The organism is Streptomyces sp. NPDC111516 (genome assembly GCF_055635345.1).
Genome location: NZ_JBVKBV010000021.1, coordinates 1 through 114,249 on the forward strand (window position 1 = coordinate 1; position 114,249 = coordinate 114,249).

The 114,249-nt window shown below is 70.1% G+C and carries 99 protein-coding genes, 1 tRNA gene and 3 pseudogenes (1 of these 103 only partly in view); 62 read left to right on the top strand and 41 right to left on the bottom strand.

Annotation, left to right across the window (positions count from 1 at the left end; translation table 11 throughout):
• The 4 genes from ACZ7L9_RS29510 to ACZ7L9_RS29525 form a co-directional block, all read left to right on the top strand.
• A partial coding sequence (locus ACZ7L9_RS29510) for an Hsp70 family protein (protein ID WP_471419894.1) occupies positions 1-504 on the top strand: 504 nt, incomplete at its 5' end.
• On the top strand, positions 501-1,139 hold the full coding sequence (gene grpE, locus ACZ7L9_RS29515; RefSeq protein ID WP_471419896.1) for a nucleotide exchange factor GrpE: 639 nt from the start codon (positions 501-503) through the stop codon (positions 1,137-1,139). The genes ACZ7L9_RS29510 and grpE, both read left to right, overlap by 4 nt.
• A gap of 93 nt (positions 1,140-1,232) precedes the next feature.
• Positions 1,233-2,417 carry a molecular chaperone DnaJ gene (dnaJ, locus tag ACZ7L9_RS29520; protein WP_471419899.1) on the top strand — a complete coding sequence of 395 codons (1,185 nt, stop codon included), beginning with the start codon at positions 1,233-1,235 and terminating at the stop codon, positions 2,415-2,417.
• A gap of 1 nt (position 2,418) precedes the next feature.
• Positions 2,419-2,865: a heat shock protein transcriptional repressor HspR gene (locus tag ACZ7L9_RS29525; protein WP_471419900.1), complete on the top strand. Its 447-nt coding sequence runs from the start codon at positions 2,419-2,421 to the stop codon at positions 2,863-2,865.
• 478 nt (positions 2,866-3,343) lie between these two features.
• Here the strand turns inward: ACZ7L9_RS29525 and ACZ7L9_RS29530 are convergent, their stop codons facing one another.
• Complete coding sequence (locus ACZ7L9_RS29530; protein WP_471419902.1) at positions 3,344-4,330, bottom strand: helix-turn-helix transcriptional regulator; 987 nt, start codon at positions 4,328-4,330, stop codon at positions 3,344-3,346.
• A gap of 153 nt (positions 4,331-4,483) precedes the next feature.
• On the opposite strand from ACZ7L9_RS29530, the gene ACZ7L9_RS29535 reads away from it, so the two are divergent.
• Complete coding sequence (locus ACZ7L9_RS29535; RefSeq protein WP_471419904.1) at positions 4,484-4,801, top strand: hypothetical protein; 318 nt, start codon at positions 4,484-4,486, stop codon at positions 4,799-4,801.
• Positions 4,798-5,118, top strand: coding sequence for a Rieske (2Fe-2S) protein (locus tag ACZ7L9_RS29540; RefSeq protein ID WP_093899390.1), 321 nt, complete (start codon positions 4,798-4,800; stop codon positions 5,116-5,118). Before ACZ7L9_RS29535 ends, ACZ7L9_RS29540 begins: the two co-directional genes overlap by 4 nt.
• A gap of 118 nt (positions 5,119-5,236) precedes the next feature.
• On the opposite strand, the gene ACZ7L9_RS29545 is transcribed toward ACZ7L9_RS29540, so the two are convergent.
• A complete protein-coding gene (locus ACZ7L9_RS29545) occupies positions 5,237-5,641 on the bottom strand; it encodes a pyridoxamine 5'-phosphate oxidase family protein (protein ID WP_471419907.1) in 405 nt (134 codons plus the stop codon).
• A 192-nt stretch (positions 5,642-5,833) separates the two neighbouring features.
• On the opposite strand from ACZ7L9_RS29545, the gene clpB reads away from it, so the two are divergent.
• The 3 genes from clpB (at position 5,834) to ACZ7L9_RS29560 (ending at position 10,720) form a co-directional block, all read left to right on the top strand.
• Entirely contained in the window at positions 5,834-8,434 is a 2,601-nt protein-coding gene (gene clpB, locus ACZ7L9_RS29550; RefSeq protein WP_471419908.1) for an ATP-dependent chaperone ClpB, read from the top strand.
• Between the two features lie 388 nt (positions 8,435-8,822).
• Positions 8,823-10,088 (top strand): MFS transporter, encoded by a 1,266-nt coding sequence (locus ACZ7L9_RS29555; RefSeq protein ID WP_471419910.1) that lies wholly within the window; start codon positions 8,823-8,825, stop codon positions 10,086-10,088.
• Between the two features lie 71 nt (positions 10,089-10,159).
• Positions 10,160-10,720: a type III secretion system chaperone family protein gene (locus tag ACZ7L9_RS29560; protein WP_471419912.1), complete on the top strand. Its 561-nt coding sequence runs from the start codon at positions 10,160-10,162 to the stop codon at positions 10,718-10,720.
• Positions 10,721-10,795: 75 nt separating this feature from the next.
• On the opposite strand, the gene ACZ7L9_RS29565 is transcribed toward ACZ7L9_RS29560, so the two are convergent.
• Entirely contained in the window at positions 10,796-11,971 is a 1,176-nt protein-coding gene (locus ACZ7L9_RS29565; RefSeq protein ID WP_471419914.1) for a pyridoxal phosphate-dependent aminotransferase, read from the bottom strand.
• 817 nt (positions 11,972-12,788) lie between these two features.
• On the opposite strand from ACZ7L9_RS29565, the gene ACZ7L9_RS29570 reads away from it, so the two are divergent.
• The 15 genes from ACZ7L9_RS29570 (at position 12,789) to ACZ7L9_RS29640 (ending at position 29,029) form a co-directional block, all read left to right on the top strand.
• A complete protein-coding gene (locus ACZ7L9_RS29570; RefSeq protein WP_471419916.1) occupies positions 12,789-13,310 on the top strand; it encodes a DUF2617 family protein in 522 nt (173 codons plus the stop codon).
• Between the two features lie 85 nt (positions 13,311-13,395).
• The gene (locus tag ACZ7L9_RS29575) at positions 13,396-14,994 is read left to right on the top strand and encodes a polyamine aminopropyltransferase (RefSeq protein WP_471419918.1); all 1,599 of its coding nucleotides are present in this window, start codon (positions 13,396-13,398) and stop codon (positions 14,992-14,994) included.
• Positions 14,995-15,088: 94 nt separating this feature from the next.
• Positions 15,089-16,123 (top strand): SRPBCC family protein, encoded by a 1,035-nt coding sequence (locus tag ACZ7L9_RS29580; RefSeq protein WP_471419920.1) that lies wholly within the window; start codon positions 15,089-15,091, stop codon positions 16,121-16,123.
• 22 nt (positions 16,124-16,145) lie between these two features.
• A complete protein-coding gene (locus ACZ7L9_RS29585) occupies positions 16,146-16,946 on the top strand; it encodes an aldose epimerase family protein (RefSeq protein WP_471419922.1) in 801 nt (266 codons plus the stop codon).
• Between the two features lie 89 nt (positions 16,947-17,035).
• Entirely contained in the window at positions 17,036-17,575 is a 540-nt protein-coding gene (gene pyrE / locus ACZ7L9_RS29590; protein ID WP_266747121.1) for an orotate phosphoribosyltransferase, read from the top strand.
• Positions 17,576-17,788: 213 nt separating this feature from the next.
• Positions 17,789-18,811: a class II fructose-bisphosphate aldolase gene (fbaA, locus tag ACZ7L9_RS29595; RefSeq protein ID WP_471419924.1), complete on the top strand. Its 1,023-nt coding sequence runs from the start codon at positions 17,789-17,791 to the stop codon at positions 18,809-18,811.
• Between the two features lie 53 nt (positions 18,812-18,864).
• Positions 18,865-20,064, top strand: coding sequence for a MalY/PatB family protein (locus tag ACZ7L9_RS29600; protein WP_471419926.1), 1,200 nt, complete (start codon positions 18,865-18,867; stop codon positions 20,062-20,064).
• A 114-nt stretch (positions 20,065-20,178) separates the two neighbouring features.
• Positions 20,179-21,720 carry an MFS transporter gene (locus ACZ7L9_RS29605; RefSeq protein WP_471419928.1) on the top strand — a complete coding sequence of 514 codons (1,542 nt, stop codon included), beginning with the start codon at positions 20,179-20,181 and terminating at the stop codon, positions 21,718-21,720.
• Between the two features lie 153 nt (positions 21,721-21,873).
• Positions 21,874-22,287, top strand: coding sequence for a DUF3151 domain-containing protein (locus ACZ7L9_RS29610; protein WP_327274376.1), 414 nt, complete (start codon positions 21,874-21,876; stop codon positions 22,285-22,287).
• Positions 22,288-22,514: 227 nt separating this feature from the next.
• Positions 22,515-23,363, top strand: a complete 849-nt coding sequence (locus ACZ7L9_RS29615; RefSeq protein ID WP_471419931.1) for a tryptophan 2,3-dioxygenase family protein — start codon at positions 22,515-22,517, stop codon at positions 23,361-23,363.
• Positions 23,356-24,546: a kynureninase gene (gene kynU, locus ACZ7L9_RS29620; RefSeq protein WP_471419932.1), complete on the top strand. Its 1,191-nt coding sequence runs from the start codon at positions 23,356-23,358 to the stop codon at positions 24,544-24,546. The genes ACZ7L9_RS29615 and kynU overlap by 8 nt, the downstream gene beginning before the upstream one ends.
• 119 nt (positions 24,547-24,665) lie before the next feature.
• Positions 24,666-25,541 carry an alpha/beta hydrolase family protein gene (locus ACZ7L9_RS29625; RefSeq protein ID WP_471419934.1) on the top strand — a complete coding sequence of 292 codons (876 nt, stop codon included), beginning with the start codon at positions 24,666-24,668 and terminating at the stop codon, positions 25,539-25,541.
• 105 nt (positions 25,542-25,646) lie between these two features.
• Positions 25,647-26,999, top strand: coding sequence for a sensor histidine kinase (locus tag ACZ7L9_RS29630; protein WP_471419936.1), 1,353 nt, complete (start codon positions 25,647-25,649; stop codon positions 26,997-26,999).
• Positions 26,996-27,685: a response regulator gene (locus tag ACZ7L9_RS29635; RefSeq protein ID WP_471419938.1), complete on the top strand. Its 690-nt coding sequence runs from the start codon at positions 26,996-26,998 to the stop codon at positions 27,683-27,685. The genes ACZ7L9_RS29630 and ACZ7L9_RS29635 overlap by 4 nt, the downstream gene beginning before the upstream one ends.
• Positions 27,686-27,781: 96 nt before the next feature.
• Positions 27,782-29,029 carry a cytochrome P450 gene (locus ACZ7L9_RS29640; protein WP_471419940.1) on the top strand — a complete coding sequence of 416 codons (1,248 nt, stop codon included), beginning with the start codon at positions 27,782-27,784 and terminating at the stop codon, positions 29,027-29,029.
• An 88-nt stretch (positions 29,030-29,117) separates the two neighbouring features.
• On the opposite strand, the gene ACZ7L9_RS29645 is transcribed toward ACZ7L9_RS29640, so the two are convergent.
• From ACZ7L9_RS29645 to ACZ7L9_RS29655, 3 genes are all read right to left on the bottom strand, one after another.
• Positions 29,118-29,411, bottom strand: coding sequence for a hypothetical protein (locus ACZ7L9_RS29645; protein ID WP_471419941.1), 294 nt, complete (start codon positions 29,409-29,411; stop codon positions 29,118-29,120).
• Positions 29,412-29,551: 140 nt separating this feature from the next.
• Positions 29,552-31,198 (bottom strand): ABC transporter permease, encoded by a 1,647-nt coding sequence (locus tag ACZ7L9_RS29650; RefSeq protein ID WP_471419943.1) that lies wholly within the window; start codon positions 31,196-31,198, stop codon positions 29,552-29,554.
• Positions 31,195-32,118, bottom strand: a complete 924-nt coding sequence (locus ACZ7L9_RS29655; RefSeq protein WP_471419945.1) for an ABC transporter ATP-binding protein — start codon at positions 32,116-32,118, stop codon at positions 31,195-31,197. Before ACZ7L9_RS29655 ends, ACZ7L9_RS29650 begins: the two co-directional genes overlap by 4 nt.
• Positions 32,119-32,219: 101 nt before the next feature.
• Here ACZ7L9_RS29655 and ACZ7L9_RS29660 point away from each other — a divergent pair, with 101 nt between their 5' ends.
• Positions 32,220-32,744, top strand: coding sequence for a GbsR/MarR family transcriptional regulator (locus tag ACZ7L9_RS29660; protein WP_471419947.1), 525 nt, complete (start codon positions 32,220-32,222; stop codon positions 32,742-32,744).
• Positions 32,745-32,846: 102 nt separating this feature from the next.
• On the opposite strand, the gene ACZ7L9_RS29665 is transcribed toward ACZ7L9_RS29660, so the two are convergent.
• From ACZ7L9_RS29665 to ACZ7L9_RS29675, 3 genes are all read right to left on the bottom strand, one after another.
• Positions 32,847-33,596 (bottom strand): hypothetical protein, encoded by a 750-nt coding sequence (locus ACZ7L9_RS29665; protein WP_471419949.1) that lies wholly within the window; start codon positions 33,594-33,596, stop codon positions 32,847-32,849.
• Positions 33,545-34,846 carry a hypothetical protein gene (locus ACZ7L9_RS29670; protein WP_471419950.1) on the bottom strand — a complete coding sequence of 434 codons (1,302 nt, stop codon included), beginning with the start codon at positions 34,844-34,846 and terminating at the stop codon, positions 33,545-33,547. The genes ACZ7L9_RS29665 and ACZ7L9_RS29670 overlap by 52 nt, the downstream gene beginning before the upstream one ends.
• 62 nt (positions 34,847-34,908) lie before the next feature.
• Entirely contained in the window at positions 34,909-35,766 is an 858-nt protein-coding gene (locus ACZ7L9_RS29675; protein WP_471419952.1) for a diacylglycerol kinase family protein, read from the bottom strand.
• A 186-nt stretch (positions 35,767-35,952) separates the two neighbouring features.
• On the opposite strand from ACZ7L9_RS29675, the gene ACZ7L9_RS29680 reads away from it, so the two are divergent.
• Together ACZ7L9_RS29680 and dnaN are read left to right on the top strand one after the other, a co-directional pair.
• Positions 35,953-37,236: an adenylosuccinate synthase gene (locus ACZ7L9_RS29680; protein ID WP_471419953.1), complete on the top strand. Its 1,284-nt coding sequence runs from the start codon at positions 35,953-35,955 to the stop codon at positions 37,234-37,236.
• A gap of 402 nt (positions 37,237-37,638) precedes the next feature.
• Positions 37,639-38,766: a DNA polymerase III subunit beta gene (gene dnaN / locus ACZ7L9_RS29685; RefSeq protein ID WP_471419955.1), complete on the top strand. Its 1,128-nt coding sequence runs from the start codon at positions 37,639-37,641 to the stop codon at positions 38,764-38,766.
• 40 nt (positions 38,767-38,806) lie between these two features.
• Here dnaN and ACZ7L9_RS29690 read toward each other — a convergent pair whose 3' ends face one another.
• Together ACZ7L9_RS29690 and ACZ7L9_RS29695 are read right to left on the bottom strand one after the other, a co-directional pair.
• Complete coding sequence (locus ACZ7L9_RS29690) at positions 38,807-39,499, bottom strand: pyridoxamine 5'-phosphate oxidase family protein (RefSeq protein WP_471419957.1); 693 nt, start codon at positions 39,497-39,499, stop codon at positions 38,807-38,809.
• Positions 39,500-39,877: 378 nt separating this feature from the next.
• Positions 39,878-41,716 (bottom strand): serine/threonine-protein kinase, encoded by a 1,839-nt coding sequence (locus ACZ7L9_RS29695; RefSeq protein ID WP_471419958.1) that lies wholly within the window; start codon positions 41,714-41,716, stop codon positions 39,878-39,880.
• Positions 41,717-42,095: 379 nt separating this feature from the next.
• On the opposite strand from ACZ7L9_RS29695, the gene ACZ7L9_RS29700 reads away from it, so the two are divergent.
• From ACZ7L9_RS29700 to ACZ7L9_RS29710, 3 genes are all read left to right on the top strand, one after another.
• Entirely contained in the window at positions 42,096-43,469 is a 1,374-nt protein-coding gene (locus ACZ7L9_RS29700) for an aminotransferase class III-fold pyridoxal phosphate-dependent enzyme (RefSeq protein ID WP_471419960.1), read from the top strand.
• 131 nt (positions 43,470-43,600) lie between these two features.
• Complete coding sequence (locus ACZ7L9_RS29705) at positions 43,601-44,374, top strand: GntR family transcriptional regulator (RefSeq protein WP_471419962.1); 774 nt, start codon at positions 43,601-43,603, stop codon at positions 44,372-44,374.
• Positions 44,375-44,565: 191 nt separating this feature from the next.
• Positions 44,566-45,216 (top strand): hypothetical protein, encoded by a 651-nt coding sequence (locus ACZ7L9_RS29710; protein WP_471420080.1) that lies wholly within the window; start codon positions 44,566-44,568, stop codon positions 45,214-45,216.
• Positions 45,217-45,309: 93 nt separating this feature from the next.
• Here the strand turns inward: ACZ7L9_RS29710 and ACZ7L9_RS29715 are convergent, their stop codons facing one another.
• Positions 45,310-46,086 (bottom strand): SLATT domain-containing protein, encoded by a 777-nt coding sequence (locus ACZ7L9_RS29715; protein ID WP_471419964.1) that lies wholly within the window; start codon positions 46,084-46,086, stop codon positions 45,310-45,312.
• 356 nt (positions 46,087-46,442) lie between these two features.
• Between ACZ7L9_RS29715 and ACZ7L9_RS29720 the strand changes: the two genes are divergently transcribed.
• The 7 genes from ACZ7L9_RS29720 (at position 46,443) to ACZ7L9_RS29750 (ending at position 53,101) form a co-directional block, all read left to right on the top strand.
• Positions 46,443-46,778 carry a YbaB/EbfC family nucleoid-associated protein gene (locus ACZ7L9_RS29720; RefSeq protein ID WP_266365457.1) on the top strand — a complete coding sequence of 112 codons (336 nt, stop codon included), beginning with the start codon at positions 46,443-46,445 and terminating at the stop codon, positions 46,776-46,778.
• A gap of 57 nt (positions 46,779-46,835) precedes the next feature.
• A complete protein-coding gene (gene recR, locus ACZ7L9_RS29725; RefSeq protein ID WP_351086039.1) occupies positions 46,836-47,435 on the top strand; it encodes a recombination mediator RecR in 600 nt (199 codons plus the stop codon).
• A gap of 144 nt (positions 47,436-47,579) precedes the next feature.
• Positions 47,580-48,239: a DUF5063 domain-containing protein gene (locus tag ACZ7L9_RS29730; RefSeq protein WP_471419966.1), complete on the top strand. Its 660-nt coding sequence runs from the start codon at positions 47,580-47,582 to the stop codon at positions 48,237-48,239.
• Between the two features lie 413 nt (positions 48,240-48,652).
• Positions 48,653-49,924: an aspartate kinase gene (locus tag ACZ7L9_RS29735; RefSeq protein WP_471419968.1), complete on the top strand. Its 1,272-nt coding sequence runs from the start codon at positions 48,653-48,655 to the stop codon at positions 49,922-49,924.
• Positions 49,921-50,985: an aspartate-semialdehyde dehydrogenase gene (locus ACZ7L9_RS29740; protein ID WP_471419970.1), complete on the top strand. Its 1,065-nt coding sequence runs from the start codon at positions 49,921-49,923 to the stop codon at positions 50,983-50,985. Before ACZ7L9_RS29735 ends, ACZ7L9_RS29740 begins: the two co-directional genes overlap by 4 nt.
• 272 nt (positions 50,986-51,257) lie before the next feature.
• The gene (locus ACZ7L9_RS29745; RefSeq protein WP_471419972.1) at positions 51,258-51,920 is read left to right on the top strand and encodes a SigE family RNA polymerase sigma factor; all 663 of its coding nucleotides are present in this window, start codon (positions 51,258-51,260) and stop codon (positions 51,918-51,920) included.
• Positions 51,921-52,000: 80 nt separating this feature from the next.
• Positions 52,001-53,101 (top strand): hypothetical protein, encoded by a 1,101-nt coding sequence (locus ACZ7L9_RS29750; RefSeq protein WP_471419974.1) that lies wholly within the window; start codon positions 52,001-52,003, stop codon positions 53,099-53,101.
• A 127-nt stretch (positions 53,102-53,228) separates the two neighbouring features.
• Here the strand turns inward: ACZ7L9_RS29750 and ACZ7L9_RS29755 are convergent, their stop codons facing one another.
• Positions 53,229-54,107 carry an SURF1 family protein gene (locus ACZ7L9_RS29755; protein WP_471419975.1) on the bottom strand — a complete coding sequence of 293 codons (879 nt, stop codon included), beginning with the start codon at positions 54,105-54,107 and terminating at the stop codon, positions 53,229-53,231.
• Between the two features lie 200 nt (positions 54,108-54,307).
• Positions 54,308-56,188 (bottom strand): S9 family peptidase, encoded by a 1,881-nt coding sequence (locus ACZ7L9_RS29760; protein WP_471419976.1) that lies wholly within the window; start codon positions 56,186-56,188, stop codon positions 54,308-54,310.
• A 71-nt stretch (positions 56,189-56,259) separates the two neighbouring features.
• On the opposite strand from ACZ7L9_RS29760, the gene ACZ7L9_RS29765 reads away from it, so the two are divergent.
• On the top strand, positions 56,260-57,099 hold the full coding sequence (locus ACZ7L9_RS29765; RefSeq protein ID WP_471419978.1) for a class I SAM-dependent methyltransferase: 840 nt from the start codon (positions 56,260-56,262) through the stop codon (positions 57,097-57,099).
• A gap of 244 nt (positions 57,100-57,343) precedes the next feature.
• On the opposite strand, the gene ACZ7L9_RS29770 is transcribed toward ACZ7L9_RS29765, so the two are convergent.
• Together ACZ7L9_RS29770 and ACZ7L9_RS29775 are read right to left on the bottom strand one after the other, a co-directional pair.
• Entirely contained in the window at positions 57,344-58,150 is an 807-nt protein-coding gene (locus tag ACZ7L9_RS29770; RefSeq protein ID WP_471419980.1) for an SGNH/GDSL hydrolase family protein, read from the bottom strand.
• 709 nt (positions 58,151-58,859) lie between these two features.
• Positions 58,860-59,030 carry a hypothetical protein gene (locus ACZ7L9_RS29775; RefSeq protein ID WP_471419982.1) on the bottom strand — a complete coding sequence of 57 codons (171 nt, stop codon included), beginning with the start codon at positions 59,028-59,030 and terminating at the stop codon, positions 58,860-58,862.
• 209 nt (positions 59,031-59,239) lie between these two features.
• On the opposite strand from ACZ7L9_RS29775, the gene ACZ7L9_RS29780 reads away from it, so the two are divergent.
• Positions 59,240-59,743: an FBP domain-containing protein gene (locus ACZ7L9_RS29780; protein WP_471419984.1), complete on the top strand. Its 504-nt coding sequence runs from the start codon at positions 59,240-59,242 to the stop codon at positions 59,741-59,743.
• Between the two features lie 132 nt (positions 59,744-59,875).
• Here the strand turns inward: ACZ7L9_RS29780 and ACZ7L9_RS29785 are convergent, their stop codons facing one another.
• Both ACZ7L9_RS29785 and ACZ7L9_RS29790 read right to left on the bottom strand, forming a co-directional pair.
• On the bottom strand, positions 59,876-60,109 hold the full coding sequence (locus ACZ7L9_RS29785; protein WP_471419986.1) for a twin-arginine translocase TatA/TatE family subunit: 234 nt from the start codon (positions 60,107-60,109) through the stop codon (positions 59,876-59,878).
• Positions 60,110-60,111: 2 nt separating this feature from the next.
• The gene (locus ACZ7L9_RS29790) at positions 60,112-61,137 is read right to left on the bottom strand and encodes a sporulation protein (protein WP_471419988.1); all 1,026 of its coding nucleotides are present in this window, start codon (positions 61,135-61,137) and stop codon (positions 60,112-60,114) included.
• Between the two features lie 359 nt (positions 61,138-61,496).
• Here ACZ7L9_RS29790 and ACZ7L9_RS29795 point away from each other — a divergent pair.
• The 4 genes and pseudogenes from ACZ7L9_RS29795 to ACZ7L9_RS29810 all read left to right on the top strand — a co-directional run.
• Positions 61,497-61,625: pseudogene (locus ACZ7L9_RS29795) on the top strand (GAP family protein); the annotation flags it as partial.
• Between the two features lie 101 nt (positions 61,626-61,726).
• Positions 61,727-61,849, top strand: a pseudogene (locus tag ACZ7L9_RS29800) (GAP family protein); the annotation flags it as partial.
• Between the two features lie 354 nt (positions 61,850-62,203).
• Entirely contained in the window at positions 62,204-62,623 is a 420-nt protein-coding gene (locus ACZ7L9_RS29805; RefSeq protein WP_471420082.1) for a hypothetical protein, read from the top strand.
• A gap of 94 nt (positions 62,624-62,717) precedes the next feature.
• Positions 62,718-62,918, top strand: a complete 201-nt coding sequence (locus ACZ7L9_RS29810) for an integrase (RefSeq protein ID WP_471419989.1) — start codon at positions 62,718-62,720, stop codon at positions 62,916-62,918.
• A 24-nt stretch (positions 62,919-62,942) separates the two neighbouring features.
• Here ACZ7L9_RS29810 and ACZ7L9_RS29815 read toward each other — a convergent pair whose 3' ends face one another.
• From ACZ7L9_RS29815 to ACZ7L9_RS29845, 7 genes are all read right to left on the bottom strand, one after another.
• Entirely contained in the window at positions 62,943-64,040 is a 1,098-nt protein-coding gene (locus tag ACZ7L9_RS29815) for a hypothetical protein (protein WP_471419991.1), read from the bottom strand.
• A 520-nt stretch (positions 64,041-64,560) separates the two neighbouring features.
• A complete protein-coding gene (locus ACZ7L9_RS29820) occupies positions 64,561-65,832 on the bottom strand; it encodes a TIGR02679 family protein (RefSeq protein WP_471419993.1) in 1,272 nt (423 codons plus the stop codon).
• Positions 65,829-70,076 (bottom strand): TIGR02680 family protein, encoded by a 4,248-nt coding sequence (locus ACZ7L9_RS29825; protein ID WP_471419995.1) that lies wholly within the window; start codon positions 70,074-70,076, stop codon positions 65,829-65,831. The genes ACZ7L9_RS29820 and ACZ7L9_RS29825 overlap by 4 nt, the downstream gene beginning before the upstream one ends.
• Positions 70,073-71,401 carry a TIGR02678 family protein gene (locus tag ACZ7L9_RS29830; RefSeq protein ID WP_471419997.1) on the bottom strand — a complete coding sequence of 443 codons (1,329 nt, stop codon included), beginning with the start codon at positions 71,399-71,401 and terminating at the stop codon, positions 70,073-70,075. Before ACZ7L9_RS29830 ends, ACZ7L9_RS29825 begins: the two co-directional genes overlap by 4 nt.
• On the bottom strand, positions 71,398-73,104 hold the full coding sequence (locus tag ACZ7L9_RS29835) for a TIGR02677 family protein (protein ID WP_471419999.1): 1,707 nt from the start codon (positions 73,102-73,104) through the stop codon (positions 71,398-71,400). Before ACZ7L9_RS29835 ends, ACZ7L9_RS29830 begins: the two co-directional genes overlap by 4 nt.
• A gap of 135 nt (positions 73,105-73,239) precedes the next feature.
• Positions 73,240-77,010, bottom strand: coding sequence for a caspase, EACC1-associated type (locus ACZ7L9_RS29840; protein ID WP_471420000.1), 3,771 nt, complete (start codon positions 77,008-77,010; stop codon positions 73,240-73,242).
• Positions 77,007-77,423, bottom strand: a complete 417-nt coding sequence (locus ACZ7L9_RS29845) for a hypothetical protein (RefSeq protein WP_471420002.1) — start codon at positions 77,421-77,423, stop codon at positions 77,007-77,009. Before ACZ7L9_RS29845 ends, ACZ7L9_RS29840 begins: the two co-directional genes overlap by 4 nt.
• 133 nt (positions 77,424-77,556) lie before the next feature.
• Here ACZ7L9_RS29845 and ACZ7L9_RS29850 point away from each other — a divergent pair, with 133 nt between their 5' ends.
• Entirely contained in the window at positions 77,557-78,036 is a 480-nt protein-coding gene (locus ACZ7L9_RS29850) for a hypothetical protein (protein WP_471420004.1), read from the top strand.
• A gap of 1,415 nt (positions 78,037-79,451) precedes the next feature.
• On the opposite strand, the gene ACZ7L9_RS29855 is transcribed toward ACZ7L9_RS29850, so the two are convergent.
• Entirely contained in the window at positions 79,452-79,790 is a 339-nt protein-coding gene (locus ACZ7L9_RS29855; RefSeq protein WP_471420092.1) for a hypothetical protein, read from the bottom strand.
• On the opposite strand from ACZ7L9_RS29855, the gene ACZ7L9_RS29860 reads away from it, so the two are divergent.
• The gene (locus ACZ7L9_RS29860) at positions 79,704-80,129 is read left to right on the top strand and encodes a restriction endonuclease (protein WP_471420005.1); all 426 of its coding nucleotides are present in this window, start codon (positions 79,704-79,706) and stop codon (positions 80,127-80,129) included. The genes ACZ7L9_RS29855 and ACZ7L9_RS29860 overlap by 87 nt on opposite strands.
• Positions 80,130-80,588: 459 nt before the next feature.
• Here the strand turns inward: ACZ7L9_RS29860 and ACZ7L9_RS29865 are convergent.
• Together ACZ7L9_RS29865 and ACZ7L9_RS29870 are read right to left on the bottom strand one after the other, a co-directional pair.
• Positions 80,589-80,662: transfer RNA gene (locus tag ACZ7L9_RS29865), tRNA-Pro, on the bottom strand.
• 102 nt (positions 80,663-80,764) lie between these two features.
• A complete protein-coding gene (locus tag ACZ7L9_RS29870) occupies positions 80,765-81,703 on the bottom strand; it encodes a metallophosphoesterase (protein ID WP_471420007.1) in 939 nt (312 codons plus the stop codon).
• Positions 81,704-81,782: 79 nt separating this feature from the next.
• Here ACZ7L9_RS29870 and ACZ7L9_RS29875 point away from each other — a divergent pair, with 79 nt between their 5' ends.
• On the top strand, positions 81,783-82,247 hold the full coding sequence (locus ACZ7L9_RS29875; protein ID WP_266747048.1) for a GatB/YqeY domain-containing protein: 465 nt from the start codon (positions 81,783-81,785) through the stop codon (positions 82,245-82,247).
• 116 nt (positions 82,248-82,363) lie between these two features.
• On the opposite strand, the gene ACZ7L9_RS29880 is transcribed toward ACZ7L9_RS29875, so the two are convergent.
• Positions 82,364-84,604, bottom strand: a complete 2,241-nt coding sequence (locus ACZ7L9_RS29880; RefSeq protein WP_471420009.1) for a transglycosylase domain-containing protein — start codon at positions 84,602-84,604, stop codon at positions 82,364-82,366.
• 385 nt (positions 84,605-84,989) lie between these two features.
• On the opposite strand from ACZ7L9_RS29880, the gene ACZ7L9_RS29885 reads away from it, so the two are divergent.
• Positions 84,990-85,340, top strand: a complete 351-nt coding sequence (locus tag ACZ7L9_RS29885; protein ID WP_187438703.1) for a WhiB family transcriptional regulator — start codon at positions 84,990-84,992, stop codon at positions 85,338-85,340.
• Between the two features lie 14 nt (positions 85,341-85,354).
• On the opposite strand, the gene bagB is transcribed toward ACZ7L9_RS29885, so the two are convergent.
• Both bagB and bagA read right to left on the bottom strand, forming a co-directional pair.
• Positions 85,355-86,791 (bottom strand): ATPase BagB, encoded by a 1,437-nt coding sequence (gene bagB, locus ACZ7L9_RS29890; RefSeq protein WP_471420012.1) that lies wholly within the window; start codon positions 86,789-86,791, stop codon positions 85,355-85,357.
• The gene (gene bagA / locus ACZ7L9_RS29895) at positions 86,788-87,774 is read right to left on the bottom strand and encodes an ATPase BagA (protein WP_471420014.1); all 987 of its coding nucleotides are present in this window, start codon (positions 87,772-87,774) and stop codon (positions 86,788-86,790) included. Before bagA ends, bagB begins: the two co-directional genes overlap by 4 nt.
• A 71-nt stretch (positions 87,775-87,845) precedes the next feature.
• Between bagA and ACZ7L9_RS29900 the strand changes: the two genes are divergently transcribed.
• The 4 genes from ACZ7L9_RS29900 (at position 87,846) to ACZ7L9_RS29915 (ending at position 90,496) form a co-directional block, all read left to right on the top strand.
• On the top strand, positions 87,846-88,004 hold the full coding sequence (locus ACZ7L9_RS29900) for a DUF4177 domain-containing protein (RefSeq protein ID WP_003967454.1): 159 nt from the start codon (positions 87,846-87,848) through the stop codon (positions 88,002-88,004).
• Complete coding sequence (locus ACZ7L9_RS29905) at positions 88,004-88,474, top strand: RidA family protein (RefSeq protein WP_471420016.1); 471 nt, start codon at positions 88,004-88,006, stop codon at positions 88,472-88,474. Before ACZ7L9_RS29900 ends, ACZ7L9_RS29905 begins: the two co-directional genes overlap by 1 nt.
• 277 nt (positions 88,475-88,751) lie before the next feature.
• Positions 88,752-89,669 (top strand): NUDIX hydrolase, encoded by a 918-nt coding sequence (locus tag ACZ7L9_RS29910; RefSeq protein ID WP_471420018.1) that lies wholly within the window; start codon positions 88,752-88,754, stop codon positions 89,667-89,669.
• On the top strand, positions 89,666-90,496 hold the full coding sequence (locus ACZ7L9_RS29915; RefSeq protein WP_471420020.1) for an MBL fold metallo-hydrolase: 831 nt from the start codon (positions 89,666-89,668) through the stop codon (positions 90,494-90,496). Before ACZ7L9_RS29910 ends, ACZ7L9_RS29915 begins: the two co-directional genes overlap by 4 nt.
• Before the next feature lie 117 nt (positions 90,497-90,613).
• On the opposite strand, the gene ACZ7L9_RS29920 is transcribed toward ACZ7L9_RS29915, so the two are convergent.
• Positions 90,614-91,288 (bottom strand): Crp/Fnr family transcriptional regulator, encoded by a 675-nt coding sequence (locus ACZ7L9_RS29920; protein ID WP_014046869.1) that lies wholly within the window; start codon positions 91,286-91,288, stop codon positions 90,614-90,616.
• 403 nt (positions 91,289-91,691) lie between these two features.
• On the opposite strand from ACZ7L9_RS29920, the gene nth reads away from it, so the two are divergent.
• From nth to ACZ7L9_RS29935, 3 genes are all read left to right on the top strand, one after another.
• On the top strand, positions 91,692-92,573 hold the full coding sequence (gene nth, locus ACZ7L9_RS29925; protein WP_471420084.1) for an endonuclease III: 882 nt from the start codon (positions 91,692-91,694) through the stop codon (positions 92,571-92,573).
• A gap of 63 nt (positions 92,574-92,636) precedes the next feature.
• Positions 92,637-93,509, top strand: coding sequence for an NUDIX hydrolase (locus tag ACZ7L9_RS29930; RefSeq protein WP_471420022.1), 873 nt, complete (start codon positions 92,637-92,639; stop codon positions 93,507-93,509).
• An 88-nt stretch (positions 93,510-93,597) separates the two neighbouring features.
• The gene (locus tag ACZ7L9_RS29935) at positions 93,598-94,803 is read left to right on the top strand and encodes a MarP family serine protease (protein ID WP_471420024.1); all 1,206 of its coding nucleotides are present in this window, start codon (positions 93,598-93,600) and stop codon (positions 94,801-94,803) included.
• Between the two features lie 237 nt (positions 94,804-95,040).
• Here the strand turns inward: ACZ7L9_RS29935 and ACZ7L9_RS29940 are convergent, their stop codons facing one another.
• The 7 genes from ACZ7L9_RS29940 to ACZ7L9_RS29970 form a co-directional block, all read right to left on the bottom strand.
• The gene (locus ACZ7L9_RS29940; protein WP_471420026.1) at positions 95,041-95,244 is read right to left on the bottom strand and encodes a hypothetical protein; all 204 of its coding nucleotides are present in this window, start codon (positions 95,242-95,244) and stop codon (positions 95,041-95,043) included.
• Positions 95,245-95,349: 105 nt separating this feature from the next.
• On the bottom strand, positions 95,350-96,474 hold the full coding sequence (locus ACZ7L9_RS29945) for an alpha/beta fold hydrolase (RefSeq protein ID WP_471420028.1): 1,125 nt from the start codon (positions 96,472-96,474) through the stop codon (positions 95,350-95,352).
• Positions 96,471-97,004, bottom strand: a complete 534-nt coding sequence (locus tag ACZ7L9_RS29950) for a phage holin family protein (RefSeq protein WP_471420030.1) — start codon at positions 97,002-97,004, stop codon at positions 96,471-96,473. Before ACZ7L9_RS29950 ends, ACZ7L9_RS29945 begins: the two co-directional genes overlap by 4 nt.
• 47 nt (positions 97,005-97,051) lie before the next feature.
• Positions 97,052-98,464, bottom strand: a complete 1,413-nt coding sequence (nhaA, locus tag ACZ7L9_RS29955; protein ID WP_471420032.1) for a Na+/H+ antiporter NhaA — start codon at positions 98,462-98,464, stop codon at positions 97,052-97,054.
• A gap of 284 nt (positions 98,465-98,748) precedes the next feature.
• Entirely contained in the window at positions 98,749-100,746 is a 1,998-nt protein-coding gene (acs, locus tag ACZ7L9_RS29960) for an acetate--CoA ligase (RefSeq protein WP_471420034.1), read from the bottom strand.
• Positions 100,747-100,974: 228 nt separating this feature from the next.
• Positions 100,975-103,815, bottom strand: coding sequence for a SulP family inorganic anion transporter (locus ACZ7L9_RS29965; protein ID WP_471420036.1), 2,841 nt, complete (start codon positions 103,813-103,815; stop codon positions 100,975-100,977).
• Between the two features lie 618 nt (positions 103,816-104,433).
• Positions 104,434-105,429, bottom strand: coding sequence for an ATP-binding protein (locus ACZ7L9_RS29970; RefSeq protein ID WP_471420038.1), 996 nt, complete (start codon positions 105,427-105,429; stop codon positions 104,434-104,436).
• Between the two features lie 102 nt (positions 105,430-105,531).
• Here ACZ7L9_RS29970 and ACZ7L9_RS29975 point away from each other — a divergent pair, with 102 nt between their 5' ends.
• Positions 105,532-106,356, top strand: coding sequence for a Fic family protein (locus tag ACZ7L9_RS29975; RefSeq protein ID WP_471420040.1), 825 nt, complete (start codon positions 105,532-105,534; stop codon positions 106,354-106,356).
• 558 nt (positions 106,357-106,914) lie between these two features.
• Here the strand turns inward: ACZ7L9_RS29975 and ACZ7L9_RS29980 are convergent.
• The gene (locus tag ACZ7L9_RS29980) at positions 106,915-107,754 is read right to left on the bottom strand and encodes an HAD family hydrolase (protein ID WP_471420042.1); all 840 of its coding nucleotides are present in this window, start codon (positions 107,752-107,754) and stop codon (positions 106,915-106,917) included.
• A gap of 566 nt (positions 107,755-108,320) precedes the next feature.
• On the opposite strand from ACZ7L9_RS29980, the gene ssd reads away from it, so the two are divergent.
• The 7 genes and pseudogenes from ssd (at position 108,321) to ACZ7L9_RS30015 (ending at position 113,396) form a co-directional block, all read left to right on the top strand.
• Entirely contained in the window at positions 108,321-109,382 is a 1,062-nt protein-coding gene (gene ssd, locus ACZ7L9_RS29985; RefSeq protein ID WP_471420086.1) for a septum site-determining protein Ssd, read from the top strand.
• On the top strand, positions 109,379-110,527 hold the full coding sequence (locus ACZ7L9_RS29990; RefSeq protein ID WP_471420044.1) for a TadA family conjugal transfer-associated ATPase: 1,149 nt from the start codon (positions 109,379-109,381) through the stop codon (positions 110,525-110,527). Before ssd ends, ACZ7L9_RS29990 begins: the two co-directional genes overlap by 4 nt.
• A 20-nt stretch (positions 110,528-110,547) precedes the next feature.
• Positions 110,548-111,404, top strand: a pseudogene (locus tag ACZ7L9_RS29995) (type II secretion system F family protein).
• Positions 111,401-112,198 (top strand): type II secretion system F family protein, encoded by a 798-nt coding sequence (locus tag ACZ7L9_RS30000; protein WP_471420046.1) that lies wholly within the window; start codon positions 111,401-111,403, stop codon positions 112,196-112,198. Before ACZ7L9_RS29995 ends, ACZ7L9_RS30000 begins: the two are co-directional and overlap by 4 nt.
• 58 nt (positions 112,199-112,256) lie before the next feature.
• Positions 112,257-112,457, top strand: a complete 201-nt coding sequence (locus ACZ7L9_RS30005; RefSeq protein ID WP_471420048.1) for a DUF4244 domain-containing protein — start codon at positions 112,257-112,259, stop codon at positions 112,455-112,457.
• Positions 112,444-112,854: a TadE family type IV pilus minor pilin gene (locus ACZ7L9_RS30010; RefSeq protein WP_471420050.1), complete on the top strand. Its 411-nt coding sequence runs from the start codon at positions 112,444-112,446 to the stop codon at positions 112,852-112,854. Before ACZ7L9_RS30005 ends, ACZ7L9_RS30010 begins: the two co-directional genes overlap by 14 nt.
• A 5-nt stretch (positions 112,855-112,859) precedes the next feature.
• A complete protein-coding gene (locus ACZ7L9_RS30015; protein WP_471420088.1) occupies positions 112,860-113,396 on the top strand; it encodes an Rv3654c family TadE-like protein in 537 nt (178 codons plus the stop codon).
• On the opposite strand, the gene ACZ7L9_RS30020 is transcribed toward ACZ7L9_RS30015, so the two are convergent.
• On the bottom strand, positions 113,278-114,249 hold the 3' end of the coding sequence (locus tag ACZ7L9_RS30020) for a DEAD/DEAH box helicase (protein WP_471420052.1). Its footprint extends 1,566 nt past the window's final position; 972 of the gene's 2,538 nt are visible here — the last part of the coding sequence; the start codon falls outside the window, past its right edge — the gene reads right to left on this strand; the stop codon is at positions 113,278-113,280. The two genes, ACZ7L9_RS30015 and ACZ7L9_RS30020, sit on opposite strands and share 119 nt — an antisense overlap.

Genomic DNA, 114,249 nt, shown 5'->3' on the forward strand with positions numbered 1-114,249 from the left:
GCGAACGGCATCATGCACGTCGCCGCCAAGGACCTCGGCACCGGCAAGGAGCAGAAGATGACCGTCACCGGCGGCTCCTCGCTGCCGAAGGACGAGGTCAACCGGATGCGTGAGGAGGCCGAACAGTACGCGGAGGAGGACCACCGCCGTCGCGAGGCCGCCGAGTCCCGCAACCAGGGCGAGCAGCTCGTCTACCAGACGGAGAAGTTCCTCAAGGACAACGAGGACAAGGTCCCCGGTGACGTGAAGACGGAGGTGGAGACCGCGCTCACCGAGCTGAAGGAGAAGCTCAAGGGCGAGGACACCGCCGAGATCCGTACCGCCACCGAGAAGGTCGCGGCCGTCTCCCAGAAGCTGGGCCAGGCGATGTACGCCAACGCCCAGGCCGACGGCGGCCCGCAGGGCGACCCGCAGCCGGGCGCCCAGCAGGCCAAGGCGGACGACGACGTCGTCGACGCCGAGATCGTGGACGACGAGAAGGACGCGAAGGGCGGTGCGGCGTGACCGAGGAGACTCCGGGCTTCGAGGAGAAGCCCGACGTCCCCTCCGACGGAGCTGAGCCGAAGGAAGCCTCCTCCTCTCCGGAGGAGGAGGCGCCGGAGGCCGGGGACGGAGTACAGACAGTCGGTCTGACGGCCCAGCTGGACCAGGTCCGCATGGCGCTCAACGAGCGCACTGCCGACCTCCAGCGGCTCCAGGCCGAGTACCAGAACTACCGCCGTCGCGTCGAGCGGGACCGGGCCACGGTCAAGGAGATCGCCGTAGCGGGTCTCCTGTCCGAGCTCCTGCCCGTGCTCGACGACGTCGGCCGGGCCCGGGACCACAACGAGCTCGTGGGCGGGTTCAAGTCGGTGGCCGAATCACTGGAGACGGTCGTCGCCAAGCTGGGCCTGCAGCAGTTCGGCAAGGAGGGCGAGCCCTTCGACCCGACGATCCACGAAGCCCTGATGCACTCGTACGCGCCGGATGTCACCGAGACGACCTGCGTGGCGATCCTGCAGCCGGGGTATCGGATCGGCGAGCGCACCATCCGCCCCGCGCGGGTGGCGGTGGCCGAACCCCAGCCGGGCGCGACACCGGCCGCGGCCAAGGAAGAGAAGGCAACCGACGAGGAGAGCGGTGGCACCGAGGAGGTCTGACACCCCGTCTGACCACCTCGCGGCGCACCGCCCGGCCATGCGACCGGCCAACGGGCCGGTCGCATGGCCGATCGTCCGGAAGGAGGGACGTCGATGAGCACGAAGGACTTCGTCGAGAAGGACTACTACAAGGTCCTCGGCGTCCCCAAGGACGCCACCGACGCCGAGATCAAGAAGGCGTACCGGAAGCTCGCCCGCGAGTTCCACCCGGACGCCAACAAGGGCGACGACAAGGCGGAGGAGCGCTTCAAGGAGATCTCCGAGGCGAACGACATCCTCGGCGACAGCAAGAAGCGCAAGGAGTACGACGAGGCGCGCGCCCTCTTCGGCAACGGCGGCTTCCGGGCCGGCCCCCCGGGCGCAGGAGGCAACTTCAACTTCGACCTGGGCGACCTCTTCGGAGGCACGCAGGGCGGAGGCCAGGGCGGCGGAGCCGGCGGTTTCGGCGGCGGCGGTCTGGGCGATGTCTTCGGCGGCCTGTTCAACCGGGGCGGTACGGGGACGCGGGTGCAGCCGCGCCGCGGCCAGGACATCGAGTCCGAGGTGACGCTCAGCTTCACCGAGGCGGTCGAGGGGGCCACGGTCCCGCTGCGGATGTCCAGCCAGGCGCCCTGCAAGGCGTGTTCCGGCACCGGTGACAAGAACGGCACCCCCAGGGTCTGCCCGACCTGTCTCGGCACCGGCCAGGTGTCGCGCGGCACCGGCGGCGGCTTCTCGCTCACCGATCCCTGCGTGGACTGCAAGGGCCGGGGCCTCATCGCCCAGGACCCCTGCGATGTCTGCAAGGGCAGTGGACGGGCGAAGTCCTCCCGGACCATGCAGGTCAGGATCCCGGCGGGCGTCTCGGACGGTCAGCGGATCCGGCTGCGCGGCAAGGGCGGTCCGGGCGAGCGCGGTGGACCGGCCGGCGATCTGTACGTCGTGGTCCATGCCGACGCCCACCCGGTCTTCGGCCGCAAGGGCGACAACCTCACGGTCACCGTGCCCGTCGACTTCACGGAGGCGGCGCTCGGCGGCGAGGTGAAGGTGCCCACGCTCGGCGGCCCGCCGGTCACCCTGAAACTGCCGGCCGGCACCCCCAACGGGCGTACGATGCGCGCCCGGGGCAAGGGTGCGGTACGCAAGGACGGCACCCGGGGCGACCTGCTGGTCACCGTCGAGGTGACGGTGCCCAGGGAGCTGAGCGCCGAGGCCAGGGAGGCACTGGAGGCCTACCGGAAGGCGACTGCGGGCCGTGACCCGCGGGCAGAACTCTTCCAGGCAGCGAAGGGAGCTTGAGGTGGACGGCCGACGACGCAATCCGTACGAACTGACCGATGAATCGCCGGTGTACGTGATCTCGATCGCGGCCCAGCTCTCGGGCCTCCATCCGCAGACGCTGCGCCAGTACGACCGCCTCGGCCTGGTCTCGCCCGACCGCACGGCCGGGCGCGGCAGGCGCTACTCCGCCCGCGACATCGAGCTGCTGCGCACCGTGCAGCAGCTGTCGCAGGACGAGGGCATCAACCTCGCCGGCATCAAGCGCATCATCGAGCTGGAGAATCAGGTCGCGGCCCTCCAGCAGCGCGTCGCCGAACTCTCGGCGGCCGTGGACGGCGCGGCGGCGGCGATGCAGCAGCGCGAGGCCCAGGTGCATGCCTCGTACCGGCGCGATCTGGTGCCGTACGAGGATGTGCAGCAGACCAGCGCGTTGGTGGTCTGGCGGCCGAAGCGGCCGAAGGACTGAGCGGGTCCGGCGTACCCGCACGACGGGCGAGGCCCGTCACCCGTGTGCTTCACGGGTGGCGGGCCTCGCCCGTATGCGCGGGAGGCTGCCTCTCTGCCGTGCGGAGTGGTTACTTGCCCGGGGCCTGCCAGAGCTTGAGAGCCAGCGATGAACGGTCATTGCCGATGGTCTCTCTCGTGGCCCCTGCGACCGCTGCCAATCCCTGTGCGCGGCCGCGGAGTTGTGGGAGGCTCCGGCGTGCTGATCGCCGAGCGGCGAGCGCCGGCGGTGGCCTGCGCCCACAGGACTTCGTAGACCCGGACGAAGTAGCGGATCAGTGCGGGGGGATTTTCAGGGCCACGTCGCGCTCGGGGGTGGCGGGTCTGAAGGCCACGGCACGGTCGAAGGCGAGGAGGCGTTCGATGGATTGCTCGATGGTGCGCTTCTGGAGTTCGCCGGGCGGCCACTGATCCGTGCCCGTATTGTGGTGGTGGCCCCTTCAGTCAGGATCCTGTTCCAGGATCCCCGACCTGGCTATCAGGTAGCCGAGTTGGGCCCGGCTGCTGCTGCCGAGGGCGGCGTTCAGCTTGGCGACGTGCGCGCGGCAGGTGCGGACGTTCATGCCGAGGCGGCGGGCGATCGAGTCGTCGACATGCCCCTCTACGAGGAGTTGGGCGATGGAGCGCTGAACACCACTGATGCCCTTGGGAGTCGGGTCGTATTTGACCTCTTCCAGGAGGGGAGCCGCGCGGGTCCAGAGCTGCTCGAAAACCTTGACGAGGTACTCGACCAGCCCGGGGTGGCGCAGTTCCAGGGCGACTTGACGGTCGTCCTGAGCTGGTATGAACGCGACCGTGCGGTCGAAGACGATGAGTCGCTCTATGAGTTCCTCGAGCGTCCGGATCTCCACGTTGTCGTCGGCCATCCGCTCGGCGTAGGCCAGGGTGCCGGGGCTGTGACGTACCGTGTGCTGATAGAGAGTGCGAATGCTGACACCGCGGTCCACCACGGAGAGGCCCCTTTCCAGGGCTTCGCTGAGGCGGTCTTCGCTACGGCCGCCGCCGGGCTGGACGGTGAGGACTTCGGAGCGGCACTCCGCCGTGGCAAGATCGAGTGCCGCGTTGATCCGGTTGACGCCCTCCAGCACGGTGATCGCGTGCGTGGTCGGCGGGTCCTGGGCGCTGATGTCCATGAACGGCTCGAAGGACTCGGCCAGCAGGACCGAATGTCGCCGGCGCTCCTGGATCTCGCGTTCTATGGGGTGCAGGTGCTTGGCCAGAGCGGCGGACGGCGGGACGGGCCGCAGCCAGTCGGCATCGTCGGGGTCGGGGTGGAGCAGGGCGAAGTCCATGAGGCAGGGCGCCGGTTCCACCTCGTTGCGGGCAATGCGTCCCGAGCGCAAAGCACTGGCGTAGAGACGGCCCCCGGCTTCGCATAGTTCAGTGATCCCGTGAGGATGTGTCGGCTTTGTATCGCTTGTGACCATATTCTCCACCCCCCATGTTCCTGAACATGCAGGAACATGATGCATCGACTCAGTGGTGTTCGTGTGCCGAGGTGAGACATCGTCTTTGGTGCGGGGGAGAAGAATCCACAAGTGAGGACGAAGCCGACTATGTATAAGCGAATGCTTCGCTCGGTGCTTGCCGCCTCGTTCGTCGCGGCCCTGGGACTCGGGGTGCTGAGCGGCAGCGACATTGCCTGGAGCAGCGAGGCAGCATCCTCGCCGGGTGACATTGCCTGGAGCACCGAGGCAGCATCCTCGCCGGGTGACATTGCCTGGTCCACTCAGGCGTCTGCGCCGGGTGACATCGCGTGGTCCACTCAGGCGTCTGCGCCGGGTGACATCGCGTGGTCCACTCAGGCGTCTGCGCCGGGCGACATCGCCTGGAGCGTCGACGCGGCAGTCGAGCCCGGTGACATCGCCTGGTCCGAACCGACCCATCAGGGCGCATGACCATCCCGCCGGACGACCGGACCTTCCGGCGGGAAATGGCCACGGCCTACCGATCAGGCTGGCATTTCATCGATCTCGTCACTGCCATCCCCCGCTGTGGCGACTCGCTGATGGTCACTCTGTTCGGCGACCCCATCGTTGTCGCACGCGAAGAAGACGACGAAGTGCGTGCCTACCGGTGCCTCCGCAAGCCGCGTGGAGCCCCGCAGCCCGTTCGCTGCGCGATTCGGTACGACATGATTTTCGTCAACCTCGACCGGCGGGACCACCAGCTGTTCGAGCCAGAGACTATTTCCGCCACCCCCCGCAGTGCCTGAGCGATCCCCCGTCGTTACATGTCGCTCGGCACTCCCCCACACAACGGCGCCATCGTGACCTGAACACGATGGCGCCGTTGTGCTGCCCCGGGGAGCCCCGGGGAGCCCGCAGTCCTGCTCACGCCCTGCCGAGCGCCCGGTCCAGGGCGATCTCGATGACGACGCGGTCCGGGTTGGGTGCCGGCGTGCGTTCGTAGCGTTCCGCGTAGCGGCGTACCGCGTCGGCGATCACGTCCGGTTCCGTGCGTACCGTCGCGCGGCCCTCCAGGGTCGCCCAGCGGCCGCGGTCGACCTGGCAGGCCGCGACCCGGGCGCCGGCCGGACCCGCGGCCAGGATGTTGGCGACCTTCTGGCTGCCCTTGTTGGTGATGACGCGGGCGACCCCGGCCTCGGGGTCGTACGTCACGCCCACCGGCACCACGTGCGGCGTGCCGTCGGAGCGGGGGGTGGTCAGGGTGCACAGGTGGTACTCACGCCAGAACGCGAGGTACTCGGGGCTCGGATTCGTCACGTCGACTGCCATGGGGAACAGGGTAGGGAGTGCGGATCCGCGGCCCGCCCCTGCGGTGGCGGCGGCTCTCTCCGGCCGGTTGACTCGGAATCGGACCCGGAAGAGGCGTGTGTCTCGGATTGAGTGGAATAGACTCAACTTTGTGCACGTTGACTCAGTCAGTGTTGTGGAGAGACCCGTCACCGCAAGGAGGAGAGAGCGCACGTGGACGCCGAGCTGACCAACAAGAGCCGGGACGCCATCAACGCGGCCACCAGTAGGGCCGTGAAGGACGGACACCCCGATCTGACCCCCGGGCATCTGCTGCTCGCGCTGCTCGCGGGCGAGGACAACGAGAACATCATCGACCTGCTCGCCGCCGTCGAGGCCGACCAGATCGCCGTACGCACCGAGACGGAGCGACTCCTGGGCGCGGAGCCCAGTGTCACCGGGTCGACCGTCGCCCCGCCGCAGCCCAACCGCGAGCTGCTCGCCGTCATCGCGGACGCCGCGCAGCGCGCGAAGGAGCTCGGCGACGACTACATCTCCACCGAGCACCTGCTGATCGGGATCGCCGCCGAGGGCGGTCGCGCGGGTGAGATCCTGAGCGCTCAGGGGGCCAGTGCGAAGAGGCTGCTGGACGCGTTCGAGAAGAGCAGGGGAGGGCGCCGGGTGACCACCCCCGACCCGGAGGGTCAGTACAAGGCCCTGGAGAAGTTCGGTACGGACTTCACGGCCGCCGCCAGGGAAGGCAAGCTCGACCCGGTCATCGGACGTGACCAGGAGATCCGGCGTGTCGTCCAGGTCCTGTCGAGGCGCACGAAGAACAATCCCGTACTCATCGGCGAGCCCGGCGTCGGCAAGACCGCCGTCGTCGAGGGGCTCGCCCAGCGCATCGTCAAGGGTGACGTCCCCGAGTCCCTGCGGAACAAGCGGCTCGTCTCGCTCGACCTCGGCGCGATGGTCGCGGGTGCCAAGTACCGCGGCGAGTTCGAGGAACGGCTGAAGACCGTCCTCTCCGAGATCAAGGAGAGCGACGGGCAGATCATCACCTTCATCGACGAGCTGCACACCGTCGTCGGCGCGGGCGCCGGCGGCGACTCCGCCATGGACGCGGGCAACATGCTCAAGCCGATGCTGGCCCGCGGCGAGCTCCGCATGGTCGGCGCGACGACGCTCGACGAGTACCGCGAGCGGATCGAGAAGGACCCCGCCCTGGAACGCCGCTTCCAGCAGGTGCTGGTGGCGGAGCCGAGCGTCGAGGACACCATCGCGATCCTGCGCGGCCTCAAGGGTCGTTACGAGGCGCACCACAAGGTCTCCATCGCGGACTCCGCGCTGGTGGCCGCCGCGACCCTGTCCGACCGCTACATCACCTCCCGCTTCCTCCCCGACAAGGCCATCGACCTGGTCGACGAGTCGGCGTCCCGGCTGCGCATGGAGATCGACTCCTCGCCTGTCGAGATCGACGAACTCCAGCGCGCCGTCGACCGCCTCCACATGGAGGAACTGGCCCTCAAGAACGAGACCGACCCCGGCTCCAGGCAGCGCCTGGAGAAGCTCCGCCGCGACCTCGCCGACAAGGAGGAGGAGCTGCGCGGCCTCACCGCCCGCTGGGAGAAGGAGAAGCAGGGCCTCAACCGCGTCGGTGAGCTGAAGGAACGCCTCGACGAATTGCACGGCCAGGCCGAACGCGCCCAGCGCGACGGCGACTTCGACACCGCTTCCAAGCTGCTGTACGGGGAGATCCCCGGCCTGGAGCGGGAGCTGGCGGAGGCGACCGAGGCCGAGCAGGAGGCCGCCAAGGACACGATGGTGAAGGAGGAGGTCGGCCCGGACGACATCGCCGACGTCGTCGGCTCCTGGACCGGCATCCCGGCCGGCCGCCTGCTGGAGGGCGAGACCCAGAAGCTGCTCCGCATGGAGGACGAGCTCGGCAAGCGCCTCATCGGGCAGACCGAGGCCGTACGGGCGGTGTCGGACGCAGTACGCCGTACCCGCGCCGGAATCGCCGACCCCGACCGGCCCACCGGCTCGTTCCTCTTCCTCGGCCCGACCGGTGTCGGCAAGACGGAGCTCGCGAAGGCGCTCGCCGACTTCCTGTTCGACGACGAGCGGGCCATGGTCCGCATCGACATGAGCGAGTACAGCGAGAAGCACAGCGTGGCGCGTCTCGTCGGCGCCCCGCCCGGCTACGTCGGCTACGAGGAGGGCGGCCAGCTCACGGAGGCGGTCCGCCGCCGTCCGTACAGCGTCGTCCTGCTGGACGAGGTCGAGAAGGCCCACCCCGAGGTCTTCGACATCCTGCTCCAGGTCCTCGACGACGGCCGGCTCACCGACGGACAGGGCCGGACGGTGGACTTCCGCAACACCATCCTGATCCTGACCTCCAACCTCGGCAGTCAGTTCCTGATGGACCCGCTGACGGAGCCCGAGGTGAAGAAGGAACAGGTCCTGGAGGTCGTACGGGCCTCGTTCAAGCCGGAGTTCCTCAACCGGCTCGACGACCTGGTGGTCTTCTCCGCCCTGTCCGGCGACGAGCTCTCGCACATCGCGAAGCTCCAGATCGACCGGCTCGCGGGGCGTCTGGCCGAGCGCAGGCTCACCCTGGACGTCACGCCGGAGGCCCTGGACTGGCTGGCCGAGGAGGGCAACGACCCGGCCTACGGGGCACGGCCGCTGCGCCGCCTCATCCAGACGGCGATCGGCGACCGGCTCGCGAAGGAGATCCTCGCGGGCGAGGTCAAGGACGGGGACACCGTCCGGGTGGACCGGGTCGGGGACGGCCTGCTCATCGGCCCCGCGACCTCGGGGAAGACCTTGTAGGGCCGGTAGACGGCGTACGACCTGTTCGACGTCCTGTCCCCAGTCGGAAGACCACGCGTTCCGGCTGGGGACTCGTCGTCTGCGCCGCAGTGCAATAGAAGAAGAATTGCGGTGATTTCCGGAGAACGGGAAATCGATCGCCGTCATCGTTGATCCGTTGTTCAACGTCGATATTGAGCCGAACGCCCCACTCCGCGTCGAGGTGCGGATTCACGTCACCTTCCTCTGCCCCAGGTCGCACCAACCTGCCCCTGCAAGGGGGCAGATGCCCGGATGCCCGCAACGCCCGCCGGGGTCCACGCGAATAATCAGGACACCGCGAGCCACCTTCCGTGACCTGCTCCAAGGAGGAACAGATACCGAATTCGGCAGCCGGTAGGGTACGCGCATGGTCGAACGGATAAGCGATGAGATAAGTCCGGGTCCCAAAAAGCCCAGACGTGACAATCTCATTCACCTCGGCGAATTTCGTACTCTCTGGGCCGCTTATGCCCAGTCGATCCTGGGTGACCAGTTGGCACGCGTGGCCCTGTCGCTGCTGGTGTTCGAACGCACCGACTCGGCCGGATGGACCGCGGCGACGTATGCGCTGACCACCTTGCCCGCTCTGCTGTCCGGAGTGCTCCTGTCCGGCCTGGCGGACCGTTTTCCCCGGCGCACGGTCATGATCGGATGCGACCTGGTGCGGGCGGTGCTGGTTGCGCTGATGGCCTTGCCCGGGACGCCGTTGCCGCTGCTGGCAGGGCTGCTGGTGCTGGCCCAGCTGGCCGAGGCACCCTTCGGCGCTGCGCAGGGCGCACTGCTGCCGACCGTGCTCGGTGAGCAGAGATACGAGCGGGGTCAGCGCGTCATGCTGATCACTCACCAGGCCGGACAGCTGGTCGGTTTTGCCGGTGGGGGTGTGCTGGTCGTATGGCTGGGCAGTCACCTCTCCCTGGGTGTGAACGCGGTGACTTTCCTTCTCTCGGCGACTCTGGTCAGGTTCGGCGTCAAGGCCCGTCCCGCGGCGGGTGCCGACGAGCGGAAGGCGCGGCTCGGCGCTCAGGTCGGGAGGGCGGCCGCACTGATCTGGTCGGATCGCAGGCTGCGGTCGCTGGTCGCGCTGGGGTGGCTCGCGGGGTTCGTCGTCCTGCCGGAGGGGCTGGCCGCCCCCTTCGCGGACGAGGTCGGCGGGGGCGCCGCCTCGGTGGGACTCCTGCTCGCCGCGCATCCGGCGGGAATGGTGCTGGGCGCAGCTCTTCTGGGGCGGGCTCGGGTCGGGGACGAGCGGCGGCGCCGCCTGCTCGGGCCATTGGCGATCGGCGCGAATCTGCCGCTGCTCATCTACTGGCTCGGTCCCGGCGTGGGTGTGGCGGTGCTCGTGTTGATGGCGTCGGGGGTGTGCTCCGCCTATCAGATCACCGCCGGAGCCACCTTCGTGCTCCTGACTCCGGCCGGCCGGCGCGGCCAGGCGCTGGGGCTCGCCAGGTCGGGTCTGATCGCCATACAGGGGATCGGTGTCGCCACGGGTGGCCTGGCAGCGGAGCTGTCCGGGTCGTCGTCGGACACCATCGGGGCGTCCGGACTCCTCGGAGTGCTGTGTGCGATCCCTGTCGCCGTTGCCTGGTCGCGGGCCCGGGAAGCCGATGCGGGGACGATTCCCCGGAGGGCGTAGACCTACTGGCCGTCAAACGCGGCTAGGGTCGACGGAAGGAAACCACGTGCGATCCACAGGAGTACCCAGCGATGTCTATCGATCCTTCCTCGATTCCTAATTTCGGGGGCCAGCCCGAACCGCAGGCGGCAGGACCCGAGGGCCCCGTTGTCCCTGACCAGGACCTCGTCAAGCAGCTCCTCGAACAGATGGAGCTGAAGTACGTCGTCGACGACGAGGGCGACCTCGCGGCGCCGTGGGAGGACTTCCGCACCTACTTCATGTTCCGCGGCGAGGACGAGCAGCAGGTCTTCTCGGTCCGTACGTTCTACGACCGACCGCACGCCGCGGACCAGCGTCCGGTCCTTCTCGACGCGATCGACGACTGGAACCGCCGCACCCTGTGGCCCAAGGTCTACACGCACACCCACGAGCCCGAGGAGGGCTCCGAGGACACCGAGGTCTCGGTCCGTCTGATCGGTGAGGCGCAGATGCTCATCGGTACGGGTGTCAGCCTGGAGCACTTCGTCTCGTCGACGGTCAGCTGGGTGCGCGCCTCGATCGAGTTCGACAAGTGGCTGCAGGAGCGTCTGGGCCTGACGCCGGCCGAGGAGAAGACGGACGGCGGGGACCCGACCTCTCCGGGCGCCTGAGCCCCGCACGGCAGTGACAGCCCGGCCCGGGGCGGCGGTCCTCAAGACCGTCGCCCCGGGCCGGACCGCGTTCCGCTACAGCCGCTTCAGCCGGGACGCCGCCTCGGCCAGCACGTCGTCACGCTTGCAGAAGGCGAACCGTACGAACGGCGCACCCTGCTCCCGGTGGTCGTAGAAGACCGCGTTCGGGATGGCGACGACCCCGCACCGCTCGGGCAGGGACCGGCAGAACGCGAAGCCGTCGCTCTCGCCGAGGGGGCGGATGTCGGTGGTGACGAAGTAGGTGCCGGCCGGGCGGTAGACCTCGAAACCGGCCTCGGTGAGCCCGTCGCTCAGCAGATCCCGCTTCGCCCGCAGCTTGGCGCGCAGCCCGTCGAAGTAGCTGTCGGGCAGGCGCAGCGCCTCGGCGACCGCGTACTGGAACGGGCCCGCGGACACGTACGTCAGGAACTGCTTCGCCGAGCGGACGGCGGTCACCAGCTCGGGGCTAGCGGTGACCCAGCCGACCTTCCAGCCGGTGAAGGAGTACGTCTTGCCGGCCGAGCCGATGGTGACGGTGCGTTCGCGCATTCCGGGGAAGCCGGCGAGCGGGAGGTGTTCGCCCTCGAAGACCAGGTGCTCGTAGACCTCATCGGTGATGACCAGGAGGTCGCGCTCGCAGGCCAGTGCGGCGATCGCGCCGAGTTCCTCACGGGTGAGGACGGTGCCGGTGGGGTTGTGCGGGGTGTTGAGCAGGATCAGCCGGGTGCGGGGGGTGACGGCGGCGCGCAGTTCGTCGAGGTCCAGACGGTAGGTGCCGGTGGTCGCGTCGGGGTGGAGCGTGACGGGGACGCGACTGCCGCCCGCCATGGCGATGCAGGCGGCGTACGAGTCGTAGTACGGCTCCAGGGCGATGACCTCGTCGCCGGGTTCCAGCAGGGCCAGCAGAGCCGCGGCGATGGCCTCGGTGGCGCCCGCGGTGACCAGGACCTCGGTGTCGGGGTCGTGGGCGAGCCCGTAGCGCCGTTGCTGGTGGTCGGCGATCGCGGTGCGCAGTTCGGGAACGCCGGGGCCCGGCGGGTACTGGTTGCCGTGCCCGGCGCGCAGGGCACGGATCGCGGCCTCGCGGATCTCTTCGGGGCCGTCGGTGTCGGGGAAGCCCTGGCCGAGGTTGATGGAGCCGGTCCGTACGGCCAGCGCCGACATCTCCGCGAAGATGGTCGTGCCGAACTCGGCGAGGCGGCGGTTGAGCAGCGGTCGTCCCTGTGTCATGGCCGCCATCCTGCGCGGAAGCTCTGGAGTTGCTCAAGTCTGCTTTGGCCGTACGGGGACAGGGGCATCCCCCACTCACGCAAGAAGCGGACGGAGCGGACGGAAGCGGGGGACCTCGCTTCGGGGGAACGGAAGGACGTGAGGCCGGTGCGGACTTTTGTCGGACTGGTGATCGCGGCGGCGGTGATCGGACTGATCGTCTCGCTCGTGAAGAGGGCCGGGAGCAGGAAGAAGTCGCGCGGACGGAGCGTGCGCCGGGGTACGAGCGGTGGCAGCGCCGCGGGCGGCAGTTGGTGGGCCGGAGGCGGTGACGGTGGCGGCGGCTCGTCCTGCGGAAGCAGCAGCGGTGACTCGGGCGGTCACTCGGGCGGTCACTCCGGGGGGCATTCGTGCGGCGGCGGCCACTCCTCGTGCGGTGGCGGTTCCTCGTGCGGCGGCGGCGGGGGCGGATGCGGCGGAGGCAGCTGACACGGGGCAGCTGATCCGTGACCGGGCGGGGTCCTTTGCCCGGTGCCGGCCCCGCGCGGTCCGGTGCCCGACAGGTGCCCGGCGGGCGAACTCCCGCCGGGCACCTTTTTGTTGGGCATTCGGCGAGAGGCCGGTGAACAGATGATCCGAGAGGCCCCCGAGGGGATGGAAACTGCGGCAAGTTGGGTAAAAACGCTGTGGATGAGGCTTATTCGTGATTCCCTCGTTGGAGAGAACATCCAGCCCTCGGACCCCAGTTGGACCTGATCGGGCGCTTCCCACCTCCCACGTGCATCACGTCGGAGGCGTCCCCTGTCCATGTGTCCACGCTTGTTTGCGGAGCCGACCCATGCTCACGACCCTCCAGACGGCCTATTCCGACACCCGTGCTGCTGACCTGGCCTGGGCGCTGGGGCGCGAACCGCTCCCCGCCCTGGCTGCACTCGACCTCGATCTCGCGGGTGCCCGGCTCCAGTTGCGCCTGCTCGGCGCCTCCCACCAGGTGCTCCTGGAGAAGGACCGGGGCACCTGTTCCGAAACCGTCGCGTGCATCCCGGGCGGCAGCACACCGCTGCCGCTCGGGGTCGCCGAACGGCTCGGCGAATGGGAGTACGAGTTCGCGGCGCGCGTCGAGACGCTCTCGGCGGGCTCGTTCGCCGGGCGCGCGCAGGAGCTCCTCGCGCTCGTGACCGACCATCCCCACGGTCTCGCCGGGACGTTCCCCGGCAGCCCGCACGCCTTCACCGCCATGCTCGCCCAGCGGACCGAGGGCCACGTGTGGTGGCGCACCTGGCATGCGTACCCGCAGGACGGGCAGTTGGTGGTGACGCGCACCCGAGTGGGGGCGCGGATTCCGGCGGCAGCACTCTGACACGGACCCAACTCCGTTGTGAGCACGCAACTTACATCCTTGTGGGTGACAGGCTGCCACCTTCTCGTGACGTAGCGTTCGCATCATGATCGACCAGCAGGTGTTACTGCGAGGGGGCGCGGGGCGTCTTCCCGTACGGCCGAGGACCGGTCGGTGTCTCGTGCTGGCCGCTGTCTTCATCTGTGCCGCCTGCGGTCTGGTGTACGAGCTCGAACTGGTGGCGCTCGCGTCCTACTTGATCGGTGATTCGGTCACCCAGGCATCCGTCGTGCTCTCCGTGATGGTGTTCGCGATGGGCGTCGGCTCGCTCCTCGCGAAACGTTTACGCGGCCGTGCCGCAGTCGGATTCGGGCTGATCGAGGCGGCGCTCGCACTCGTCGGTGGTTCCTCGGCGGTCGTGCTGTACGCGTCGTTCGCCTGGATCGGGGAGTCGCGGTTCGCCCTGGTCGGGTTCTCGCTCACGATCGGCGTCCTGATCGGTGCGGAGATCCCGTTGCTGATGACGCTGATCCAGCGGGTCGACCGGCAGGACGCGGGCGGGACCGTCGCGGATCTGTTCGCCGCCGACTACGTGGGCGCGCTGGTCGGTGGGCTGGCGTTCCCCTTTCTGCTGCTGCCGGTGCTCGGCCAGCTCACCGGGGCGCTGTTCACCGGCGCGGTCAACGCGGCCGCGGGCGGGGTGCTGGTGCTGTGGGTGTTCCGGCGGGACCTCACTCCGCGCTCCCGGTGGCTGCTCATCCTGGTCAACGTCGCCGTGATCGCCGTGCTCGCCACCGCGACCGCGCTGGTCGACGACTTCGAGCGGGCGGCGCGGCGCGCCGTGTACGGGGACGGGGTGCGGGTCGCGGTGCAGACCGGGGTTCAGGAGGTCGTGCTGACGGGGGCGGGCCGCAGCTCCCTCGACCTGTATCTGGACGGGCGGCTGCGGGTCAGCGCGCGCGACGAGTACCGCTACCACGAGGCGCTGGTGCACCCGGCGATGAACGGGCCGCGCGCCCGCGTACTCATCCTGGGCGGCGGCGACGGCCTCGCCGCCAGGGAGGTGCTGCGCTACCCGGACGTACGCGGCGTCACCCTCGTCGAGCTCGACTCCGGTCTCACCCGGTTGGCCCGTACCGACCGCGCGCTCTCGGCGCTGAACGCCCACGCGTTCCGTGATCCGCGGCTGACGGCCGTCGACGCGGACGCCTTCAACTGGCTGCGGGGGGCGCACGGCAGCTACGACGTGGTGATCTCCGATCTGCCCGACCCCGGGATCTCCGCCGGCACGAAGCTGTACTCGACGGAGTTCTACGGCCTGATCGCCGAGGCCCTCGCCCCGGGCGGCCGGCTGGTGGTGCACGGGGGCCCGCCGGTCACCCGGCCGCGCACGTACTGGACGGTGGAGGCGTCGATGAGGGCGGCGGGCCTGCGCACCCGCCCGTACCGGATCAGCGGCCGGCTCTCCGATTTCGCGGCCGGCCGCGACCGGGCCACGCACCGGGCGCAGGCCGAGGACGGCTGGGGCTTCGTCCTCGCCGGCCGGGGCGGGGCGCCCGCGCTCCGCCTCGGCCCGGGGGTGCCGAAGCTGAGGTCGCTGACACAGCCCTCGCTGGTGCGCGCGGGGCGGGACGCGGAGAGCGCCCGGCCGCGCGGGCTGCCGCCGTCGACGCTGGTGCATCCGCGGTACTGGGAGGAGCGGTGACCCGGGCGCCCATTCTGTGAGCTCCTCCGAGCCCGACGGCTCTGCGATGCGGAATCGCTGACGGGAGGGCCGGGGCTGAGTAGGCTCGGTTTCCATGGAGCATGAGGTGTTCGTTCCGGTTCCGGTCTCGTCCCTTCGGCGGACGCTGGGCGATCCCGCCCGCGTCGCGCGCTGCGTACCGGGGCTCCAGCAGGACGCCGACGCGTCCGCGGGCCCGCTGTCCGGCCGGCTCAGGATCCGGGTCGACGGCCACACGATCACGTACCGCGGTGCGCTGAGGTTCACCGCCGCCCCGCAGAACGGTCCGGACGAGGCCGGGATCCTGGTGACGGGCGAGGGCGTCGAGGCCCGGGGGACCGGCTCGGCGAAGCTGGCCCTGACGATCGGCCTGACGCGGAAGGACGGCGGTACGGCGATCGGGTTCGCGGGTACGGCGAGCGGCGACGGCCGCATCCTGGACCTGGACCCGGCGGCGGCGCTCGCGGCGGCCTGCCGCCTGCTGGACCGATTTGCGCAGCAGCTGGTGACGGAGACGCTGGCGGAGCGCGGTGCGGACGGCTCCGCGGGTGGTGAGGCGGTCGGCGAGGCGGTGGGCGAGGTTCTCGACGAGGCAGAGCGGTCCGTCGGGGAAGCGGTGGAACAGGCCATCGAGGAGGCGGCCGAGGAGGCCGACACGACCGGCGCGGCCAACGCCCGCGGCGCCGCTCCGGATGCCGCCGACGACTCCGGCGCGGACAGCGCCGACGCCGCTGCCGCCGGCGCCGATGAGGATGCCGATGTCACCGGCGCGGATGACGCCGCCGCGGACGAGGCGCCCGCCGGCGAGAAGCCCCCGGGCACGGGATCCGTCTTCGACGCTCCTGTTCCGCCGCCGTCGCTCGACCCCGAGGCGGAGGTGGAGTTCACCGTCCCCGACGGCCCCCCGGCCGAGGCCGCGCACGCCAGGCGGACGATGATCGGCCGCAGCGCCGAGGAGGTCGACCACGCGCCGCCGCGCGGCCGGTACGCGCCCGTACCGTCACCCGATTCGACCACTGCGGGCGCCACACTCCGCTGGGTCGCCCCAGCCGCGGCGCTCGCGCTCGCATCGGCGGTCGTGGTGAGCCGGGCGCTGAGGCGGCGAAGGTAGCCGCGCCAGTAATGTCGGTCGGGTGAGTAGCAGCGAGAAGGACGTCCGGCTGTCCGTCGGCGACGCAGAGTTGACCGTGAGCCCCGAGAACGGCTGTCGCATCAGCAGCCTGCGGATCGGTGGCACCGAGTTGCTGCGGCAGGGGGAGCGGTACGGCTGCTTCCCGATGGTGCCGTGGTGCGGGCGCACCGAGAACGGGCTCTTCCACAACGGCGGCGTCGCGCACCGGTTGCCGCTGAACTCCCCGCCGCATGCCATCCACGGCACCGGCAGGGACACGGCCTGGCACACCGCCCGGGTGGGCGAGCGGGAGGCCGCGTTCTATTACGACCTCGCCGACCCCTGGCCGTATCAGGGCCGGGTGACGCAGACGGTGGAGCTGGCCGAGGACTCGCTCACGCTCGCCTTCGGCATCGAGACGTACGGGGATTCGTTCCCGGCGCAGGCCGGCTGGCACCCCTGGTTCCTGCGCGACCTCGGCGGCGGTGGCAAGGACGTACAGCTGGCCTTCGATGCGGCCTGGCAGGAGGAGCGGGGCGAGAACCATCTGCCGACCGGCCGCCGCATCCCGCCCCTGCCCGGCCCGTGGGACGACTGCTTCGGGATGCCGGACGGCGTCGATGTGACGCTCACCTGGCCGGAGCAGCTGGAGCTGACCGTGAAGTGCCGGGCCGAGTGGGTCGTGATCTACGACGAGCAGGCCGAGGCGGTCTGCGTGGAGCCGCAGTCCGGTCCGCCGAACGGCCTGAACACCGCCCCCCAGTACGTCACCCCGATCGAACCGCTGGAGATCGCGACAACCTGGAGCTGGCGCAGGCTCTGATCCGCGTGTGGGCGCGAGCCGGGTGTTCCGGCGGGAGCCGTGAGACCGGTCGGCGCGGGCCGTGAAGCGGGCGCCTTAAGCTCGTAGCCATGACTGACGTACGTGCTGAGCTGCTCCAGCAGATCAAGGACAAGGCCGTGGTACACGGCAAGGTGACCCTCTCCTCGGGTCTTGAGGCCGACTGGTACATCGACCTGCGCCGCATCACGCTGGACGGCAAGGCCGCTCCGATGGTCGGTCAGGTCATGCTCGACGCCACCGCCGAGCTGGACTACGACTGCGTGGGCGGGCTGACGCTGGGCGCCGACCCGGTCGCCACCTCGATGCTGCACGCCTCCGCCGCGCGCGGGCAGGAGCTGGACGCGTTCGTCGTCCGCAAGGCACAGAAGGCGCACGGGATGCAGCGCCGCATCGAGGGCACGGACGTGAAGGGCCGCCGCTGTCTGGTGGTCGAGGACACCTCGACGACCGGCGGTTCGCCGCTGACGGCCGTCGAGGCGGTCCGCGAGGCCGGTGGCGAGGTTGTCGCCGTCGCCACGATCGTGGAGCGGGGTGCGGCTCCGGCCATTGCCGAGGCCGGTCTCCCATATGTCCACGCCTACACGGTGGCGGACCTCGATCTCGCCTGACGCACGGGCTGACCTGCGGTTTTTTTCCAGGGTGGGCTGTTTCACGTGAAACAGCCCACCCTTGGCGCATACCCGTGAATCGTCCGCCCGGGCATGGGGGCAGCAGGCCGGGTGGAGCCGGAGCGAGAGTCTGGGAAGATGGGGGCGACGATGACGTCGCCCCCAGGTCAGGGAACCAGCAACGCACACCCGCACATCCCAAGGAGCGGACAGATGCCCATCGCAACCCCCGAGGTCTACGCCGAGATGCTCGACCGGGCGAAGGCAGGCAGGTTCGCCTACCCGGCCATCAATGTGACGTCGACCCAGACCCTGCACGCTGCACTGCGCGGCTTCGCGGAGGCGGAGAGCGACGGCATCGTCCAGATCTCCACCGGTGGGGCGGAGTTCCTGGGCGGCCAGTACAACAAGGACATGGTCACGGGCGCCGTCGCCCTCGCCGAGTTCGCGCACATCGTCGCCGCCAAGTACGACGTCACGGTCGCGCTGCACACCGACCACTGCCCCAAGGACAAGCTGGACGGTTACGTACGTCCGCTGCTCGACATCTCCGCCGAGCGCGTCGCCCAGGGCCAGAACCCGCTGTTCCAGTCCCACATGTGGGACGGTTCGGCCGAGACCCTCGCCGACAACCTGGCCATCGGCCAGGAACTGCTCGCCAAGGCCGCCGCCGCCAAGATCATCCTTGAGGTCGAGATCACCCCGACCGGTGGCGAGGAGGACGGCGTCACGCACGAGATCAACGACGAGCTGTACACGACCGTCGACGACGCGCTGCGCACCGCCGAGGCGCTCGGCCTGGGCGAGAAGGGCCGCTACCTGCTGGCCGCCTCCTTCGGCAACGTCCACGGCGTCTACAAGCCGGGCAACGTCGTGCTCCGTCCCGAGCTGCTCAAGGACCTCCAGGAGGGCGTCGCCGCCAAGTACGGCAAGTCGTCGCCCTTCGACTTCGTCTTCCACGGCGGCTCCGGCTCCACCGAGCAGGAGATCGCCACCGCGCTGGAGAACGGCGTCGTGAAGATGAACCTCGACACCGACACCCAGTACGCCTTCACCCGCCCGATCGTGGACCACGTGTTCCGCAACTACGACGGTGTGCTGAAGGTCGACGGCGAGGTCGGCAGCAAGAAGGTCTACGACCCGCGCAGCTGGGGCAAGTCCGCCGAGGCGGGCATGGCCAAGCGCGTCACGGAGGCCTGCGCCAACCTGCGTTCCACCGGCACCAAGCTGAAGTAGCGGCCGGTACGAAGTATCGCCGTGGGCCCGGTACCCCTGGGGGTGCCGGGCCCATGCCATGTCCGAGAAAGGTATGGGGTATCGCCGTGAGTTCCAGTGCGCGCTATGACTTCGACACCGTCGTCGACCGCCGGGGCACCTGGTGCGTCCAGTGGGACGGGGTCGCGGACCGGTTCGGGGCGGACGGGTTGCTGCCGTTCACCATCTCCGACATGGACTTCGAGACCGCGCCGGAGGTACTGAGCGCGCTGCGGGCCCGGCTCGATCACGGGGTGTTCGGCTACACGATGTGGCAGCAGGACGACTTCCGCTCGGCGATAGCCCACTGGTACGCGACCCGGTACGGGACCCGGATAGACACCGGGCAGCTGGTGTACGGGCCGTCCGTGCTCAGCCAGCTCTCGCAGCTGCTGCAGATGTGGACGGCCGACGGCGAGGGCGTCGTCGTCCACGCCCCGACGTACGACGGTTTCCGCAAGGCGATCACCGGGCTCGGGCGCGAGCTGCGCGGCGTGCCGGTGGGGGACACGGCCGCGCTGGAACGCGAGCTCGCCCGCTCCGACAGCAAGGTCCTGCTCGTCTGTTCGCCGCACAATCCGACGGGCCGGGTGTGGACGGAGGACGAACTGAGCCGCATGGCCGCGCTCGCCGCTCGGCACGGGGTCGCGGTGATCAGCGACGAGATCCACGCGGACTTCGTGCACGCGGGGCGCGCGCACGTGCCGTGGACGCGGGTCGGCGGTGAGGGGCGCTGGGCGCTGATCTCCTCCGCGTCGAAGGCGTTCAATTTCCCGGCGCTGACCGGCTCGTACGGTCTGATCGGTGACCCGGCCGACCGGACGGAGTTCCTGCGCCGCATGGAGACGGCGGAGGGGCTCGCCTCCCCGGCGGTGCTGTCGCTCACCGCGCACGTCGCCGCGTACCGGGAGGCCGGGGCGTGGCTGGACGAGGTCCGCGCCTATGTCGCCGGGAACCTGGCGCTGGTCGCGCAACGGCTGAACGAGGCGTTCCCGGGACTGGGCTGGGAGCCGCCGCAGGCCGGCTATCTGGCCTGGATCGATCTGCGCCCGGCGGGCGTCGGCGACGACGAGGCGTTGCAGCGGGTGCTGATCGAGCGCGAGAAGGTCGCGGTGATGCCGGGGACGGTGTACGGGGCCGAGGGCTTCGTACGGCTGAACGTCGGGTGTCCCCGGTCCAAGGCCGAGGCGGGCGTGGAGGCGCTGATCCGGGGCGTACGGGCGGTAGCGCTCTGATCCTCGGTCATCGGGCCGGACACGTTCTGGACCTGGGCCGACGGGCCGAGGAGGCTGTCCCCCCCCCGCGGATCCGGACTGGCCGCGCGGACAGGGAGCGGGGATGCTGCTCACATGGGCGAGACACCCGCCGGTGAGATTCGTGTCGCATCCGGGCTCGGACGCTGGGTCATCCTCACCACCGTCCTCGGCTCCAGCATGGCCATGCTCGACTCCACCGTCATCAACGTCGCCCTGCCCCGCATCGGCAAGGACCTCGGCACCGACCTGGCCGCCCTCCAGTGGACCGTCAACGCCTACCTGCTGACGCTCGCCGGGCTGATCCTCCTCGGAGGCGCCCTCGGCGACCGGTACGGGCGGCGGCGGGTCTTCGTCGTCGGAGTCGTCTGGTTCGCCACCGCGTCCGTGCTGTGCGGCATCGCGCCGAACGCCGCCGTCCTGATCGCCGCCCGCGCCCTCCAGGGCATCGGCGGGGCACTCCTCACCCCCGGTTCGCTGGCGCTGATCCAGGCGAGCTTCCATCCGGACGACCGGGCCCGCGCCGTCGGGCTGTGGTCGGGGCTCGGCGGGGTCGGCGCGGCCGTCGGGCCGTTCGTCGGCGGGTGGCTCGTCGACGGGCCCGGCTGGCGGTGGGTGTTCCTGCTCAACGTGCCGCTCGCCGTGGTCTGCCTGCCGGTGGCGCTGCGCCACGTTCCGGAATCGCGTGACCCGCATGCGCGCGGGCGCTTCGACGTGCTGGGCGCCGTGCTCGGCGCGCTCGCCCTCGCCCTGGTGACGTACGCGCTGATCGAGGCGCCGGGACAGGGGGCGTCCGGTGCGGTGATCGGGGCGGCCGTCGGCGGGATCGTGCTCGGGGCGGCGTTCGTGCGGGTGGAGCGTCGGCGGCCGGACCCGATGCTGCCGCCGTCGGTGTTCGCGTCCCGGCAGTTCACCGTCGTCAACATCATCACCCTCTGCGTGTACGCGGCACTCAGTGGCTACTTCTTCCTCTCGGCGATCCAGCTCCAGGTCGTGGCCGGGTACTCGGCCCTCGGCGCGGGCACGGCCCTGCTTCCCATGACCGTGCTGATGCTGCTGTTCTCGGCCTCCTCGGGCGAGCTGGGGCAGCGCATCGGGCCCCGCATCCCGCTCACCGTCGGCCCCCTGGTCGCCGCTGCCGGAGTGCTGCTGATGCTGCGGGTCGGGCCGGGATCGAACTCCGTCTCCGGCTACTTCACGGATGTGCTCCCCGCGGTCGGGGTGCTCGGCATCGGACTCGTCACCGTGGTGGCTCCGCTCACCGCGACCGTTCTGGCCTCCGTGGACACCGCACGCGCCGGCCTCGCCAGCGGGATCAACAACGCGGCCGCCCGCGCCGCCGGGCTGATCGCGGTGGCCGCGCTGCCGCTGCTCGCCGGGATGGGCCCGGAGGCCTACCGGAACGCCGACGAGTTCGCCGCGACGTTCCGGCGGGCCATGCCGATGTGCGCCGGGCTGCTGGTACTGGGCTCGCTGATCGCCTGGGCGACCGTACGGAAGCCTGCCGCAGCGGCGGGGGAGGAGGAGAAGCCGCGGCCGGAGTGCACGGTGCATTGCGGCGTCGGCGCCCCGCCCCTGGAGCCCGTGCAGGAGGAGAAGCCCGTGCAGGAGGAGAAGGGGGACCAGGGCGTGAACTGACTCTCGACGGGGCGCCATCGTCCCCGGCGCGGACCGGACCTCAGCGCGATACACCTGCGTACCCCGGCGCACCCGGGCACCTTCCGGCGCGAACCAGCCCTCCGTACGGCGCCCGGCTACCCCGGCGCGCAGGTGACAGGCACACTTGAACCCATGTCGATCCACGAGAACCTGCTCGGGGGACCTCCCCCGACCCACCTGCCCGACGACCCGGAGCCGCGCGAGCTGCTCGCGAGCGGCACGGCCCCCGCCGATGTCGCCGCGAAGTACCCGACCTCCTCCCTGGCCTGGGCACAGCTCGCCGACGAGGCGTTCGAGGGCGGCCGCGTCATCGAGTCGTACGCCTACGCCCGTACCGGCTACCACCGCGGCCTCGACGCGCTGCGCAGGGCCGGCTGGAAGGGCCACGGCCCCGTACCGTTCGAGCACGAGCCGAACCGCGGCTTCCTGCGCGCCCTGCACGCCCTGGCGCGGGCCGCCCAGGCGATCGGTGAGCAGGAGGAGTACGAGCGCTGCTCGACTTTCCTCCGCGACTCCTCGCCGACCGCCGCGGAGACCCTCGGCTAGACGTCCGAACCGTGAACGTTCACGGTTCGGACGTTCACCGCTGGACGTTCACAGCCGGTCGTATCCGGCCGGTCGCACACATACCGGACCCCGCAGACAGAGCCCCACGTCTGCGGGGTCTGCGCACTCCCGCGGGCCCCGTCTAGGATGCCGACAGGGGACCGGAGCTCCACCACCTCACGGAAGGGGCGGACCGCTACCCGGAAGCTCGTGTCGAGGAGACAGCAATGTCGACGATCCACCCCGACCCCGAAGCCACCGGTGCGCAGACCCCGCACCTCGACTTCGCGGGAACGACTCCGTACGAGGACTACGTCCAGGCGGATGTCCTGACCCATCTCCAGCACCCTCGCTCCGACGACCCGGGCGAAATGGTCTTCCTGGTCACCACCCAGGTCATGGAGCTGTGGTTCACCGTCATCGTCCACGAGTGGGAGACCGCAGCGCACGCCCTGCGCGAGGACCGGCTGACCGTCGCACGCGACGCGCTCAAGCGGTCGGTGCGGGAACTGGAGGCGCTCAACGCCTCCTGGACGCCGCTCGCCCAGCTCACCCCCGCCCAGTTCAACTCCTACCGCGCCGCCCTCGGCGAGGGCTCCGGCTTCCAGTCGGCGATGTACCGGCGGATGGAGTTCCTGCTCGGCGACAAGTCCGCGTCCATGCTCGTGCCGCATCGGGGCGCGCCCCGCGTCCACGCCGAGCTGGAGAAGGCACTGGCCGAGCCGAGCCTGTACGACGAGGCGCTCGCCCTGCTCGCCCGGCGCGGCCACCCCGTACCGCAGGCCGTGCTCGGCCGGGACCTCACGCAGAAGTACAAACCGTCCCCCGAGGTCGAGGCGGTCTGGGCGGCGATCTACGCCAACCCCGACCAGCACGACGAACTGGTCAGGCTCGGCGAGGCGCTCACCGACGTCGGTGAACTTGTGTGGCGCTGGCGCAACGACCATCTCGTCGCCACCCGTCGCGCGATGGGTTCGAAGACCGGTACCGGCGGTTCCGCCGGGGTCGCGTGGCTGGAGAAACGGGCTGCGAAGAACGTCTTCCCCGAGCTGTGGACGGCGCGCAGCCATGTCTGAGACCTTCGCCGCGCGGGCCGCGGCACTCGACGCCGCCGACCGGCTCGCCGATCTGCGCAAGCTGTTCACCCTCGACGACACCGTCTACCTCGACGGCAACTCGCTGGGCGCACTGCCCGCCCACGTACCCGCCCGGGTGCAGGAGGTCCTCACCCGGGAGTGGGGCGAGCTGCGCATCCGGTCCTGGGACGAGAGCGGCTGGTGGACCGCGCCCGAGCGGATCGGCGACCGGATCGCCCCGCTCGTCGGCGCCGCCGCCGGGCAGATCGTCGTCGGCGACTCCACGAGCGTGAACGTCTTCAAGGCCGTCGTCGCCGCGAGCCGGCTGGCGACGGATGCCCGGGACGAGATCCTCGTGGACGCGACGACATTTCCCACGGACGGATACATCGCCGCATCCGCGGCCCGGATGACCGGCCACCGGCTCGTCCCGGTCGCCCCCGCGGACGTACCGGACGCCCTCGGTCCGCGTACCGCCGCCGTCCTGCTCAACCATGTCGACTACCGCACCGGCAGGCTCCACGACCTGCCCGGACTCACCGCCGCCGTGCACGCGGCGGGTGCCCTCGCCGTCTGGGACCTGTGCCACAGCGCGGGCGCCCTGCCCGTCGGCCTCGACGCGCACGGCGTGGACCTCGCGATCGGCTGCACGTACAAGTACCTGAACGGCGGCCCCGGCTCGCCCGCCTACCTGTACGTCGCCGAGCGCCACCAGGCGGCCTTCGACTCACCCCTGCCGGGGTGGACGTCGCACGCCGACCCGTTCGGCATGACACCCGGGTACGCCCCGGCGGACGGCGCCGTGCGGGGCCGGGTCGGCACCCCCGACATCCTGTCCATGCTGGCACTCGAAGCGTCGCTGGACGTGTGGAACGGGGTGTCGGTCGACGCGGTACGGGCCAAGTCCCTGGCGCTGACGGACTTCTTCCTGGAGTGCGTCGCCGCCTACGTGCCCGAGGGCCGGGTCACCTCCCTCACCCCGACCGCGCACGCGGAGCGCGGCAGCCAGGTCGCGCTGCGGTGCGAGGACGCGGAGCCGGTGATGAGCGCGCTCATCGCACAGGGCGTCGTCGGGGATCTGCGGCGGCCGGACGTGCTGCGGTTCGGGTTCACCCCGCTGTACGTGGGGTTCGCGGACGTGGAGCGGGCGGCGCGGGTGCTGGGCGAGGTGCTGCCTGCCTGATCCTTCGGCGGGGACGGGAACCTTCCGTACTGGTACCGTCCCCGCAGATCAGGCCAGTTGGGCCGGTGGGCTGTTGGATTGTTGGGCTGTCGGCCCGGATACAGGACGGTTGGAGCACCATGTCGGATTCTGCCGCGCGTGATCGTGACGCAGCCGAGACCGAGTCGGCCCTCTCGCATCCACCGGTCGCCCCCGATGCGTCCGCCGCCTACGGCAACCATCCCGACCAGGTGATCGACTTCTACGCCCCGCGTGACGGCCGGGCCGGTGCGCCGGTCGTGGTCGTCGTGCACGGTGGCGCGTGGCGGGCGCCGTACGACCGGCAGCACGTGTCGCCGTTCGCGGACTTCCTGGCCCGGCGCGGCTTCGCCGTGGCCAGTGTCGAGTACCGGCGGGGCAGCGAGATCCCGCAGCAGCGGGGTTCCGGTCCGGTCGCGGGCCGTTGGCCGGAGACCTTCGACGATGTCGCCGCGGCGATGGACGCGCTGCCGGCGCTGCTGGCCCGGGAGCTCCCGGAGGCCGATGCCCGGCGGATCGTCGTCACCGGGCACTCCGCGGGCGCGCAGCTGGCTCTGTGGGCCGCCGCCCGGCACGTACTGCCCGAAGGCTCGCCCTGGCGGCTGCCCGCACCGCCGCCGCTGCGGGGCGTCGTCGCCCTCGCGCCGATCGCCGACTTCACCACCGCTGTCGAGCTGGACGTGTGCTCGGGGGCGATCGGCCAGTTCCTCGGCCGCGAGGAGGACTTCGAGGAGCGGGCCGCGCACGCGGACCCGGCCGTGCTGCTGCCCACCGGCATCGCGACCACGGTGGTACAGGGCACCACCGACCTCGATGTGCCGCAGGCCGTCGCGGAGGCGTTCGTCGACGCGGCGGCGAAGGCGGGCGAGACGGTGGGCCTGACCCTGCTGCCCGACGTCGGCCACTACCCGCTGATCGATCCGGCGAGCGACGCATGCGCGGTGGTGGCGGAGGAGCTCGCCCAGCTCGCCTGGTGAGCGGGCGGTCCGGCGCCGGTGCGGCCCCGTAGTACTTGCGACGGACGGCGCAGGATCCGTATCGCTGCTGACGACCCGGGCCGATCCGGCCCCTACCTTGGAAACGTGACCGAGACCAAGAGCAGAAGCCCAGAGTTCCGAGTGGCCGCAGGGGCGTTGCACGGCCTGCGGCAGGACCTTTTCCGCAACGCCTTCGCCTACCGTCCGCTGGAGCGGATGCGGACCGACGGGCCGCTGCTGCGGCAGTTGCCGGAGCGGATGCGTGAGCGTGCCGCCTGGACGCCCCACGCGCTGGTCGGGGCCGCCGCGTTGCTCACGGCCTTCGTGGGCCTCGTCTCGGCGGACTCCTTCGCTCTGCGCTTCGCGGTCGACCTCATCCTGATCGTGCTGCTCCCTGTGATCTCCGTACTGATGACGCTGGTCAGGCCGGTCGGCGCGTTCTGGATGTCGATGGCGCTCACTCCGTTCGCGGCGGTCGCCAGCGGTGGCTACTGGCCCTGGACGCCGAGCACCTTCCTCTCGCATCTGACGGTGCTGGTCGTGGTCGCGGCCCGGACCCGGCCTCGTACCGCCGCCTGGATGTGGGGCTTCACCTTGGTGTTCGGCACCACGCTGGAGAACTTCGGCGGCTGGCGCCCCACCTCGACGACCTCCGCCTTTGCCATTGCCTCCGCGTTCGCGCTGCTGGTGGTGGCCGTGGTGCAGATCCGTCGCGACGCGGAGCGCGAGGTGACCGTCCAGCGCACGGTGACGGCCGTCGAACGCGACCGGCGCACACTGCTCGAGGAGCGCACCACCATCGCCCGTGAGCTGCACGATGTGGTCGCCCACCACATGTCGGTCGTCGCGATCCAGGCCGAGGCCGCCCCGTACCGGGTGGAGAATCCGCCGCCCGAGCTGGAGCAGGCCTTCGTCACGATCCGGGAGAACGCGGTCGCCGCCCTCACCGAACTGCGCCGGGTCCTCGGCGTCGTACGGGCCGAGGACTACCAGGCGCCCGACGCCCCGCAGCCGACCCTCGCCCAGCTCGACGGGCTCCTCGCCAATGTCCGCGAGGCCGGCCTGGAGACGGAGAAGACGGTCACCGGCGCGATACGTGAACTGCCGCAGGGCGTCGAGCTGTCGGCGTACCGGATCATTCAGGAGGCCCTCAGCAACACATTGCGGCACGCACCGGGCGCCACCGCCAAGGTGGAGATCGGCTATGTGCTGAGCGGACTCGGTCTGCGGGTCGTCAACGGGCCGCCGACCGGTCCGGTGAAGCCCTCGCCGGGGGCCGGCCACGGGATCACGGGGATGCGGGAGCGGGTCGCGATGCTGGACGGCGACATGACGGCCGAGTCGACGGCGGAGGGCGGTTACGAGATCACCGTGTTCATCCCCGTCCAGCCGGCCCGCGATACGGACGAGTCGTACGAGTCGTACGAGTCGCACAAGGTGCAGGTGGAGCAGGCATGACCTCCTCCTCCTTCACCTCCGCCGCCCCGTCCATCCGGGTGCTGATCGTCGACGACCAGATGATGGTCCGCGAGGGGTTCTCGGTGCTGCTCAACGCCATGCCGGGGATCGAGGTCGTCGGCGAGGCCGTCGACGGCCGGCAGGCCATCGCGCAGGTCGCGGCCCTGCGCCCCGACGTGGTGCTGATGGACATCCGGATGCCGGAACTCAACGGCATCGAGGCCACCCGCGAGATCGTCGCCGCCGACGCGGACGCCAAGGTGCTGGTGCTGACCACCTTCGACCTGGACGAGTACGTGTACCAGGCGCTGCGGGCCGGGGCGTCCGGCTTCCTGCTCAAGGATGCCTCCGCCCGTCAACTCGCCGACGGGGTACGGGTGGTGGCCGCCGGTGAGGCGCTGCTCGCCCCGACCGTCACCAAGCGGCTGATCAACGAGTTCTCCAAGCTCGCCGAGGTTCCGCGACCGCCCGCCTCGGCCCGGGTCGGCGACCTCACGGAGCGCGAGACGGAGGTGCTCGTGCTCATCGCCCAGGGCCGGTCCAACGCGGAGATCGCGTCGCATCTCGTGGTCGCCGAGTCCACCATCAAGACGCATGTGAGCCGCATCCTGGTGAAGCTGGGGCTACGTGACCGCACGCAGGCGGCAGTCTTCGCGTACGAGGCCCGGCTGGTCACACCTTCCTGAGCCGAGCCGAGCGGAGCGGAGCGGAGCCGATGCGGGCGGTGGTTGGCCGCCCGGGGACGGTGGTCGGCGGCCGTCCCGTCCGGTTAGCGTCCGTACATGTACCCGTCTTCCCGTACCGCGGCCGATGGCTCCTTCGAACCTTTCCAACCCTTCGATCCCTGGTCGCCGGCGTTCGTCGCCGACCCGTACCCCGCCTACGCCGGGCTGCGGGCCACCGGCCGGGTGCACTACTTCGAGCCCACCGACCAGTGGCTCGTACCGCACCACTTCGACGTGTCCGCCCTGCTGCGCGACCGCCGCCTGGGCCGTACGTACCTGCACCGCTTCACCCACGAGGAGTTCGGCCGTACGCCGCCGCCTGCCGAGCACGAGCCTTTCCACACCCTCAACGGGCAGGGGCTCCTCGACCTGGAGGCCCCCGACCACACCCGGATCCGGCGCCTGATCTCCAAGGCGTTCACCCCGCGTACGGTCGAGCAGCTCGTCCCGACCGTGCGACGGCTCGCCGCCGAGCTGGTCGACTCGTTCGTCGAGGCGGGCGGCGGCGATCTGCTCACGTCGGTCGCCGAGCCGCTGCCCGTCGCCGTCATCGCCGAGATGCTCGGCATCCCGGAGTCCGACCGCGCCCCGCTGCGGCCCTGGTCGGCGGCGATCTGCGGCATGTACGAACTCAACCCGTCCGACGACACCGCCCGCTCCGCCGTCCGCGCCTCGCTCGACTTCTCCGCGTATCTGCGCGAGCTGATCAAGGAGCGGCGCAAGAACCCCGGTACGGATCTGATCTCCGCACTCATCGCCGCCCACGACGAGGGGGAGCGGCTGAGCGAACAGGAGATGATCTCCACCTGCGTGCTGCTGCTCAACGCGGGCCACGAGGCGACCGTCAACACCACGGTGAACGGCTGGTGGGCCCTGCTGCGCCACCCCGGGCAACTGGCCGCCCTGCGCGCCGACCACGGGCTGCTGCCGACGGCGATCGAGGAGCTGATGCGGTACGACACCCCGCTCCAGCTCTTCGAGCGCTGGGTCCTCGACGACATCGAGATCGACGGCACGGTCATTCCGCGCGGCTCCGAGGTCGCCCTCCTCTTCGGCTCCGCCAACCGCGACCCGGCCCGCTTCCCGGCCCCCGACACCCTGGACCTGGCCCGCCAGGAGAACCCGCACGTCGCCTTCGGCGCAGGCATCCACTTCTGCCTGGGCGCCCCGCTGGCCCGGGTCGAACTTGCCGCCTCATTCGGTGAGTTGCTGCGTCGTGCCCCGAATCTGTGCCTGACGGCCGAGCCCGAGTGGAACCCGGGCTATGTGATCAGGGGCCTGAAGGAACTGCGCGTCGAGCTGTGACGGAGCGAGCGGGGGCGAAGGGAGGAGTGAGGACGAAGGGAGGAGGGAGAACGGGGGAAAGGGACGGGGGGACAGACGGGGCCCGGACTCAGCACGGCGCCCCCGGATCGCAGTTCAGCGGCGGGCCCGCCAGTACGTCGAACGCGACCCCGAAGCCGACGAGGGCCGTGAGGAGCACCCCCGCCCCGAGCGCCTGCCGCCACTTTCCCCGGACGAGGGCGAAGAGGGTGATTCCGGCAGCGATGCCGCCGAGAGTCATGACCGGCAGCCCGAGCCAGAGCACATTCCACTCCGACTCCCCCTCGAAGCCGCCGAAGATGCCGCGTCGGCCGTAGGGGGCCCAGGTCAGCATCCCCGCGGCCCCACCGGCGGCGGCGACCACGCATCCGGCGACTCCTCGGATGGCTTCGCGTCGGTTCCCCATGATCTGGGGGACGCGTGCGCACCACGGGAAGGTTGCACTTCCGGGGGAGCCCCGCGCTCATCCCGAGACCGCCCTTCCCGCCGCCTTCTCTGCCCCTGTCACGTGAGGACATCGCGTCTCCGCAGCGCCGTCAACCCTGCCCCCACCAGCACCACCGCAGCCGCGGTGAGTGCCAGCACAGGCCCCCACTCCATTCCCGCGCCTCCTGGCAGCTTCGGCAGATGCGTGAAGGGGGATACGTCCATCACCGGCTGCGGCAGATCGATCGCGGGCCCGATCCACCCCAGCGCCAGGCATATCCCGGCCACGCCCCAGGACGCCACCGCCGCCTTCGGGAGCGCCCCGTACAGCAGGACCGCCATCCCGCCCAGCAACCAGACCGCGGGCAACTGCACCATCGACGCACCCAGCACGGCCGGGAGTTCATGTCCGTAACCGGCGGCCAGGCCGAGGCCGCCGACCGCCATGATCAGAGCCGCGCCGCCGAACGCGATGACCAGGTGACCGGCCGCCCACCCGATCCGGCCGACCCCGCCCGCCAGCACCGGTTCGGCGCGCCCGGCCGTCTCCTCGCCGTGCAGCCGCAGCACCGAGGCGACGATGTACAGCGCCGCGACCATCCCGAGCATGGAGACCATCGCCGCGAGGAACGCGTCGGTCAGACCGGCCTGTCCGCCCATCCGCTCGAAGATCTCCTTCGTCTTCGCGTTGTCGCCGACGAGGTCCGCCGCCCTGCCGGTCAGCCCGCCGAAGACGACACCGACCGCGGCGAAGGACAGCGTCCAGCCGATCAGCGCACCGCGCTGGAGCCGCAGCGCCAGACCGAACGCCGTGGAGATCCGCCCCTGCGCCGGCCCGGGCCGGGTCGCCAGGAAGCTCATGCCGACATCACGCCGCCCGGTCAGGAAGTAGGCGAGGGTGGCCTGGACGGCGACCGCGGCGGCGATGACCAGCAGCACCCACCAGCGTTCGTCCGCGTACGCGCGCACGTTCTCCGCCCAGCCGATGGGGGAGAGCCAGGTCAGCACGGACGAGCCGTCGTCCGTCGCCGAGTCGCCCGCCGCCTTCAGGACGAACGCGGCACCGATCACCGCCGCCGTGAGCCCCTTCGCGAGCCGTGCGCTCTCGGTGAACTGCGCGGTGATCGCTGCGGTGCAGGCGAACAGCACACCGATCCCGGCGACCGCCAGGGCGAGCGCCATCGCTCCGGCGCCGCCCGCGCCGGACCCGGCCATACCGGCCGCGATCACCAACGCCAGCGCGGCGTTGGCGATCAGCGCGGCTAGGAGCGCGGAGGTCAGCGGGGCGCGGCGCCCCACCATCGCGGAGGAGAGCATTTCCTGACGGCCGGTCTCCTCTTCCTCCCGGGTGTGCCGGATGACGACGATCATGCTCATCACGGCCGCCATCGCTCCACCGAAGCCGACCATCCGCCAGCTGACGAGCCCACCGACGGAGTCGTTGAAGACCGGCCCGTACAGCGCGCGGAGCGAGCTGTTGGCGTTCATCGACGCGGCGAGTTCGGCGCGCCCGGCGGCGGTGTCGTACAGCGAGGCGAAGGACCTGCCGACGGAGGAGAAGGAACCGCCGAGCACGATCACCCAGATCGGCATCATGATCCGGTCCCGCCGCAACGCGAGCCTCAGCAGGGTCCAGGTACCGGCGAGCCGGCCCGCCCCGGCCCTGGCCCCGGCTCCGGTCGGGCGTCCCGCCCCGGCCGGTGCGGTCGTGGTCACGGCAGTCATCGCGTCGCCACCCCCACCCTCTCGCCGCTGTCGCCCGCGTCGGCCGCGTAGTGGCGCAGAAAGAGCTCCTCCAGGGTGGGCGGGGTGCTGGTCAGCGTCCGTACACCCGATGCGGAGAGCGACTTGAGGACGGTGTCCAGCTTGTCGGTGTCGACCTGGAGCGTGACCCGCAGGCCCTGGATGTCGAGGTCATGGACGCCGGGCAGCCGCGCGAGCCCGTTGGGCGCACCGGCCAGCTCGGCGGTGATGTTCGTACGGGTCAGGTGGCGCATGTCCGCCAGCGAACCGGTCTCCACCGTCCGCCCCTGGCGGATGATGCTGACCCGGTCGCAGAGCGATTCGACCTCGCTGAGGATGTGGCTGGACAGCAGGATCGTCCGCCCGCGCGCCCGCTCCTCGGCGACGCAGCTTTGGAAGACCTCCTCCATCAGCGGATCGAGCCCGCTCGTCGGCTCGTCGAGGATCAGCAGATCCACATCGGAGGCGAACGCGGCGACGAGGGCGACCTTCTGCCGGTTGCCCTTGGAGTACGTACGCCCTTTCTTCGTCGGATCGAGCTCGAACCGCTCGACGAGGTCGGCGCGCCGGGCCGGGTCGAGGCCGCCGCGCAGCCGCCCGTACAGGTCGATCACCTCGCCGCCGGAGAGGTTGCGCCACAGCGTGACGTCACCCGGGACGTACGCCACGCGTCTGTGGAGCTCCACCGCGTCGATCCAGGGGTCGCGGCCGAGCAGTTGGGCGGCGCCTGAGTCGGCCCGCAGCAGACCCAGCAGCACCCGGATGGTGGTGGACTTCCCGGACCCGTTGGGTCCGAGAAAGCCGTGGACCTCGCCGGTCTCTACGGTGAGGTCGAGGCCGTCCAGTGCGTGTGTCCGGCCGAAGGATTTGTGCAGCCCGGCCACTGTGATTGCCTTCGTCATGTTTCTGAAGGTACGTTACGTTCACAAATTTGTGAAGTTAAGGAAGCGTATAAAGTTGGAGACACGGCGGGGGGCCGGGAATCAGGGGAGACGATCGGGCGATGACCAGCGAAACCGAACAGAACACGCGTGATGAGCGCGACGCGGAGGCCGTGTCGCGGTTCGTGGAGCGGTTCGCGTCCGAGATGACCGAGGCGGGTATGCAGCGGATGGCGTCCCGTGTCTTCGCCGCGCTCCTCGCGGACGACGGCGGGTCGATGACCTCCGCCGAGCTCGCCATGGCGCTGCAGATCAGCCCGGCGGCCGTGTCCGGCGCGGTCAATTACCTCACCCAGGTGAGCATGGTCGGCCGCGAACGCGACCCGGGCTCGCGCCGTGACCGTTACCGCCTGCACAACGAGGTCTGGTACACCACCTTCGCCAGCCGCGACCGGGTGCTCACCCGCTGGGAGAGCACGCTCAAGGAAGGCGCTCGCACCCTGGGCGAGCACACCCCGGCCGGCGCCCGGCTCGCCGAGACGGCGGCGTTCTTCGAGTTCGTGCAGGCGGAGCTGAGCGAGATGATGGACCGCTGGCGCGAGCACCGCAAGACGCTCGATCTCCCGACGGCGGGCGAGCGTAAGTGACGGCGGGCGAGCGTAAGTAAGGGCTGGGTCGCGCACATCCGAAGAGGCGTCGGCGGATGCCTGTCGCGCGGTGCGGATGCCTGTCGCGCCGGGCCGATGTCCTTACACCGGGCCGGGGGCCATGTCCGAGAGTGCGTCGAGAGTGCGGGGGTCGGACGGGTCGATGTCCACGTACACGTCCTGAGGCCAGTACGGGCGGCCCGCTATCCAGGCCACGACCAACGGCAGCCCGTCGGGCCGGCCGCGCAGTTCCGCAGTGCCGGTCGGCGCGGGCAGCCCGGCCCAGGGGCACTTGTCCGGCCCCGGCGGCAGAAGCCGCAGCAGCCCCTCCGGGAGAGCGTCGCCGTCGGCGACTTCGGGCATCGCACCGATCACTCCCTCGCCCACTCCCTCACTTGTTCCCTCACCCGTTCCTCCGTCCTTTCCGTCGCCCGCCCTCGCTGCCGGGAAGAGCACGAGCAGCGGTCCGGCAGCCGGGCGGGCCGCCTCGTACAGCAGGACGTATCGCCGGGGCCGAGGTTCCGGAGCGACAGCGGCACGGGCAAGCAGGCGCGCGAGCGGGATGCCCGAGCTGAACGTCCGCCAGGCGGCGTAGAGCCCCAGGGCCCCGCTCAGCACGGCGAGTCCCTGAAACAGGTCCGGGACCACATCGGTGCCCAGGACCCAGCACAGAAGGGCGACGATGCTCGCGTACCCAAGGGACCACGAGGTCCCCGCGGTTCCGGCGACCCGCCGCAACATGGGCACCCGCCACCAGGTGACCTCCTGCCCCACCCGCACATCGCCCACCGCCCGCGGCTTCACCGGGTCCGGGCCGCGCAGCCCGGCCTGCCGTTCCGCCGCTTCGGCCAACGCGGAATAGGTGACGGGCACGAGCGCGCGGGGCCGGGCTCCGCGTCGGGCGGGGCATCCGGTCCGGCGCCCGGCCCGGTGGCGGGTCCGTCACGTACCCACGGCCGGTCGGGCAGCGCGTGCGGCGGCAGCCTCCGGCTCCGCAACGGCCCCCGTACGACTAGCCGGACCACCCCGCCGACGGCCCCGAACGCGATCAGCGCCAGCCCGCTGAACCCGACCACGTCCGTCACCATGAAGGCCGGGGTGCCGCGCAGCTCCGAGTCGTACAGATCGCCCTTGAACGGCGGGTACGACACGACGAAGCCGCTCTCGTAGCCCTCCACCGAGGCCCGGTACCGGGCGCAGTGGTACAGCCCCGTGCGTTCCCGCCCGTCGAACGGATCGGTCCACCGCACGGCACAGCGGCCGTCACCGCGTTCACCGACAACCGTCAGGTCGACGGACGGGGCGTCGTCGGACGCCACCGACCACCAGGTGGCGAGCGCCATGAGGAGGCAGCCGAGGACGAACACCCAGCGGAAGATCCCCCGCCACCAGGGTCGCCGCCTCCGCGCCGCCACCACTGTCGCCGGGACCGGCGCCTCCGCCGCCCTGACCACGCCCGCATCGCCCGTAGCACCCGTAGCACCCGTAGTGATCTGCGGCTGGCGCGGGGCCGGGCGCGTGCAGAGGCCGCTGACCTGCGGGCGGACCGCGATCGAACGGGCCCGGCGGCCCCGCACCGGCTTCGCCCAGATCAGTTCCGTACCGCCGGGCGGCGCCAGCACACCTCCCTTGCGGGGATCGCCGCACCACCACAGCACCCCGCCGGGGCCGTTCAGCAGCGGGAAGCGCCACTGCGGCGTCGACGGGGCCAGCGGAAGCAGCTCGCCCGTTCCGGGCCCGCTCAGCACCACGGCGGCCCCGCTGCTGCCGCGCTGTAGGGCGACCGAGGAGTGGGCCACCCACGGCCCGGCGCCGAGCACTCGCCGCATCCGCCGGGCCCGGTGCCTCACCACGGCCCCGCCCACCAGCAACGCACCGCCGAGACCGCCGAGCGTCGGAAACACGGACCACCCGACGAGGAACACAGCGGGGAACACCGCCGAGCACACCCCCGCCGCGCCGCCGCCGAACCAGTGCCAGGCCGAGGTCCGGTACCGCTCCAGCGCGTCCCTCGTCCCCGGCAGGTCCAGCGCGACCGGACGCGCCCGCACCGCCCCCGCGCCCGTCCCCGGTCTGTCCGCATCGCCCGAACCGTCCGACATCCGCAGCCCCACCCTTCCGTCTGGCCGCACCCGGCCGCGCCCGGCCTGCTCCGCGCCGGAGGCTACCCCTCGACCACCGGCAGCATCAGCCCCCAGGCGCCCGCCCGCACCTTCCACGTCCGCGTCCGGACCGGGCCGCCGACCTGTATGTCCGCGCGGTAGCGGAAGTCCGAGCCCGAGACCGTGACGGCCTTCGCCTCCGCCGTGACCGGGTCGGCCGACGGAGGGTGGATCACCACCTCCGCGAGGCCGCCGTCGCCGCCCTGCGAGGTGACCGTCACCGACTCGACCGGGCGGTCCAGATCGTTCAGCAGGACGCCGTCCGCCTCGATCCGCAGCCGGTGCGTGCGCGGCGGTGCGGGGGACGGGGGCGGGGCGGGGCGCACCAGGGTGCGGACCAGGGAGCGGCAGGTGTCCCAGACCGCCGTGACACCCGTACGGTCGGCCTCCGCGTCGGGCAGCGCGCTCAGGGCCGGGATGCGCACCGCGCCCAGGACGACGCCGTCGCTGTCGTCGACCAGCAGGTCGAGCTTGCGGACGGCACCGTCCAGCGCGGTGCGCGCCGCCGCCACCGCGCCCCGGGGCACGCCGAGCGAATGGGCGAGTTCCAGCGCGGCCGCGGCGCCGACCGGGATCAGCGCGAGCGCGTTCCCGGCCGGCTCCCGCTCCCGGTGCATGAGGGCCACCGCCCGCCGCAGCGCCCGGTCGTCGCCGACCACCACCGGCCGCCGACTCCCCCGGCGGGACAAGGCCCGCGCGAACTCCTCGGGCCCGTCGGGCAGGCAGATCTTGGCGTGCGAACCGGCACTGAGCACGTCCTTCGCGATGCGGACGGACTCGCCGTCGGTCCGGCGGGCTACCGGGTCGATGACCACCAGCAGCTGGTGCGCACCGTCGCCGGGGGGCTGGGCAGCCGACACCTCGGTCCTTCCTCGGGTAGCATCTTGGTGCAAGAGCCCCTTGCGCTATTGCGCCAGGGGCTTCGTCTATTCCGGGGCACCCGGTTCGACGGTTCAGGCCTTGTCGTACATCGTCGTACGGCATGTACGACGTTTACGTACGCCCCCTGACCTTGGACATGCCCCGCCCGGAAGGGGTGTACGCCTGTGCCCGCACTTGTGCTGCTCGGTGCTCAGTGGGGTGACGAGGGCAAGGGAAAGGCCACCGACCTGCTCGGTGGATCCGTGGACTATGTGGTGCGCTACCAAGGCGGCAACAATGCCGGCCACACGGTGGTGGTCGGTGACCAGAAGTACGCACTTCATCTCCTCCCCTCCGGAATCCTTTCGCCGGGGTGTACCCCGGTCATCGGAAACGGTGTCGTCGTCGACCCGGCCGTCCTGCTCTCCGAGCTGAGTGGGCTGAACGACCGCGGCGTGGACACGTCCAAGCTGCTGATCAGCGGCAATGCCCATTTGATCACCCCGTACAACGTCACGATCGACAAGGTGACGGAACGGTTCCTCGGGAAGCGCAAGATCGGTACGACGGGCCGCGGCATCGGCCCGACGTACGCCGACAAGATCAACCGTGTGGGCATCCGCGTCCAGGACCTCTACGACGAGTCGATCCTGGAGCAGAAGGTCGAGGCAGCCCTGGAGCAGAAGAACCAGCTCCTCGCCAAGGTCTTCAACCGGCGCGCGATCGAGTCCGGCAAGATCGTCGAGGAGATGCTCCAGTACGCGGAGCAGATCAAGCCGTACGTCGCCGACACGACGCTGGTCCTGAACAACGCCATCGACGCGGGCAAGGTCGTCCTCTTCGAGGGCGGTCAGGGCACGCTGCTCGACGTCGACCACGGCACGTACCCCTTCGTCACCTCGTCGAACCCGACCGCGGGCGGCGCCTGCACCGGTGCCGGCGTGGGCCCGACGAAGATCAGCCGGGTCATCGGCATCCTCAAGGCGTACACCACCCGCGTCGGCGCGGGCCCGTTCCCGACGGAACTGCTCGACGAGGACGGCGAGGCGCTGCGCCGGATCGGCGGCGAGCGTGGTGTCACCACCGGTCGCGACCGTCGCTGCGGCTGGTTCGACGCGGTCATCGCGCGGTATGCGACCCGGGTCAACGGTCTCACCGACTTCTTCCTCACCAAGCTGGACGTGCTGACCGGCTGGGAGCAGATCCCGGTGTGCGTCGCGTACGAGATCGACGGCAAGCGCGTCGAGGAACTCCCGTACAGCCAGACCGACTTCCACCACGCGAAGCCGGTCTACGAGATGCTGCCGGGCTGGTCCGAGGACATCACGAAGGCCAAGTCCTTCGACGATCTGCCGAAGAACGCGCAGGCGTACGTGAAGGCGCTGGAGGAAATGTCCGGCGCCCCGATCTCCGCGATCGGTGTCGGCCCCGGCCGCACCGAGACCATCGAGATCAACTCCTTCCTGTAAGGAGTCCCTGCGGATTCCTGTGAAGGAGTCCCCACGGGAGCGCGAACACGTGGTGAGGGCCGGGGCGGTGAGTCCCGGCCCTCACCATGTTCTTTTAAGCCCTCACAGTGGATCCGCAGCCCCTTCGGCGTCGCGCACAGGCTCAGCCCCCGTTCCGGTTCACCGGGCGGCGTAGGCCCCGTGGCATCCAGCGTCCGCAAGCCCAGCCACAGGTCGTGACGCGCACTCGGCGCCTGGAGCAGCGAGCGCTGAAGAGCCGATTCGGCTCACCGGGGTGGCCGCTGTCGTCGGTCGCAGCCGGTTCGCTTCTTCTCGCGTTGTCAGTGGCGGCCCCTAGGGTCGGATCACGATCAGGACCACGTTCGCGATCACGATCTGAGACGACCGGGAGAGGCCGCCGCCATGGAATTCCGTATGGAGCGCAGTGCACTGACCGACGCCGTGGCCTGGGCGGCCCGGGTGCTGCCCACGCGCTCGCCCGTTCCCGTGCTGGGCGGGCTGCTGCTGGAGGCGGCCGACGGGCGGCTGCGCATCTCGGGCCTCGATTACGAGGCATCCGCGTGCATCGAGGTGGAGGCGGAGACCGTACGGGCCGGGAAGGTGCTGGTCATGGGCCGCCGGCTGCTCGATGTCTGCCGGGTGCTTCCCGAGGGCGCGGTGGAGTGCGCGGTCGAGGGCTCGCGGTTCTCACTGGCCGGTGACAGCGCCCGGTTCGGGCTGTCGGTGCTGCCGTTCGATGACTATCCGGCGCTTCCGCCACTGCCGGAGGTGCTCGGTGCGGTGGACGCGGAGGAGTTCGCCGCGGCCGTCGCCCATGTCGCGGTGGCGGCCGGCCGGGACGACACGCTGCCGACCCTGACCGGTATCCGGCTGGCGCTCGACGGCGACACGATGACCCTCGCCGCGACGGACCGCTACCGGTTCGCCGTACGCACGCTCCCGTGGAAGCCCGGGCATGACGACGTCTCGGCCGATGTCGTGATCTCCGCCCGCAGGCTGACCGAGATCGCCCGCTCCTTCAGCCGGGTCGGAATGGTCCAACTCGCGCTGGACGCCGGCTCGGTCGGATTCGAACTGGCCGGGATGCGGACCACGGTGCGTCTGCTGGACGGCCGACTGCCGCGCCACGACAAGCTGTTCGCGATGGTGGACCCCGTCCACGCGGTCTTGGACCGGGCGCCCCTCGTCGAGGCCGTCAAGCGCGTCGCCGTGGTCGCGGAGGGAGGCAGTCCGCTCCACCTGACGTTCTCCGGCGACTCGGTACTGCTGCAGGCGGGTTACGAGGACGATGTCGCCTCCCAGCGTCTGCCTGCCGAGCTCGGGGGCACCGACGAGCTGACGGTCGCCTTCAACCCGTCGTATCTGATGGACGCCCTGGCCTCGTTCGAGGCACCCGTGGTCCGGTTCGATCTGCTGGGCCCCGGTCAGCGGGCGATGGTCACCGGATGGGCGTCCCGGGCGGACGCGGCGGAAGAGGCGGCGCGCCCGGTCCACCAGCATCTGCTGATGTCGGCCAGGCCGTTGGTCTAGCGCGGCCCGGATACCTCCCGGGTGCCCCCATGAGCTCCTCTCACTTCATTGCTGTGCGGGCGCGTCGGGCCAGATGGGCCGGGGCCTCGATGCCAGGGGGCAGCAGGGGGTCCGGTTGCAGCTCGCCCCAGGTCGTGTGCAGCGGCAGCACGCCTGCCCACACGCCGAGTTGCGCGTCCTCGCTGTCGCCGTCGTCCGGTGCCCCGGTACGTATCTTCACCGATGCCTCGTCCAGCGGCAGAGCGAGCAGGGATGTCGCGGCGAGTTCCTTGCGGCTGGGGCGGCGGGCGTAGTCCCACTGGCCGGGTGTCGCCTGCTCGGTCAGGCAGCGCAGGCCCGCGAGCTTCTCGTCCCGGTCGGTGATCAGACGAGGGGTGCCGAAGACCATGGCACTGCGGTAGTTGACGCCGTGCTCGAAGACCGACCGGGCCAGGACGAGGCCGTCGACGTGAGTGACGGTGACACAGACCGTCGCTTCGGGGGAGGCGACCAGGCTGCGGCTGGCGACGGAGCCGTGGAAGTAGAGGGTGGTGCCGTCGGCGCCGTAAACGGTGGGGACCACCAGGAGGTTTCCGTCGACGGTGACACCGAGATGGCAGACGAAGCCGGCCCCGAGGATCGCGTCGAGTACGTCGCGGTCGAGGCTCCCCTGCTCGCGGAGACGGCGGTGGCGGGTGCGTGCGGTCTCCGGCAACTGCCGGTCACGGGGCGGAACACTCACGGTGTCGGTCACGGGTTCGGGGCCTTTCGCTGTGTCGTGGCCGGCGGGCGGCCGGTGGCCGCATCGAGCAACTCGGGCTCGTTCAGGGTACGCAGGAGAACCCGGCCGAGCGCAGGCAGGACGATCAGAGGTTGCGAGGGCGGTCTGCAAGGAGGTGGCGTCGGCGACGGTACCGATGACCGGTCCGGCGATACCGCCGATGCTGACGGCCGGGCCCAGAGTGATGCCCTCCGCGGTGCCCACACGCCGGGGCAGGTAGTCCTGGCCGAGGGTGACGTGCAGGGAGAACGGCACGGGGCTGGACACCCGCCCGGCACCGCGCCGTCGGATGCGGATGAGATCGGCGAGGGCCCGTTCATGGCGAGGTGGGGGTGCAGGGGCGGTCCGGGATCAGTCGGCCCTGGTGTACGTGAGCTGCTCGCCGCTGTCGGTGTTCTCGCGCCGCAGCGAGCCGTCCGGGAGCAGGGTGAGCGTGGTGGCCTTGCCCGCGGTGCAGGACGACATGGGCTCGCCGACTGTGACCGTGGACGGGCCGACCTCGACGGGCCCGCTGGGCTCCGCGGTCAGTGCCGCCTGGAAGACGCAGTGGTAGGAGCCGCCGGTGTCGAGCGGGCCGTCCGCGGTGAGCGTGAGGACGGTCTGGCCGACCGTGCCCTGCTGGATGACGAGGTTCCGGGTGGAGTGGCCCGCGGCGTTGTCGATGGAGCCCGACCAGGTGCCGAGGTAGCCGGCCGGGACGGGGCCGTCGCTGTTCTTCCGGTCGTCGGAGGAGGACGGGTCCGGGTCCGGGTCCACGGGGGGAGGGTCGTCGGCGCCGGGCGAGTCCGACGCGGACGGGGAGGTGGTGGGGGACGGGTCGAGCCCCGGCCCCTTGTCCTTCATGAGCGCGTAGACGGACCCGCCGGCGCCTATGGCGACGAGCACGGCGATGGCTACGAGCGCGATGGTCGACGCCTTGCCGCGGCGGGCGGGCTCGGGGACGGGCTGCGGGGCGCCGGGGCAGAGGGGGCCGTACGGGGGTGTGGCTCCGAAGCCGGGCTGCGGTTGCTGTGGGTGGTTCTGAGGCTCGTGCTGCTGCGGATATCCGTACCCGGGGTGGTTCTGCCGAGGGCCGAAGCCCTGGCCGGGCTGTTGCGGATAGCCGTATGCGGGAGAGGGGGGTCCGGGGGGCGGGGCGGGCGCGCTGGGCGGGGTCGGGTCGCCGAGGATCGTGGGGGGTGTGTGGACGGGTCGGTCCGCGGGAGCCGGGGGCGGTGGGGGTGCCATCTCCGACAGGGGAGCCTCCGCTGCCTCCTCCGGGTCCTCGGCGTCGAGCAACTCGACCGCATGACGCCCGAGCTGGGCGATGAGCGCACCCGGAAGCCAGGGTTCCGTCGTATCGTCGTCGGCCAGGCGTTCCAGGATCGCGTCTGTCGTCGGGCGGGCGGCCGGGTCCTTGTTCAGGCAGTCCCTGATCAGTTCGACGAGGTCCACGGGGACGCCGGTCAGGTCCGGGTCCTCCTGGGCGATCCGGAACATCTGCGCGTGCACACCGCTGTCGGACGACCCGAACGGAAGCCGGCCGGTGGACGCGTACGCCAGTACCGAGCCCAGGCAGAACACGTCGCACGCCGGGGTCACACGCTCGCCGCGTACCTGCTCGGGTGCCATGAAACCGGGCGAACCGACCAGGGCCCCGGTGCGGGTGAGGCCGCCGTCGGCCATGGTGTCGAGCGCCCGGGCTATCCCGAAGTCGATGACGCGCGGTCCGTCGATCGTCAGCAGGATGTTGGAGGGCTTGAGGTCGCGGTGGATGAGACCGGCGGCGTGGATGGCCTGGAGGGCGTGGGCGAGACCGGCACCCAGGATGTGAACCGAACGCTCGGGCAGGGGACCGTACGTACCCGAAGCCGCCCCCGCGCGGGCGCCCGCGCGACCGGAGACGGTGGCCTGGAGGGAGGGCCCGGCGACGTATCCGGTCGCGACCCAGGGCACGGCGGCCTCGGTGTCGGCGTCGAGCACGGGGGCGGTCCAGGTGGAGCCGACCTGGCGGGCGGCCCGCACTTCCTGGCGGAAGCGGTCACGGAACTCCCCCTGCTCGGCGAGGTCGCCGCGTACCAGCTTGATCGCGACGGTGCGGCCGCGGTCGGAGCGGGCCAGATAGACCTGGCCCATGCCACCTGCGCCGAGCCGGCCCAGCAGGCGGTAGGCGCCGATGCGTTGTGGGTCGGCGGGCCCGAGTTCTTCCATGGTGTGCGTCCTCCCCCGTGCGGCGAAACGCCGGAACGCGTTGAGAATAGCGGCGCGGGGTGTGCCCCGGTGGGTCCGGTATTTCACGTCCGTTTGCGGGGTGTCCGGCGATTCCTCCTCCGGTTTCGTCCTCAGACGCCGGACGGGCTGGAAAAGCCTGCCGCCCCACCGCTTCCACCGCCGCGCCGCGAACTCCGCGTGGCGGGGGCCGATCCCGGGCACGGGCAACGGCTCGGCCACGGAGGAGAGGGCCTGCCACCACGCCGCAGTCAGCCCGGCCGGCTGTGCCGGACCGACGCGACACCCTGCCCACCAGAGCGCCCCACGCCATACAAGGTGGCCATGTCGATCCGCTCTCGGCGCGTCCTACGCTCACGGCATGACCCCTCATGCCCCTCATGCCCCGCATGTCGACCCCGCTGCCGGTGCGGCCGTGAAGGCCGCCGACCGCGCGCACGTGTTCCACTCCTGGTCCGCCCAGGGCCTGATCGACCCGCTCGCCGTCGCCGGCGCCGAGGGGGCGTACTTCTGGGACTACGACGGCAATCGCTACCTGGACTTCACCAGCGGCCTCGTCTACACCAACATCGGCTATCAGCACCCCACCGTCGTCGCCGCGATCCAGGAGCAGGCGGGCAAACTCGCCACCTTCGCTCCCGCGTTCGCGATCGAGGCGCGCTCCGAGGCCGCACGCCTCATCGCCGAGCGCACCCCCGGTGACCTGGACAAGATCTTCTTCACCAACGGCGGCGCGGAGGCCGTGGAGAACGCCGTCCGGATGGCCCGGCTGCACACCGGCCGTACGAAGGTGCTCTCCGCCTACCGCTCGTACCACGGCGCCACCTCCACCGCGATCAACCTGACCGGCGACCCGCGCCGCTGGCCGTCCGACAACGGTTCGGCGGGCGTCGTCCGCTTCTGGGCCCCGTTCCTCTACCGTTCGCCGTTCCACGCCGAGACCGAGGCCGAGGAGTGCGCCCGCGCGCTCCAGCACCTGGAGGACACCCTCGCCTTCGAGGGTGCTGCCACCATCGCCGCGATCATCCTGGAGACGATCCCCGGCACGGCAGGCATCATGACACCGCCGCCCGGCTACCTCGCGGGCGTGCGCGAGATCTGCGACCGGTACGGGATCGTCTTCATCCTCGACGAGGTGATGGCCGGATTCGGGCGCACCGGCAAGTGGTTCGCCGCCGACCACTTCGACGTGGTACCGGACCTGATGACCTTCGCCAAGGGCGTCAACTCGGGTTACGTACCGCTCGGCGGTGTCGCCATCTCCGCCGAGATCGCCGCCACCTTCGAGACCCGCGCCTACCCGGGCGGGCTGACCTACTCCGGCCACCCGCTGGCCTGCGCGGCCGCGGTCGCCACCATTCACGTGATGGAGGACGAGAAGGTCATCGAGAACGCCGCCCACATCGGCGAGACGGTCCTCGGCCCCGGCCTGCGCGAGCTCGCCGAGCGCCACCCGTCGGTCGGCGAGGTCCGCGGCCTCGGCGCGTTCTGGGCGCTGGACCTGGTCCGCGACAAGGAGACCCGCGAGCCGCTGGTCCCGTACAACGCGGCAGGCGAGGCTGCCGCGCCGATGGCGGCCTTCGGCGCGGCAGCGAAGAAGAACGGCCTGTGGCCCTTCATCAACATGAACCGCACCCACGCCGTTCCGGCCTGCAACATCACCGAGGCCGAGGCCAAGGAGGGCCTCGCGGCTCTCGACGCGGCGCTGTCGGTCGCGGACGAGTACACGGTGTAGCGGCGGGGTCCGCCCGGCGGAACAGCTTCCCTGCCCGGCCACACCCTCCACGCCCCTCCCCTGCTTGCCCGGATCCGGGCAGGGCGACCCTGGCTTAAGGTGACCGAAAGCCGAAAAAGGGGAGGGGCGCCATGTGCGCGAGCGGAGCTGTAACCCGCAGTACGCTGCGGCAGCAGATCGCGGACGCGCTGCGTGACGAAGTGCTTGCCGGGCGTTTGCGGCCGGGGCGGGAGTTCACCGTCAAGCAGATCGCCGAGCAGTACGGTGTCTCCGCGACTCCGGTGCGCGAGGCGCTCTTCGATCTCTCCGCGCAGGGCCTGCTCGAATCGGATCAGCACCGCGGCTTCCGGGTGCGTGAGTTCACCGTCGCCGACTACCGGTCGATGGTCGAGGCCCGGGCCCTGGTCATCGACGGAGTCATTCGCGGCCTCTTCTGCGGGCCCGCACAGTCGGCCGCGCAGAAGGTGACGCACCGGGACCATCTGGTCTCCGTACGCCGCAGGGCCCAGGAGGCCGCACGGGCGGCCCAGGGCGGCGACCTCGACATCCTCATCGGCTACGACCTGCGGTTCTGGCGTGAGCTGGGCGCGCTCGTCGACAACACGTACATCACCGACTTCCTGCACCGGCTGCGCGTCCAGGCATGGGTGTTCGCGGTGCCGTATCTGCGCCACGACGTGGGTGTCCGGGAGTGGCTGTGGCACGGCCATCCGGAACTCGTCGCGGCGATCACCCTCGGCGACCGCGACGCCGTGTGCGCGGTGATGAACGAGTACAACGCGCATGCGCTGAACTGGGCGGACCGGCTCGCGGCCGGAGATCCGGCGCATCCGGGCCACTGTCCGGAGCCGGCCGGACGGGCCTCGTCCGCAGAGGCGCCGCAGCCGCAGCCCCCGACGCGCTGACCGGGCGGCTGCGGGCCGGCGACCACGGAACACGGCAGGCCGCTATCCGCGGCCGTCGGCCACTGTGCGCAATGAGCCCACCGCATTACGCTGTCCCGACCATCGTGAATAACCCGATGAACACGATGAACCCGAACCGATACCCGATAAACCGATGACTCCGATGCGCACCCGTGGGAGAGCGAGACTTCGTGGCCTGTGACCTGTGGCTGGTCCCCCTCGTCGATGTGCTGTGCCACAGCCCCGACAACCCGTTCGCCGAAGAGATAGCCGTCTACGACAAGGCGCTGAGCGAGGCCGGGCTGCCGCCCGTCCCCGTGTACGCCTACATGCCGGGCCTGACCGGCGACGTCGCTCCGGTCGCAGGCTTCGACTACGACGCCCTGCACTACCTGCGCCGTGCCTATCTGCTCCAGCTCAGCGGCCTCGCTGTCACACCCGTCGACGAACTGGGCGGGGACTACGAGCAGTTGCTGGAGATGTTCGAGGCGAGTGCCCGGCAGTCCCACCTGGTCTGGCACTACGACCACGCGGGGGCGTACGTCCCGCTGGACTTCGCCGCTCCGCTCTCCGGCGACGACCTGCTGGCGGGCGGCGGTCCGCTCGGTTCCGCGCACGGGCTGCTGCGGGAGCTGGAGTTCGTCGCCATGTCCATCGGCATCGACCCGGCGTACCCGCCGGCCGCCCCGCTGCCACCCGCCGCACCGACGTCCCTGGAGGAACCGGCAGGCCCGATTCCGTACGACGGCAGTCCGTTCGCCCGCGAGCGGCACGTCTGGCTGGGCCTGCACGCGGCGGCCACGCGCAGCCTCGCCCAAGGCTCCATGATCATCTTCAGCTGAATCGGATACTCGATTCCGGATACCAGATCCGGATACCGGATACCGGACGCCCGCGCAGGGACGGCCAGGCGCTCCGGAGTCCCCGCGGCGGAATCACCGCGGGGACTCCGGAGGCCGCTGCCGCGGCATGTTCGGCCGAGCCATCGTCTGCATCGGGAACCGGCCCGGCAGCGCCCCCTGGTCCGTACGCCCCCCGCCCCCGCTGCCCGACGACAACGCCTGCATCCCCATCGGCGCGGGGCCGGCCCGGAACTCCACCATCCAGTCCGCGGTCTCGGTCCGTACGAGCTCCGTGATGTCCTCCGAGAACCGCCGCAGAACCCCCAGGCACCGCTCGGCGGCCTCACTGGCTGTGCCCTCGGTCGGGCCGAGCACCTCCCGTACGCACTCCGACGCCCAGTCGAACTGCAGCACCTGAAGCCGCCGCTGCACGGCCTGGGCGGTGGCGAGGTTCCTTATCCAGCCCGAGGTCAGGCCGAAGAACCGGTCGAAGGCCATGCACGCGGCGCCCAGCAGCAGCGACAGATAGCCCCATCCCGCCGCCCCGCTCAGCGCCCCGGTGAGATCGAGCAACGGCAGCGCGGCTCCCGCGACCGCCCCGGCTGCCGTACCGGTCCGCAACGCCCTGGCGCCGCGCCGCTTCCACACCCGGTCGTTCAGATACCAGTCGGCGGTGCGCAGCGCATCGGCCTCGACCCAGCGGTACAGCTCGTCGAGGCGTTCGGCGGGCTCGCCCCAGTCGCCGAGCGGGAACGGTGTGCCGGTCAGATCCCGGCCCCGTCCGCGTGCGCCGGAGCCCGAACCGGCCGAGCCGGCCGAGCCGGGCTCGTTGCGGGGCGGCCCTTCGGGCTGCATCTCCGGCTGACTCACCGGGGTACTCCTCTGCATTCTGCGTAGCGACGCCTGATGTGTGGCGGTGTGTTCGACGGTGGGCTGATCACTGCTCTCCGGCGTGGCCGACTGTCCCGCGTACGTAACCTTGCGTGACGAGTGGTGTGCCTGTGTGTCGGATGTTCATGCCCTTCCTACCGCCGAATGGTGGGCCGTGGGGTCGAAAGCGCGGTATTTCCGGGTGTGAAGGGCCTGTGATCAGGTATAGGAGTGTCGCCGACGCTGCCTGAAACTCACTCGAAAGAGTTGCTTGCCAGTGGGTGGGGCGCGCTGCGCGGTGACCACGTAGGCTCGGCGTACCGAAACATTTTGTCGTCGAAGTGCCAGGAGTGACCGTGATTCCCGGTGGTGGTCAGCCCAATATGCAGCAGTTGCTGCAGCAGGCCCAGAAGATGCAGCAGGATCTCGCCGCGGCCCAGGAGGAGCTGGCGAGGACCGAGGTCGAGGGTCAGGCGGGTGGCGGTCTGGTGAAGGCGACCGTGACCGGCTCCGGCGAGCTCCGGGCCCTCGTGATCGACCCGAAGGCCGTCGACCCGGAGGATACCGAGACGCTCGCGGACCTCGTCGTCGCCGCGGTACAGGCAGCGAACGAGAACGCGCAGCAGCTTCAGCAGCAGAAGCTCGGCCCGCTGGCCCAGGGTCTGGGCGGCATGCCCGGCCTCCCCTTCTGACCTGCGGCCCGAACTCGTACGTTGTATTCATAGCTCAGGACCAGGAAGGCGATCCCGTTGTACGAAGGCGTGGTTCAGGACCTCATCGACGAGCTGGGCAGGCTGCCCGGCGTCGGTCCCAAGAGCGCGCAGCGGATCGCTTTCCACATCCTGCAGGCCGAGCCGACCGATGTGCGCCGCCTCGCCCATGCCCTCCTGGAGGTCAAGGACAAGGTCCGGTTCTGTTCGGTCTGCGGCAACGTCGCCCAGCAGGAGCAGTGCAATATCTGCCGGGACGCGCGCCGCGACCAGACGGTCATCTGTGTGGTCGAGGAGCCGAAGGATGTCGTCGCGATCGAGCGGACCCGTGAGTTCCGGGGCCGGTACCACGTGCTCGGCGGCGCGATCAGCCCGATCGAGGGCGTCGGGCCCGACGACCTGCGCATCCGCGAGTTGCTCGCCCGTCTCGCCGACGGCTCGATCACGGAACTGATCCTGGCCACCGACCCCAACCTGGAGGGCGAGGCCACCGCGACGTACCTGGCGCGGATGATCAAGCCGATGGGCCTGCGGGTCACCAGACTGGCCAGCGGTCTGCCGGTGGGCGGCGACCTGGAATACGCGGACGAGGTCACCCTGGGCCGCGCCTTCGAGGGGAGGCGCCTGCTCGATGTCTGACGCTTCGGCTTCCGCTTCCACGTCTGCTTCCTCGTCGTCCGATGTTCTCGTGCGTGACTGTCTTTGCGACTCACGACGGCTTTACGTTCAGCGACGGTATGTTCTACTCACCGTTCGCGACCGTGCCCACGGGAGGTCCCCTCGATGTCTGACGCCACGCTGAACTCCGTCACGCAGGACCCCGACGATTTCGCTGTCCAGATCGCCGACCAGATCAAGACGTTCATCGTCGCGGTCACCGAGGTGTCCAAGGTCGAGGAGCCCGAGGAGGCCGTTCCCGTCCTGCTGCTCCAGGTCTCCCAGCTGTTGCTGGCGGGCGGCAGGCTCGGCGCGTACGAGGACATCGTCCCCGACGAGCGCTACGAGCCCGACCTGGGCGCGGAGCCGGACGCCGACGGCCTGCGCGAGCGGTTCGCCGACCTGCTGGAACCAATCGACGTCTACTCCGAGGTCTTCGACCCGTACGAGCCCCGCAAGGCCCCGGTCCCGGCCCGTATCTCCGACAGCCTGGCCGACCTGGTCACCGACCTGCGCCACGGCCTGGCCCACTACGAAGAGGACCGCACGACCGAGGCCCTGTGGTGGTGGCAGTTCTCCTACTTCTCCAACTGGGGCTCCACCGCATCCGCCACCCTGCGCGCCCTCCAGTCCTTGATCGCCCACATCCGTCTCAACCAGCCCCTCCAGGAACTGGACGGCCTGGACACGGACTCGGAGACCGTCGACGACGAGCTGGCCGAGGAAGCGGGCCGGGTGATGGCCGAGGAGATCGCGGGACCACTGGGGCTGCGGCCGGTGCAGTAGCGGGGCGCGGGCAGGCCGCCCGGCCTCACCCCCCCGTCGCACCGCAGGTCGCCGTCCCGCATGAAGCCCGGTTGCGCGCCGTTGTCCGTGCGCGAAACGTGCCCCAGCTCGTCCGCGCCCTGGGGCGGCGTACGCATGGTGGAGGCCTCCGAAGGGCGGACCGTGGGGTTCCGGTCCACGCTGGAGGGGGAGCGCTCGTGCATCGTGGACCCGGCCCACCGCGCGTGTGGGCTGGACCACATCCGGGAGTGCGGTCCCGATCGGCGGGCAGCAGCCCCGTACGAGCAGTTCGGAGCGGCACGCCGATGATCACGTACTGAGCGGGACATCTCACCATGTGGTATCGGCGGGGCGTTTCCGGACTGCTCGTTAAACTGAGCCGACCGCAGTAATGGACTGAGCGAGGAGCGCACGTGGGCCTTGTCGTGCAGAAGTACGGAGGCTCCTCCGTAGCCGATGCCGAAGGCATCAAGCGCGTCGCCAAGCGAATCGTCGATGCCAAGAAGAACGGCAACCAGGTGGTTGTCGTGGTGTCAGCGATGGGCGACACGACGGACGAGTTGATCGATCTCGCCGAGCAGGTATCTCCGATCCCTGCCGGGCGTGAGTTCGACATGCTGCTGACCGCCGGGGAGCGGATCTCCATGGCCCTGCTGGCGATGGCGATCAAAAACCTGGGCCACGAGGCCCAGTCGTTCACGGGCAGCCAGGCAGGCGTCATCACCGACTCGGTCCACAACAAAGCGCGCATCATCGATGTGACGCCGGGCCGTATCCGTACGGCGCTGGACGAGGGGAACATCGCGATCGTCGCGGGGTTCCAGGGTGTGTCCCAGGACAAGAAGGACATCACCACCCTCGGCCGCGGCGGGTCCGACACCACCGCCGTCGCGCTCGCGGCCGCGCTGGATGCCGAGGTCTGTGAGATCTACACCGATGTGGACGGTGTCTTCACCGCCGACCCGCGGGTCGTGAAGAAGGCCCGGAAGATCGACTGGATCTCCTTCGAGGACATGCTGGAGCTGGCCGCGTCCGGCTCCAAGGTGCTGCTGCACCGGTGCGTGGAGTACGCACGCCGTTACAACATCCCGATCCACGTCCGCTCGTCCTTCTCGGGACTGCGTGGAACCTGGGTCAGCAACGAGCCGCAAGGGGACCAGAAGGTGGAGCACGCGATCATCTCCGGAGTCGCCCATGACGTCTCCGAGGCCAAGATCACCGTCGTCGGCGTGCCCGACAAGCCGGGCGAGGCCGCCGCGATCTTCCGCACCATCGCGAACGCGGAGGTCAACATCGACATGGTGGTGCAGAACGTCTCCGCCGCGTCGACCGGTCTGACCGACATCTCGTTCACGCTGCCGAAGTCCGAGGGTCGCAAGGCCATCGACGCCCTGGAGCGCAACCGCGGCACCATCGGTTTCGAGTCGCTGCGCTACGACGACCAGATCGCGAAGATCTCCCTGGTCGGCGCGGGTATGAAGACCAACCCGGGCGTCACGGCGGCCTTCTTCGAGGCGCTCTCGGACGCCGGGGTGAACATCGAGCTGATCTCGACATCCGAGATCCGCATCTCGGTGGTCACGCGTGCTGACGACGTCATCGAGGCCGTGTGCGCCGTGCACACCGCCTTCGGTCTCGACAGCGATTCCGACGAGGCCGTCGTCTACGGGGGCACCGGCCGATGACCGCCCGCCGTCCTTCGCTCGCGGTCGTCGGAGCGACCGGGGCGATCGGCGGCGTCATGCTCCAGATCCTTTCGCAGCACGCGGATGTCTGGGGCGAGGTGAAGCTGATCGCCTCGCCGCGTTCGGCCGGCCGCAAGCTGGTCGTACGCGGAGAGGAGAGCGAAGTCCTCGAACTCACCGAGGACGTCTTCGACGGCGTCGACGTGGCGCTGTTCCTGGTGCCCGACGACGTCTCCGCGCAGTGGGCGCCGATCGCCGCCGCCAAGGGCACGGTCGTCATCGACGACTCCGCCGCGTTCCGGCTGAACCCGGACGTTCCGCTGGTCGTGCCCGAGATCAATCCGCATGCCGCACGGATCAGGCCGCGCGGCATCGTCGCGAGCCCGAACTGTACGACGCTCTCGCTGATTGTCGCGGTCGGTGCGCTGCACGCCGAATTCGGCGTGCGGGAACTGGTCGTCTCCTCGTACCAGGCGGTGAGCGGGGCGGGCCGCGACGGTGTCGCGGCGCTGCGCGAACAGCTGTCGATGGTGGCCGGTACGGAGTTGGGCACGAAGCCCGGAGACGTACGGCGGGCCGTGGGCGACGCGGAAGGCAGCCCCTTTGCCGCACCGGTGGCCCTCAACGTGGTGCCCTGGGCCGGGACCGAGGCCGGCGACGGCTGGTCGTCGGAGGAACTGGCCATCCGTGAGGAGTGCCGCAAGATCCTGGATCTGCCGAGCCTGCGGGTGGCGGCGACCTGTGTGTACGTACCCGTGATCGCGACGCACTCGATGTCCGTGCACGCACGGTTCGAGAACGAGATCGCGGTCGACCGGGCCCACGAGATCCTGGCGACGGCCCCGGGCGTGGTGCTGTACGACAGCCCGGCGGCGGGGGACTTCCCGACACCGTCCGACGTGGTGGGCACCGATCCGACCTGGGTCGGGCGGGTGCGCAGGTCGCTGGACGATCCCCGGGGTCTGGAACTGTTCGTCTGCGGCGACAATCTCCGTAAGGGCGCGGCGCTGAACGTGGCGCAGATCGCCGAATCGGTGGCCGCCGAATTCCCTCGGTCCTGATCGGACCTGTTTATACGCATTCTGTGAATGCCCTGTGAGCAAGTTGCGGGCCTGAACCTCTTGAGCTGGGTCTCAGGGTGTCCGACGATGACCTTTGGGCCTGCTGCAACCGCCGGCCGGACGGTGCGCGTCTATGCGGTCACCTCTTGCGCGGCGGGGCGCACAGTCGGGGCATTCGGGGAAGAGCAGGTACGTATGAGGGCATGTCGCACCGTGTCGAACGCGGTGCTGCGCGCGTACAACCCTGACGGGGGGAAGCGTGTCCAACTGGCGTGGCAGAGGTTCTCGATATCACAGTGGTGGGCCCCCTGCGCGGCGCTTCGGTCCGGCCGCTCAGACGGCCCCGCGCGCCCGGCGGTATGCCGGTGATCGCGCCCATTCCCGCTGCGCGTCCCGCGCGGCTGCCGTCGCAGCGCGAGGGCGCTGAGGAGAGCGTGGCTGCCGGAACCACCGTCGACCATCTCACCGAGACCTATCGCGCCCACTACCGTTCGCTGCTCGGCCTCGCGGCTCTGCTCCTGGACGACACCGCCTCATGTGAGGACGTGGTGCAGGAGGCGTTCATCCGCGTGCACTCGGCGCGGAACCGGGTACGGGACCCCGAGAAGACACTCGCGTATCTGCGCCAGACCGTCGTCAACCTGTCGCGCTCGGCGCTGCGCCGCCGCATCCTCGGGCTGAAGCTGCTCTCCAAGCCCATGCCGGACATGGCGAGTGCGGAGGAGGGCGCGTACGACCAACTGGAGCGGGACGCGCTGATCAAGGCGATGCGGGGGCTGCAACGGCGCCAGCGGGAGGTTCTGGTGCTGCGTTACTTCGCGGACATGACGGAGGCCCAGGTGGCCGAGACGCTGGGCATATCCCTGGGCTCGGTCAAGGCCTACGGCTCGCGTGGGATCGCAGCGCTGCGCGTCGTGATGGGGGCGCAGGTATGAGCCGGCGCGACCACGGGAACGAGAACGGCCGTGAGAACGGCCACGAGCATGAGCCCTGGAACGGCCCGACTGGAAACGGAATGGTGAACGACGGGCCCAAGGGGCCGGAGAACCGCGGGTCGGAGAGCGCCTCACAGGTGAGTCAGGGTGCGGGTGCGGACATGGACGAGGTCGCGCTGCGCCGCATGCTGCACGGGGCCGTCGAGCACATCGAACCCAGCGACGGGACTCTCGACCTTCTGCAGCGCGCGGTGCCCGTCCGGCGCGCCAGGCGACGACAGGCCGTCGTCGGCATGGCGGCGGCGGCACTGCTCATCGGCACGGCCGTCCCGGCCTTCGTCCACGTCGCGAACTCCGACGGTTCGAACGCCACCAATCCCGCGATAGCCGGACACGGCGAGCAGGCGCAGGGCGGCAACGGCACCGAGAGCGATTCGGCGACCGGCGGGAAGAGCGACGGCGGTGGCAGCGACGGGCAGGCCGACGGCGGCCCCAACCGTCCCGCGAGCACGAGCGGCCCGTCCGACAGCCGCGGCCAGGGCACCGACGGCGGGCTGGCCGGCGGGGTCACCGGCCCGGCTGCGTCCGAGGCGGCGTCCAGGCCGAACTGCGACCCGGGGCAGCTCTCGGTCGCCTCGGCCGAGACGGGCGCGGCGAGTGCCGACGGCACGGTGTACGGCACCTTCCGGATCGCCAACGTCTCCGGCACGGACTGTTCGGTGAGCAGCAGCGGAAGTGTGGGCTTTCAGGCGATGGGCGCGGCCGACCCGGCAGACATCACGGTTGTCCAGCACACAGCGGGTGACGCGGCATCCGGGCTGCCCGACCCCTCGCAGGAACAGGGGACGGTGCTGCTGAAGCCGTCCATGGCGTACGAGGTGAAGTTCGCCTGGGTGCCGAAGGACACCTGCCCGACCGCCGGAGGCTCACCGAGCCCGACTCCGACGGGCGGCACGGACAGCGCGGGTGGCGCCACCGCCGCCGGTTCCGGTACGGGCAGCGCGGAGGGGTCCGTCGCCATGAATTCGCAGTTCGGCAGCGCGGACGGCGGCGGGGAACTGGACGGCAGTGTCGCCGTCACACACACGCCGGAGGCGGGCGCGCCGGTCGCGGAGACGAAGATCACCAACGCCTGCGCGGGCACGATCTACCGGACCGGGGTGCTGGCTCCCACTACGTGACGCCACGCGGCGCCCCGAGATGCCTCGTGGTGTGACGCGGGCGGGGCGGGACTGCGGCGTATGGCGCATGCGTGAGGGGGTACACCGGCCGATTCGGCGGGCGGGACCCTCTCACGTGTGTACGTCCTCAGACGGTGCCGACGCTCGCGTCGGGGGCGGCCGGATCCACCGGGCGGGTGTCCGCGCCCACCCCTGGACCCGGGCCCGTGTCGGCATCCGGGCCCACACTCGCATCCGTGTCCGTGTCTGCGACGAGGCCCAGCTTCAGGTCGCGTGCCGATTCGGCCTCGCGGCGGACCAGCCGGAACCACATGAAGAGCACGAAACCGGCGAAGACGAACCACTCCCCGGTGTAGCCGAGGTTCTGGAAGGCCTTCAGGTCGAGCCCGGTGCCCTGCGGTGCGGCGGCCGGTACGGGGCGCAGCGCACCGGTGACTCCGGTGTCCTGGAGCGTCACCCAGGCGTCGTAGACGTCGTAGGGAACGAGGTTGACCAGGGACGCGGCGCTGATCATGCCGACCTGCCCGTGCGGGAGCCCGCCCGCCGCGTCGACGCCGGCCGTGCCGGCGTTCTCGGACGCCTGGAGGTCGCCGGTGACCGTGACCTTGCCGGTCGGTGCGGCGGGCACGGCGGTGTGGCCGGGCTCGCCGGGCAGCCAGCCGCGTACCACCGGCAGGGCCTTGCCGCTGTCCGTACGGAGCAGGTTCAGGACGTAGAAGCCGCTCTTGTCGTCCAACTCCCGGCCGGGCACCAGGAACTGGTCGGCGTACCGGCCGGTCGCGGTCGCGGGGCGGCCGGAGGTCACCGTGTCGACGGGCAGGAGGTCGTCGATCGGCTTGGCGGCCCTCGTGCCCGGGGCGGGCTGCTTCTCGGCGGCGTCGTGCGTCTGCACGCGGTCCTCGAAGCGGCCGAGCTGCCAGGTGCCCATGAAGACGCAGAACGGGATGGCCAGCACGACGAAGAGGTTGATCCCCCACCATCGCGGGGTCAGCAGGAACCGGTACACACCTCCACGGTACGGTCCCCGCTCCGGTCGCCCGGCGCGGGGTGCCGACCGATGCCCGGTGGCGGTGGCCCGTACCGGGCGGAACGGACGCCCAGGGCGGAACAGACGCCCAGGGCGGAACAGACGCCCAGGGCGGAACAGACGCCCAGGGCGGAACAGACGCCCAGGGCGGAACAGACGCCCAGGGCGGAACGGACGCCCTACTCGCCGGACGGGCCCGACTGCGGGGCCAGGTGGCGGCGGGCGAAGTCGAGTTCCAGGCGGACCTGCTTGATCCGCTCCTCCACGACGAGCGAACCGTGTCCCGCGTCGTAACGGTAGACCTCGTGCACCGCGTCACGGCCCTTCAACCGGTCCACGTAGTTCTCGACCTGGCGGATCGGGCAGCGCGGGTCGTTGACGCCCGCCGAGATGTAGACCGGGGCCCGGACGGCGTCGACGTACGTCAGCGGGGACGAGGCCTCGAAGCGCTCGGGAACTTCCTCCGGCGTGCCGCACAGCAGCGTGCGATCCATCGCCTTCAGGTCCTCCATCTCGTCGTGATACGCCGTTACGTAGTCGGCGACCGGGACGGCCGCCAGGCCCAGGGCCCAGTCGTCCGGCTGCGTACCGAGGCCGAGCAGGGTCAGATAGCCACCCCAGGAACCACCGGCCAGGACCAGCTTCGCCGGGTCCGCGAGCCCGGACTTCACCGCCCACTCCCGTACCGCGGCGATGTCCTCCAGCTCGATCAGGCCGACCCGGTGCTTGAGGGCGTCCGTCCAGGCGCGGCCGTATCCGGTGGAGCCGCGGTAGTTGACCCGGACGACCGCGTAGCCGTGGTCCACCCAGGCGGCGGGACCGGAGGCGAAGGCGTCGCTGTCGTGCCAGGTCGGGCCACCGTGGATCTCGAAGACGGTGGGGAACGGCCCCTCCGCCGGGGCGGCGGGCCGCTGTACGAGTGCGTGGATGCGGCCACCGGGCCCGTCCACCCACACGTCCTCCACCGGCACGGACGCCGGGGCCTTCAAGCCGGGCGGATCGAGCACCACAGCGCCCGAGGTGGACCGGATGACGGGCGGCTGCGCGGCCGACGACCACAGGTACTCCACCGTGCCGTCCGGCCGGGCCGTGGCACCCGACACCGAACCGGCGGGAGTCTCCACCCGGACGGGAGCACCGCCGGACCCGGGCTCGTACCGCCACAGGTCGCTGCGGGCCTCGAAGCCGTGCACGATGAGCAGCGCCGAGGCGTCCGGATACCACTCGGCGCCCACATCACCGGGCAGATCGATCGCGAGGTCCGTCTCCACGCCCGTCAGCGGATCCCAGATCATCGGCTCCCAGCGGCCCCGTCGCTGATGCCCGACCAGCAGCCTCGTGTCCCCGGCGACGGGGGCGAAGCCCAGCACGGACAGGCCCAGCTCCTTCGTACCGCCCTCGGTGTCGTCCAGCTCGGCGACCGTCGACCCGTCCGGCCGCACCACCCGCAGCGCGGAGTGCATCGCATCGCCGTGCTCGGTGTGCTCCAGGGCGATCAGCGTCCCGTCGTACGAGAGGTCGCCGACGCCCGCCGACTCCCGGTGCCGGTAGATCTCGACGGGTGCGGCCCCGGGCCTTACGACATGGATCGTCGTTCCGTCCTCGTCCGTCGAACGGCCGATCACCGCCGTGCCGTCGCGCCCGATCGCGAGCCCGGCCGGGTACGAGGCACCGAGGCCGGGGGCCGCCGACTCGTCCACCGTCTCCTCTCCCCCGCCGCCGTGGAACGGCTGACGCATCCACACCCCGAACTCGTCCCCGTCGGTGTCGCTGAACCACCAGATCGACTCGCCGTCCGGTGTCAGCACACCGTCCGTCGTCCCGTTCGGCCGGTCGGTCACCTGGCGCTGCTCGCCGGTGGCGCGGTCCCATGCGTACAGCTCGTACGTACCTGTGGCGTTGGAGACGAACAGCGCGCGGTGCGGCGCATCTTCGGCCCAGTCGGGCAGCGACACCCGCGGCGCCCGGAAACGCTGCTCCCACTCCGGCACCGAGGCGGTCGCGGGCAGGGAAACGGTCGCCTGTGCGGACGGGGCTGTCGAGCCAGTGATCTCAGTCATGTGCCCCATTCTGCGCCGGAACGCCGACAATCCGTTCGCATCGCCCTCAGCCTGTGGATAACCTCCCGGACATGCATGCACCGACCCCCGCCGACTGGCACCGGGCCAATCGTGCCCACTGGGACGAGCGGGTCCCCATCCACGCCGTGAGCGACTTCTACGACCTCGACGCCTTCCGTGCCGGCAAGGACGCGCTGCGCGACTTCGAACGCGCCGAGGTCGGGGACGTCACGGGCAAGTCGCTGCTGCATCTGCAGTGCCACATCGGTGTCGACACCCTCTCCTGGGCCCGGCACGGCGCAGCGCACGTCGTCGGCCTGGACTTCTCGGAACCGGCCGTCGAGACGGCGCGCGGCCTGGCCCGCGAGCTCGGGTTCACCCAGGACCGGGCGGCATTCGTCGCGGCCGATGTCCATGACGCGGCGGAGGCCGTACCGGACTCGTCGTACGACATCGTCTACACCGGCGTCGGCGCGCTGAACTGGCTGCCCGACACCCGGCGCTGGGCCGAGACGGCAGCTTCGCTCGTCGCGCCCGGGGGGTTCCTCTACGTTGCGGAGTTCCACCCGATCACGGACTGCCTCGACGACTCGACCGGTGCGGAGGTCGTGCACGACTACTTCAGCCGCGACGCGTGGGTGGACGAGACGCCGGGCACGTACGCGGACTTCGACGCACCGACCGTCCACAACCGCAGCGTCGAATGGCAGCATCCGATCGGCGACGTCGTGTCGGCGCTGGCCGCCGCCGGGCTGCGTATTGAGTTCCTGCACGAGCACGACGTCTCGCTCTTCGCCCGTTTCTCTTCGCTGGAGCGGCAGGGCGACGGCTTCTACCGTTTCCCCGCCGACCGTCCGCGCATTCCGTTGATGTACTCGATCAAGGCGTCGCGGCCTGTCGATACCGCGTAACCGGGCTTCGCGACCGCCACCCTCCCGGCCCTGCTCCGCACCGGCCGGGCACCACTGCCCGTGCCTGGAGCGACTCGCCTGCACCTGAACCCGCATCTGAGCCCGAACTGCAACAGACCTGCGGCGGGCTGCCGGAAGCACCCGCTCCCGGCAGCCCGCCGCATCTCTGTGATGCCGGCTGTACTTCTGTACGTCAGTGCTTCTGTACGTCCGTACCGCCGGTTGCACCTCCCTCGTCCGCGTCCTACGCGGCCGAGCGGAAGGCCGGAAGGTAGCCGCCAGACTGTCCGGCGGCCTTCGGGTGGTACGAGTTGTAGACGGGGATCGACACACTGTGGAGCCATGCGTCGCCGGAGCACAGCTCGTGCCCGGTGAACTCGTCCGCCACGCTGGAGAACGTGAACCCGGCGTTGGCCGCCTGCTTGGCGATGACACCGTTCAGGACATCGGACGCATTGTTTATGGCCGCTCGCTTGTTTTCCGAGAGCCCGGCGATGCAGGTTCCGCTCAACTGGTAGAAGCGCGGGTAGCCCAGCACCACGACATGCGCCTGCGGAGCCCGCGAGCGGATGGCACCGTAGAGCGAACCCAGGCCGGACGGCAGCGAGTTCTGTATCTGCGAGACGGCTGAGCCGACACTGCTCAGGCAGGCGGCCTCGCTGGACAGTACACAGTCCTGCATGACACTGGCGAAGCCGACGTCGTTGCCGCCGGCGGTGACGCTGACCAGGCCGGTGGACGAGTTCAGCGCGCCCAGCTGACTGCCGGCCACCGAACTCGTCGTGGCGCCCGAACAGGCGACGAAGGCGAAAGACGAAGGTGAGTTCGCAGCTGCCCAGAGGTAGGGGTAGGCATTGGTGCTGCGGCGGCAGTCGCCGCTGTCGGACAGATAGCTCCCCGCGCCGACGCCGGACGAGTACGAGTCGCCGAGAGCGACGTACCCGCCGGCGGCGGCCGAGGAGGTTGCCGAGGCCGGCTGGGCGACGCCCAGAGCGGCCACGACGGCGAGGACCAGAGTGGATGCGGACGCCCAGAATCTCCGTACTGACATGCCTGTCAGCCCTCCGAAGTGTGGGGGGTGGGTGGGGGGTTGATGGAGCGCCACGTTTCTAGCAGCTCTTAGTACCCGCCGGTAATAGCTGGGGAAGAACTGGTCTGATATGCCCGAATGATCGTTCGGGCGTCGAGGCTCCGCGCGTAGATAAACCTCCGGATGCGCCTGGAATGGTGCGAGCGGCGGTTCGTGCGACCTTGCCGGAGACTCGTGCTCTCGGGGCCATCGCGCCATCCGGGAAGGGGCACCCGGCGAGTTCCGGGGAGTGTGGTGGGTCCGGGGGGCGTGCCCGGAGGGCCCGGCATGCCCGCCGACGCCGCTTCCTGTACACGTGCCCGGCCGGTGGTATTCACGTGGCCATGCGTCCAGGCCGAATTCCGGTTCTGTGAACGGAAGATCGGGTGCCGGGGGTGTCACACGTCCGATGTCCGGCGACGACGGTCATAACCGCTGTGGCCAAAAGCTACGAGGTGCACGGCCGAGGAGTTGCCCTACGGGGCGCACACGCGCGGTCCGCTTGGCACCCGCCGATGTCGCGTCCCGGGCAGATTCCTGGAAGTGGCCGTCGGTACAGGTGTCGGGGAAGTCGGGCGCCCCACGCTCCTGTATGCACCTCGCGTACCGCCGGTTCCGACAAACCGCCCTCTGCGGTGGCACCCATGCCGGGTGCCACCGCAGAGGGCGGTTCGTCGTAGATCTCCGAGGATCAGTTGTGGCCGAACCTCCGCTGCTTCCGGTGGGAGACCTGTTCTGAGATCGCGTGCACCGTCTCCTGGCCGGCCGTTCGCTGCGTCTGTTCCTTCGTCTCCGGAGCGGCGCTGCGTTCATGGCCGCCGGTGCGGGCACCGCGGTTCTGCCGACTCTGCTTCTTGCCCACGATCGTGCCTCCTGTAGCGGTTCTCGGACGACGGGCAGTTCCAGATTCGCATGTGAGTACGAAAGGTGCATGTCGGGCAGGCGCTCCATACCGGCGTTGAAGAAGCTGTGACGGAGATGCGTGCAGGCCGGGTCGGATATTGGGATGCGTGCAGGTCGGGTCGGATATTGGGATGCGTGCAGGTCGGGGCGGACGTAGGGTCGACGCCCGTGGACCCGCTCAGCGAGAAACAGATCCGCTCATCCTTCGTGAACTGCACCAAGGGCGAGGCGGCGCGGCTCCGGTTGCCGCTCGACTTCGCAGAACTGCCCTGGGAGGACCTGGACTTCCTGGGGTGGGTGGATCCGGGAGCGCCGTTGAGGGCGCATCTCGTGCTGCCCCGGGCGCAGGGCCCGCTGGGGATCTCTCTGCGGATACCCTCCGTGAGGCGCACCAGCGCTGTGAAGTCCAGCATGTGCCAGATCTGCCTGACGGGCCACGCCTCCTCCGGGGTCTCCCTGCTCGCCGCCCCCTTGGCGGGCGCGCGGGGACGCGAGGGCAACACGGTCGGTATCTACATCTGTGGGGACCTCGCCTGCCCCCTGTATCTGCGCGGCAAGCGGCAGCCGAAGCTGCGTTCCGGGCGGTACGAGGAGTCCCTGACCCTGGACGAACGCCTCGCGCGCATGTCGGACAACCTGGATGCCTTCGTGGCCAAGGTCACCGCGGGGTGAGCTCCGACGGGCACACCCCGAATTTCCGTGGGGAAGCCGACCCGCGCACCGACGCGCCGATTTCTTTGTGAGCGCGCGGGGCGGGACATGCGGCTGGGGGCGCAGCCGCACACCCCGCCCGTAGGGCCCGCGTCACTGAGGGCGCGGGGCCTGCTCCGGGCCCCGAGGGGGGAGCGTCTCGCCGGAAATGACACGGGGCGCCGGGGCCGTGGCGTTGTCCGCGTCCTTGTTCTTCATGGCCCGCGCTTCGGCTCTGAGGATGCGGGCCGACTTGCCCGCGTTGCGGGCGAGTTCGGGCAGCTTCTTCGCGCCGAGGACGAGTATGACGACGATGAGGATGATCGCGATCTCGCTGATGCCGAACATGGTCAGTCCTCGCCGCCTTCGTCCTCGTCGTCCCCTTCGAAGAAGTCCCCCACCTCGTCAACGACTTCAGCGGCGACCAGGCCGCCGACTACGCCGGCGGCGAGTCCGGCCGCACCCACCGCGACAGCGGTTCCCAGGCCGGGGCCGGACCGGCGACTGTCGCGAAGCTCCTGGTGATGGCCGGGGTCGCCGTGGTGAGCGTCGCCGTGGTGGCTGTAACCAACGTGTTCGTACGATGAGTTGGAGCCGTACGGCGAGCGGTGCTCGATCAGTTCGCGGACCCAGCTGTCGACCAGGTCGTTCCAGTTGTGGTGACGGACGTCGTCGTGGGCGACGGTGAAGCGCGTGAGTGCGTCGTGGCCGGAGGAGAGAAGATTGCCGCGCTTGTCGGCCTCCAGGATCACCTCCGTGCCGCCGGGCATGGCGAGGAAGGTCACCTCGATCTCGTTGACCGCGTGGGCATACTGGGGCGCCGGAGTCAGCTCGATCTCCTGGTAGAAGGGGAGTCGCTGGCCAGTGCCACCGATGCGGCCGTATTCGAGGTCGGCGGACTTGAAGCCGAAACCGAGCTGTCCGAACGCTTCGAGGATCGCTTCCTGCGCGGGCAGCGGTCCGACGGTGAGCGTGTCCAGGTCGCCCTTGTCCTTGGCGCCGGCCACCGACAGCTCGGTGTGCACGCCCAGGACGATGCCCAGCTGCTGTCCGTACAGTTCGGTGATCGGCGTCTCCCACGGCAGGTTCACCGTGAAGGGGACGCTGCGGTGTTCGCCCTGAGCGAGGCGGAAGCCGCCGCCGACGACGTACCGGTCGAAGGTGACGGTGCCGTGGCTCTCGCCGTCCTCGTGCTCGGCCTCCACCCGGGCGATCAGCTCCAGGGTGATGTGCTCGATGTCGAAGTCCGCGCCGCCGCCCGCCAGTCGGACCTCGCCCGAGAGGCCGCCGCCGGGCAGCACCGCGCCCGGCACGAGGACCGTGTCCACCATGGGACCGCCCACGCCGAGCGAGCCGAGCAGCCGTTTGAACACCATCGTGGCGTCCACTCCCTTATGTGCGTACGTGCATTGGGGCAGGGGAAGGCCGCGGGTGCGGGCCGGAAGCGTCGGCCGCGAGCACCCCGCGTTCTACAGGTGTGTAGAAGCATAGGGGGTGTTGCGGCACCGTCCAGTGCATCCGGGGCCCGGCAGCTGGAACGTCCGAAACGCGTCGCTCAACCGGCCGCGATACGCGCTTGACGAGCGCGTTTTGCCGTGCCTTTACGATGAGGGTAGCGGGCTACCGCCCGCTCCACTGATCAGGATCAGTCGATCCTCCCGACCGGAACGAGTCGCAGCGTGATCGCCACCCTGGCCCCCACCTGGAGGCGATCACGGGCAAAGTTCTCGGTGACGTGCTGGGGCTTGCGGCCGGCGTCGCGATCAGCCCTCTCCCGATCATCGCAATCATCCTTGTCCTCGCCACACCTCGGGGACGTCTCAACGGACTGCTCCTCGCCGTCGGCTGGATCCTGGGACTCGCGGCACTGGGCGCGGTGATGCTGGCGATCGGTTCACCCGCAGGCGCCTGCGCCCACAATCACCCGGCCACCTGGGTGGGGGGGCTCTCAAGCTCGCTCTGGGCGTGCTCCTCGTCCTCTTCGGCGCCCGGCAGTGGCACCGGCGCCCGGCGGATCCCTCGCAAGCTGAGTTGCCGAAGTGGATGGGCGCGATCGACCGCCTCACCTCGGTCAAGGTCTTCGGACTCGGAACGGCCCTGGCCGCGCTCAACGCCAAGAACGCCCTGCTCCAACCCCGAGCGACGCTGATCTGCACCACTCAGGCCCGGTCGTGCACCCTGCACTGCCGGGCCTATGCCTGCGAGGCTCTGAGATCCGAGAGACGGCCCCTGGGCCGGCGCATGAGCCCAATACGAGGCGGGAGGTCGCGCGTGCGTCATCTACCCGGCGGACGGAACCACCGGCTTCACCGGCTGGGGGGTCTGCTTGACCCGCGCTCTGCGCCTGTCGCTAGAGTGCGAGGCTTGTTCGATTCGCCGTGGGGTGGAGGGGGAGGCGTTGTGAGCGCACAACTGAGAGATACTGCCGGGGAGTTGGCGGAGATATTGTGGCGGGAACACACTGTGTACCGGGAGCGGTCCGGCGGTGTGGTCATCCGGGGTGAGCATGTACGGCGGTGGATCAGCCTCGCTCCGGCGGGCGGCCGGGACGAGGTCCTCGTACGCGCGGGGCGCATCCTGGACGGCGGCACCACCGCTCCGGCGCGTTCGGAGGCCGTGGTGCCCCTATCCGCCGGTACAGGCGTGCTCGCCGCGACCTGCCGTCGCCTGCTCGCCGAGGCGGCGGCTGATGTGGCGGCGGTCGCGCCGGGACGAGCAGCGCCCGGGCGGTCCAATAAGTCCGGGAAGGCCGCGCGGCCCATGGGCGGTGGGAAACACACCAGTTTCGGTTCATGGGTGATCCTCGCCTGCGTCGCCGGCGTGATCGCTCTGTACGTCTACAGCACCGCGATGCACGGCTAACTGGTACTGCAGGGACACATCAGCCTGGCCACACGGGAAGGGACCAGGTCGTAGAGGCGACCGGGCGGCGGCCCGTGCGCTCCGGCACGCCGGAGTGTCCCCGCGGATCAAGGCCGGCGTCGACCCCGTGGAAGTGGCGCGCCGCGCGGGGTACACGCCGGCCGTTCTCTGGAAGTTCTACGCCAAGATCCTGCGCGGCCAGCAGCAGGCATCGAACCGGCTGATCGATGACGCGCTGGCGGAGCCGGACCAGTACCGGCTTGCGCCGGTCGATCGAGCACGCGCAGCGACGTGACAAGGCGGTGCGTAACGTGGCCGCTCACGACCGTGTGGCAGTCCCGCACCCCGCATCGTCGGCCTCCCGCATGCGCGTTTCCATCGACGTGCTCCGGTCGTACGGGTCGACCTCGGGGCCGTCTCCCGGGCGCGAGGCCGCGCGCTCTGCGCTGAACTTGGGGGTGAGGTAGCCGGTGAAGGTGTCGCAGCCGCCGTTGGTGGTGTCCACTTTGTAGGAGACAAGGGAGAACGCACCCGGCTCGACAATGACCTTCGCCGGGTCGTCCCAGCTCATCACGACCTCGCGGCGCACGATGGTGCGCGCGACTTCGTCGCTTCCCGCTGCAGCGCGCACGACCGGATATACATACGTGACATCGGTGGTCACCTCGACCGCACCGCGCTTACCTTCTCGGTACGTGATCCGCCCTCGTGTCTTGACCACATCTCCGACAAGCCGGACCTTCGTCTTCTCGAACCGGCTGAACAGCAGCAGAGGATCATTCTCCCGGCTGGGCACGCGGAACGCGGTCGCAAGGTAGTCCTGGACATCCTGCTGATGAGGATTGATCAATGCGATCGCCTTCCTCGGCCGCTCCCCGCGCAGCACACCAGGATCCAGACTGGACGCGGCGAGAAAGTCCCGGGTCTTCTCGAGCGCCTGCGCGACCTGCTCCTTGCTCATCCAGCCGGTCGCCCGTGCCTCAGGCAGGCCGATCGCAGCCGTCCCGTCACCCCACTGCGCCGCGGGCGACCCCCTGAACGGCTGCTCCACGGTCGGATGTTGGGCTGCCACTGCCGTCGGCGGCGGTTGATCCGGACGTTTCGACTCCGCGGCGAGCGGCGCACTCTCGCCGCCTCCGCCTCCGAACCATCCAGCCACCCGCCCTGGATCCAGCGCCACGACCAGCAAGGCGGCCGCAACCAGCAGACCGATCGCGTACCAGCCTTTGCGTCCTTGCCGCCGGGCCGGTTGGTGACTCCGCCACGGCTCAGGCCGGCCGGTCTCCTCTCGCAGCCGCCGCGCCACCATCCGAGCCCGCGCCGACGGCTCCTCGGGCGCGTCTTTGGTCCCCGCTTCGGCTTCACGAAGGAAGCGCTCCCACTCTTCGTCCGGTATGGACTCCCCGCCCTTGCCCACGATGGGCCCCGCCCTCCTCACGTACCCGGTCCCACCCCAGGGCCGGTCGTCTTCCGTGCATCATCACACAGCGCAGCTCGGCTCCATGATCGCCGTCGGTGGGGGTCCCGACTCGGGGGAGCCGACCGGCCCCATCAGCCACAAAGGATGGATCGTCCGATCCGTGATCTCGCTCGGGCTACGAACGTGACGCTCTTCAGGTCCTCGGCTTGCGGGCGGATGTCCTTTAGTCACGCAGATAGACACGCAGCAACGCCAGAGGGCTCTTACCTAGTCGGTAAGAGCCCTCTGACCTGCTACTTAGCTGTCGGGGTGGCGGGATTTGAACCCACGACCTCTTCGTCCCGAATGAGGGTCGGGTGCTGATCCAGCCAGTGCGAATGGCATTTGCCCTGGTCAGAGCGTCGGTCTGTCGTGGTATCGGGTGGTCTCGAAGGGGGTTGGGGAGCGGGTTGGCTCCCAGACGGCTCCCAGGAACTGGCAGCGCGAGCGGGACCGAGCCAGGCAGGGCACTCCCCCCCTACGGGGGACCCGACAGATCGTCCACCAGCAGGTCAAGCGTCGCCTCTTCATGGAGCGCCACTCCGAGCGCTGCCATGGCAGGGGCGAGACCCGCGTCCCAGATGGCGCTGACGGGTTGACCGACCAGCGGCAGCTGGGGGATTCCCTCGGCCTGGCTGCGAGTGGCCAGGTGCTCGTAGTCGTCAGCGCCCATGCGCCAAGGCCGGGCTCCGTAACGGCGCATGATCCGGTTCGCCAAAGCGATGCCCGGCCAGTCGAAGTCGCCGTGGTAAGCGAAGTGGCAGCCGGTGGAGGCGAGAATGTCCAGAAGGGTGAGGACCACCGTCGCGGCGCTGCCGGAGGTGCAGACGAGAGGTTGCGAACAGCCCGAGTCCGCTGCGGCCTCCACCACACGTGGGTTCTCGCAGATGTGGACGACAGATCCGGCGGGCAGGTGAAGCCGCACGTCGAGCAGGTCCCGGGACGTCAGGTGGGTCTCCGCATGGTGATCGGCCCGCTCCCGCAGTGACCTCGCGCGCCAGTCCTCGCCGAGGGGCCGGAGGCCGTACGTCAGCACGGTGCTGGAGACCTCGTCCGGTGTGACCGAGACCAGCCGCCACAGTGCCCGTCGGCTGGCCGCGTCGCCGGGAAGGTCCGTGCCGTGGGCCAGGGCGATGCCGCGTTGGACGAGGCGGGCGAGCCAGGTGCCGTCATCCAGGCCGTGCGCCGAACCGGTCGCCGTTGCGGCGAGCTCGCCTCGGCCCCGCGTACCGGTGGGCTTCGGATCGAGCAATACGGTGAGTACCTGGACTGCCTGCTGAAGCGTCCGCACTGTCGCTTCGGGCGCCACCCCTCTCGGAACGCCAGTGCGGCGCAGCACATCGGTCCACTGCCGGGTCCACTCCTGCCCGGCGAGCGGAGAGGCGTCGAGAGACGAGGTAAGCGACGCCCATACGTGCCGGCGCTGTGCCGCGCCGTCCTCGCGAGCCGCGCGGCGGTCGGTGAGCGGAGGACCGAGTTCCTCGAGAACCTCCCTGAGCCCGAGTCCTGCGGCCGAGGTGCGCAGGCGTTCGTCGAGCGCGTCGAGCCGCACGGTCATGGCTGTGCCCGTGAGCGGTTTGCCTAGCAGGAGTGACAGGTCGTTCCGCTCCTGGGAACTCACCGTTGTCAGTCGGAGGGAGCCGGTGGACTGCACCCCGTTGCTCTCCAGTCGTTTGCGTGCCGCGCTCCAGAGCCGGACGAGACCGGGACTGGCCAGCCAGTCGCGCGTGGCGGGCGGAAGGGCGCTCATACCGACGCCAGCCGCCGGTGGCGACCGTTCCACGTGTAGTGCAACGTGGCCACTCCGCGTACATGAGGGTCGCGCAGGCACTCGTAGATGTGCAGGGAGGGCACCTCGGCCCAATTGCCCATCAGGCGCTCGCTCGTGAGAACGAAGTCTAGGTCCAGATCGACCAGAATGCGGCCCAGGCGCCCGTGCGTGGGTTCGTCGACCTTGGCGAAGGCGTCGTCCAGGAGGATCAGCCGGGGCGCGTGCGGGGCCGAGTCGGCGAGGCTGGTGAAGTGGGCGGAAGCGGCGGCGAAGAGCACGAGGTACGAGAGCACGCGCTGCTCTCCCTGGCTCAAGCCGGTGCGGCCGGTCAGCTTCCTTCTGCGCCCGGGGGCGGCGTCCTCGACCACGAAGGTGTGGAAGGTGAACCAGGAGTGGTAGTCCAGCGCGGTGCGGAGGTGGGAGGTGTAGCCGGCAGACGGATCAGCGCGGCGGGCATCCTCGATGCGGCGTTGCAGTACGTCGCGGAGCTGCTCGGTCTGATCGCGCGTCCGGAGACTCGACGGACTGCGCAGCAGTTCGACGGCCACCCGCACGTCGGCGTCGGCGTCATCATTGAGTTTCCAGAGGAGTTCCACGCCGAGGCCGTGCGAGGTCCGTACGGTCTTCAGCGTGTCGTTGAGGGCCGCGACCAGGTTGGCCGCCGTGATGACCTGCGCGGAGAGGTGGTCGCCGAGCTCGCCGGTCAGGAAGCGCTGGAACACGTCGCTCTCGCGTTCGGTGAGCCTCCCTCGCGCCTCCGCGGCCTCCACGGCGATCCGCTCGCCCACGACCGCGACGTCGTGCGAACCGTGGTCGTCGAGCAGGCGGCACACCTTGATGCCGTCGCGTTCGTCGAGCTGTGCGTCGTAGCCGCCCGCCAGTTGATCGCGCAGCGTTGTGTGCCGTTTGAGGAGAAGGCTGTCGGACACCTCTTCCCGGTTACGACCGAGACTCCGATCCACCGCTTCCGCCAGTGCCCGCAGTGCGCGCAGGCGGTCGCGTGCGTTGGAACCCGGGTCGTCCGGTACCTGATCGGGGAGGGACGAACGATCCAGCCCCGCTCCGGTGACGACTTCCGGACGGCTGAGAGCACCGCGCAGAGCGCGGCCGGTCTCGATCACGGCTGCTTCCTGGTCCGCCAGTTCCTCGCGTAGGCGTTCCTCCTTCTCCTCCGCCCGCACACGTTGGTCGCGCAGTTTGTTGTGGTCGCGCGCTCTGGCCGGGATGGCCCCCACGGCGTTTGCGATACGGTCCTTGGCCGCCTGTTCGTCGGAGAGGATCTTCTCCTCGGACGATCCGACGGCGGCCTCCCGGGTCCGCAGATCCTGCTGCGCGGTGAGTAGTTGCCGGTGGCGAAGCCGGTAGCCCTCTTCCGCCTCCGTCCGATTCTCGCGGGCTTGCGCGTACCGCCGGTCGTCCGCCTGACTTCCACCGAGCCGGGCGACCGTACCGTTGACCGCCCTGCGCAGGTGGCCGACGCCGGTGAGCAGCGAGGCCAGCGCGGTGCGTACGCGGTCCAGTGCGACGGTGTCGGTGGGCAGGTCATGGGCGGTCGCGGTGGCGTCGGCCTCGGAGCGCGTCGAAACGGCCACAGCGCGGGCCTCTTCCGCCTGGCGCGCCGCCTCGGCCGCCTTGGCGGAGAGCGCTCCCGCTGTCCTCTCCTCCGAAGCATGCGTGTTCCAGGAGTCGGAGAGCCGTTGCGCCCGAGGGAAGTCGCGTTCCAATTGCGTGAGGGCCCGTCGCCGGGAATCGGCTGCGGCGAGCTCGGTACGGGCTTCGGCCAGCTGTCGTTCCGTCTGCCCGAGCCGGTCTTCCAGCTCGGCCAGTGCGCGTCGCCGGGTCTCAACCCGCACCGCCGCGCCCACGTACTCAGCGGCGCTCTTGTGGTGCTGCCCTCGGAGAGCTCCCAGCCGCCAGCAACCGTCGAAGTGGACCGCACTTGCGGCCGTCGTCCCTGCGGCCGGTGCGAGCACGATGGCTGACAGCAGGTGCTCCACCTGCTCGGATTTGATGCCGCTCTCCGGCTGCGCGACCGGGCGCAGGGCTGAGGCGAGGGTCTGTGCCACCGGCAGCGGGTCGTGGGCCGGAGCCGCATCGAGAAGAGTGTCCCCGGAGAGCGGGTCGAGAAGGGCGCCGCCCGTGCTGACCCACGCGTCGAGAATGCCACTCGCCTCCAGTGCCGCCTCCAGACCGGCCCGGTTGGCGGAGGTCAGGTGCTCGGCGAAGTCCACCAACCGGTAGAAGGGTGTGCCGCCGGCCGGGTCTCTTGCGGCGCTGCGGTGGTACGGGGCCGGAGGCTCCGGGTCCGTACGGCGTTCCCAGGCCCGCCTCTCCTCCGCCAGACGGTCGATTTCCTCGCCGAGTCGGCCGACACCGACCGCCAGGGTGTCGCGGTGCCGGGTGAGGGCGTCCGCGTACGGCTCCAGAGCCAGGTGTGCCGTCTGCCGCGCGTGGGTGTCGATGCCAGCCGGGAGCGTGCGGGAGGAGAACGCCGCGTCGGAGTCGGCCGCGCAGGCCACTTCCGAGAGGACGGCATCCAGCGGCGGGCACTCGGGCCCCGCTGCGGTCCGCGTCTCGCGCACCCACACGGCGACCTCGTCGGCGTACTCCCGGCTCTCCTCAGCGACCTTCTGACGGCTGACTTCGAGACGGTCAGCGGCCTCCTCCGCCTCGCCCTCCAGCCGTTCCTGTGCCTCGTCGGCCCGCACCGCACTGCCACGCGCCTCGTCGGCCCGCGAGGAGAGGCGGGCCACCTCCTGCACCATCCGCTGTCGGTTCCGTACGACGGTCTCGGCGGCTCCCAGCTGCCCCTGCCAGGACTGCAGCCCGGCCTCCGTCGTCGCCGTGTCCACACGCACCACCGGTCGGTGCCGTATGGTCTGCTGTTCCCCGTCCGGGCTGGTCAGCTCCGTCTGTGTCGACGAGGAACGGACGGTGCGCGGCAGAGCGACCGCCTCGCCGAGATGTGCGGCGGGAAGTACCGCCCGCTCCGCCTGGACCAGTAGTTCCCGGTGTTCCGTGGCCAGTTCGGTGAGTCGGGTGCCCAACTCCTCGACGCCCTCGTCCAGCCGTTCGGCCGCGCTCTCCTCCGCCTCGTGCGCGCCGCGCAACGCGGCGAAGGCGGTCATGGCCGTGGTGTGCAGGGCCTCCACCGTGCTGCGGCGCTCCGACAGCTCGCGCAAGCTGCGGTAGGCGTGGCTGTCGTGCAGAGCGGCGAGTTCCGTCCGGGCGGACTCCTCCTCCTCGCGGAGTGTCCTCAGCCCCTCCTCCGATTCCTTCTCGTGCTCCTTCAGGACGCTCGTGTGCTGCGCGGCGTCCCCGGCGTTCCGGCGGCGCTCGGAGAGAGTGTCCAGTTCCCGACTCACGTCCCGGGCCGAGGAGCGCAGGACCCCGGCGAGGTAGCGGCGGTAGTCGGAGAGGAAGGTGCGCAAGGCCGCGTCGGTACGTTCCAGGCGTCCCAGTTCGGCCCGCACGGTGTCCAGATCGTGGAGGTTGCGCGCCACCTTCTCGACCACGGCCTCGTCGAGTCCGGGCAGGGTCTCACTCAGCAGGACGGCCAGACCGCCGTGCTCGATGCGGTCCCCGACCGTGGGCCGCCGCAGCCGGTGCAGGAGCTGGGTGAGGTTGCGGTAGCGCGTCGCGTCCGTGATCCCGAAGAGGTCCCGGGCCACGCGGGCACGGTGCTCGACCGCTCGGTCCGTCGTGTTGCCGGAGCCGATGATCTCCTTGAGCTGGTCGACGGCAAGGGGTTTGCCTGCCTCGACCAGGTGCAGGTCCTCGCCGACGCGCAGCGGGGTGACGAAGAAGGTCGGCACCGCCTTCTGCGCCGACTTCGAGGCACGGACAGCGGCGCCGAGTGTCAGATAGCGGTGGTCGCCGGCACCGTCCGTCCCTCGGAACTCCACCCACAGGTAGCCGAGGCGGTTGGTCTGCTCGAAGCCGTCCAGCATCAGCCAGGCGAGCGTCGTCCGCCCGGTGCCGGTGGCATCGAGGGCCCGGGAGTCGCCGTCCAGGAGGTACGGGAGCAGCATCTCCAGGGCCTTGGACTTGCCCGCCCCGTTCTTGCCGCGCAGCAGCAGCCGCCCGTCACCGAAGGCGAACTCCTGCTCGTCGTACTGCCAGACGTTCTGGATGCCCGCCCGGTGCAGCCGGAAGCGGGAACTCGCCGCTGGTGCGTGACCTGAACGTGGAAGCGGGACGAGACCACGGGCATCGGTGGTCATAGCGGCAACTCCTGCTGCGTGTCGATGGGTTTGGGCCGCCTGCCGGTCGCCCGCACGATGACCCGGGTGGCGTATCGGGCCGCTGAGGCGAGCAGGACCCAGCCCTCGCCGCCGCTGGGCCTGGCCGCCCGGACGTCGGTGACCTGGCGTCCCTCCGGCAGTTCGCCGGCGTACTGCTCCGGCAGCCCCGCTCCCTCGGATCGAAGCGGGCCGGCAGGGGCGATCAAGCGCATACGGGAGAGCAGGTCCAGCACGGCTTCGCGCAGGGCATCGGGGTCTTCGAGGTATCCGCGCTGCCAGTTGCTGCGCTGTCCGTACTCCGCGACCAGCTCAGCCAGAAGCTCATCCACCACACCGTCCGAAACGGCGACCCCGACGACGAGAACACCGCCGGTCGCGGGGTGTCCGGGCTCCGCCGGGCGGAGCCGCTCCACCAGTCGTTCCACCAGCAGCAACGTGGCCTGGGCGACGGTCCCCGTCCCGGGCAGGTGGAGATCGGTCAGCTCCTCCTCAGGGTCGACCAGGGCCACTCCCTCGGCGCGGATCTCCGTCTCCAGGCCGAGGAGTTCGAGGAACGCCTGAGCCTCGCGGCGCTGGCGGGTGCGGAGCCAGTCTCGTTCGGTGTCGGTCAGTTCGTCGAGGTGGACGACAGGGGTCTCGACGAGCATCCGGCGCACGTAGGTACGCGGTCCTCCGAACCCCGGGTCCGCCGCCCGCCGGACCAGGTCAACACCGTCCCGCGACTGGGCGAGCGGTCCGGCCACGATGACGCGGGCGAGCTCCCGGTCGACCGTGATCAGAGCCTCTCCGTTGCCCTCCTGGGCGATGACGCCCACGTGGCCGTGGGTCTCGATCAGGACGCCCCACTCGACGAGCTGCCGAAGAGCCGCGACCAGCGTCCGTTTCCCGGCCGCCCGGCCGGTCTCCTCCAGCTCGACGTCCGCGTCGGCCGCCGCGGCCCGGATGTCGGCGACGAGCTGCGACAACAGCAACTGCTCCGGCGCGGTGACCAGCACCGACAGAGCCAGAGCCAGACAGGCATAGGTGCGCGGTGTGAAGGGTGTGCCGGTGGATCGTACGAGCCGGTGCCCCGACCGGGCTCCGAGCCCGGCCTTGAACAGCCGGGCGTAGGAGCTGTCGACCAGGAGGCGGTAGCCGAGCACTTGCTGGAAGCGCCCGCCCAGCCAGTCGGCGTGCCTGCGGACCAGCGGAAAGAGGTCGGCGTGCGGGCCGTTTGATGTGACCAGCGGATGGGCGAGCAACAGTCTTGCCGCGGTGCGGCGTTCGGTGGCCAGAGCCACGTCGTGAGCGGAAGGAAGCGTCATGACACGCTCACCTCCTCCATACCATCGGTGGGTGCGCCGTGCGGCTGCGTGGGAAGCGCCTCGCTCCCGGTCGGCTCCGCTCCGTCCGCCATGGCGGAAGTCCTGTGGACCACCAGCTCCAAGTCGTCCAGCAGCAGATCCCCGTCGGCCGAGCGGAGAAGCGTGTGCGCTCCCGCCGTACGGTGCACGGTAAGCCGGATGCCCAGATCGGCGTCCTCGCTCCATGCCGCGTCCAGTCCGAAGCCTCGCTCCTCCTGCCTGTCCGCCTCGGCGCGCCGCCTGAGCTGCGCGTTCCCGAGCGCCGTTGCCAGCAGTTCCAGGAGCAGGCTGAGCGCCGCCGAAGTGAGCCGTACGCCGTCGAATCGGGAGGACGCGCTGCACAGTTCGTCCGCCGCAGCGTGTCTGTCCGCGGCCCGCTGACGCGCCGCCTCCCGCAGCCGTTCCTTCTGTGCGGAATGGTCCTCCACCGATGCCGTCCGGCCCCGCTGGGCGCGGCTGCCCCTCTCGCGCAGCGCGACCGGTACCTCGACCACAGGGCCGGTCCACCAGCTGGTGTAGGCGGGCACCACCTCGTCGGCGGCGGGCGGTATGCCCAGGTGGCGGGCGCTGTACAGCCCGAAGGCGGCGACGGCGATGTCGTGCGCGTCCTGCGGCGCGGCCTCGTCGAACCACCGGGCCAGCCGCAACAGGTCCCGGCGCCGCGACATCTCGCCGGTGGCCGAGCGCAGCATCCGCTTGGCGTTGGCCAGCAGCGACTGAAGGGCCCGCAGGGTGGCGTCGCGCAGCTGGTCGACCTGGCTGCCCTGCCCGTCGGTGTCCCTGAACCAACCCCGCAGCCCCTCCCAGTCCGCGAGTTCGCGACCCCGGCTGCGCTGCACGCGGGTCTCCGTACGGCCCTCGCTCTGCGCCGGCAGCCCGGCGAGCCCCTGCGCGTGGGTGTCCAGCTGCTTCAGCAGGCCCGGGAGGTAGGGCCAGAGCGCGTCCAGGGCTGCCGAGATGCGGGGGGCGCGGAACGACACGTCCTCCGTGATCGCCTCGACGTAGTCCAGGAGGAGTTCCTTGAAGCCCTGGTACTCGCCGCTGTCCAGGTCGTAGCGGGCGAGCACCTGGCCGAGATAAGCGTAGAAGTCCCGGACGGAGTCCGCGAACCCGGCGAACTGTACGAACAACGTGCTGACCCGCTCCAGCCCGTCCTGCGGGGCGAGGCCGCCCGGCTCGGCGACCAGCTCGGCCAGCTCCCGCAGCCCCCGCTCGACCAGGGCCAGCAGTTCGTTGCTCACCTCACGGGCGGCGTCGGCCTCGGCCAGCACCCCGTCGGCGTCCCGCTGGACGCGCTCGCCCAGCCGCGACAGCTGGTAGCGGGCCCGCGAACGCTGGTATTCCGTGATGCTGGATGCCTTCACGGTGTGGCTGCCGCGCAGCAGGTTGCCCCACTTCACCAGCTGCTCCAGCCGCGCCGTGAGGGGGTCGGCGTCGAGCCCGGCGGCCGCCCCGCCCCCCTCACGCAGCTTCGTTATGACGTCCGGGACGGCCAGGTCAGCCAGGAGCGTGCCGCAGAAGACCCGCATGATCGCGAGGTACTCCAGCCGCTCCGGCGCGCTGAGGTACGCGTACGCGTTCAGACGGCGGCGGGTCTCGTCGGCGTCGGGAGCCGAAGGCGCGTCGCCGGATTCCGGCGGTGTGCCGGGTGCGGGTTCCTCCATGTCTGCGAGGTTACGTGGAGGGCTCAACAGGCGTTGTGGGGTGGCCAGAACTGGTCTCCCGGTAACCGGTGCATCGACCTCGGGCGGGATGAAGGCGGGGCGACGGAGCGGGTCGGCTTCGCAGGGGCCAGAAAGTCACCCCCGCTGCTCGTCGGTGTCGTACAGCCGCCAGGCCGGCCAACGCGCCGCTTCGGCTTCGCCGTCACCATGGCCCAGCAGGTTCCGGCGATGCAGCATGAGCCGGAGGTGGCGTGCCGCGTCGCGGTCCTCTTCCACTCCTCGATCGAGAAGTACGGCTTGGGGAGCTGCACCGCCGACGCCATGCACCACGGCGTCCGCGGGATGCCCGTGAACGGTCTCGCCCAGTGTGATGGTGGCTTCCTCCGAGCGGGAAAGGGTCCGGTACAGGCGTTTGAGTAGTACGTCCTCGTCTCCGCCACCCGGGGCTACGCCGTCCCGCTCCGAAGCCTCCAGCAGCGCGGCGCCCATGCCTCCCCGCTTGCGCCAGAGCTCCTTGTCCCCCACCACGATGAGGTGACCGCGTGCCCGGGTGATGGCGACGTTCCACAGGCTCAGCTGTCCACCGACCCACTCGACGGCGCCGGGATGCATGCCTTCGCCGGCGACGAGGGAGAACACCATGACGTCGCGCTCGCCGCCCTGGAAGGTGTGCACCGTGCCGATGCGCAGACGTTCCTCGTCATATGGTCGCAGCCGCTTCCGCAGCGCTTCGGCCTGAGGCGCGAAGGGCGTGACGACGCCGACGGTGGCCTCGGGCGGGAGCTGTTCCAGCAGATAGCGGACGCTGTCGTGCACCTTGCGGATCTCGTCCTCGTTGACCCAGGAACCACCGAACGGAGGGTGGGCGGCCCGCCCGGTCACATCCGTCCAGATGATGGCGGGGCGGCTCGCCAGAGTGGGGCGGCCACGGGTGTCGGTGAGAACGGTCAGCCCACCGTCGTAGAAGAGTTCGTTGGAGATCCCGGCGATGTGCGGATGACAGCGGAAGTGCTCGTCGAGAAGCAGTGTGCCGCCCGCGGACTGTTCGGCCGCGTGGAAGGCGGAGTGGCGCCGGTAGGCGAGGTGGTGCTTCTCCAGCCAGTCGGACCGCAGCCCGTTCCCGCGCCGGATGAGAGCCTCGCGGTGCGGGCTGGTCTGCGTGATGTGCGTGAGCTGCATGGGGTCGCCGATGACCAGGGCGCGTCGCGCGCGGAACAGCAGCGGCAGGACGTGCGGGATGGCGCACTGGCTGGCCTCGTCGACGACGACGAGATCGAACAGGGCCGGGCCCAGCGGAAACCGCCGGGCGGAAAGACTGGTGACGGCCCATCCGGCCACCGCGGGCGCATTCGTGGAGCCGTCCGAGCGACCCAGGACCCTCCGCATCTGCGGCCAATCGCTGTGCTTGCCGTCCCGAGCCGCCAACAGGTCCAGGATGCGGCGGCGTCCGGCCCAGGCGGCGGCCTGGACCTTGGCGGCGAGGAGCGTGCGTGAAGCGTCCTGGACGGTGCTCTCCGCATCGCGGAGGGCACGCATGAGCGCTGTGTCGTCAACGGTGGCCGCGTGCTCGCGCCCGTCACGCCATTCCGCCTCGGCCGAGGCGAAGCCGGCGAGCGCGAGGCAGCCCGCGGCGGGATCACCGGCGTACCCCTCCAGACCGGCCTTGCGCAGGAAACGGGCCCGGCGCCACGATCCGAGGAAACGCGCGCGGGAGAGGCGCCGTGCCTTGTCCTCCAGCTCCCTCGGCCGGGGCGGGCCGCCGAGCAGGTCCTGGAGTTCGGTGACGGTGATCCCGAGCTGTTCCGCGTGGTGGGCGCGGACTTCGCCTGCGAGGCGAAGCCGCAGTTCGGTCTCCGCGACGTGGGCCAGACCCTGCCGTACTTCTGCCAGACGTTCGGTGGCCAGCGTGGTGGCCATGGATGCCGTGGCCACGGTGGTGGACGGCTCCGGGCCGGTGCGCAGCGCGTGCAGCGCGGCGGCCTCGTGCTCCGCGTTGCTCTTGCCGTTCTTCTGCCGCGCCGAACCGGTGCGGACGACGCTGCTGGGCATCAGCTCGTCGCAGCGGCGCCAGACCTCGTCCACGGCATCGTTGTTGGTGGACGCGACCAGCACGGTCTGGCCCGCCGCGATCGCCGTGGCCACGAGATTGGCGACCAACTGGCTCTTGCCGGTGCCGGGTGGGCCCGTGGCCACGGTGAGGCGGCGGGTCATGGCGGACCGGAGAACCGCGCTCTGCGCCTCGTTGCAGGGCAGCGGGGTCACGAGGCTCGCCGGTTCGGGGTCCGTGTGGGCGAGGGACCGGGCGCGCTGCGAGGCGTCGGGCGCGAGGACCCCGAGGGCGCTCTTCCCAATCTGGTCCGTCTGTTTGGCGATGCCGGCGAAGTCGTTGAGAAGCCCCTTCGTGAAGTTCGTCTGGGGGCGTGCCGCGAACAGGACCGCGGTGTTGCGGGCCCCGTGGCCGGGTGTGCGGACGTCGATGCGGTCGGCGAGCTGGTCGGGACGGAGCTCCTGTACGCACGGCAGCTCGAACTCCTGCGTGAGGAGGTTGCGCACCTCCACCGCCATACGGTCGTGCTGTCCTCGATGCCAGGACGGCTGAAACGTGTCGATGAGCTGGTTGGCCTCGTCCTCGCCCAGCCAGTCGTGCGCCAGCTGAAGATGTGGCTGGACCGGTCCGTACGGCTTCAGCCGCACCTCGCCCTCGTCCTGGACGATCTCGACCCGGCGTACCAGCAGGGGCGCGAACTTCGGCTGCCGCCAGGGGCTCCCGGTGCGAGGCCCGGTGAGGACCACGGCCGGATAGCCCGCCCAGAGCTCGGCATCCTCCTCTGCCGCTGAATCCACTAGCGGGGCCGCTTCCTTGGGGAGCGCGACGCAGCCGTCGTCGTCGACGTCGCCGGAGATGAACCTCTCCGCGCCGTCCAGGCACACGTACGACGTGCCCTGACGGCTCACGTCCATCAGAGGTGTCTCGGCACTCTCGGCCAGGACGCACTCGCGGTAGTAGTCCAGCAGGTTGGTCCAGGTGGGTTGCGCGTGAGCGGATTTCGCGGCATGTGGCGGTGCAGCTTCTCCGGCGGCGGCCCGGGGCCGAGAACTCAGAGGATCGAGGATGGGGGCCCGGCCGAAGGGGCTGTCCGCGATGACGATGCGGTCGTCGACGCCGAGCGCGGAATGCACCGGCACCTGACGCCCGCCGTCCTGGGCACGCATACGCCGGTTGACATAGTGGAACAGGTCGCTGACCGTTACCGCGCTGCCGCCGTCCTTGCTGACCTTCCCCGTACGCAGCGCCTCGACGACCTCGCCGGTGAACGCCGACGGCTTCACATCATCGCCGCCGCCCGCGTCCGCGTACGAGTCCTCCCCGGCCCGCGAGGACGACAGGACGTACACGCCCCTGCTGGTCAGCGGGGGCCGCTCGCCGGACTTGGCCACGGAGCCGTCAGCTTGCCGGTCCGACGTACGCAGACCCACGGCGAACCCGCCGCTGCGGCAGCAGTCGATCACCACGATCTTCTGTGGCGCGACGCACTCCTCCAGCGCGTCGTTGAGGAACCCGGCGCTGACTCCGGTCGCGGACACCCGGTCGTAGTCGGTGTCCTTGGCGACGAAGTGGAACTCGCCGCCGTCACGTACGGTGCGCACACCGTGCCCGGAGACGTACACGAGCGCGAGTTCGTCCTCGTCGCACTCCTGGAGGAACTCGCCGATGACTGCCCGCATGTCATCGGCGGCGAGATCGGATTCTGTCTGTACGGAGACGAAGTTGCCGATCTTGTGGTGCTTCAGGACCTGGGCGAGTCCCCATACGTCCGCCCGAACGGAAGCCAGCGAAGAGAAGCGGCCGTCGTCGTAGTGCTCGTTGCCGATCAGGAGAGCCCGGCGCTTGTGGAGGCGGGTCACGCCGCGCCGTCATCCGATGCGGGACCGTCGTCGCCGGCGACCCGGTCATGGAACTCCCGGACCATGCGCTCCTGTGCGGCATCCGGACGCCCAGTGATCTCGACGGAGTCGTCCCCGACGGCGACCACGACCTTGCGGTGCCGCTCCTTGGCGCACCATTCCTTGATCAGAGTGATCAGGACCTGGGAGGCCGGGCGAGCGATGGCGGCGGTGGTGGCGGCCCAGAGTGCCACTTCACCGACGCCGGCACCCTTACGGCCCGGTCCGGTGGGTTCGTCGGGGTCATGGAAGCCGACGACGAGACCGTCCGTCCTGTGCAGGGTGTCGTGCAGATCCCGGGTGAGACGCTCCTGCCGGAGTGTGTCGCCGCCTGTGGGCACGGTGAGTGTCCACGGCGATCCCCCGTCGTGCATGTGCTGCTCCTTGCGTTTGCGTATGCGCTTGCTGGGTCTGTCCAGCGACTTTGACACGTCGGCCGTCGAGAGGGACAGCCGAAGCTGATCTGGAGGGACGGCATCCGGCCACCCCTCCAGCGTCGGAGGAGAGATGTCCGACCCGCTGTCCGGCCTGCCCCGAGTCGGCACGGACCGGGAAGAGTCTGCTCCTCCTCCGGGAAACACCTTTCGTACGGGTCAGCCTGGGGAGCGGTCGTCGGGCGATGCCTTCTCCGGCACCACCCTTATCGCGAGTGCGGTGCCGTCCGGCCGGAAGGAACTCGCACCCCAGTCCTCGATGTCGTCCGGGCTCAGGCCAGCCATTCCGCCGTTCGTACGCCCGCCGACGGTACTCCTCCACCTTGCCCTCAGCGAGCAGACCGTAGAGATCTGCGGCCACGCCGGAAAACGCTTCGACACGCGTGCCGTTGATACGGAAGACCTGGTCAGTGCCGACGTATCGCTCCCCGGCGAAACAGGCTTTCGCGTCGTGGACACTGGCAGTCCCGGCGTAGGTGGTTTCGTTGAAGTGCTTGCGGCCCTGCTCGTCGATCAAATACCGGCCGACCGTCCCACCGCCGCCGGCCAGTGAGAGCTGCCCGGCGGCGTGCGCCCGGGCGACCACGCGGCCGAACCACGAGAATTCCTTCTCAGGGATCAAGAAGGCGTTGTGCCGTTCCGCTCCCCGTTCCTCCGGGAAGGCCACGGAGTCCACGTAGCGCAGAGCCCGGCGACCGATGGCCACATCGGCCGAATCCGCACCGGATGTCGGCCGTACTGGGAGCTCGACACCTCCACCCGTGTGCAGGACATGCACCGTCACACCGGCGGAGGCCAGGAACTCGGTCGAGGTTGTGAGCGTGGGAGTCGCGTTCCACTGCCCCAGATGGAATCGCTCCACGCGCTCACTGCCCCGGGCCAGCTGCCTGTATGTCGTGCGAGAGCTCGCGGAGGTCTTCGGCTTCACAGCTTGGTGGTTGCCGTTCACGGTCACCACGAAGATCCGGGAGCCTTCACCGGGACGCCATGCCTCCAGCAGGAAGTCCGGCCGCGGCCTCGCGCCGAGAGTCCCGGCCGGCTTGGTTCGCGCGAAGCCGGGAAGCAGGACGGTTTCCGCGTCGACGATGCTGATCAGGTGGTCCGGATACCTCTCCCGAAGCGCCCGTTCAGCGACGGCGAGCCCGAACGCCCGGCCCAGCTCCCTTGCTTGCATGGCCCGATAGGACAGTTCGGGAGCCTTCCCCTCATCGGTGAGGCGCAGACTTCCGTGCCGGTCGGCGGCGAAGGCGCGGCAGTATTTCAGCCCTTGCCAGTGCTCAGCCAGTCCCCTGCCTCGTCCTTGCCGGGCCAAGGCCGTACCGCGCGCGAACGTCGCGAGCAAATCCCACGGAGTCAGCCATAGGGGACCACGCTCGGCTCGGGGTAGTTGGCGCGGGTCCGGCTTGCGGGGGCCATGACCTTCGTTTGCGGTCTTCTTTTTCGCCCGCTCGCGGTCGACGGCATCGGCCGCTTTCCCTACTCCGGCGATGAGTTCGGGCGATGAGTTCACCTGCACGGTCAGAAGGTCACCGAGACGCCTGATCACGTCGAAGACCGTGGAGTCCATGCAATGGGACGGTAGGAATCCCCGATACCGACGACAAGAATGCGATTCAGGCCATGGCGGTGCAGCTGCCCGTCTCCGTGAGTAGCTGGACGAGCTTCTTCTGGTTGTACGCCGCAGGTATGCGGCGATGCCGTGGTATCCCATGGTGCGTGGTCCGCGCGGCCACGGCGAGGCTCCGACTCCTGTGGCGCTCCTGTCAGCTGACTGGTGTTGCCTCCGCACAGGCTTGAGGACGTGCGGCGTCACCGTTATCCGGCGAAGAAGCCCTATAGACAGGTGGGCGGAAGGTCGTCTATCAGCCATTGGCTGATCGGCGCCCTGATACTTCGGCACCGCTTCCTTGATCCTGCTGTGCCAGACCACATAGGAGGAGCATGGCAGCGGTACGGAAAGGGCGGATCTCAGCTGCGCGCAGACGTCGGCAGCGGCGTCTCAAGATCGGGGCCACTGCCGGTAGCCTCGGTCTTGTCGTGGTGGTGGCCTTTTGGGGCGTGATCTGGCCCTATTTCGTCGGTGCACTTGTTCTCGGTGGCGTCGGCGGTGGTGGGTGGTGGTTGTGGCGCACCGATCGGTTCATCAGGGGCAGTGATCGGCAGTGGCGGCGTGAGGAGGCCGTGCGGGCAGGGCAGCGGACGCTTGCCGAGGTTGACGTGATGACGGGGACAGAGTTCGAGGACTTCGTCGTGAAGCTGTGCCGACGTGACGGGTGCACTGATGTGCGAAGGGTCGGCGGCTCGCACGACAATGGGGCTGACGTGCTGGGGCGCCTTCCCGACGGGCGGAGCATGGTGATCCAGTGCAAGCGGTACGCGCCCAAGCGCAAGATCCCCAGCCGGGAGGTCCGGGATCTGCTCGGTGCGAAGGTGCACTTCAAGGCCGACGTGGCGATCTTCGTGGCCACCACTTACTTCAGTGGCCCGGCAGAGAAGTTCGCCGCGGAGAACGACATCCTGGCCGTTCATCGTGATCACTTCGGTCTGTGGAACAACGGCGCCTCGCTGCCGTCGCTCGGTGCGGTGAACGGTCTGGGGCAGGGTGACCGTCGGCACCGGGAGCGCTGGAAAGAGACGTACGGGTAGGAGCGTCTTCCGTCGGGCGTAGCAGTCGGAGCGCCAGTCGTTTACCGGGTAGGTCGCGGAGGACCGGGTCCCACACGTTGGTGGGCGGGCAGGAGACCGATCTCGGCGAACTGCCATGGCGTCTTCGCTGCGGTGGTGAAGGCGGCGGGGCCTTCTTGTAGGTGGGTGAGGACGCCGAGTAGGAGGGTGTGGGAGACGGCGATGCCCTGCCAGATCGCGACGGCGGCGGCTCCCACAGCGATTCCCGCGCCGACCCATGAACTCAGGTCTCCGGCTTCCACTCGTGTCCCCTCCCCGTGCCATGCCGCTCTGAGGCGAGCTCCGAAGCTCCGGTCTACCCACAAGCGCGGGAGCTGCCCGGGAGCCAGATTCCGAATTCGGCTCCCAAATGGCCCCCGAAACCACTCAGGGGCCCGACCCGCTCTCGCGGATCAGGCCCCTGACCTGGTGTTTCAGCTGTCGGGGTGGCGGGATTTGAACCCACGACCTCTTCGTCCCGAACGAAGCGCGCTGCCAAGCTGCGCTACACCCCGATTGTCACCGATGTCCCGGCGACATCGATTACTTTAGCCCACCCGCGCCCGCAGACGAAATCCGGTTTATGTGTAGCTGAGGGCGAGGGGGGCCGTGGGCGCTCAGTCCCGGGGCGTCAGGGTCAGCAGGGTCGCCTCGGGCGGGCAGGCGAAGCGGACCGGGGTGTAGCGGTTGGTGCCGCAGCCTGCGGAGACGTGGAGGTAGGCGCGGTGATCGTCGACCGAGTGGGTGGAGAGGCCCTTGACCCGGTCCGTGTCCAGGTCGCAGTTGGTGACCAGGGCCCCGTAGAAGGGGATGCAGAGCTGGCCGCCGTGGGTGTGACCGGCCAGGACCAGGGGGTAGCCGTCCATCGTGAAGGCGTCGAGGGATCGCAGGTAGGGGGCGTGGACCACGCCGATGGAGAGATCGGCGCCCGTCTCGGGGCCGCCCGACACCTCCGCGTAGCGGTCGCGCTTGATGTGCGGGTCGTCCAGGCCGGTGAAGGCGATCTCCAGACCGTCGATCTTGAGGCGGCCGCGGGTGTTGGACAGGCCCAGCCAGCCCGCCTCGTCGAAGGCGTCGCGCATCGGTTCCCACGGGTTGTGGACGACGCCGACAGCGGGCGCGTTCCCGTTGAGGCCGTGCTTGCCCTGGACCTTCTCGAAGAGATAGCGGGCGGGGTTGCGGAGCTTGGGGCCGTAGTAGTCGTTCGAGCCGAAGACGTACACGCCCGGGAACTCCATCAGCGGACCGAGTGCGTCGAGCAGCTCGGGTACGGCCTCGGGGTCGGAGAGGTTGTCGCCGGTGTTCACGACGAAGTCCGGACGCAGGCCGGCCAGTGACTGCAGCCAGGCGCGCTTCTTGCGCTGGCCGCTCACCATGTGGATGTCGGAGACCTGGAGTACGCGCAACGGGCGTGCCCCGTGCGGGAGTACCGGGATGGCCACCCGCCGCAGGCGGAACGAGCGGGCCTCGAATCCGGCGGCGTAGGCGAGGCCGGCTGCGCCGACCGCTGCGCCGACTGCCGTGACTTTCAGGGGTACTCCGTAGCGTGCGCGCATGCGCCCATCGTCGCAGACACCGTGCGACGGGAAGAAAACCGGAGGGCGGCGGGCGCCCCGTACCTGCCACAATCAGCACATGACCACGCTCAAGTCCAAGCTCAAGGAAGACCTCACCACGGCCATGAAGGCGCGTGACGAGCTGACCTCGTCCACGCTCCGACTGACCCTCACCGCCATCACGAAGGAGGAGGTCAGCGGCAAGACGGCGCGCGAGCTCTCCGACGACGAGGTGCAAAAGGTGATTGCCAAGGAGGCGAAGAAGCGCCGCGAAGCGGCTGAGGCCTTCGCCCAGGGCGGCCGGACCGAGCAGGCCGAGCGTGAGAAGGCGGAGGGCGAGATCCTCGACGCGTATCTGCCGAAGCAGCTGAGCGATGACGAGCTGGGCGCGATTGTGACGTCCGCCGTCGAGGAGGCCAAGGCCGCGGGGGCCGAGGGGCCGCGGGCGATGGGCGCCGTCATGAAGATCGTGAACCCGAAGGTCGCGGGGCGCGCGGACGGCGGCCGGGTGGCCGCCGCGGTGAAGAAGCTCCTGGCGGGCTGAGGCCGGGCGACGTACGAAGAGGACATACGGAAGAGGACGTACGAAGGTGGGGCGCCCCGGACCGGGAAGGATCTCGGTCCGGAGCGCCCCACCTTCATGTGCATGCGCCGTACGGGTCAGGGGCCCTGTGTGCCGCCGTTGGTCTGGCCGCGGTGGCCGCCCGTGTTCCCGCCGATCAGGTCCGGCGGGATGCTGGTGCCGGGGAACGGGTTCTTGCCGCCGGGCTTCTTGCCATGCTTGCCGGGCTTGGCGCCGTCGGCACCCGGCCTGCCCCTGTCCCCCTCGTCACCCTTGTCCCTCTGCGGATCGGGGATGTTGATGGTATTGAAGGCGGGGGCGGCCACTCCATTGAGGGCGCCCGTCATCGCGTCACGCCAGATAGGTCCGGGGACCTGTCCGCCGTACACCTTGGCCTGGTAGACGCCGCCGATGGTGATGTTCACCATCTCGACGGTCTGGGTCGGGCTGCCGACCCAGACCGCTCCGGACATGTTCGGGGTGTAGCCGACGAACCAGGCGTTCTTGCGGTAGTCGGTCGTACCGGTCTTGCCCGCGTTGTCGCGGCTGGTGAGGCCCGCCTGCTGACCGGTACCGGAGTCGACCACGCCGCGCAGCAGGGTGTTGATGGTGTCGGCCGTCGTCTGCGACATCGCCTGTGAGCAGCTGGTCTTCGGTACGGGGAGCGAGGTGCCGTCCGCGGTCCTGACCGACTCGATGGCGACCGGCGTGCAGTACGTGCCGCGGTTGGCGAAAGCGGCGTACGCACTGGCCATCGTCAGCGGAGAAAGCCCCTTCGAGCCGAGTGCGATGGCGGGGGACTGGGGGAGCTTTTCACCGTTGCCCTGGACCACGCCGAGCTTGTCGGTCATCTGCGTCACGGGGCAGAGGCCTATGTCCTCCACCATCTGGATGAAGTAGGTGTTGACGGACTTCGCCATCGCCTCCTTCAACGCGTACGGACCGCGCTCCGACTCGTTCTCGTTCGGAACCCGCTCACCGTTCAGGTTCACATACGGCTTGTCGCAGGTCTGCACCGTCGGATAGGGCATCTCGTACGGCGACGAGTAGACCTGGGTGGCGGGCTTCCCCTGCGCGATGGCGGCGGCGGCCACGAACGGCTTGAACGTCGAACCGGTCGGGAAGCCGTAGTTCGAGCCGCCCATGTCCTTGTCGACCGAGTAGTTGTACTGCGTCTCGTCGGGGCCGAAGCCGTACGGCTTGGACTGGCCCATTCCCATGATCTTGCCGGTGCCCGGCTGAACCAGCGTCACGGCCGTCGCGACCTTGTCCGACTTGTAGACGTGGCTCTTGATCGAATTCTGCACCGACTGCTGGGACTGCGGGTCGAGCGTCGTGCGGACCGTCAGACCGCCCCGGTTCCAGATCTTGGCCCGATCCTCCTTGGTCTTGCCGAAGGCCGGGTCGGTGAGGAAGACGTTGCGTACGTAGTCACAGAAGAAGCCCGCGCCACTGACGGCGGTGATGCAGCCGTTCTTCGGCTTCTTCACCTTCAGCTTGATCGGGGTCGCCTTTGCCTTGTCGGCCTCGGCCTGTGTGACGTCACCGACGTCGGCCATCCGCTGGAGCACGGTGTTGCGGCGCTTGGTCGCCTCCGCCGGGTCGTTGACCGGGTCGTAGCGGCTCGGCGACTGCACGATGCCGGCCAGCAGCGCGGCCTCCTCCAGCGTCAGGTCCTTCGCCGACTTGGAGAAGTAGCGCTGGGAGGCGGCCTCGACGCCGTACGCCTGCTGCCCGAAGAAGGTGATGTTCAGGTAATTCGTCAGGATCCGCTTCTTGCCGAGCTTCTCCTCGACCTGGATCGCGTACTTCAGTTCCTGGATCTTGCGGCCCATGGTCTGCTGGGTGGCCTGGGCGACCTTGTCCGGGTCGTCACCGGCCTCCTCGACGAAGACGTTCTTCACGTACTGCTGCGTGAGAGTCGACGCGCCCTGCGCGGTCCCGCCCGACTGCACATTGCGGTTCAGCGCGCGCAGGATGCCCTTGAGGTCGACGGCCCCGTGCTTGTAGAAGCGGGCGTCCTCGATCGCGACGATCGCCTTCTGCATGTACGGCGAGATGTCCTTCAGCTCGACCACCGTGCGGTCGCGCGAATACACCGAGGCGATCATTCCGCCTTTGCTGTCCAGAATCGTGGTGCGCTGGCTCAGCGGTGGAGTCTGGAGATTGGCGGGGATCTCGTCGAATCCCTCGACCGTCCCCTTGGTGGCAAGACCCAGTGCTCCGGCGGCCGGCAGTGCGATGCCCGCGAGCACAACTCCGGAAAGTGCGGCGACACCGAGGAACTTGGCGGCCTGCTGGGTCGTCGTGAGACCCCCGCCCGAGCGCTTCTTTGGCATGGGGGCAGCCTACGTTCTCATTCGCCGGACACACGTATATGCCTTGGCCTAAGCTGCTCTCAACTGTCACAGCAGTCCCGTTCCGTATCAACCCCCGCGCACGATCCGGCCACGAGTTCAGGCGCTCCCGAATTCGCCTCCTGTGTCAGTGAACGTCCGTTGTGACCCGGGAGAAATTTCCCGATCCTGCGGGGATGGTCCTGCATGTCCTCGCCTCACTCCCCTGGGTGATCTGCCGCATACGCATAGTCCGTTCGGGCCATCCAAGATTGGGCCCGAAGGGGGTGTTGTGCTGTCGCCGCCTTCCGTAACGTCCTCAACTGGCAGCGGTGAATATGCCGCTACGCCGTGGGGGAGCCTCGATTCGGGAGAGGACGGCGCCGTAATGGGCTGGGTAACCGACTGGAGTGCGCAGGCAGCCTGCCGCACTACCGATCCGGATGAACTGTTCGTACAAGGGGCAGCGCAGAACAGGGCCAAGGCGGTGTGCACCGGATGCCCGGTGCGGACCGAGTGCCTGGCCGATGCGCTGGACAATCGCGTCGAATTCGGCGTGTGGGGCGGAATGACGGAGCGGGAGCGCCGCGCACTGCTGCGCAGGCGGCCCACCGTCACGTCGTGGCGTCGGCTGCTGGAGACCGCGCGCAGCGAGTACGAGCAGTCCGCGGGCATCCTGCCCGTGGCGATCGGGCTGGACGACGACGAACTGCACGAGAGGTACGCCGCGGTGGGATAGCGGCGGACGGGCGGCTACGCAGCTCCGGCCGGGGCGGAACCGGTCGCGAGCCGGTCTCCGATGGCCCGGAGCCCTGCGAGGTCATGTACGTCACCGGGCAGCGCGGCCACGTCGGTCACGGCTACCTCGGGATGCAGTGCGGTGAAGCGGTCGCGTGTGCGCTGTTCGCGCGCGACTACCTGCATTCGTTCCGCGTGCAGCCGCAACAGGCCTGCGGTCAGCTCCTCGACGGAAACGGCCTCAGGATCGTTTTCCGGGTCTTCTGCTGGGTCTGTATCCGGGTCTGGTTCGCGGTCTCCGGTGTCCTTGTGCTCGGTCTTGCGCTCGGAACGGTCAGGAAGGGCTGCGGGGAGGGTATTCGGGGTGCCAACGGTTTCGGGAGGCGCGACCGACCAGTCGGCCGGGTCACCAAGTCCAGCCTTCCCTGACGACTGATCCACAATGCCGACCGCGTCAAGATTTTCTGCCGCTGCCAGGGCGCGCTCGGCGGAGAGCCGCGCGGCGCCGCTGTCATGGACGCGGTTGAGCACCAGGCCGGCCAGCGGCATCTCCTCCGCGGCCAACCGTTCCACGAAGTAGGCCGCCTCGCGCAGCGCGTCCCGCTCCGGTGTCGCGACGACGAGGAACGCCGTACCGGGTGCCTGCAGAAGTTTGTACGTGGCGTCGGCCCGGGTGCGGAAGCCGCCGAACATGGTGTCCATCGCCGCCACGAAGGTCTGCACGTCGCGCAGGAACTGACCGCCGAGCAGCTTGCCGAGGGTGCCGGTCATCATCGACATGCCCACGTTGAGGAACTTCATCCCCGCCCGGCCGCCCATCTTCGCCGGGGCCATCAGCAGTTTGATGAACTTTCCGTCCAGGAAGGAACCGAGCCGCTTCGGTGCGTCCAAAAAGTCCAGCGCGGAGCGCGACGGCGGGGTGTCCACGATGATCAGGTCCCACTCGTTGCGCGCGCGCAGCTGGCCGAGCTTCTCCATCGCCATGTACTCCTGTGTGCCCGCGAAACCGGCCGACAGGGACTGGTAGAAGGGATTCTCCAGGATCGCGCGGGCCCGCTCGCCGTCCGCGTGTGCCTCGACGATCTCGTCGAAGGTCCGCTTCATGTCGAGCATCATCGCGTGCAGTTCCCCGGTGCCGTCGCCCGTGATGCCCGGCACCTGGCGCGGGATGTTGTCCAGCGAGTCGATGCCCATGGACTGGGCGAGCCTGCGGGCCGGGTCGATGGTCAGGACGACGACCTTGCGACCGCGCTCGGCCGCCCGTACGCCCAGCGCCGCGGCGGTCGTGGTCTTGCCGACTCCGCCCGAACCGCAGCACACGACGATCCGGATGCCGGGGTCGTCGAGCAGCGCGTCGGTGTCCAGCGCGAGGACGGGGGTGGGGGAGGCTGCGGTAGCGGCCTTGTGCGTGTCCGTGGCGGTGGCTTCGGCCGTGTCCGCGTCCTGTCTCATGTGCCCACCCCTTGTCCCTCCCCGTCGCCCACGCCCTGCTTGCGGAGTTCGGTCGCCAGGTCGTACAGCCCGGCCGGGTCCATGCCCTCGCCGATCAGCGGGAGTTCGTACCCCGGCAGCTCCAGGTCCGCGAGCACCGCACGCTGTTCGCGCTCCAGCTCGACCCGCTGGGCATGCTCGGCGGCCTGCTCGACCAGGGGACGCACGAGCCCCGCGGAGCCGGTCAGACCCGCCCGCGTCAGCGCCTTGGCGATCTCCTTGCGGCGGCCGCCCGCGGCGGTGCGCAGCGCGTCCTCGTCCAGCAGATGCGGTCGCACCATGTTCACGATGACGCGGCCGACCGGCAGTTCGGCCGCCCGCAGCTCCGCAATGCCGTCCGCGGTCTCCTGGACCGGCATCTCCTCCAGCAGCGTCACCAGATGGACCGCGGTCTCGGGGGACTTCAGAACCCGCATCACGGCCTGCGCCTGATTGTGTATCGGGCCGATCCGGGCCAGCCCCGCCACCTCGTCGTTCACATTGAGGAAGCGCGTGATGCGTCCGGTGGGCGGGGCGTCCATGATCACGTAGTCGTAGACGTACCGATTCTGCTTGTCCTTGCGGCGTACGGCCTCGCAGGCCTTGCCGGTCAGCAGCACGTCCCGTACACCGGGCGCGATCGTGGTGGCGAAGTCGATCGCGCCGAGCTTCTTGAGGGCGCGGCCCGCGCTGCCGAGCTTGTAGAACATCTGGAGGTAGTCGAGAAGGGCGCGTTCGGCGTCGATCGCGAGGGCGTACACCTCGCCGCCGCCCGGTGCGACGGCGATCTTGCGCTCCTCGTACGGAAGGGACTCCGTCTCGAAGAGCTGGGCGATGCCCTGCCTGCCCTCGACCTCCACGAGGAGGGTGCGCCTGCCCTCGGTCGCGAGGGCGAGCGCGAGGGCGGCGGCGACCGTGGTCTTACCGGTACCACCCTTGCCGCTGACGACCTGGAACCTGCTCACGTATTCGAGCCTAACCAGTCGGGCCGCGGGCTACGCACGAGGCTGTGCGTGCCAGGTATTACAGTCTGGCCATGACCAAGTGGGAATACGCGACCGTGCCCCTTCTCGTGCACGCGACCAAGCAGATTCTGGACACCTGGGGCGAGGACGGCTGGGAGCTGGTCCAGGTCGTCCCCGGCCCGAACAACCCCGAGCAGCTCGTGGCCTACCTGAAGCGGGAGAAGGCGTAATGGCGGGCGCCGTCGAGGCGAAGCTCGCCGAGCTCGGGCTGACGCTGCCGGACGTCGTACCGCCGCTGGCCTCGTACCAGCCGGCCGTGCGGTCGGGGGCGTACGTGTACACCTCCGGCCAGCTGCCGATGGTGGACGGCAAGCTCGCGGTCACCGGCAAGGTCGGTGCGGAGGTCACGGCCGAGGAGGCCAAGGAACTGGCGAAGACCTGCGCGCTGAACGCGCTGGCCGCGGTGAAGTCCGTCGCGGGCGATCTGGACAAGATCGCACGGGTCGTGAAGGTCGTGGGCTTCGTCGCCTCGGCATCCGACTTCACCGGGCAGCCCGCCGTGATCAACGGTGCCAGCGAGCTGCTGGGCGCGGTCCTCGGCGACAAGGGCGTGCACGCACGCAGCGCGGTGGGCGTCGCGGTGCTGCCGCTGGACGCGCCGGTGGAGGTCGAGGTCCAGGTCGAGGTGGTCGAGGCCTGAGCGGTAGGTCGTCTGCTGCGGGCGGTGGGGCTTGTGGTGTGGGCCAGCCGGGGTCGGTGAGGCCTGAGCCGTATGTCTTGCGGGGTCCGGTGCGGGCTTGAGCCCTACGTCTGCCGCCGGTGCGGCAAGCGCGGCGCCGTCCTGTGTGCCTGCCGTCCGCCGCCCGATTCTCTGATCCCGTCCGGTCATGGCGGCCGGACGGGATCACGTGTGTACGGGGCATGTACGGATCAACACGGCTCTCGAACATCGGCGCGGTTCCGGATAGCCTCCGGCCATGTCCAATGGTCAGTGGTACCCACCGGAATGGCCCGACCGGATCCGGGCACTCGCCGCGGGCGAGCTGACGGCCGCGACTCCGAGGCGGGCCGCCACCGTGATGCTGCTCCGGGACCCTGCCACGGGCACCGAGGGCGGCCCCGCGGTCCACATGCTGCGCCGCCGCGCCTCCATGGCCTTTGCCGGCGGCGCATACGCCTATCCGGGGGGCGGAGTCGACCCGCGTGACGACGACCGGCTCGTCGGCTGGGCCGGACCCGCGCTGGAGAGCTGGGCCGCGCGGCTCGGCGTCGATGCGCCGGCCGAGGCCCAGGCCATCGTCTGCGCGGCGGTCCGTGAGACGTACGAGGAGGCGGGCGTCCTCCTCGCAGGCCCGACCTCCGACACGGTCGTCAGCGACATCACCGGCGCCGACTGGGAGGCCGATCGCGAGGCACTGGTCGGGCGCGAGCTGTCCTTCGCGGAGTTCCTGGATCGGCGAGGTCTGGTGCTGCGCTCCGATCTGCTGGGCGCCTGGGCGCGCTGGGTCACCCCCGAGTTCGAGCCGCGCCGCTATGACACGTGGTTCTTCGTCGCCGCGCTCCCCGAGGGCCAGCGCACCCGCAACGCCTCCACGGAGGCCGACCGCACGGTGTGGATCGGGCCCGGTGAGGCGGCCGACGGCTATGACCGGGGCGAGCTGCTGATGATGCCGCCGACCGTGTCGACGCTGCGGGCGCTCAGGCCGTACGGGACTGCCGCCGAGGCCCTGAAGGCGGCGGATTCCCAGGACCTCACCCCCGTACTCGCACAGGCGCGGCTGGAGGGTGACGCGCTGGTGCTGAGCTGGCCCGGACACGACGAGTTCACCAAGCACATCCCGAGCGGCCCTGCCGGTGCCGGTGGTGCCGGTGGTGCGGGAGGTGAAGCGGGATGAGCGACGCGCACGCGCTGCCCGGACAGCCACGCGGCGGAGTCCTGTCCGGGCCCGCCACCACCCGTACCGTCAACGTCCTGGCCCCCAACGCCTCGCCGATGACGTTGGACGGCACCAACACCTGGATCATCGCCGAGCCCGACTCCGACCTCGCGGTCGTCATCGATCCGGGGCCGCTGGACGACATACATCTGCGGACCGTCATCGACACCGCCGAGCGGGCGGGCCGCCGGATCGCGCTCACCCTGCTCACCCACGGGCACCCCGACCACGCGGAGGGCGCGGCACGCTTCGGCGAGCTGACCGGTACGAAGGTGCGTGCCCTGGACCCGGCGCTGCGCCTCGGCGACGAGGGGCTGACCGCAGGCGATGTGATCACCACCGGGGGGCTGGAGCTGCGCGTCGTGCCGACCCCGGGGCACACCGCGGACTCGCTCTCCTTCCACCTGCCGGCCGATCGGGCGGTGCTGACGGGGGACACGATCCTCGGACGCGGTACGACGGTCGTCGCGCATCCGGACGGGCGCCTCGGCGATTACCTGGACTCGTTGCGGAGGCTGCGCTCGCTGACCGTCGACGACGGCGTGCACACGGTGCTGCCGGGACACGGCCCGGTGCTGGACGACGCGCAGGGCGCGGTCGAGTTCTACCTCGCGCACCGCGCGCACCGGCTGGCCCAGGTGGAGACGGCGGTCGAGGCGGGGCGCCGGACGGCGTCGGAGGTGGTGGCGCAGGTGTACGCGGACGTGGACCGGTCCCTGTGGCCCGCGGCGGAACTCTCGGTGCTGGCGCAGCTGGAGTACCTGGGCGAGCACGGGCTGATCTAGGGCCGTCCGAACGAAAGCCCCTGGGCAGGACGGACACGCGCAAGGCCCTGCCGCGTAGCAGGGCCTTGCGTGCGTACCAAGACGGCGTCCAGTCCGACGCCCGGCCTCGTCGGCCGGTTAGCGGGACCGCTTTGCCAGGCGCTCCACGTCCAGCAGGATCACGGCGCGCGCCTCCAGGCGCAGCCAGCCGCGTCCGGCGAAGTCGGCGAGCGCCTTGTTGACCGTCTCGCGGGAGGCGCCGACCAGCTGGGCCAGCTCTTCCTGGGTCAGGTCGTGGACGACATGGATACCTTCCTCCGACTGGACGCCGAAGCGGCGCGACAGGTCGAGGAGGGCGCGGGCGACACGGCCCGGTACGTCCGAGAAGACCAGGTCGGACATCTGGTCGTTGGTCTTGCGCAGCCGGCGGGCGACGGCGCGCAGCAGGGCCGTGGCCACCTCCGGGCGGGCGTTCAGCCAGGGCTGGAGGTCGCCGTGACCGAGGCCGAGGAGCTTGACCTCGGTCAGCGCGGTCGCGGTCGCGGTGCGCGGACCCGGGTCGAAGAGCGACAGCTCACCGATCAGCTCGCCGGGGCCGAGGACGGCCAGCATGTTCTCGCGCCCGTCCGGCGAGGTGCGGTGGAGCTTCACCTTGCCCTCGGTGACCACATAGAGGCGGTCGCCCGGGTCGCCCTCGTGGAAGAGCGCGTCGCCGCGTGCGAGGGTCACCTCACTCATCGAGGCGCGGAGCTCCGCGGCCTGCTCATCATCGAGCGCCGCGAAAAGCGGGGCGCGCCGCAGAACGTCGTCCACGAGTTCTCTCCTTGTCGGCCTGTTCAGGGAACCGTGGTCCCCATCATGCCGGACGGTAAAACAGTGCGATCAATCACAAACCAGTTTGACGCACGGGCGTGCCGAACCGTGCGGCAGGGGGCCGATCGGGGGCGGATACGCGGTGACCGGGGCGGATGTCAGTGCGTGGCTCTAGGCTGGCCGGGTGTCCAAATCGCCGGTGAGAGTGCAGGCCAAGGGGGCTGATGGGGTGTCGGAAGGCCGTGATTCTGCTGTGGGCGAACAAGGTGCGAGTCGCCCGAAAAAAGCGACAAAACGCCCTCCGGTCGGGCAGGCTCCGAAGGTCGGAGCGAAGGCCGTGACGAAGGCGGCAGCCGGGCCCACCGGAGCGAAGCTCGCATCGGAGCCCCCTGCGAAGCCCACCGTGAAACCCGCGAATGCCGGAGCGGAACCGGGGAAGGCCGGAGCGAAGCCCGCGAGGTCCGTGAAGCCCGTCAGGTCTGCCGAGTCCGCGAAGCCCGGAGTGAAAGCCGGTGCGAAGCCGGAATCGCATCTGGCGATGGTCCGCCGCGCCCGCAGGATCAACCGTGAGCTCGCCGAGCTGTACCCGTACGCCCACCCCGAGCTGGACTTCAGGAACCCCTTCGAGCTTCTCGTCGCCACGGTCCTTTCCGCCCAGACCACCGACCTGAGGGTCAATCAGACCACCCCCGCGGTCTTCGCCGCCTACCCCACCCCGGAGGACATGGCGGCGGCCGTTCCGGAGGAATTGGAAGAGCTCATCCGGCCGACCGGCTTCTTCCGGGCCAAGGCCAAGTCGCTGATAGGTCTCTCCATGGCGATCAGGGACAAATTCGGCGGCGAGGTACCGGGCCGTCTCTCCGATCTCGTCACGCTGCCGGGGGTCGGCCGCAAGACCGCCAATGTCGTGCTCGGGAATGCCTTCGGCGTACCGGGCATCACCGTCGACACCCATTTCGCGCGCCTGGTCCGCCGCTGGAAGTGGACGGAACAGGAGACCCCGGAGAAGATCGAGGCCGAGATCGGCGCGATCTTCCCCAAGAGCGAGTGGACGATGCTCTCCCACCGTGTGATCTTCCACGGCCGCCGCATCTGCCACGCCCGCAAGCCCGCCTGCGGGGCCTGCCCGATCGCCCCGCTCTGCCCCGCGTACGGGGAGGGCGAGACGGACCCGGAGAAGGCCAAGAAGCTGCTGAAGTACGAGCTGGGCGGTCAGCCCGGTCAGCGGCTGAGTCCGCCGCCGGACTACCCGGGCAAGTCCGCGCCGGCTCTGGGAGCCGACTGACGCACGGGCGTTCGCTCCGGAACGAAACGCGTGACGACAGGCGTTGTGAGACGAGGGGTGCCTATGAAGACGCACGAACAGAGCACGCACGAACAGAGCACGCGCGAACAGGTTGCGGACGAGCAGATCGCGAAAGCGGCAGCCGCACCCGCGATGGTGCACCCCGTGGCGGTCCACAGCGCGACGGCAAGCCCCGCGTCCGTCAGTCCCGCGGCTGCGGTCGCAGCAGCAGCGGCCGCAGCCGCCCCGGCAGGTGCCGGTCACGACGGTGCCATCACTGTCACGACCGAGGGCCTGCCCGACTGGCTCATGCCCGTGGCCCGCGCTGCGCAGACCATCGAGCCCGACCAGCTCAGCCGCTTCCTGCCGCCTGAGAGCGGCGCCGGGCGGCAGTCGGCCGTACTCGTGCTGTTCGGGGAGGGCGAGCGCGGCCCCGAACTGCTTCTCATGGAGCGATCCGGAAGCCTGCGTTCCCACGCCGGGCAGCCGTCCTTCCCCGGCGGCGCCCTGGACCCTGAAGACGGTGACCAGGCGACCACAGGGCCGCTCAGGGCCGCTCTGCGGGAAGCCCAGGAGGAGACCGGCCTCGATCCGCGCGGGGTCCAGCTCTTCGCCGTGCTGCCCCGGCTCTACATCCCCGTGAGCGGCTTCGTCGTGACACCGGTTCTCGGCTGGTGGCGGTCGCCGAGCCCGGTCGGCGTCGTCGACCCGGGTGAGACCGCCCGGGTCTTCACCGTTCCCGTGGCGGATCTCACGGATCCGGCCAACCGCGCGACCGCGATCCATCCGAGCGGCCACCGGGGCCCGGCATTTCTGGTCGAATCCGCCCTGGTCTGGGGTTTCACGGCCGGAGTGATCGACCGGATTCTGCACTTCGCAGGATGGGAGCGCCCGTGGGACACCGCCAAGCAGGTGCCGCTCGACTGGCGCGCATGACAGGCTGACTCCCGTGCTGTGCTGTCCGGCCTTGCCCGGACCCAGCCGAAGGCCCGGGCCCGGTAACGAATCTGCGAGGCTATAGACGGTGAACGTGCTGGACATCCTGCTGCTGGCCGGCGCCGTATGGTTCGCGGTCATCGGCTATCGCCAGGGGTTCGTCGTCGGCATCCTGTCGGTGATCGGGTTCCTGGGCGGCGGTCTCGTCGCCGTCTATCTGCTGCCGGTCCTGTGGGACCAGATGACGAACGGTTCCGAGGTCTCATCGACGGCAGTCGTCGTCGCCGTCGTCATCGTGATCGTCTGCGCCTCCGTGGGGCAGGCATTCACGACCCACCTGGGAAACAAGCTCCGCAGGTACATCACGTGGTCGCCCGCGCGCGCCCTCGATGCGACCGGCGGCGCGCTGGTCAACGTGGTCGCGATGCTGCTGGTCGCCTGGCTGATCGGCTCGGCACTGGCCGGTACCTCACTGCCGACGCTCGGCAAGGAGGTCCGTAGCTCCTCGGTCCTGCTCGGCATCTCCCGCGTGATGCCCACCCAGGCCTCCACCTGGTTCACGGACTTCTCCTCGGTCCTCGCGCAGAACGGCTTCCCGCAGGTCTTCAGCCCCTTTGCCGACGAGCCGATCACCGAGGTCAGGGCGCCGGACCCGGCGCTGGTCGGCAGCCCCGTCGCGGCCCGCGCCAAGGAGTCCATCGTCAAGGTCGTCGGTACGGCCCCGAGCTGCGGCAAGGTCCTCGAAGGCACCGGCTTCGTCTTCTCCGACCGCCGGGTGATGACCAACGCCCATGTCGTCGGCGGCGTCGACGAACCGACCGTCCAGATCGGCGGCCAGGGACGGCTCTACGACGCGAAGGTCGTCCTCTACGACTGGCAGCGTGACATCGCCGTACTCGACGTCCCGGACCTGGACGCGAAGCCGCTGAAGTTCACCGACACCGATCACGACGCCCGGACCGGTAACAGCGCCATCGTCGCGGGCTTCCCGGAGAACGGCTCGTACGACGTACGCGCCGCGCGCGTCCGGGGCCGTATCGACGCCGACGGCCCGGACATCTACCACCGGGGCACCGTCCGCCGCGATGTGTACTCGCTCTTCGCGACGGTCCGTCAGGGCAACTCGGGCGGACCGCTGCTGACCCCCGACGGCAAGGTGTACGGGGTCGTCTTCGCGAAGTCGCGCGACGATCCGGACACCGGTTACGCGCTGACAGCCGACGAGATCCGCCAGGACATCACGCACGGTCGCTCCGCCAACCAGCAGGTCGACAGCCAGGCGTGCGCACTCTGAGGTCTTTCGTTTGGATCAGGCCGGATCAGGGACCGGGGCACGCGAGCCCGGCATGATCCAAACGCGAGGCCCTACGCGTGCGCGGTCGCACCGAGCGACCCCACGTGCACGGTGAGGTCGCTTCAGGCGTACGGAGCATGCGCCGACGATCCACGCGTACTGACCGGTGGCAGCCGGGAAGGAGCCGTGGAAGTCCCGCCCGATCGGTGAACGCTCACCGGTCGGCCGGGGCGGATCTCATCCGCGTGGATGGCGCAGTCGCGCCGAGACCCAGCGGGCCCGACGGCGCAGAATGCGCGGGATACCGAGCCGGGGATCATGCAGAACATGCATATCTTGCACCCGGCCCTGGGGGCCGCCCCCCTCATGAGTGCTCGGACTCGCCGTGGCGGTCGAGCGACGGTTGCGTGCTGCGTCACCGAAGTCGTGCGTCCAGCCCATACCTCGACGTCTGCCCGTGCCTCATGGTCGGTAACCGCCCATCCGCCAGCCAATTGGCTTATGCGCCGGGCAATTGGCTGTTCGTCGGACAACTGTGCCGCACGGCTACCGGTCGGGCTCAGGATCCTTGAGCCAGTTGATGAGTTCGGTCGAGAAACCGGCCGGATCCTCCTCGTGCGGGAAGTGTCCCAGGCCGTCGAAAAGTCGCCAACGGTACGGCGCTTCGACGTACGCGCCGGACCCCGCCGCGCTCCGCGTACGGATCGCCGGATCGAGTGAACCGTGCAGGTGCAGTGTGGGCACCCGCACGGGCCGCTTCATCCGCCGGTTGAACTGGATTCCGTCCGGACGGGCCAGGGAGCGGACCATCCAGCGGTACGGCTCGATCGAGCAGTGCGCCGTCGACGGAATGCACATGGCGCGGCGGTAGACGTCGATCGCCGCGTCGTCGGGGAACTCCGGCGTCCGGGGGCCCGACCAGTCGCGGATCAGCCGGCCCACCAACGCCGCGTCGTCCGCGACGAGCTGACGCTCCGGCACCCACGGGCGCTGGAAACCCCAGACGTACGAGCCCGCCCGGGACTGTGCGAAGTCGGAGAGCATCGACGAGCGCCAGCGGCGGGGATGCGGCATCGAGGAGACCACGAGGCGGCGCACCAGCTTCGGCCGCATCACCGCGGCCGTCCAGGCGAGGTAGCCGCCCATGTCATGGCCGACCAGCGCTGCGTCCGGTTCGCCGAGCGAACGGATGACGCCGGTGATGTCGAGTGCCAGGTTGGCGGGGTCGTAGCCCCGGGGCGTACGGTCGCTGCCGCCGACGCCACGCAGATCCATCGCCACAGCGCGGAAACCGGCGTCGGCGAGTGCGGTGAGCTGGTGGCGCCAGGTCCACCAGAACTGCGGAAAGCCGTGCAGCAGCAGCACCAGCGGCCCCTCGCCGAGCTCGGCGATGTGGAAGCGGGCGCCGTTGGCCGCCACGTCCCGGTGGGTCCACGGCCCGTCGATCCGCACGGGCCCACCGGCACCGGCCGCGCCCATCGGGCCCGTCTGGCCCGCCACGCCTGCCGGGTCGGGAGAACCATGTGACCGGGGCGCGCTGAAGTCGTCCGGGCCTGCCTGGCTCACCTGGCTTGCCTGATCTGCCTGACTTACTTGGCTTACCTGATCTTCCGGGCCAACTGAGCCTTCCGGGCCTTCTGGGGCGGATGCGCTGGAATCGGGGACCGTCATGTGGACGAGCGTGCCACAGCGGACGCCTTGTCCTGGACCGGAGACTTCTCCAGGGCCTTGTCCGCCAGTGTGCTGCCCACGACCGCCGGACGGCTCGTCCCCGCCGTGATGGCGGGCCGCGGGTGCGGCTTGACGCCCTGCAGCACGGCCGCCGTCTGCTTGGCCGAGGCGATGGACTTCTCCGGCGGCTTCACCTTCTTGAACTTGGCGATGGCGAACAGCGCGAGCAACACCCCCAGCACGATGAAGGCCGCGCCCACGATCAGGAACGACCACGCGAGTCCGAGTCCCAGGTTGTGGATTCCGTACGCCGCCGCGAAGCTCAGCACCGGGATCGCGAACACGACCAGCACGCCCGCGATGACGAACGCCGCACTCCCGGTGGCGCCGCGCTTGACGTCCTGCCGTACTTCGGCTTTGGCCAGGGCGATCTCGTCGTGCACCAGTGCGGACATCTCGGCCGTCGCCGCGGCGACCAGCTGTCCGAGACTGCGGTCGGTGCTGCCCGCGTTGCTGCCGGGGTCGCTCATCCCTGACTCCCTCTTCTGCTCTCCTGCTCAACACATCTGGTGTCAGATCATGCCGGACTGTCCGGCTTGACGCTCGCTGCCCCCGCCAGTTGGGCAAGGCGGCGGTGCTCGGCCGCCTTCTTCTCGTAGACCGCGGCCATCCGCAGGTGGTACTCCGGGTTGTCCTGCTCGTAGACGTCGGGCACGCCGTTCTCGTCCTCGTCGCGCTCCTCGTCCTCGTACAGCGTCCGGTATCTGCGTACCCGGAGTTTGAGCAGTACACCGGAGAGTACGGCGGCTGTCAGGGAGCCGAGCAGCACGGCGGCCTTGATCTCGTTGACCATGTCCGCGTCGCCGACGAAGGCCAGCTCGCCGATGAGCAGGGAGACGGTGAAGCCGATCCCGGCGAGCGAGGCCACTGCGAAGACATCCCCCCAGGCCAGGTCCTTGTTCAGCTCCGCCTTGGTGAAGCGGGTGGCCAGCCACGTACCGCCGAAGACGCCTATCGTCTTGCCGACGATGAGCCCCAGGACGACACCGAGCGTCTCGGGCCGGGTGAAGACGCCCGCCAGCGCGCCGCCGGAGAGGGAGACCCCGGCGGAGAAGAGGGCGAACAGTGGTACGGCGACACCGGCCGACAGCGGGCGGATCAGGTGCTCGATGCGCTCGCCGGGGGAGTGGGTCTCGCCGTCCTGCCGCGTGCAGCGGAGCATCAGGCCCATGGCGACACCCGCGACGGTGGCGTGGATGCCGCTGTTGTACATCAGGCCCCAGATGACCAGGGCGAGCGGTACGTAGATGTACCAGCCGCGCACATTCCTGCGCAGCAGCAGCCAGAAGACGGCGAGGCCGATGAAGGCGCCGATGAGCGCCATGAAGTGGATCTTCTCGGTGAAGAAGACCGCGATGATCAGGATCGCGCAGAGGTCGTCGACGACGGCGAGGGTCAGGAGGAAGGCGCGCAGCGCGTTCGGCAGCGAGGTCCCGATGACCGCGAGGACGGCGAGGGCGAAGGCGATGTCGGTGGCGGTGGGGACGGCCCAGCCGCCCGTGGAACCTCCGCCGACCACGGCCACAAGCGTGTAGACGACGGCCGGAACCGCCATTCCGCACAGCGCGGCGGCGACGGGGAGGGCGGCCGCCTTGGGGTCGCGCAATTCGCCCGCGACCAGTTCCCGCTTCAGTTCGACGCCCGCGACGAAGAAGAAGACCGCGAGCAGCCCGTCCGCCGCCCAGTGCTCCACGGAGAGGTTGAGGCCCAGCGAACCGGGACCGAAGTGGAAGTCGCTGACGGCCGCGTAACTGGAACCGAAAGTGTTCGCCCACACCAGGGCCGCTATCGCTGCGACCAGCAGGATGACGCCGCCGACGGTCTCGGTGCGCAGGGCATCCGCGAGGTAGTTCCGCTCAGGGAGGGACAGGCGCCCGAGAAAGGTACGGCGGGACGAGGAGGAAGGGGGTGCGGGGGTGGGCGCGGCCACGAGTGAGGACCTCCGGGTCGGTACGGCAGCGATGGCATGGCTGATGCACTTGCCGACCAGACTTCCCGGCACACCCTGTGGAGATTTCTTATTGCTTTGTTGATGCGCCTGCCACTGTACCTGGGGTGTGCGGGGCTTTACCCGGTGATCTTCACCTCAAATGTCCGAGGGGCACCCGGCGCGTTGCCGGATGCCCCTCGGGGACGTGCTCGCTGCGGGTCGGTCCCTTGCACATGTGCCGGATGCGGAACCTGCGCTCGGTCCTCGGAGGAGCGAGCCGGGGCTCAGTCCTCCGAGGAGGAGGACGGCAGCTGGGTCTGGATGAGATCCATCACCGAGGAGTCGGTGAGCGTCGTGACATCGCCCAGCTCGCGGTTCTCGGCGACGTCACGCAGCAGACGACGCATGATCTTGCCCGAGCGGGTCTTCGGCAGCTCGGCAACCGGCAGGATCCGCTTCGGCTTGGCGATCGGGCCGAGCGTGGCGCCGACGTGGTTGCGCAGCTCGGCGACGAGCTCGTCGGAGGCGGCAGCCGTACCGCGCAGTATCACGAACGCCACGATGGCCTGGCCGGTCGTCTCGTCGGCTGCGCCGACCACGGCGGCCTCGGCGACCGACGGATGCGACACGAGCGCGGACTCGACCTCGGTGGTCGAGATGTTGTGCCCGGATACGAGCATCACGTCGTCGACGCGGCCGAGCAGCCAGATGTCGCCGTCCTCGTCCCTCTTGGCGCCGTCGCCCGCGAAGTACTTGCCCTCGAAGCGCGACCAGTAGGTGTCGACGAAGCGCTGGTCGTCGCCCCAGATGGTGCGGAGCATCGACGGCCACGGCTCGGTGAGGACGAGGTAGCCGCCCCCGCCGTTCGGAACCTCGTTGGCCTCGTCGTCGACGACCATGGCGGCGATGCCGGGCAGGGCGCGCTGGGCGCTTCCCGGCTTGGTCTCCGTGACGCCCGGCAGTGGCGCGATCATCATCGCTCCGGTCTCGGTCTGCCACCAGGTGTCCACGATCGGACACTTGTCTGCGCCGATGTGCTTGCGGTACCACATCCACGCCTCGGGGTTGATCGGCTCACCGACCGAACCCAGGACCCGAAGGCTGCTCAGGTCGAACTTGGCGGGGATGTCGTCACCCCACTTCATGAACGTACGGATCGCGGTCGGCGCCGTGTAGAGGATCGTGACGCCGTACTTCTGCACGATCTCCCAGAAGCGCCCCTGGTGCGGGGTGTCGGGCGTGCCCTCGTACATGACCTGCGTCGCGCCGTTGGCGAGCGGGCCGTAGACGATGTACGAGTGGCCGGTCACCCAGCCGATGTCTGCGGTGCACCAGAAGACGTCGGTCTCCGGCTTGAGGTCGAAGACCGCGTGGTGGGTGTACGCGACCTGCGTGAGGTAGCCACCGGAGGTGTGCAGGATGCCCTTCGGCTTACCCGTGGTGCCGGAGGTGTACAGGACGAAGAGCGGCTGCTCCGCCTCGAACGCCTCGGGGGTGTGCTCGGCGGACTGCCGGCCGGTGATCTCGTGCCACCAGACGTCGCGCCCCTCGGTCCACGCGGTGTCCTGGCCGGTGCGCCGCACCACCAGGACATGCTCGACGCTGTCGATACGGGAGACGGCGTCGTCCACGGCGGGCTTGAGCGCGGACGGCTTGCCCCTGCGGTAGCCACCGTCGCTGGTGATCACGACCTTGGCGTCCGCGTCCTGGATACGGGCGGCGATGGCGTCGGCGGAGAAGCCGCCGAAGACCACCGAATGCGCGGCGCCGATGCGGGCGCAGGCCAGCATCGCGATGGCGGCCTCGGGGATCATCGGCAGATAGACGGCGACCCGGTCGCCCTTGCCGACACCGAGCTCGATGAGCGCGTTCGCGGCACGGGAAACCTCGTCCTTGAGGTCGGCGTAAGTGATCGCGCGGCTGTCGCCGGGCTCGCCCTCGAAGTGGATGGCGACCCGGTCGCCATGGCCGGCCTCGACATGGCGGTCCACGCAGTTGTACGCGACGTTCAGCTTGCCGTCCGCGAACCACTTCGCGAAGGGCGGGTTGCTCCAGTCGAGCGTTTCGGTCGGCTCCGTGGCCCAGGTCAGGCGACGGGCCTGCTCGGCCCAGAAGCCCAGCCGGTCCGCCTCGGCCTGCTCGTACGCCTCCGCTTTGACGTTGGCGTTCGCGGCCAGATCGGCAGGCGGTGCAAACCGCCGCTCCTCACGAAGCAGATTGGCCAAGCTTTCGTTGCTCACGACATCTCCCATTCCCAGGGTGTCCGTTGTGTCCCGAGGCATAGCTCATCAGGCCGAAGGCCGGGTGACAAGTGTCTGCCCGAAATTGGTTTAGACCTGTGTTTCGTGTGTGGGCGTGCATGGAGACACAGTCCCGGCCTGCCCGTATGGCTGACGTGATGCGACGCCGTGCCGACCGGCCGGGGCCGAGCGACACGGTGCGTTGCGGCATGACACGGTGTGTTGCGGAGGCGGGACCACAAAGGCTCACGGACCGGGGGCGAATGCGGTTCAGACGCCAGTACGTTCCAACTCGCTCGAACCCGAAGGATCGCCCGGGACGGAGGGACCTCCCGGGGCGGTGGTGGTCCCGGGGGTGTCGGCGTCGCCGGTGACATGGGAGGCGGCCGAGGCGTGGACGTCGGCAAGGGCGTGGGGTTCGACCGTGGCCTCGGCTTCGGCCGGCCTCTGGGCCGGAGCATTGCCGGAGGCCTCGCCCGGGTCCACGCGGTCGAAGACCTCGTCGAGCGCAAGTCCGGTGCTCGCGCCCTCGGTCAGCAGATAGGCCTGCGCCTCGCCCACATGGAAGTACATCCCGTGCAGTTGGAGCGTGCCTTCGGAGAGCCGCCGGGCCACCGATTCATGGGCCCGCAGATGGTCCAACTGCTGGACCACGTTGGTGAGGCAGAGCTGCTCCACCGCATCGGTCGGCAGCCGACCGGAGATCCGCGCCCAGGCGTGATGCCGGGACGCCATCCGTTCCACGCTCGGCTGCCCGTGTCTCAGCCAGCGCCACAGGGACGTCCGCCGAGTGTCCGGGGCGGGTACGGCGTCGAGCAGCGCCTGCATCGCGCCGCAGCCGGAGTGCCCGCACACGGTGATGGAATCCACCTTCAGCACATCCACCGCGTACTCGATCGCGGCACCCACCGAGTCGTCACCCGAATCGGCATCCGGCCGGGGCACCAGATTGCCGATGTTCCGCACGGTGAACAGGTCGCCTGGGCCACTCGCCGTGATCATGCTGGTGACCAGGCGGGAGTCCGCGCAGGTGATGAAGAGCTGGGAGGGGCGCTGACCCTCGCGAGCCAGCCGGGCCAACTCCTCGCGCATCAGCGGGGCGGTGTTGCGCTGGAACGAACTCAGACCGCGGGCCAGGCGATTGCCGCCGGTCCGGAGTGCGGCGGCGGGCGGGGTGGTCGGGTCGTGAGTGTTGTGGGCTTCGGGGCCGGAGGCGGGACCGACACCAGGGACGGAGTCGGAGTCGGAGCCGTGCGTGTTGACGGCGCTGGGAGATCGGCTCGTGCCCGCGCCCGGGGTGGGGTCCAGACCGCTGTGGGTGCCGCTGAAGGGGGCGTGGGGGCCCTGGCGGGTCTCGGGCGTCTGCTCGGGCCGGTCGTGGCAGTGGTGGTTCCGCCACGGCGTCCAGGGGCGGCAGCAGGAGTGTGCCGACGAGGCGGGCTCGGCGATCCGGCCGCCTGACCTGCCGGTGAAGACGACCCTGCCGCCGTGGACCTTCTGGGCAAGGCTCCAGTCCTGGATCGTCTCGTACGCCGCATGGTCCATGAAGAAGCCGTCCAGTTCGACGACGACATCCCCGCCCTGCGGCAACTGGCCGAGCGTCCGGCTGAGCCGAGGCACCGCGAGAAACGTCAACTGGCCCCGTACGACGATCAAGTGCTGTTCACCCTGATCCGTCACGGTGATCCTGGTCCGGGCCAGCCGGTGCAGTGCCACGGCCACCGCCGCCGCGATGCCGACCACCACACCCTTGAGCACACCGAAGAGGACCACGCCGGTGATCGTCACCCCGTACACCAGGAATTCCCGGTGCTTATGGACATTGCGGATGCGGGCGAAGCTCACCATCTTGATGCCGACCATCATGACCAGCGCGGCGAGGGCGGCCAGCGGGATCCACTCCAGGACGGTGACCAGCAGCCCGGTGGCGAGAACCATCCAGACGCCGTGCAGCACGGTCGAGGCGCGGCCCGTCGCCCCTGCCCGCACATTTGCCGAGCTGCGCACCGCACCGCCCGACACCGCCAGCCCGCCCACCAGCCCGGACAGGGTGTTGGCGATGCCCTGGGCACGCAGCTCACGGTCAAGATCGGAACGTCTGACGGGAGGGAGAGGCGGGGACGGCGGGGCGGACAGAGGCTGCGCCGACGCCGGTACCGATACCGACGCGGACGCCGAAGGCAGGCCGGCCTGTGATCGGGCGGCCGTTCGCTCGCCGGCGCGGTCCGCCGACAGCTTGTCCACAGCCACTGCGGCGAGCAGCGACTCCAGACTGGCCACCAGCATCACCGTGAACACAGCGGTGGCCAGGGCGAGTAGGGGGCCTTGCGGCATCTCCGGCAGTGCGTGGGAGCGCCAGGACGGCAGGTCGACCCGGGCGATCCCGGGCGCGGCGAGCGCGGCCACCGCCGTCGCGGTCACCACTGCGGCGAGGGCGGCCGGGATCCGCCGTACCACCCGGCCGATCCGTCCAGGAATCCGCGGCCACAGGACCAGGACGGCGATGGTCAGCATGCCGATCAGGGGTGCGGCCGGGCTCACCCGCCCCAACTGGTCGGAAAGGGCGAGAGTGTTGGCGACGGCTGAACTCTGGGGCGAGCCGCCGAGCACGATGTGCAGCTGGGCGAGCGCGATGGCCACGCCGATTCCGGCGAGTGTGCCGTGCACGATGGCGGGGCTGACGGCGAGGGCACTGCGCGCTGCCCGCAGTGAGCCCAGCAGGATCTGCAGCAGTCCGGCTCCGATGGTGATCGCGCAGGTGGTACGCCAGCCGTAGATCTGGATCAACTCGGCTGTGACCACGGTAAGTCCGGCGGACGGGCCGCTGACCTGGAGGGGTGTGCCGCCGAGCAGCCCGGCGACGATGCCGCCGATGGCGGCGGAGATGAGGCCGGCCTCCAGCGGGGCGTCCATGGCGACGGCGAGGCCGAGCGACATGGGGACGGCGAGCAGGAAGACCGTGATCGAGGCGGAGAGGTCGGCGCCCGCGATGCGGAAACGTCCGCCGCGACGCGGGGGTGGTGGGCTGTGTGGTCGTTTGATTCCCCAGGCGCGGGGTGGGCGCGAACTGCGGGGTGGGTGGTCATGACGAGTGGGTACGCAGGCAGACATGTTCCCGTCTCCTCCGGGGCAGCGCGGTCGCGGAACGTGGGGGACGCGGCCGTGGGTCACGACTTGCAGCGGCGGGATTTCTCAACTCTCAGTAAAGGGATCGTAATGGAGAGTAAAGATTTGTGTCCATGCTTGGAATCAAATCACCCAGGCAACCGCCCATTCAGGTGAATAGGCAGCTTTTAATGCGACTTGTCGCGCTGATTTCGGCAAAGCCGCATGCGCCCTTGGCCGCGCTGTGTCGGCACCTCGACGCGAATTGGCTGCAAGGAGGAGGGCGGGCGGATGCTGGCTGCCGCGAAGGTGTGCCGCCGGGCGTCGGCGACGGAAGCGGGCCGGAGGGGTCGGCAAGGCTCACGCCGGATCCGGCGCAGATCAGTCCGGTCGTCGGCTCGGTGACAGCGCTCGGTGACGGTGCTCGGTGGCCGCGCACGGCCACCGAGCCGAGCGTCCTTCGTCTGCGGACTGGTGCTGCTGCGAACCGGCGCCTGAGGATGCAACGGCTTCCCGGCGGAAAGAACGTCAATGGCGCCCCGGCGGAACGAACGCATCCTCCCGGCCCGGGTGCCGACCGCCCGGATTGACTGGGCCGACTGACCGGGTTGGCTGAGCCGACCGTCAGACTGGCTGGGCGGCGCCGTCCTGCACGTACCGCTCGTCGAGCACGAAGGCGGGGTCGACCTGGGCGGCCAGGTCGGCGCCCGTCTTCTCGTTGCCCCAGCTCTCCGCGTTCTTCAGATGGAAGTGCACCATCTGCCGCGTGTATCGCTCCCAGTCCCGCTGCTCGTACGAATCCTCCGCGGCGTTCTGCAGTGCCTGCAGAGCCATCCGGTTGTCCGCCTCCAACAGGTCGAAGGGGGCGGGTCGGCCTTTCTCCATAGCCCGTACCCAGTCGGAGTGCCCGACGGTGACCAACAGGTCGTCGCCCACTTCGGCGTGCAGGAAGTCCAGATCGTCCTCGCCCTGCACTTTGTTGCCGATGACCTTCAGTGCGACCCCGAAGTTCCGCGCATACTCCTTGTACTGGCGGTATACCGAGACCCCTTTGCGGGTCGGCTCGGCGACCAGGAACGTCATGTCGAAACGGGTGAACATCCCGGAAGCGAAGGAGTCGGATCCCGCTGTCATGTCGACGACGACATAGTCGTCGGGGCCGTCGACGAGATGGTTGAGGCAGAGCTCGACCGCACCGACCTTGGAGTGGTAGCACGCTACGCCCAGATCCGACTCGGTGAACGGGCCGGTGACCATCAGCCGGATCTTCCCGTCGTCGAGCCGGACCGTACGGGCGCACGCGTCGTAGATCGGGTTGTCCTCACGGACCCGCAACAGTCGCGAGCCCTCGCCGGGCGGAGTCGTCTTGATCATCGTTTTGATGGAGGCGATACGGGGATTGCTGCCGCGCAGATACTCCTTGATCAGAGGCAACTGGGCTCCCATGGCGGGGAGTGCCGAGGCTTCCTGGTCGTCGAGGCCGAGCGCGACCCCGAGGTGCTGGTTGATGTCGGCGTCCACCGCGACGACATGGGCTTCATTGGCGGCAAGGTGGCGGATGAAGAGCGAGGACAGCGTGGTCTTGCCGCTGCCGCCCTTCCCCACGAAAGCGATCTTCATGTTCACCTAGGGTAGCGGGACGATCGCGTTCTGCTGTCATGCTTCGTGAAGAAGGCCACTCGCGGGTGGTATCGGAGTGGGGGGCGCGTAGCCTCGCTACCTATGAGTACGCCTGCCTCTGATCCGCTCGCCGCTTTGGGCGCCCTGCCGGGAGTCGCCGATGCGGTGGACTCCGTACGCAAGGCCGTCGACCGCGTCTACGGTCACCGTGTCATGCGGCGCCGCAGCAACGAGGTCACCGCTGAAGCGGCACTGCGCGGCGCCCGTGGCTCGGCGGCGCTGTCCGGGGCCGACTGGAACCTGGAGGAGGTGCGCCGACGAACCGACTTCAGCGGAGACGGTGAGGCGCATGTGATCGGAGCGGCCCTGAGGCTGACCGCCGAAGCGGGCCAACTGCTCTCCATCTGGCGGCAGTCGCCCTTGCGCGTTCTGGCGCGACTGCATCTGGTTGCGGCCGGCGGCGCCGAACCCGAGAACGCTGTCGGCCGGCCGCGGCTGACGGGCGAACCCGTGGACGAACCGTTGATCGAAGCGCCGCTGCCGGACGCCGACGAGGTGGCCGGACGGCTGGAAGGGCTCTCCGGATTGATCCTTTCGGGCACTTCGGCGCCCGCGTTGGTGACGGCGGCGGTTGTGCACGGTGAACTGCTGGCCCTGCGCCCTTTCGGTTCGTACAACGGCCTCGTGGCGCGAACCGCCGAGCGGATCGTGTTGATCGGGAGCGGGCTCGACCCCAAATCGATCTGCCCCGCCGAGGTGGGGCACGCCGAGCAGGGCCGGGCGGCGTACATTGCGGCGTTCGACGGCTATCTTTCGGGGACGCCGGACGGGATGGCGACCTGGATCGCGCACTGCGGGCGCGCGGTGGAACTGGGTGTCAGGGAATCGACGGCTGTGTGCGAGGCGCTGCAGCGCGGCGCCGCGTAACGAGGTGGCGGCTTCGCGGTGCCGGGATGGCTGAATTGTCAGCCGTGAAACTCCACCCCATAACCTCAGGGTCGTAACGCCAGCGCGGTGATTTCACCCGGCCCCAGGGCGACTTCACCGGGGCAACTTCACGGCCCGAAACAAGGGTTGCGGCGGTACCGTCCTCGGTACCGCCGCTGGCATGTCTACCCAGTTACCATGCGTCCTCGATATGTGCCCATCAGGTCGGGGGCTTTGCCCGTTCCCTGGTGCGGCTGGCCCGTAATCGACGGGTCGACGTCGCGTGGGTGCTCGGTTTTCATGCTCGGTCCGTGGGGCCTTCTCTGCGTTACAGGTAATCCTCTCGGACGTCCTTGGTCTCGCGGGCCGTTGAGTCCTTTGTACTCCAGGGTCGGTGTGAGCGGTAGTGCTGGCCGCACTTCTTTACTTTTAGGTTCAATTACGGGTGAGTTGGACAACTCGGTTCAGTCGGTGAATTGGGCCACGACGGTCGCCCCGTCCGGCCCCATTGGCCGGGTCGGGTGGCGGCTTCAAGGCGTCGGGGCGGCCGTGCGTCAGTCACGCGGAGGGTGCGGTGGAGCGGCGGCGGGAGGTGTACCAGACCAGCCCCGCCGTGACGGCGGCTGCGCCCACCGCCGCCGCCGCGACCAGCGCGGGACGCGGCGGCATCGTGAAGGCGGGCAGTCGCTGCTTGAGCCGGACCGGTCGGTCGAAGACGAGAACCGGCCACTCGCGGAGGGTCGCCTCGCGCCGCAGAGCGCGGTCCGGATTCACTGCGTGCGGGTGTCCGACCGATTCCAGCATCGGCACATCGGTCGCCGAATCGCTGTAGGCGTAGCAACGCGAGAGGTCGTACCCCTCCGACACCGCGAGCGCCTTGATCGCCTCGGCCTTCGTCGGTCCGTACGCGTAGTACTCCACCTCGCCGGTGAAGCAGCCGTCGTCGCCGACGACCATTCGGGTGGCGACGACTCGGTCGGCGCCGAGCAACTCGCCGATCGGTTCGACGACCTCGGCGCCCGAGGTCGAGACGATCACCACATCGCGTCCGGCGGTGTGGTGCTCCTCGATGAGCGTCGCCGCTTCGTCGTAGATGATCGGGTCGATCAGATCGTGCAGGGTCTCGGCAACGATTTCCTTCACTTGCCGTACGTTCCAACCCTTGCAGAGCGCGGAGAGATATTCCCGCATCCGCTCCATCTGGTCGTGATCTGCACCTCCGGCGAGGAACACGAACTGTGCGTACGCAGTGCGCAGTACAGCGCGGCGGTTGATCAGCCCGCCTTGGTAGAAGGACTTGCTGAAGGTCAGTGTCGAAGACTTCGCAATGACCGTCTTGTCCAGGTCAAAGAAGGCTGCTGTGCGCGGCAAGAAGCGGTTTTCCACAAGGCAGAGCATAGGGGCCCGCCATTCGGCGTAAACTCTGGCGCGTGGGTTTGCCTGAGAAGGCTCTCGGGTACACCATGGAAGTCACGGATCGTTCGCGACCGTGCTAACCCGGTCCGGCTCCTCCCCCCCCGAGTCGGCCGTGGGGACGACCCCCGCTCTCCCCCCCGGCGGGGGTCGTCGCATGTCCGGACCCATTTCTGCGGTGCGGAATCAAGCATTCCGCCTCCATTTCGGCTACGACGGCCCGCTTCTTGCCCCGTCCCTCACCATCGTGACCCGTCACGGTGCGTAGCGGAAGTGCTGCTCTCCGGGAGTCGCCGGTATGAGTGACCGAGTTTTTCACAACGGTGGAGTTGTCCACAGTTTTTGAGCAAGATCCACACGATTTCCCGAAGCGCTGCACCGTGATTCAAGCCGCGAAGTCCGCGGGTTGTGGAAGCGCTGATCCCGGAACGCTCCGAGATCAGCGCGAACTGCGATGAAGGTCCAGTGAGAAGGGGGTCGAGATCGTGGCTGAATCCAACGCACGGGGTCGTCTGTCGAGCGCCGAAGTGCGGCGGGGCGGACCGCTGATCGTGACCGAGGATGTGGAACTCCTCGACGATCTGCTGCGGCTGTGCGCCGCCGCCGGAGCGGAACCGGAAGTTCATCACTCGCTGCCCGAGCGCAGAGGAAGCTGGGAGCAGGCCCCGATGGTTCTCGTGGGGGACGACGCCGCCCAGCGGTGCCGCGGAGCGGCGCGCAGACGCGGTGTGATGCTGGTCGGCCGGGACCAGGATGCCCCGGACGTCTGGCGCCGCGCCGTGGAGATCGGTGCCGAATATGTGCTGAGGCTGCCCGATTCCGAGGGGTGGCTCGTCGACCAGATCGCCAATGCGGCGGAAGGCGTGGGTCGGCCGGCACTCACCGTCGGGGTGATCGGCGGGCGGGGCGGCTCCGGCGCATCCACACTGGCCTGCGCCCTCGCGGTGACGGCGGCCAGGGCCGGGCGGCGGACCATGCTGATCGACGGTGACCCGCTCGGCGGGGGCATCGATGTGCTGCTCGGCGGCGAGCGGACCGAGGGAATGAGGTGGCCGGATTTCGCCCATTCCAAAGGGCGGGTCGGCGGAGGTGCGCTGGAGGAGTCGCTGCCCGCACTGCACGGTTTGCGGGTGCTCAGCTGGGGCCGTGACGACTGGGTGGTGATCCCGCCGCCGGCCATACAGGCTGTGCTGGCCGCCGCGCGCAGGCTCGGCGGGGTGGTCGTCGTCGATCTGCCGCGCCGGGTCGACGAGGCGGTCGCCGAGGCGCTCGCACAGCTGGACCTCGGGCTGTTGGTGGTTCCTGGGGAGCTTCGAGCGGTCGCGGCGGCGAAGCGGGTGGCGTCGATGGCCGGAATGGTCCTGGACGACCTGCGGGTGGTGGCGCGCGGTCCGTACGCGGCAGGCCTCGACGAACAGTGGGTAGCGCAAGCGCTTGGGCTGCCGCTTGCTGGTGAACTCCCGCTCGACGCCGGGCTGCTGGCGGCCCAGGACGGCGGGGCGCCGCCCGGCGGCAGCGCGCGCGGTCCACTGGCCAGGTTCTGCACGGCCTTCTGGGAGCGGGCCCTCGCCTCGGAGGGCGTCGGGAACCGCACCGCTGGGGGTGCGTCATGACCGAGACGCTGCTCGACGCCGTACGTCAGCGGCTGGCGCAGAGCGGTGCGGCGCCGACCCCGGCCGGCGTCGCGGCCGCGCTGCGTGCCCAGGGGCGGCTGCTCGGCGATGCCGAAGTGCTTGGTGCGGCGGATGAGTTGCGCGGCGAGCTGGTCGGGACCGGGGTGCTGGAACCGCTGCTTGCCGATCCGGCGGTGACGGATGTGCTGGTCTGTGCGCCGGACCGGGTGTGGGTGGACCGGGGCGGCGGGCTCGAACTCACCGGGGTGACGTTCCAGGACGCTGCCGCGGTGCGCAGGCTGGCGCAGCGGCTGGCGGCCGTGGCGGGGCGGCGGCTCGACGACGCCCGGCCCTGGGTGGACGCCCGGCTTCCGGATGGCACCCGTATGCACGCCGTGCTGCCGCCGGTGTCCGTCGGCTCGACGTGTCTGTCGCTGCGGGTGGTACGCCCCAGGGCCTTCTCGCTGACAGAACTGGTCGCGGCCGGGACTGTGCCACCGGGCGGCGACCGGGTACTGCGGGCCCTGGTGGACGCCCGGGTCTCCTATCTGATCAGCGGGGGGACGGGAGCCGGAAAGACGACCCTCCTGTCGAGTCTGCTGGGTGCGGTCGGGGAGCGTGAGCGCATCGTGCTCGCCGAGGATTCGGCGGAGTTGCGGCCGGACCATCCGCATGTGGTGCGTCTGGAGTCGCGCCCCGCCAATCAGGAGGGGGCGGGCCGGGTGACCCTTCGGGACCTGGTGCGGCAGGCGCTGCGGATGCGGCCCGACCGGTTGGTCGTCGGGGAGGTGCGGGGTGCCGAGGTCACCGAACTGCTGGCCGCGCTGAATACCGGACACGAGGGCGGCTGCGGGACGGTTCACGCCAATGCTGCCGAGCACGTCCCAGCCCGCCTTGAGGCGCTGGGGACGGCGGCGGGGCTGGACCGGACGGCACTTCACAGCCAGTTGGCGGCGGCGCTGTCGGTGGTGGTCCATCTCGTACGGGACCGGGCCGGGCAGCGGCGGATCGCCGAGGTGCAGGTCCTGGAGCGGGACGCGGCCGGGCTGGTGGTGACCGTGCCGGCGCTGCGCTGGGGCGTCGGCGGATTCGTGCGGGAGCGGGGCTGGGAGCGGCTGCGGTCACTGATCGAAGGTGAGCTGTGAGCGGCGGTGCGACGCCAGGGCTGTCGGCGGGTGCGGGCTGCGCGGCGGTCTTGTGCATCGCGGTGGCGGCCTGGTTGGCGGTGGCGCAGGACCAGGGGCGGCGGAGAGCCCGGGTGCTGTTCGTCGACGGAGTGGTGGAGTCGCCCCTGCGTGCGCGCTGGGAGCGGATTCGGGCGTGGTTCCAGGCGCGGTTGCGGGAGCGGCGGGAATGGCTCTGTCTGCCGGTGGCGCTCGCCATCGCTGTGCTGGGGGAGTCCGTGCTTCCGGTGCTGGCCGGGACACTCGCGGTGCCGCTGGTGCGGCGGTGGCTGCGGAGACGGGCCCTGACGCGGGAGCGGGAACGCCGGGCCGATGGGGTGGTGGCGCTGTGCGGTGCGGTCGTGGGTGAGTTGCGGGCCGGACGCGAGCCGGGGCAGGCGCTGCTCGTGGCTGTCCGAGGGACCGGGGTGATGGGAGCGGCGGAGGCCGGTGTGTCCGCTGCGGCGCGGTTCGGTGGCGATGTGCCGGGGGCGCTCGGGCAGGCGGCGCGGGAGCCGGGTCTGGACGGGCTTGCCGGGGTTGCGGCCTGCTGGCGGGTGGCGGTGGACGGTGGGGCCGGGCTCGCGGCGGGGCTGGACCGTCTGGAGGGTGCACTGCGGTCCGAGCGACGCAGACGCGAGGAGTTACGGGCCCAACTGGCGGGTGCCTGGTCGACGTGGCCGTGCTCGCGCTGCTGCCGGTGCTTGGGCTGGGACTGGGTGCGGCGCTCGGAGCAGATCCGTTGGGGGTGCTGCTGCACACGCCGGCCGGGCTGGTCTGTCTGGTGGCAGGTGGGTTGCTGGAGGCTGCCGGGCTCTGCTGGGCCGGACGGATCGTGCGGGCGGGGGAGGCGGCATGAACGCGGTCATCGGCGAAGCCGCCCACCTGGTGGCGGCGGTGTGGGCGGTTCTGGGCGTGGTCCTGTATCTGGCTCTCGTCCTGTCGGGACGGCGGCGGAGGCGGGTGGTACGCCGTCGGGGTGCGGTGCTTATGGCGATCGGCGCGGAGAAGCGTCGGCGCGGGCGCGCGGCTTCCGGTGCCCGGGCAGCCAAGGAGTGGATCGCGCCGCTGGGGGCTGTGGCGACGGGCGTGGTCCTGGTCGGCGGCCTGTTGGGGTGCGTGGCCGGGCTGGCGGGGGCGTACGGCGCCCGGCGGTGGCAGCGGGCCCGGCGCAGCGGCGAACAGGGTGCCGACGCTACGGAGACGGCCGAGATCGTACGCCAACTCCCGCTGGCAGCAGATCTCTTGGCGGCCTGCATTTCGGCCGGAGCCGGGCCCCGGGAGGCGGCGGAGGCGGTGGGGGAGTCGCTGGGCGGACCGGTCGGCGTGCACCTGGCGCGGACGGCGGCGGAGATTCGGCTCGGTGGTGAACCGGCAGTGGCCTGGGGGCGGTTCGGGGAGATACCGGGCGCCGGCGCGCTGTCCCGTTGCCTGGATCGGGCGGGATCGACCGGAGCTCCGGCGGCGGAGCCGGTGGCGCGGCTGGCCGAGGCGATGCGGGCGGAGCGGGCGAGCGCGGCCGTGGCGCGCGCCCAGCGGGCAGGCGTGCTGATCACCGCACCGGTCGGACTCTGTTTTCTGCCTGCGTTCCTGGCGGTCGGGGTGGCGCCGGTGGTGATCGGGCTGGCGACCGGCCTGCTTCATTCCGGATGAACGAAAAGCTCCGATAGATATCCATTCAGTATTAATTACGCATTTTGCGGGGGTTGAAATGGTGCAGCGAATCAGGGGCTGGGTGCGGAGCGTGGCGCGCCGAGTCCGGTCGGACAACGGAATGACGACGTCCGAATACGCGGTGGGGACGATCGCGGCCTGTGCGTTCGCGGCGGTGCTCTACAAGGTGGTGACCAGCCAGCCGGTCATGTCCGCGCTGCAGTCACTGCTGAAGGACGCACTCGATGCGAAGTTCTAGGAATGGTTCCGGCACGTGTGCCGGGGGCCGTTCGGAGACTGCGGGCGCGGGCGGGGACCGGGGTGCGGTGACGGCGGAAGCAGCCATGGCGATTCCGGTACTGGTGGTGTTCGCCCTGGCCTTGGTCTGGGCGCTGATGGCGGCCTCCGCCCAGATCCGGTGCGTGGACGCGGCCAGGGCGGGGGCGAGGGCAGCGGCCCGTTCGGAACCGGAGCCACAGGTGCTGGAAGCCGCCCGTTCGGCGGCACCCGCCGGGGCCGAAATCGCGATGGAGCGGGCCGGGGAGTTGTGGCGGGTGCGGGTGGCGGCGCCCACGCCCGGACTCGGCCCGCTGGCCCTGACGCTTCATGCAGAGGCGGCGGCACTGGCCGAGGAAACGGTGGGGATGACGCCATGACCGGGATGGGACGGCGTGCCGCGAGGGCTGTGACCGGGTGGCTCCACGTACGTGGGTCCTGTGGCCCCGGTCGCGGACGGGGCCAGCGCCGGGGCCGGGGCCGAGACCCGGACCAGGGCTTGGCGGACCGGGACGGGGGGCTGGCGACGGTGTGGGTGGCGATGACCACGGCTGCCTTGTGTGCGGTGTTCGCTGCAGTGCTGGTGCTCGGGCAGGTGGTGGTTGTTCGGCACCGGGCCGGCGGCTCGGCGGACCTGGCGGCTCTGGCCGCGGCCGACCGGGCCCTGCAAGGGCCCGAGGAGGCATGCGGGGCGGCCGAGGAGGTGGCCGCGGCACAGGGGGCCGTGGTGGTCCGGTGCGTGGTGCGAGGAGGAATCGCCGATGTGACGGCCCGGGTGCGTTTCGGACCGTACGAACCGGTGGTCAGGTCCCGGGCAGGCCCTCCGGTGACTTATCCCGACTCTCCGGAGCCGCCGCCTGCGACGATTCCGGACGGCCCGGCTCCCCGGGCTCCGGCGGAGCGCATCGGAGGAGTTCGCTGAGGAGACGCACGGCGCCGCGTTTGTGCAGTGGATCGTTGCCGTTGCCGCACTTGGGGGACTGGATGCAGGACGGGCAGCCGGCCTCGCATTCGCAGGACGCGATGGCCTGGCGGGTCGCGGTCAGCCATGCGCGGGCGGTATGGAAGGCTCGCTCGGCGAAGCCGGCACCGCCCGGATGCCCGTCGTACACGAAGACCGTGGGCAGGAGGGTGTCCGGGTGCAACGGTACGGAGACGCCACCGATGTCCCATCGGTCGCAGGTGGCGAAGAGGGGCAGCATCCCGATCGAAGCGTGCTCCGCGGCGTGCAGGGCGCCACCGAGGATCTCCGGGTTGATGCGGGCGGCGTCGAGCTGATCCTGCGTGACGGTCCACCACACGGCGCGCGTGCGCAGAGTGCGGGGCGGCAGATCCAGCTTGGTCTCGCCGAGGACCTCGCCTGTGATCAGTTTGCGACGCAGGAAGGAGACGACCTGGTTGGTGACTTCCACGGAGCCGTAGCAGAGCCGCCCGTCACCCCATGGGATCTCGGTGTCGGTCTCCAGGACGGCGATGGCGGTGGTGTCGCGGGCAGTCGTCGAGTACGGCGGGTTGGCCTCTTCGACCAGGGCCACCGAATCCTCCAGGTCCAGCTTCCGGACCAGATAGGTGCGGCCCTGGTGGAGATGGACGGCGCCTTCATGGACGGCCGTGTGCGAGGCAGCCTCGTCGACGGTGCCCAGCAGCCGGCCGGTGCCCTCCTCGACGATCTGGACGGGGCGGCCGCCCTCGCCCCGGATGTCGGTGAGGTCGGCCGCGCGCTCGCGGCGGGTCCAGTGCCAGCCCGACGCCCGTCTGCGCAGCAGCTTCGCGGC

Coding starts and splice junctions, on each gene's coding strand:
- dnaJ (WP_471419899.1), top strand. CDS start 1,233: ATGAGCACGAAGGACTTCGTCGAGAAGGACTACTACAAGGTCCTCGGC.
- ACZ7L9_RS29530 (WP_471419902.1), bottom strand. CDS start 4,330: ATGGTCACAAGCGATACAAAGCCGACACATCCTCACGGGATCACTGAA.
- ACZ7L9_RS29540 (WP_093899390.1), top strand. CDS start 4,798: ATGACCATCCCGCCGGACGACCGGACCTTCCGGCGGGAAATGGCCACG.
- ACZ7L9_RS29545 (WP_471419907.1), bottom strand. CDS start 5,641: ATGGCAGTCGACGTGACGAATCCGAGCCCCGAGTACCTCGCGTTCTGG.
- ACZ7L9_RS29555 (WP_471419910.1), top strand. CDS start 8,823: ATGGTCGAACGGATAAGCGATGAGATAAGTCCGGGTCCCAAAAAGCCC.
- ACZ7L9_RS29560 (WP_471419912.1), top strand. CDS start 10,160: ATGTCTATCGATCCTTCCTCGATTCCTAATTTCGGGGGCCAGCCCGAA.
- ACZ7L9_RS29565 (WP_471419914.1), bottom strand. CDS start 11,971: ATGACACAGGGACGACCGCTGCTCAACCGCCGCCTCGCCGAGTTCGGC.
- ACZ7L9_RS29570 (WP_471419916.1), top strand. CDS start 12,789: ATGCTCACGACCCTCCAGACGGCCTATTCCGACACCCGTGCTGCTGAC.
- ACZ7L9_RS29575 (WP_471419918.1), top strand. CDS start 13,396: ATGATCGACCAGCAGGTGTTACTGCGAGGGGGCGCGGGGCGTCTTCCC.
- ACZ7L9_RS29580 (WP_471419920.1), top strand. CDS start 15,089: ATGGAGCATGAGGTGTTCGTTCCGGTTCCGGTCTCGTCCCTTCGGCGG.
- pyrE (WP_266747121.1), top strand. CDS start 17,036: ATGACTGACGTACGTGCTGAGCTGCTCCAGCAGATCAAGGACAAGGCC.
- fbaA (WP_471419924.1), top strand. CDS start 17,789: ATGCCCATCGCAACCCCCGAGGTCTACGCCGAGATGCTCGACCGGGCG.
- ACZ7L9_RS29600 (WP_471419926.1), top strand. CDS start 18,865: ATGCCATGTCCGAGAAAGGTATGGGGTATCGCCGTGAGTTCCAGTGCG.
- ACZ7L9_RS29605 (WP_471419928.1), top strand. CDS start 20,179: ATGGGCGAGACACCCGCCGGTGAGATTCGTGTCGCATCCGGGCTCGGA.
- ACZ7L9_RS29610 (WP_327274376.1), top strand. CDS start 21,874: ATGTCGATCCACGAGAACCTGCTCGGGGGACCTCCCCCGACCCACCTG.
- ACZ7L9_RS29615 (WP_471419931.1), top strand. CDS start 22,515: ATGTCGACGATCCACCCCGACCCCGAAGCCACCGGTGCGCAGACCCCG.
- kynU (WP_471419932.1), top strand. CDS start 23,356: ATGTCTGAGACCTTCGCCGCGCGGGCCGCGGCACTCGACGCCGCCGAC.
- ACZ7L9_RS29625 (WP_471419934.1), top strand. CDS start 24,666: ATGTCGGATTCTGCCGCGCGTGATCGTGACGCAGCCGAGACCGAGTCG.
- ACZ7L9_RS29635 (WP_471419938.1), top strand. CDS start 26,996: ATGACCTCCTCCTCCTTCACCTCCGCCGCCCCGTCCATCCGGGTGCTG.
- ACZ7L9_RS29640 (WP_471419940.1), top strand. CDS start 27,782: ATGTACCCGTCTTCCCGTACCGCGGCCGATGGCTCCTTCGAACCTTTC.
- ACZ7L9_RS29650 (WP_471419943.1), bottom strand. CDS start 31,198: ATGACTGCCGTGACCACGACCGCACCGGCCGGGGCGGGACGCCCGACC.
- ACZ7L9_RS29655 (WP_471419945.1), bottom strand. CDS start 32,118: ATGACGAAGGCAATCACAGTGGCCGGGCTGCACAAATCCTTCGGCCGG.
- ACZ7L9_RS29660 (WP_471419947.1), top strand. CDS start 32,220: ATGACCAGCGAAACCGAACAGAACACGCGTGATGAGCGCGACGCGGAG.
- ACZ7L9_RS29670 (WP_471419950.1), bottom strand. CDS start 34,846: ATGTCGGACGGTTCGGGCGATGCGGACAGACCGGGGACGGGCGCGGGG.
- dnaN (WP_471419955.1), top strand. CDS start 37,639: ATGGAATTCCGTATGGAGCGCAGTGCACTGACCGACGCCGTGGCCTGG.
- ACZ7L9_RS29695 (WP_471419958.1), bottom strand. CDS start 41,716: ATGGAAGAACTCGGGCCCGCCGACCCACAACGCATCGGCGCCTACCGC.
- ACZ7L9_RS29700 (WP_471419960.1), top strand. CDS start 42,096: ATGACCCCTCATGCCCCTCATGCCCCGCATGTCGACCCCGCTGCCGGT.
- ACZ7L9_RS29705 (WP_471419962.1), top strand. CDS start 43,601: ATGTGCGCGAGCGGAGCTGTAACCCGCAGTACGCTGCGGCAGCAGATC.
- ACZ7L9_RS29730 (WP_471419966.1), top strand. CDS start 47,580: ATGTCTGACGCCACGCTGAACTCCGTCACGCAGGACCCCGACGATTTC.
- ACZ7L9_RS29740 (WP_471419970.1), top strand. CDS start 49,921: ATGACCGCCCGCCGTCCTTCGCTCGCGGTCGTCGGAGCGACCGGGGCG.
- ACZ7L9_RS29750 (WP_471419974.1), top strand. CDS start 52,001: ATGGTGAACGACGGGCCCAAGGGGCCGGAGAACCGCGGGTCGGAGAGC.
- ACZ7L9_RS29760 (WP_471419976.1), bottom strand. CDS start 56,188: ATGACTGAGATCACTGGCTCGACAGCCCCGTCCGCACAGGCGACCGTT.
- ACZ7L9_RS29765 (WP_471419978.1), top strand. CDS start 56,260: ATGCATGCACCGACCCCCGCCGACTGGCACCGGGCCAATCGTGCCCAC.
- ACZ7L9_RS29770 (WP_471419980.1), bottom strand. CDS start 58,150: ATGTCAGTACGGAGATTCTGGGCGTCCGCATCCACTCTGGTCCTCGCC.
- ACZ7L9_RS29785 (WP_471419986.1), bottom strand. CDS start 60,109: ATGTTCGGCATCAGCGAGATCGCGATCATCCTCATCGTCGTCATACTC.
- ACZ7L9_RS29790 (WP_471419988.1), bottom strand. CDS start 61,137: ATGGTGTTCAAACGGCTGCTCGGCTCGCTCGGCGTGGGCGGTCCCATG.
- ACZ7L9_RS29820 (WP_471419993.1), bottom strand. CDS start 65,832: ATGAGCGCCCTTCCGCCCGCCACGCGCGACTGGCTGGCCAGTCCCGGT.
- ACZ7L9_RS29825 (WP_471419995.1), bottom strand. CDS start 70,076: ATGACCACCGATGCCCGTGGTCTCGTCCCGCTTCCACGTTCAGGTCAC.
- ACZ7L9_RS29830 (WP_471419997.1), bottom strand. CDS start 71,401: ATGACGCTTCCTTCCGCTCACGACGTGGCTCTGGCCACCGAACGCCGC.
- ACZ7L9_RS29835 (WP_471419999.1), bottom strand. CDS start 73,104: ATGGAGGAACCCGCACCCGGCACACCGCCGGAATCCGGCGACGCGCCT.
- ACZ7L9_RS29845 (WP_471420002.1), bottom strand. CDS start 77,423: ATGCACGACGGGGGATCGCCGTGGACACTCACCGTGCCCACAGGCGGC.
- ACZ7L9_RS29850 (WP_471420004.1), top strand. CDS start 77,557: ATGTCCGACCCGCTGTCCGGCCTGCCCCGAGTCGGCACGGACCGGGAA.
- ACZ7L9_RS29860 (WP_471420005.1), top strand. CDS start 79,704: ATGACGGGGACAGAGTTCGAGGACTTCGTCGTGAAGCTGTGCCGACGT.
- ACZ7L9_RS29870 (WP_471420007.1), bottom strand. CDS start 81,703: ATGCGCGCACGCTACGGAGTACCCCTGAAAGTCACGGCAGTCGGCGCA.
- ACZ7L9_RS29875 (WP_266747048.1), top strand. CDS start 81,783: ATGACCACGCTCAAGTCCAAGCTCAAGGAAGACCTCACCACGGCCATG.
- ACZ7L9_RS29880 (WP_471420009.1), bottom strand. CDS start 84,604: ATGCCAAAGAAGCGCTCGGGCGGGGGTCTCACGACGACCCAGCAGGCC.
- ACZ7L9_RS29885 (WP_187438703.1), top strand. CDS start 84,990: ATGGGCTGGGTAACCGACTGGAGTGCGCAGGCAGCCTGCCGCACTACC.
- bagB (WP_471420012.1), bottom strand. CDS start 86,791: ATGAGACAGGACGCGGACACGGCCGAAGCCACCGCCACGGACACGCAC.
- ACZ7L9_RS29900 (WP_003967454.1), top strand. CDS start 87,846: ATGACCAAGTGGGAATACGCGACCGTGCCCCTTCTCGTGCACGCGACC.
- ACZ7L9_RS29905 (WP_471420016.1), top strand. CDS start 88,004: ATGGCGGGCGCCGTCGAGGCGAAGCTCGCCGAGCTCGGGCTGACGCTG.
- ACZ7L9_RS29910 (WP_471420018.1), top strand. CDS start 88,752: ATGTCCAATGGTCAGTGGTACCCACCGGAATGGCCCGACCGGATCCGG.
- ACZ7L9_RS29915 (WP_471420020.1), top strand. CDS start 89,666: ATGAGCGACGCGCACGCGCTGCCCGGACAGCCACGCGGCGGAGTCCTG.
- ACZ7L9_RS29930 (WP_471420022.1), top strand. CDS start 92,637: ATGAAGACGCACGAACAGAGCACGCACGAACAGAGCACGCGCGAACAG.
- ACZ7L9_RS29940 (WP_471420026.1), bottom strand. CDS start 95,244: ATGGGCTGGACGCACGACTTCGGTGACGCAGCACGCAACCGTCGCTCG.
- ACZ7L9_RS29945 (WP_471420028.1), bottom strand. CDS start 96,474: ATGACGGTCCCCGATTCCAGCGCATCCGCCCCAGAAGGCCCGGAAGGC.
- ACZ7L9_RS29950 (WP_471420030.1), bottom strand. CDS start 97,004: ATGAGCGACCCCGGCAGCAACGCGGGCAGCACCGACCGCAGTCTCGGA.
- acs (WP_471420034.1), bottom strand. CDS start 100,746: ATGCCTCGGGACACAACGGACACCCTGGGAATGGGAGATGTCGTGAGC.
- ACZ7L9_RS29965 (WP_471420036.1), bottom strand. CDS start 103,815: ATGTCTGCCTGCGTACCCACTCGTCATGACCACCCACCCCGCAGTTCG.
- ACZ7L9_RS29970 (WP_471420038.1), bottom strand. CDS start 105,429: ATGAAGATCGCTTTCGTGGGGAAGGGCGGCAGCGGCAAGACCACGCTG.
- ACZ7L9_RS29975 (WP_471420040.1), top strand. CDS start 105,532: ATGAGTACGCCTGCCTCTGATCCGCTCGCCGCTTTGGGCGCCCTGCCG.
- ACZ7L9_RS29980 (WP_471420042.1), bottom strand. CDS start 107,754: ATGCTCTGCCTTGTGGAAAACCGCTTCTTGCCGCGCACAGCAGCCTTC.
- ACZ7L9_RS29990 (WP_471420044.1), top strand. CDS start 109,379: ATGACCGAGACGCTGCTCGACGCCGTACGTCAGCGGCTGGCGCAGAGC.
- ACZ7L9_RS30000 (WP_471420046.1), top strand. CDS start 111,401: ATGAACGCGGTCATCGGCGAAGCCGCCCACCTGGTGGCGGCGGTGTGG.
- ACZ7L9_RS30005 (WP_471420048.1), top strand. CDS start 112,257: ATGGTGCAGCGAATCAGGGGCTGGGTGCGGAGCGTGGCGCGCCGAGTC.
- ACZ7L9_RS30010 (WP_471420050.1), top strand. CDS start 112,444: ATGCGAAGTTCTAGGAATGGTTCCGGCACGTGTGCCGGGGGCCGTTCG.
- ACZ7L9_RS30015 (WP_471420088.1), top strand. CDS start 112,860: ATGGGACGGCGTGCCGCGAGGGCTGTGACCGGGTGGCTCCACGTACGT.